This is a genomic window from Leuconostoc garlicum (assembly GCF_001998805.1).
Taxonomy (GTDB): Bacteria; Bacillota; Bacilli; order Lactobacillales; family Lactobacillaceae; genus Leuconostoc; species Leuconostoc lactis.
This window is the reverse complement of record NZ_CP016329.1, coordinates 310001-425343: the sequence shown is the minus strand read 5'-3', so window position 1 is coordinate 425343 and position 115343 is coordinate 310001. Positions and strand designations below refer to the sequence as shown.

Here is a 115343-nt window from a genome sequence, read left to right as displayed (position 1 = left end):
TGGGAAATCTTAAAAATGTTCAAAATGGTGCCGCCGTGGTATTAGGCACCGGTGTCGGTGGTGGGTTAATTTTAAATGGCCAATTATATGCTGGGAGCCATTTCCAAGCAGGTGAATTGAGCTTTATGGTACTAGATACCGACCTTTCCAATCCGGAACATTGGTTGGGGAGTCAGGGTAGTGCGGTTCGGATGATTGAACGAATTGCTACAGTTCTTGGACTACCAGATAAACACGATGGGAAAGCGGTTTTTGAAGCGATTAATCAAGGGGATCGTCGGGCGTTGCCGATATTTTCGGCTTATACGCAGACAATTGCGCATATGATTTATAATTTGCAAACGGTGATTGATGTAGATCGGGTAGTGATTGGTGGCGGCATCAGTGCACAAAAAATTGTTGCAGCCACGATTCAAGCCGATTATCAGGCGCTAATGGCACAAAATGACGTGATTGCCAATGTGTTGACACCAATTCCGATTCTGACCAGTCGTTTTGGCAATGATGCCAATCTATATGGCGCCATTTATCATCTTTTGATGACGATTAATCAAGAGGTTTAGGTTCACAAAATGTCCAATATCGCGACCAAAAAGCGGATTTCTTGAAAAAGAAAGCGGTTACAATTAAAGTATCAGGATAGAAGGAGCCAATGACATGCCAAAAAAAGGATTACAATTACCAGAAGATTTTCTATGGGGCGGCGCGATTGCTGCGCATCAAGCCGAAGGATACTGGGACGCAGATGGTAAAGGTGTTTCGATTGCCGATGTTTTAACAGCTGGGTCGCATGAACAACCCCGTGGAATCACCGACGGTGTCATACCAGGGAAGAACTATCCCAACCATCACGGGATTTATTTCTATAAAACGTATAAGGAAGACTTAGCTTTGATGGCCGAAATGGGCTTTAAAGCCTTTCGAACATCGATTGCCTGGACACGCATTTTTCCAAATGGCGACGATGCTGAACCAAATGAAGCAGGGTTAGCCTTTTATGATGACTTGTTTGACACAATGCATGCACTTGGTATTGAGCCAGTTATTACGTTACAACACTTTGAGATGCCTTATCATCTGGTGACGGCCTATGGTGGTTGGGAAAATCGGCAAGTGATTGATTACTTTGAAAAATATGTGCGGGTCGTGTTTGAGCGTTACAAAGACAAGGTGACTTATTGGATTACGCATAACGAAATTTCCAATCAGGCCAATCAAGCGGAAAAGAGTAGTCTGTCAGAATTTCTCGTGTGGACGAATTCTGGTTTGAAATTCACGCCAGAGATGACGGTTGACGAACGGCAAGCCGCGATGTATCAAGCGGCCCATAACGAATTGGTTGCAAGTGCTCGTGCTGTGCGCATTGGGCATGACATCAATCCAAACTTTAAAATTGGTGCAATGTTAAATGTTGGGACGCTTTATTCTGCATCGACAAAACCAGCTGATCAATTGGCAGTGCAAAAAGCCAGACAGCAACGTGACTGGTTTAGCGATGTGCATATTCGTGGCGCTTACCCACATGAATTGGAACAATTATTTGCCCGTACAGGCTGGCGTGCTGATGTGACTGCGCAAGATTTTGAAGATTTAGCTGCTGGTACGGTGGATTATTTGAGCATTTCTTACTATGCGTCATCGGTCATTCGGGCAAAGTCGGATACGGATGCGGAATTAGACGCGGCCACGCAATGGGAAACGGTCCCCAACACTGAAATCAAAGCCAGTGATTGGGGCTGGGCAATTGATCCACAAGGCTTACGCTATGCGTTGAATGAAATTAACGACCTTTATCCAGGGTTGCCAATTATGATTGTTGAAAATGGGTTTGGGGCGTATGACCAACTTGACACGACTACTGATGAGCCGACTGTGCATGATGATTACCGAATAGCTTATTTAGGGGCGCACATTGCTGAAGTTGAAAAAGCAGTGGTTAATGATGGGATTCCCGTTATCGGTTACTTGTCTTGGGGACCGATTGATATTGTGTCGGCCGGTACAGGCGAAATGAAGAAGCGTTATGGTTATATTTATGTTGATTTAGATGATTTTGGCGAAGGCAGTGCCAAGCGCTATAAGAAGGATAGTTTTCACTGGTATCAACAAGTGATTGCTAGTCGCGGTGAAAATTTATAAGTCAAGCACACAAGGGTTTTCCTAATAAATAGGACAAACCTTTTTTTGTTTTACTTGCAATTTATATCGTATGCGATATAATTACATGACAGAAAGGGGCGTTAACAGATATGACACCAGATGATTATCTTTATGATGAACTTTGTTTATCCGTTTATAACACGAATCGTTATTTTCATCGGCTTTACAGTCGCGTATTAGAACCTTATGATTTGTCATACTTACAATACATGAGTCTTTTAATTATTCATCAACAAGGCCCTTTGAAGTTAATGGATATTGGTGCGGCACTGGATTTGTCGAGTAACACGCTCACCCCAGTCATTGATAAGCTTGTCAAAAAGTCATGGTTGCACAAGGCAACCAGTCCAACTGATAAGCGGGCCAAAGTCTTGGCGATGCCAGCTGACAAACAACCTTTATTTACACAAATTTTGGCCGAGGTCGATGCCATTCGCGATCAGTTACTGGCGCGCAGTGGCCGACCGCTTGAAGAAGTTTTGCGTGAAAACCAAGCGTTAAATCACATTTTACAAACGATGCTAACCGAAAAGGAAGAAGGATAATCATGTACGATATTATTTTTATTGGTAGTGGCCATGCAGCATGGCACGGCGCGCAAACACTCGCGCGTGCTGGCAAGAAGGTTGCCTTAGTTGAAGCTAATAAAGTCGCAGGCACTTGCACGAACTTTGGCTGCAATGCCAAAATTTTGTTAGATGGCCCTGCAGAAATGATGCATCATTTGCACCACTATCACGGTATTGGCATTAACGACACGCCTGATATTATTTGGCCAGAATTGATGGCTTACAAGCACCAAGTGATTGATCCGTTGTCTGATGGTTTGGCAAAAATGCTATCTGTTGACGGCATTGATATTATTGCTGGTCATGCGCAATTTATCGACCCACAAACGATTACGGTGGGTGATGTCCAATATCAGGCTGATCAATTTGTAATTGCGACTGGTCAGCGCCCAGCAAAGCTACCAATTACGGGTGCTAAACTCACGCATGACAGTACCGATTTCTTGGATTTGCCAGAAATGCCAAAGTCAATGATTTTTATTGGGGCGGGGTACATTGCGATGGAATTTGCGTCAATCGCCCATGCAGCAGGTAGCCAAGTGACTCTGATTGAATATGGTGACCGCGCGTTGAATGGCTTTGACGTGGACTATGCCCAACAGGTTGTGACTGATATGTCGGCTAAAGGTATTCAGTTTAATTTTGGTCAAGCTGTCGCCAGCGTGACGACATTAGACAACGGACAATACGCCGTTGAAACAGCACAAGGGCAACACTTTGAAGCTGAATATGTCATGGATACCACAGGGCGCGTGGCCAATATTGATGGCCTCGGCTTAGATACTATTGGGGTGGCCTATGACCGCCAAGGAGTCTTGGTGAATGATCATTTGCAAACGAATGTCCCTAATATTTACGCCAGTGGTGATGTCATTTCAAAGCCAATTGCGCGGTTGACGCCAACGGCAACCTTTGAATCACACTATATTGTCCGCGTACTCTTGGGCGATCCTGCACCAATCACGTATCCGGTTGTGCCCACGGTGGCCTTTACGTTGCCACGTGTGGCCCAAGTCGGTGTGACGCCTGATGAAGCAGCCCAACGTGATGACTTGCAGGTTATTGAGATACCTTATGGGCAAGTGATGCGTTTTCAAACGTTAAATGATACCCACGCTGCCATTAAAATTGTGCTGAACCAAGAAAAGCAATTGGTCGGGGCGGCCTTAATTGGTGACTTTGCCCCTGAAGTGGTGAACGCTTTGGTGCCAGTGATTAACAAACGCTATACGAGTGACGATCTTAAAGGTCAAATTTTTGCCTTTCCAACCCACACGGGGATTGTTTTGCCGATGATTGCGAACTATTTAGCTTAATAGGAGATAATGATATGAAAGCAGCAGTGATTAACCAATACGGTGATCGAAATGAATTAACAGTGGTTGACACAACTGTGCCAGCCATTCAAGCGGATGAAGTGTTGGTCGAAAACATTGCAACTAGCATTAATCCGATTGACTATAAAGCCCGTGAAGGGTTATTGCAACGCATGTTCCAATGGCAGTTTCCCGTGGTGCTTGGTTGGGATGTCGCTGGGAAAATTGTTGCCGTTGGCGATAATGTGACCGGCTTTAAAGTTGGGGACGCCGTTTTTGCCCGGCCAGACATTGACCCGATTGGACGTAATGGGTCATACGCTGAATACACGGCAGTAAAAGCAGATAAATTGGCATTGAAGCCAGTTAACGTGAGTTTTGCTGAAGCAGCCGCGGTGCCTTTGGCTGGCTTAACGGCGTTACAAATGTTGCAACAACTGCAAGTGAGTGCGGGTAAAAAGGTGCTTATTCAAGCCGGTGCCGGTGGTGTGGGCATTTATGCTATTCAACTGGCTAAAAAGATGGGGGCCTATGTTGCCACAACGGCTAGTCAAGCCAATCATGATTTTGTGGTCGGTCTAGGTGCCGATGAAGTGATTGACTATCACACCACTAACATTCAAGATGTGCTATCAGATTATGATGCAGTCTTTGATATGGTGGGGGATGTCGATAATGGGCTTGCGATTTTGAAGCCTGGGGGTCACTTTGTGACAATTTCTGCAGCATTAACTGATGCGCAAAAGGCCACAGCAGATAAGACGGTGCGTGAAGGTTGGTTGCAACCAAACGGGAAAGATTTGGCTGTATTAGCTGCCGATATCGCTGCAGGTGACTTAAAAATTGTCGTGGATTCTGTTTATCCATTGACGACGGTAGGCATTCGATCAGCGCATGAACGTAGTGAAACGCACCACGCGCGTGGTAAAATTGTGGTACAAATTAAACCAGAGGAAAATGGGGGAGAATAAATGATAGCATTGGTCATCACGGCGCTAGTCGCCATTGAAGCAATTGGCATTATGGTTGTTGAAGTTTTTGGGTCAACACCACAACAAGCGAAGGCATTTGAACTGAAACCGGAAATTGTGGATATCCCCGAAGTGAAAACGTTACTTGGTAACCAAGGGGTGTATAATGGTTTGCTTGGTGTGTTAATCTTTGCCACGATGTTTTTATTGTCAGGGCAACAACAAGTCTTGATGTTGTCGCTTGAAATGGGCTTTATTCTAATTGCGGCTATTTATGGTAGCTTGACGGCTGCCCGCAAGATTATTTTGGTACAAGGTTTGCCAGCAGCGATTGCTTTGTTGGCGTTGTTGTTAAAATAAGTGTTAAAAACAACATTACACGTTGTAATGTTGTTTTTATTTAGGATTAATCCATGTTAATTATCTGTGTGATTTATAAAAGATGTGTTAGAATGTGTAAGTTAGTGAGTCTGTTACAAAAGGGGTGTTTTTGGGGGTATCTATGGCAGGCTTAGTTGTTGACATTTCGGTATTGGCAACCGTGCTGATTGGGTTAGGCATTGCAATTTTAACGACTTTAACTTTTTATGAAAAACGGCAACTCTTTAGCGGGTATATTGAAACAACGATTGTTTTTTTACCGTTAATTTATAGCCTATTATCGTTGTCAATGTTGGTCATTGGCAATATTTATTTATACCTTTTGTTAGCAATATGGGCTTACTTTTATGTTAGTCGGTATGTCGGGGGCAGTTATTTTGTGTTGACCATTGTCGTCATTATTCTCTACTTGAGAATGCTTAAGACATCGTTGACGCTGAGTCAGATGTTCATTTTGATTGGATGTGGTTTGCTCACGTATCTCGGAACAGCCTTGATGTCACGGCTGAAATTGCCATTTTTGATACAATTGGCGGGAGCTTTTTTTGTGGTGCTGTGTTCCGAACGGCTTTTTGGGACTTTTGTCCCCGCATACGGCGTGCATACGCTACGTGGGAGTATCATTAGTGTGACAGCATTATTGATTGCGGCAACGGTCATGCATGGTTTTAGCCGTTATGTGACCCAGCGGGTTGCTGAAATGGATGCGATCACACTACGGGCCAATAAAGATGAGCTCACGCAGTTTTATAATCTTTATTATTTATATCAAGATTTTGGTGCCCAACAGTTTAACCAGGAAACCCTAGCGATCGCTATCCTAGATTTAGATTACTTTAAGCGTATTAATGATCAATATGGCCACAGTGTGGGCAATGATGCGTTAATTATGTTTTCCAAACAAATCCATCAAAATCTCATCGCCCAGTTGGGCGTGAAAAATTTTGAGCTATATCGCTATGGTGGCGAAGAATTTGTCGTAGCCATTAAAACTTTGCCTGACAAAACGATGGCGCACGTTTTTGATGATTTGCAAGCGGCGATGGCTTGTGTCAAAGTTGACCAAGTGCCAAATAACCTCAGTTTTTCTGCCGGCGTTGCCTATCTGGCAAACCATACCGATGGTCCGGTGAAAACGTTGGAAGCGGCTGATCAGTTGTTATATCAAGCCAAACATGCTGGTCGCGGTCAAACGACGATTGAGGCCTTGCCTGCCAGTGCACGATAAGGACGTATCTGTCATGAAATAGTCAGGCTTGCTAAATGCCGCAAGATGACTTAATATTATCAGGTTGTGATATTATGATTTTTATAAAATATTGGACAAGCGTCACACAAAAAATTAGCCGCAGTCATCACTGCCAAAATGAAAGGCGACTTGTTGTATGGAAAAACAATTTTACTTTAACGCGCAGCCCATTGTAGCCCTGAATAATTATCGTGAATATGATGTGCAGTTCTACGAATTATTGTTACGAGAAGTGACAACAAATTGTTTTCCCGGACAAAAATTTTTTGATTTGATTGCGAATGAGACTGGTAATGCGCGGTTTATGTTGTTCTTTGAACAACAAATTCGCTTAATACTGCAATCTAAAAAAATTAACACCGTGTCGATTAATTTAGATACTGTGCAACTTGATTACGCGGCAACTTATATTTTTTTAGAGAAGCTAAGCGACTTATCAGCGGCAATTATTTTAGAAATTACCGAACGGGAGTATAGTGCCAAAACGACCACCATTACTGATTTTATTTTGTTTGCCAAAAGTCAGGGGTATCGGATTGTTTTGGACGACATTGATGTCCATTCACACCTTGAAGCTGCCGAAGTAGATGCGCTAGGAATTATTGGTGTTAAGATTTCACATGAAGTCATTCATAAGTTGCCCATGCCGTCATTTCGGCGACGAATCACCCGATTTAATGCCAAAATGGCAGCGATTCATGTCGATGTGATTATGGAAGGCGTCGCCGAAGAAGCGCAGGTAGTTCGGTTATTTGACTTAGGCATTAAGTATCAACAAGGCTATCATTTCGCCAATCAAGACATGATGCTGTAAGTCACACAGCAAAAAATCCTCCTCAGTTTAACTGAGGAGGATTTTTCATTACATATTGACGAGATCACCGTTGTGATCGAAAATATATTGTTTTTGTGCTTTTGTCAAATGTGTTGACTTGGTTTGCACACCAGTTGTTTCATCAAAATGTTGCACCTTGTTGTTCACGACTTTAAAGCCCTTCACAAGACGTGCGTTATCATCTGTCAAATACCAATCGCCTTTGATGTGGAAGTATTGGTTGGCAACAGCATCCCCAGTTGTGGCGTTAAAGTAGTAAGTGGCTTGAGTGGCTGGATCAGTCACAAAGGCACCCTTCACTTGGACACCGTCAGTCCCAAAGTATTGCAATTGGTCGCCAATGGTTGTCAAACCAGTATCAGCTTGACCTTGCGCACTTAGGTGTAACCATTGGTCAGCAGCAAGTTCGTAGTATTGGTTTGTGAGCATGGCACCAGCAGTGGTAAAGACGTAAGTCTTGCCATCAAGCTGTTGCACGCCAACGACTAGATTACCAGTTGTGGCATCCGTGTAAATGGTCTTGTCAGTTAAGACGACGAATTCACCCTTACTTTGGTGGCCATCGGTGTAGAAGTACTGGTTAGCGCCGTTAATGTTTTGCAAACCAGTCACGGCAATCCCATCACCACCAAGGTAGAACCATTGACCTTGGGCGTTTTGTGCGTAGCGATAAGTGGCCATGTTACCGTTACCCGCTTCAAAGTAGTACACGTGACCATTGGTATCAGTCATGAACTGATCCTTAAGTTGATGACCACTTTGATCAAAGTATTGGCGGTGACCATCGACATCCGTGAAGCCGTTGATCGCCATACGACCATCAGTGCCAAAGTAGTAAGCTGCCCCAGTTTGGTCAACGATGTATTGGTTGTAGACTTGTTGGCCGCGCTTATCGAAGTAAATGGTTGAGCCGTCAGCATTTTGGAAGAAGGCTTGCATCAATTCAATGCCGTTTGGCAAGAAGAAGAAGTGATGCGTGTTGATGGTTTGGGCACCAGTGACCAAATGACCTGTGTTGTCAAAGTAGTAATAGTTCCCTGAATTGTCTTGAACAAAGCTGTTTTGCGCACGCGTACCGCTTAATGTGTAGTAAATAATACCTTGGTTGTCGTGCGTGAAACCAGTTTCTGACAAGTCATTGGTCAATTGCTTGGGTAAGTAAGTGGCATCGTTGTTGTTTGAGACCACATGGTAATAAGTACTTGAACCAGCATCTTTCAACACATAGCCAGCACCCTTACCTTGAATGTTAGAGCCGTTGAAGTATTTACCAGACCATTCCGTGATACGAGTTGATGGATCCATTGGTAAGTTCGTTGAAATTTGCTTTGTTTCAAACAATGAGGGATACATGGCTTGCAAGTCACTCAAGAATGCGCCACCGTATTGGGCTTGATATTGCCCACCACCACGACTTTGAATCACATAAAGTGAATTTTCGATGTCTGAATTAGGATCTTTGTCACCATATGAGTTCGTCCGTGTTACTGTGGCAAGTTCTTGACCAGGTAGGTTGTAAATTTGGTCAGGGACCCAGTCGGCAATGGCTTGAATACCACTGGCATGCAAGGCTTTAATCGCATCGCGTAATTGATCCACTGTGCCGTACTTAGTTGGTGTACCGAAACCAAGATCATAACGGTCGGTAAAGGCGTAGCCGTTTTGAATGATTGAATCTAAGAAACTCGTGTCTGTACTTGAACGGTATTGTGGTGCCAATTGGAAGCTTGTGACACCCCAGTCCTTAAACAATGACCCATTCTTGGCAATGACGGCGTTGGTGTATTCGTCAGGGGTTGTCGCAAAGGCTTGGAAGTTTGAGAAACCTTCATAGATTAATTGTGAATCCAAAGCGGCATTTGAATGGAAAGTCTTACCATCAGTGTGGCTGGTTGTATCTGACACTGTGCGCGCATCTCGGGTAGCTGTGGCCCCAACGGGTACCCAAACAGCTAAGAAGCCAGACACTTGTGGATTTTGAACGCCATAGACATCTTGGCTGTTAAAGATTAAATCACCGTTGTTGTCTGTGTAACGAATTGGTGCATCATCGGTGTTGTAATAGTCCAAGCCATCTTGCGTTGTGCCTAATAACAGACGGAAGGCTTGTTTCTTGTGGGCAGCGCCCATGTGCAACGTCACCGTTTCACCAGCTTGCAAAGCCAAATCTTTGTTGTTACTGATGATAACCCCGATACCTTGGGTCCGTGTATCGGCGTCGCCCTTGTCAGTGGCAGTCATGGCACCATTACCGTAACGGACAGAAGTCAAAATGTCGTGGTTGTCCACAGCCATGGCTTGCCCACCGGCAACATATTGAATACGGGCCTTGAGCAACGTGTCAATCGCATTGAAATAAGGGGACTTTGTGGCCATATATTGACCGTCATCCGTGTAAAGATCACCATAGTAAACACGAGGCACTGTGTCTTTATTAGTCAACAACATGGCGTAGGCACTTGGCATGTTGTATTGGGTATATTTCTTGTCGGCTAGCTTTTGGTCTTCATTATAGACTTTGAAGGCTTCCGCTAGTTGTTCTGGTGTTGGTGCCAAGCTATTTTCAACGTCAGGATGCAAATCAGAAACGATTTGAGCAATGACCGTTTGCACTTCACTATCGTGGGCGCGCACAAAACTATAGTTCGGTGTGGCGGTGTTTTCCGTGCTATCTTGGCTACGGTTAACCAAGTAGTAGTCCATGAAACGTTGCATGGTACCACGAATGTCTGAGTTCTTGGTTAGTGACCAAATCAATTGCGTATGGGCGTAATCGTCCATTGTCAGTTGGTTGTCCCCAAAGTCATTGACGTAAAGGGGATCATTGTGACTCCAATCTTCCAAGATTGACAAATGCTTGTTTGCTGTCGCGTCGTTTTTGTCCACACCATAAGCCGCTTTGAAGTAATCAGCTGCAATTTGTAGCAAGTCGGCATCGACGTTATCGACGGCGTCAACACGAATACCATCAAAGTTCGCGTCAGCATCGTTGGCGGTAATTGAGCCAAAGTTCATCAAGTAGTGCAACCAGTTCAATTGTTCGGCTTGCACGACGGGGTTTGAGTTATCCACGTCGTTAGCCAACAACAATTCGTAGCCGCCCTTTGAATTATCAACCGTATAATTTTGGGTATTGGTTTGATTCGTTGGGGTACGGTTGAGTAAGCGGAATGCAGAGTTTGTATCTGGTGTGAGGGGACTGTTCACAAACGTCAAGGCACCCTTTTGCAAATGATCGCTGTTTGGATCTTCACTCGTTTGGTTCCATTGTGGCTGTGTGGTGATAAAGTTAGCCATTGCCGTCTTTAACCAGTCGGTGCTGTTTGTCAACCCAATCTTGGTTTCAATGGCTTGTTGCAACGTTTCGCTGGCCTTGTTCAAGGCGACTTGATCATCTTGAAGGGTATAAGGCGTTGGGTTTTCGACAAGGCCAAGTTGTGACATGTAGTTCAAGTAGTTGACTTGGGTTTGCTTATCAGGCCACCAAACCGACAAAATTGGGCGCATGTCCGTGGCTGTTGAAGCTTCCCACTTGTTACCATCGCGCAAAATGTCGGTTGGACGATACCAAGATGATGCTGTCAAATAACCATCAAGGTTATCAAAGTCCGCACTGGCAGTGCTATGCACGGCGTTGTGGACCGTGTAGTCGTCATTTTGAGCAGTCAAACCTTCCGTGATTTGTGACGTGGTTGCTGACACTTCTTGACCAGTTGTGGCATCAAATGTCCGCATTTGGCCGTCAATGTCGCCAGCATAGCCTTTCTTCAGTTGACCCGCAGCGTCGAAATAATAATTGTGACCAGCGATACTTGTGACACCGACTGCCGCTTGACCGTTGGCACCAAAATAATACGTTTGGCCGTCAGCGGCCGTGTAGAAATCGCTGAAGATTTGTTCACCTTGGGTGTTGAAAGCCACTGTTTGACCGGCAACGTGTTGCAAGCCAGTCAAGGCGTTACCCGTGTTAGCGTCAAAATAGTAAGTCCTGCCGTTTTCTGTGACGTAGGCGCCCTTTGTTTGACGGCCAGTGGTATCAAAGTATTGCAAGTGACCCGCAATGGTCGTTAAGCCTTTTGCATAGGATTGATCAGCATTAACATAGTACCAAGCCCCAGCTTTTTCCACGTAGCCAGTTTGTGGGGCGGGGGCAGTGTCAGCTGCTGGTTGTTGCGGTTGCTCAGTCGTTGTTGCGGTTGTGGCAGGTTGTGCCGATGTTGGTGCTACAGGTGTAGTGGGCGCGACAGGGGGTTGTTGTGTCGTTGCACTACTGGTATCTGCCTGAGCGGCTGTCGTTGTTGCTGCAGCAGTGGTCGGCGTTGTCGTTGTAGTCGTCGCTGCCGCTGCCGCTTCTGGTGCTGGTGCTGGCGCTGTCACCTGTGAACCAGTTGTGTTTTGGTTACTATCAGCTGCAGCAGTCGTTGCCCCGGCGACAAAGGCTAGGGCAGCACCGGCTGTGATGACACCATCGACAACCCAGTTTTTACCGGCTTTATAAAGTTTTTTTCTAACTTGTGTTGCGTTTTTCAATATTCTTTTCTCCCATTAACGATTTGTGTTATAGCGAACAAGAGAGAATTATAACGGAGTAAATGTTAAACGTATATCTTTTTACAAACGATTAACATTTACTTAAGAAGTATCAAAAAAGTAATAGAAAAAAATAAACTTTTTAAGAATTTGCCGAAAAAAAGCTAGTGCAATTAGTGGAAGCGCTATAATGAGGCATGTTGTTATCGAATTTAGCATTAATCGATCGAATTTGTGAAAAAATACGCTTTTGTTTATGTTAAAATATAAAAAGTTGTGCTTTTTTTGAAAAAGGCTAAAATTTCAATTAGTTTAGGGGCGGTATGTTATGGAAAATCAGTTATCATCAAAAAAACCTCATCAGATACCATGGTTTAAACAAAATGCGAGTGTACTAGTACTCTCTACCATTGTTTTGGGGATAACGTCGGGTGTGGGGGCGCTCGTACTGTCATTCTTCTTAGAAAGTATTGAGCATTTGTTTTTGAAATATGGCGAAACGGCTAAAATGCCAGCGCCGATTGCGACAATGCCTTTAGTACGACTACTATCCGTTGTCATAGGTGGTGTGATTGCTGCTGTGATTTGGTGGTTTTTACGCACAAAAACAACGCCAACCATTAGTGTCAACAAGGCGTTGGCTGGTGGCAAAATGCCCCTCTGGCAGACGTTGTTGCATGACTTCACCCAGATCTTTTATGTTGGAACGGGTGGTTCAGTTGGTCGTGAATTGGCGCCTCGTGAAGTTGGTGCCGTATTGGCTGAAAAATGGACAGCATTCTTGTCTCGTCATCACATCGAACCGCTTTCCAGTGATGATCGCCGACTATTAATTGCTTCAGCTGCCGGTGCTGGTTTTGCCGGTATCTATATTGCACCCATTACGGGGATGCTGTTTGCCGTTGAAATCATGTATAAAAAATATGATTTGAAAACAATTGGCGTGAGCTTGACGATGTCAACCATCGCCATGGGGATTGGCTCATTAGTGAAGGGATTTAACCCTTATTATTTACTAGATGATGTGAAATTTCCCATTGGCAGTGTCTTGTTTGTGATCATTTTGGCACCGCTGTGTGGCTTTGCGGGGAGCTGGTTTAGAAAATGCTTCCAATGGGCTGAAAAAAATCAGACTAAAACACGTCATATTTTATGGCAATTACCTGTTGTCTCACTCTTAACGGGTAGCATTGCTTATTTCTTCCCAGAAATTATGGGTAATGGCCGGTCACTAGCGCAGTTGGCAATTGGCGGGAGTGCGCGTTATCAGCAAATTATCATTGTGTTATTGGTTGGTGCGGGCTTAAAGGCTATTGTGACAGTTTTGACTATTCGGTCAGGCGCATCCGGTGGTACATTGACACCATCAATTTCAATTGGTGGTGCTTTAGGCGCTGTTGCTGGTTGGGTACTGTCTTACTGGGTCCCAGGCGTTAACATCGGTCAAGGGGCGATTTTGGGGGCTGGCACGTTGCTGGCAGCTTCACAACAAGCACCACTGATGGCCATGTTTATGTTGATTGAAATCACACATCTAGATGGTTCAGCGATTCTACCATTAGCGATTGGTATTTTGATTGCGAGTGCCGTATCGCGTCTCGTATTACAACCTAAGACCAGTAAAAAAGCCTGACACTGTGGTGTACCCCGAAAGTTAAAGCAACTTTCGGGGTTTTATTTATGACTAAAATTTCAAAACAAATTAAACTTCAGGCAATTCAAGATTATCTGTCTGGAAAATATTCCATACGTGGCATTACTGCTCGATATGGTATTGCTAACAGTGTCTTTCGCATGCTTATTGCCGCATACAAAAGTTTTGGATCAGATATATTATTTAATCCACCAGCAATCACACCTGAATTTAGGATTAAAGTGGCATCATGGGCCATTCAAAATAACGCTTCTCATAGTCAAGTGGCTGCTAAGTTCGGCTATACAGGCATTGCCCAAATTGTTTCGTGGAAGAAGATCTATTCACAACTAGGGCCAAATGGGTTATTATCTATTCAAAAAGGACGATCACCTAGAATGGCTAATAAGAAACCTAAGCAAGTAAAACAGCTCACAGAAACTGAAAAACACATTGCCCAACTAGAAGACGAAAACCTACGACTAAAGATTGAAAATGAAGCGTTAAAATTATTAGCCTCGATTCAGCAACGAACCGACAACTCGCAGAAGTAGCTTGCCGGCTCGAGGCGCAATTTAAATTGGTGGCTATCCTAAAGGTTCTGCCAATCGCAGAAAGTACAGTGCATTACTGGAAACGACAGTTTAAAAATGATGACCCTGATGCACCCCTTCGTGCGGCTATTAGGACAATCTGGGAAGCTGATAATCACTACGGTGTGCGAAGAGTGTATTTAAAGTTACGTCAACAACCAGCGTTTAAAGCGGTAAATCACAAGAAAGTACAACGGCTAATGCATGAAATGGGGCTAAAGGGTGTTGGCTACAATAAGCAATCACGTCAGTATGATTCATCCAAAGGACCTGAAGGAAAACGTGTGAAGAACAAGCTTCACCGTCGTTTCAAGACTAATCGGCCATTACAAAAATTAGCTAGCGATGTTACTGAATTTAAGATTTCAGCGACTGGTGAAAAGGTCTATTTAGAACCGATTCTTGATATGTATAACAATGAGATTCTTACCTATGCCATTAGCACGCGTCCAGATCTCGCCTTTACCTTACAACCGCTTAATCAGCTCGTAGCGCAACTGCCAAAACTTTCGTATCGTACAACAATTCATACGGATCAAGGCTGGCAATATCGCCACAGAACATGGCGTAAAACACTAAAGAAAAACCACATTATCCAAAGCATGTCGCGTCGTGCGACTGCTCTAGACAATGCGGTGATGGAAAGCTTCTTCAATAAGCTTAAAGTTGAAATCGGGCCACTAAACAAGTATTCATCAGCTAAAGCGTTGATAGAGGCCGTTAAAAAGTGGATACTGTATTACAACAACACACGCATCCAAACAAAATTAAACGGCCACTCACCGGTAGAATACCGACAACTGGCCGCTTAATGAACTAAACTATTTTACTTTAACTTTTTGGGTACACCACACACATCGTGTCAGGCTTTTTTACTGATTGGCTTCAATGGTAATCAGATTACCTTCAGAATCTTTGATTTTAATGGCGATCTTGTTGCCAAAACGTGCTTCGGGTTCGCCAACTAACGTTACAAAATTATTTTTCAAATGCTTTTGCAAGTCTACTTGGTGATCTCGGACTAATAATTCGAGTTGATCGGTTGGCTCACCCGTGACAAACACAATATCTTCGCCATCTAGTGTTAAATGACGGCCGGATTGATGGCCTGATTGGGGCAAGTCAAAAACATCGCGCCAAAAACGGTAGGCACGGTTTGTATTAGTTGCTGGAATTGTTTTAATGTTTAATTTACGTGGTTTCATATTAATAAGTATAGCTGAATTTTACTAATTTTCAACTCGTTCAAGGTCACGATGGCGGGTGTAAATCGTATAGCCAATGATGATGAATAACAAGGTTGACATGGTCAGCCAAGCAAAACTGGGTGTGATGACATTGGCTAAGCTGAGAAATAAGAGTTGTCCCAATGGTGCGGTGGCGAGGACTAAAGTATTGATTAGACCGCCAACACTGGCTAAACGATCAGGTGCGACACGTTGCATCATAATAGCCCCAATCCGTGGATTAATTTTAGCAGAAACATAGCCGATACCGGCGATTAGGAGTAACCAAACAAGACGATTTGGCCAAATACTTGGTACCAAGCCTAGTAATAGTAATAGGCCGCAAGCTGTCCCAATTAATTGTTTGGTGGTCATATGCTGAAAAATATCACGTACCACAATGGAACCTAGTAACATACTGATGGTTTCCACAGCACCAAATATGGCTACAGTAGTGCCAAAATTACCAATCATAAGCTGATGCATTTGTAATAAAGTCAAATTAAACAGGCCGGCTAATGATGTACTAACAAAGTTAACAGCGGCAGCAAGTACAATGAGTTGGAAAAAGAGGTGATCACGGTAGACTGAAATAAAGGTGATGTTGAAATCAGAAAACAGTGTGGTTCGGGGATGATGGGCGAGATTTTGGCTAATTTGCTGCTGGGCATCGGTAAAATACGACTGGTGGGTGGTCATCACGAGCCATGCGATGATAAACAGTAAAGCATTAATGAAACTGAAGACGGCCGCATTGTTGTGTAAAAGGCTAAACAAGCCAGCGCCGAAAAAACCACCAACCATGGCCATGGTAATACTAACGGCTTGTTCGAGACTCATGGCAGTCTGCATGTCCTTTTGAGCTAAAATATAGCGTGAGATAGGTGCCATCAATAAATTACTATAAAGCCCTAAAATATCATTGATAAAAATTAAGCCCAGCAACACAATGAAGGTCACGGTGCGGGTTTCATAGGCAAACAGTAAGCCGGACATCACCAGAAAAATAGTGGCTTGGGTACGTCTGGTGATTGACCAAGCGCGCAAATGATCGTGCGTTTTGTCGGCTAAATTGCCTAGTAAAATGGCAAATAGATCTGGCAAAAAGGTGATGAACGCGACAGCAGTGACTGCTAAAGTGGCATGAGGGCGCGCCGCTGCGATCATGAGAAAAACAATGTTAAACAGACTAGTGCCTAAATTATTAAATAGTTGGGCGGTGATCATGATGCGAAAAGCGCGATTGTTTTTAAGTAATGTCATATGTTTTGCTCCTTTGAATTGCGTAAATTCATTTTATCCAGTAAACTGAACAACAAATCAAAAAGCGAATATATGCTACTTTCTGGCGGTGACAAATGGATTACGGGGCAACATTTAAAAGAATACGTGAAGACAAAGGGTTAAAAATTGTTGATTTAGAACAAGAAAACATCTCACGCTCACTGATTGGCAAATTTGAAAAGGGCCAATCACGGCTATCAGCAGACCGATTGGATCGCTTATTAGCTGAAATGGGTGTGAGTCATGATGAATTCTTATTTCTCGGTGGGGAACCTGGGGATAATTATATGTACACGTTGTTGCAAGAGATGGGGGTGCAGTCTGGTAAAATACGCGAACGTCAGCAACTTGATCGGATGATTGCACGGGCGACCCGTGATTTGACAAGTGGTCGTAGTGGTTTAAGTGCCAGATTTATGCGTGATTTTGGTCTGATGATCAAAATCGGCCTGACAGCCGAAGATGATGGGGTCAAAAAGGAGATGTATGAGTATCCTGGTGTTCAGCAACATGTTAAACCAGCCGTACAATTTTTAAAAAAGGCGGAAACATGGGGACGGTTGGAACTTGATTTATTTACCCTTTTTTATATTGGCATGCAGCCGGATGATCTACTCGTCTTGGGACGATTGGCAATTCAACGGGCACAGGTCTACACGGCATTAAGATCTGAGAAAAAGCGGTTAGTCGATATTATTCACACGGCATTTAACGGCCTCATGTATGTTGATCAAGCGGGGGCGGCTGAGATGTTAGCCCTTGAAGCACAAGTCATTCAGGCAGCCGATGAATTTATGATTGATTGGACGAGTGAACGGTTGCGGTTACGCTTAGATGAAGGGTTACTGATGATGTTGCAGGGCCAAGTTACGGCTGGGTATGAACAAATTATGTCAGTGGTTTCAGTCTATGAGATGATTGGCATGCAGGAAATGGCTAATTTTACACGCCAAACCATTGCCCAAACAAAATCGGCTATTGAATCCAACCAGCGGGATAAAATACCACATATTTACTCAATGTTGATTTAAAGTATGGTAAACTTAAACTTATGGCATTATTAGAAGTCAGTGGCCTTACAATGGCCTACGCAGAAAAAACTTTATATGAAGACGCAGCCTTTGAACTACAACAAGGCGAACACATGGGGATTGTTGGTCAAAATGGTGCCGGCAAGTCAACCTTAATTAAGATTATTACCGGACAAGAATTACCCTTGTCTGGGAAAATCGACTGGCAAAAAGGCCTAAGAATTGGCTATTTGGACCAGTATGCTGAAATTCCTGACGGCATGAATTTGGTTGATTTTTTGCACACTGCTTATCAAGACTTATATGATAAGCAAGACCGCATTACCGCACTCTACAATGAGTACGCGGAAACCATGAACGACAAGTTGTTGGACCGCGCCGGTCGCATGCAAGAAGAACTGGATGCTGCCGGTTTTTATGATGTGGATACGCAAATCGAACGCGTTATCTCCGGTTTGGGCTTAGAAGCTATCGGTCGTGATCGTGAATTGGAACAAATGTCCGGTGGTCAACGTGCCAAAGTCATTTTGGCCAAGTTGTTGCTGGAAAATGATGACGTCATCATTTTGGATGAGCCGACGAACTATCTGGACGTTGCCCATATTGCCTGGTTGCAAGATTTCTTGCAAACCTATGAAGGCGCGGCTTTGATTATTTCCCACGACTTTGACTTTTTGGACAAAGTGACCAACGCGATTATTGATGTGTCATTTGGTAAGATTACCAAATATCGTGGCTCGTTCACGAAAGCGATGCGTCAAAAAGAAGAGCGTACGGAACAACAGTTGCGTCAATATGAAAAGCAACAGGGCGAAATTGAAAAAGCCCAAAAGTTCATCGCCAAGAACAAGGCGCGGGCCTCAACTTCAAAGCAAGCGAAGTCACGTGAAAAGATGCTGGCGCGCATGGAAAAGATTGATCCACCGTCAGAAACATTACAAGCAAAATTCAATTTCCCTTATGTGAACTCACAATCTGCCAACGCATTGACAGTTAATGATTTGTCCGTTGGTTACGTGACCCCAGTCTTGGAGCCAGTAACTTTCTCAGTGACAACGGGACAAAAGATTGTCTTTAAAGGGTTCAACGGGGCTGGTAAGTCGACATTGATTAAGTCAATTCTCGGTGTGATTCCTGCCTTACACGGGACAGCTGAATTCTCACCATCTGCCGTCGTTAACTACTTCGACCAAGACTTGGCATGGGATGATGACACAAAGACGCCATTACAAGAAATGCAAGATCGTTTCCCAACGCTAGAACCAAAGGCGTTGCGGACACGATTGGCTGCGGCAGGGATTAACGCTGAAAACGCGCAAAAGCCGCTGCAACAACTTTCTGGTGGTGAGCAGACAAAAGTGAAGTTGGCCATTATGGAAATGAAACCAAGTAATTTCTTGATTTTAGATGAGCCAACCAACCATTTGGATGAAGGGACGAAAAATGCCCTACGGGCAGCGATTGATAAGTTCCCAGGAAATGTCATTATCGTTTCCCACGAAGTGAGCTTTACAAAGGGCTTTGGTGACCGTGAATTAAACGTTGCGGCGCTATCCTATAAGAAAGAAACAGATTAGTATGGTGCAACTACTGACACAAAACAACATGCCGAAAAACATGACAGTTTTTGATGTGGTTGCGTCAACAATGATAAAAGGTCGAGACATGCTGAACGCAGGCGTGGCTCGGCCTTTTGCTGTGGTTGCCAATCAACAAACGGCTGGGTACGGGAAATTTGGGCGCCAATTCTTCTCACCGCGAGGGAGCGGTGTGTATATGACGTTTGTTTTTGACGTGCCAACTGGTAATTTTGATGCCGGACTATTGACCACTGGCGTGGCCGCAACGATTGCGCAGGTCATTTTTGAAGTGACTGGTATTCAAGTAGCTATGAAGTGGGTGAATGATTTATATTATCAGGATCGCAAAATTGCCGGCATTCTTGCCGAGGGCATTCTGACCGCAGGTCAGCTCACGCAAGTCAGTATTGGCGTTGGTTTGAATATTTTAGCCACGGTTGTGCCACCCGAACTGCGGGATAAAATTGGGGCACTTGACGTTGATGTGGATAAAAATGTGTTGGTCCGTCAGATTTTCACAGCCTTGCAAGCCGACTTTGCGGGTTATCAACAAGGGCAACATCTTGCCTATTATCAAGCACATGCTTATTTAACAGGCCGTTACGTGTCAGTACAAGTTGGGCAAACCGTTATCACTGGTAAAATTGTTGGGGTTGGGCAACGTGGAGAATTACTACTAGTTGATGATAGTGGTAGTTCACATGCTTTGTTGAGTGGCGAAGTAACCAAAGTCAATTTTTAATGTTGAATGGTTCATCATAACGAACAGGACGGGAAATGTGATGGGATTGCGATCAATTTTATTATTACCACGTATTAATCATGACCTTGTCCATGACGTGAGACAACGGTATGATACGCTGTATCAGCATGTTGCGCCACACATCTCACTGGTTTTTCCTTTTGAGAGTGACAGTTCAGACGATACAGTGATACAGGTTGTCACGGATGTGATGCAGCGTTTTTCGGCGTTTGATATCACATTGAACCGAGTTGCTGGTGAGCCTGACAATGGGTACGTTTGGCTAGTTATTGATCAAGGCGCTGCCATAATTACGGCTATGCATGATGCGTTATATCAGGCACCAATATTTGCTGCCCATCTGCGACAAGATATCCCCTATATACCCCACATGACAATTGCACAAGGTGTGACACCAGAGCAGGCGCAACAGTTAATCGTAGCATTGGGTCAAACACCACTGACAATCATGACGACCATTGTGTCAGTGAGTGTGGAACATATCCTAATCAACGATGATTCAGATGTCTTCTGTCAGGTGGCATTGCGGTGTGCGCATGAAAATTAGAATTATTGGTCCTGTGGGTAGTGGGAAGACAACATTGGCTAATCAAATCAGTGTACGTACGGAACTGCCAGTAATGTCCTTGGGTGAGCTTAACTAGGATGACTGGCCACTGGAGACCGACAGTGGTTAAAACAGTCATTTTAAATGCATTTGACAAAATAAAAGTATTAGAATAGAATAAAAACAATGAGAAAATCATAGAGGTTGCCGTAGACAAGAGTCACTTGTGGAGTATTGATAGATACGCTGAAACAAGTAAAAGGGGATATGGCCGAAGCACTGACACTATCATGTCAGTTAGCTGGGCCATTGGTTAAGAGCCAATGGACTGTCGCGGATGCGGGGTGCTATGACGGAGATAAGCGTTTTTTATTGCGATCCGTGACTGCCCCCCTAGCAGCCACGGATTTTTATTTTATGAGAAAAAGGTGTGACTATGGTAGAGGCAATTACAAGGCCAACACAAATTGAAATATCACAAAAAGCTTTAAAAAATAATGTCGCCGTCGTGAAGCAAACATCAGGCGCAGACAAAATCTTTTTGGCTGTTAAATCTAATGCCTACGGCTTGGGGTTAATCCCAACGTCTAAAGCAGCTGTCGCGGGTGGTGTCTACGGCTTAGCGGTAGCCATTATTGATGAAGCTTTGGCCTTACGCCATGAGCGATTGACGGCACCAATTTTAATTTTAGGGATTTCACCAGCAGAATATGCGGAATTAATGGCTGTCCAACATATTATGGCTACGGTTGTGTCGCTTGATTGGTTAAAAGAGGCGGCGACTTATTTGTCCGGTGAACAACGTTTGCATGTCTCGTTAGGGGTTGATACGGGAATGGGACGAATTGGTTTCCGTGATCGTGCAGCGCTGGCCGAAGCCATTGCTTATGTCCAAGCACATCATGATTTATTTGACTATGTTGGCTTAGCGACGCATTTTGCCGAGTCCGATTCGGCTAATACTGATTATTTTGAGATGCAACTGGCGCGTTGGCATGCGCTAACTGATGGCTTACCGGAACCAGAATACTATCACGTCGCCAACTCTGGGGCTGCCATGTATCACGCTGACGAAGTCCCACACGACGTCATTCGCGTGGGGACAGTCCTGTATGGCGTGGAACCTTCCCGTGGCGAATTGGCCGATGGCCATGAGTTGCAGCCAGTCATGGCTTTGCGTAGTGAAATCAACTTTGTGAAGCAACTGCCGGCGGGTGAAGGCATTAGTTATTCCCACAAATACACCACGACGGGCGACGAATGGATTGGCACAGTGCCAATTGGCTATGGCGACGGGTGGTTGCGTAAGCTCACCGGCTTTAACGTGATTGTTGATGGGCAATACGCACCCATTGTTGGTCAAATCGCCATGGATCAAATGATGATTCGCTTACCACGAGAATATCCTGTGGGAACAAAAGTGACCCTCATTGGTCGTGATGGTGGGTTAGAAAATACTTTGGAAGATGTCGCCCAACACGCGGGCTTGGCCCCTTGGGAAATCATGACTGGGATGCAAGATCGCTTGCACCGCGTACTTGTCGATTAGGACACACAGCGTAACAAACTTAACATTGAGGAGAACAAAATGACAGAAAAAACTTATCATGTGGCAATTTTGGGCGCCACTGGCGCAGTTGGCACACGTTTGCTATCACAATTGGAACAATCAACGATTCCGGTTGGTCAAATTAAGTTATTGGCTTCAGCACGTTCGGCTGGCACGACTTTAATGTTTAAAGGCGAACCAGTGACGGTTGAAGAAGCCACGCCAGAAAGTTTTGACGGTGTTGATTTGGTCTTAGCATCAGGCGGCGGCTCAGTTTCAAAGCGCTTTGCGCCTGAGGCAGTTAAGCGCGGTGCCGTTGTTGTCGATAATTCAAGTTATTGGCGCATGCATGATGACGTGCCGCTGGTGGTACCAGAAGTCAATGAAGCCGCTTTGCAAACGCATCAAGGCATTATTGCCAATCCAAATTGCTCAACCATTCAAATGGTAGTGGCCTTGGAACCCATTCGCCAAGCCTATGGTCTAGAGCGGGTGATTGTGTCAACGTATCAAGCTGCCTCTGGGGCAGGCCAATTAGGTTGGGATGAATTAGTCGCGCAAACAACGGCTTATAACGCCGGTGAACCGGTCACGGCATCCGTTTTGCCAGTCCGTGGTGCGGCTAAGCACTATCCATTAGCCTACAATTTACTGCCCCAAATTGATGTATTTGAAGATGATGGGTACACCCATGAAGAATGGAAAATGATTCACGAAACCAAGAAAATTATGTTTGGTGATAAGGATTCCCGTGACGTGAAAGTGACTGGCACGGCTGTGCGTGTGCCGGTGCCAATTGGACATGGGGAAACGGTTTACTTTGAAACAGCGGCTGGTACTGGGGCCACGGCACAGGGAATTCAACAAGTCTTAAGCCAAGCACCAGGGGTCGTGCTGGAAGATAATCCAGCCGAGCAACTTTATCCGCAACCGGTTAATGCGGCGGGCAAGCGCGAGACATTTGTCGGTCGTGTCCGGCCAGATTTGGAAGTTGACGATGCTTTCCATATGTGGGTCGTGTCAGATAACCTCCTCAAAGGGGCGGCCTGGAACACTGTGCAAATTGCTGAACGATTGGTGGCGCTTGACTTAGTGCGCGTCCCAGATACAGCAACAAATCCATTTACGACAGCGTAACGTGATACAATAAGGCTATGATAACCCTCATTTATCTTGTAACAATTGGATTATTATTGGTAGCGCTTGGCTACCAATTGCAGAAAAACCCCGCGACGATGACAATCGGTACGTATGGGGTTTTTATTGTATTGAGTGTGATTTTATTGTGTCAACATTGGCTCAACTTATCGCCAGCCAGCTGGCAAGCTATTCGTTTCGGGAGCTACAGTATAGCTGTACTCATGGGTATTATTTTAATGCTGAGCATTGCGTGGTACAGTTGGAAAAAATCACGGCGGTTACTGGTACCAGGCATTATTGGTGGCTATTTAATCAGTTTAGTTTTGTTATCCCCGTGGTCATTGTGGCGGCTGGCTGCGCCGTGGTTGCTGTTTTATTTTGTCTGGCAGTTTAGTCGCTTTTTAATCAGCAGTGTGGCTTATGGGATTGTCAGCCGGCCACCTAAAGTTGGCCCGCTTGTGGTGTTAGGCGGTGGTTTAGCGGATGGCTATCACGTTGGTAAAATCGTGGATGCGCGTATCCGAGCAGCGGTGTTAGATGCTCAAAAAATGACCCCTTTCCCGATTATCGTATTTTCGGGTGGACAAGGTGACGATCAGCAACGGAGTGAGGCTGCAGCGATGCGGGAACATGCCGTTTTGCGCTATGGTGTCCCGCTGGCGCAAACACGATTAGAAGATCAGTCACGGAATACCATTCAAAATTTTCGTTATAGTGCGGCTTTGCTTGATGGGCAACCGTTAACGTTTTATACGAGTGATTACCACGTTTTTCGGGGTGCATTGATTGCGCAAACACTAGGCATTTCAGCGCGTGGTCGTGGTGGAGTGTCGGTTTGGCAGCATCGCATACCGGCCTTTTTGCGCGAGTTTGCTGGGGTGATGAGCTTGCACAAACGGCGACAGGTGCTATTTGGCATTTTGTGGGTCATTGTAGCAGGTTTAAACGTGATTTTTTTCTCATAAAATAGTGTGTTATAATGCCTTTTATGATGTTGTTATGTGAAAAATGACGATTAAATAATATAACAATGGTTAAAAAGGGAGGTGTACATGAGTATTTTTGGAAAATTGATGTGGTTTTTTAAAGCGCATCAACGGCTTTATATTTTAGGGTTGTCTTTTTTATTCTTAACAGAAATTTCACAAATGGTGTCACCGGCACTGATTGGGCAATTCACGGATAAAGTTGTACGCCGAGAATTAACATTTGAGGGGCTGGTGTTTTATGCTGGTGGGATTTTGTTGTTTGCGCTCTTAATGTATGGTTTTCGCTACGCGTGGATTACCCACATTTTTCAGGGATCAGCGTTACTAGAAAAAACATTACGGCAACAGCTTTTCGACCATTACATGGCGATGGATACCACGTTTTATCAACGGCATCGCACGGGTGATTTAATGGCGCACGCATCCAACGATTTATCAGCGATCCAGCGTGTGGCGTCGGGTGGTATTTTAATGTTGGTTGACTCTGTGGTGGTGATTATTTTCACGGTGGCCTCGATGATTCTGGTGGTTGATTGGCGTTTAACGTTAATTGGTATTTTGCCTTTACCCTTGTTGATTATCGGTGTGCGTTACTTATCGCCGAAAATTCGTGCGGCGTTTACGGCGTCGCAAGAAGCCTTTTCCCGCTTATCTAACAAATCCCAAGAATCAATTGCTGGGATTAAAGCTATTAAGACTTTGGGTCAAGAACAACAAGATGCCGCTGCTTTTGAGGCGCAAGTGCAAGAAACGATTCAAATCAATAAGCGGGTTGCTCGCATTGACGCAATGTTTGGCCCAATGGCAACACTGATCATGACCATTAGTTATGTGATTATGATTACCTATGGTGGCTCGTTGGTCGTCAATCAAGCCATTACGATTGGGCAACTGGTCTCATTTTCGACTTATCTTGGTTTATTAGTTTGGCCAATGTTTGGTTTGGGGCAGTTATTTAACGTCTTGGAACGTGGAAATGCGTCATATATTCGTGTCCAAAACATTTTGTCTGAAAAATCTGCGGTGGTCGAAAAGCCAGATGCGGTCACGACACGGGCAACGGGTGACTTGGTCATTGACGTGACCGCGTTTAGTTATCCTGATGATGACGAGGCGAATTTGGCCTTAGAGCACATTAACTTTACAGTTAAAGCCGGTGAAACTTTGGGCATTGTCGGGCGTGTTGGTTCAGGAAAAACCACATTATTGAAGTTGTTATTGCGGCAATTTGATGACTATCAAGGCACGATTAAAGTGGGTGGTACGGACATTAAGGATTACACTTTTGCGGCGTATTTACGCGCGATTGGTTATGTGGCGCAAGAAAACTTCCTATTCTCGACAACGATTCGTGACAATATTCGGTTTGCCAATATTGATGAAACACAAGCGGTGGTCGAAGCCGCCGCTAAAAAAGCCGCCTTTCATGAAGATGTCTTAGCGTTGCCAGCTGGTTACGACACCGAAGTTGGCGAGCACGGGGTGAGCTTGTCTGGTGGTCAAAAGCAACGTTTGGCGATTGCGCGTGCGTTAATCATTGATCCGGAAATTTTAATTTTAGATGATGCCTTGTCAGCCGTTGATGCACGGACGGAAAAGCAAATCTTACAAGCCTTGAAGGCCGATCGCCAAGGGAAAACGACAATTATTACCGCGCATCGGATGAGTTCGGTGATGAATGCCGATGAGATTATTGTGTTTGACCAAGGCCGTATTAAAGAACGCGGCACGCATGCCGAGTTAATGGCCAGAGACGGCTGGTATGCCGAGATGTATCGCCAACAACAATTAGCAACAGAATTAGAAGAAAAATTAGATGGAAAGGCGGGCGCTGATGTCTGAAAATAATGAATCAGTCTGGGCGAAAAGTATTCCGCTCAAAACACAAATTCGGGTGATTACCACGTTGATGAAACAAGCAAAGCCCTTTCGCCAGATGTTTTTTGTCGCCCTTGCAATTGGTGGTGTCTTTGCGCTCTTGCAAGCAGCCGCACCACGTGTGATTGCTTACTATATGACGACTTACCTGCATCAAGGGGACAATATCACCATCCAAATCATGTGGAGCTTTGCCCTGTTGGTCGCCGCTATTCGGGTCTGTCAAGCTATTACGGATGGTCTGAATGCCTATTATTTCACGGTGGCCGCAGAATATGCGTTAGAAGATATTCGCGTCAAGGTCTTTGAGAAGTTGCACACCTTAGGGATGCGTTTCTTTGATCGCGTGCCGGCGGGATCTTTGGTGACGCGCGTGAACAATGATACGGCTTCATTAGCGGATTTTTGGCGCTTTTTCGTGGAATTAACCTTTGTGGTGATGAGCATGATTGGTGCTTATATCGGGATGCTGACGGTGAGTGTGAAAGCCACGTTGTTGATGCTAGTTGTGGTGCCGTTTATTGTCATTTCGGTGGTATTATACCAGCGTTTCTCATCGAGTCTTTTCCGTCATATGCGTGAACGGCTCTCACATTTGAATGCTAAAATTGCCGAAAGTATTACCGGAATTGATGTTATTCAAGAATTTTACCAAGAAGATCGGTTTAAAAAGGCCTTTGCCAAGGTCAACGGTGAATATTTCAATGCGCGTTTTAAAATGATTAAAGCTGATGCGTTGTTATTAGAGCCGATGATTGATTTAATGTTGGGGGGCGCAATGGTGCTGGTCCTCTGGTACTTCGGGGTTTTGTCGATGACCACTGCCGTTTCAGCTGGGGTGATTTATGCGTTTACTACCTATTTAAATAATATTTTTAGTCCATTAGAAAATGTGATGAATTTGTTTAGTCCTTTCCAAGAAGGCTTGGTTTCTGGTTATCGTGTTTTGGGTATTTTGGATGATGACACGTATGCTCCAGCGCAAAATCCAGGCGCAGATAAGCAAATTACCCAAGGGAAAATTGAATTTAAGCATGTCAACTTTAGTTATGATGGACAACACCCCATCTTAAAGGATTTGACCTTTACAGCGAATCCTGGCGATACCGTGGCCTTGGTTGGTCATACCGGTTCCGGTAAATCATCAACGATTAACACATTGATGCGCTTTTACGATTTTCAAAGTGGGGAAATTTTGCTCGATGGGCAGGATATTCGGGATATTGATCCCGTTGATTTGCGTCAAAAAATGGGCTTGGTGTTGCAAGAACCGTTTATGTTTTATGGGGATGTCGCCTCTAACATTCGGATGTATGATAACACGATTACCGACGACCAAATTATTAAGGCTGCTGAATTCGTTGGGGCAGATAGTTTTATTGATGAGCTGGACGGTCAATATCATGCCAAAGTACAAGAAGGCGGTTCAGGCTTCTCAGCTGGGGAAAAGCAGTTGATTAGTTTTGCCCGAACGATTGTTAAAGATCCAAAAATTTTGATTTTAGATGAAGCGACCGCCAATGTGGACACAGAGACGGAAGTATTGATTCAACAATCACTCCGGAAAATGCGCCAGAATCGGACAACAATTGCGATTGCGCACCGCTTGTCGACCATCAAGGATGCTGACTTAATTCTCGTGTTAGATAAAGGCGAAGTGGTCGAGCGGGGGACGCATGATGCGTTACTGGCGCAACGCGGCCGTTACTATAACCTATATCGTTTGCAAGGGATGACAGATGATGAGACGGCAGTTAGTTGACCGGGTGTAATGTTAAGAAACTCACATTTTTTATGTCACGTTTCCTGCCATGGATTAATTTAAAATGTCGGGTGACACGTAGAATAGAAGTATGAGCAGACTGGGGCGAATCGTGTAATATGCCTGCGTATTGCACGATAATCGTCCTTTTTTGTATCGGGACCGTGTGCCGCGTTAAAGCACTTGCGAGAAAAAGGAGAAATTTATTCATGTCAATGATTGAATTCAAAAATGTTGAGAAGTACTATGGCAACTTTCACGCATTAAAAAATATCAATTTGAAGATTGATGAAGGTGAGACTGTTGTGTTGATTGGCCCATCTGGGTCAGGAAAGTCAACGTTGATTCGGACAATCAATGGATTGGAAGAAATTCAAGAAGGTCAGTTGCTGGTCAATGACTTTGATCTACACGATCCAAAAACGGATATGAACCGTATCCGTAAGAATGTTGGGATGGTGTTCCAGCATTTCAATTTATATAACAATAAATCAACATTAGAAAATATCATGCTGGCACCGCGTTTGGTGTTGAAGCGTGATGAAGCGGAAAACAAAAAAATTGCGATGGAGTTGCTGGAAAAAGTTGGTTTGGCCGACAAAGCAGCGAATATGCCATCTGAATTGTCTGGTGGTCAAAAGCAACGTGTGGCCATTGCGCGTTCACTGGCGATGAAGCCAAAAGCCCTGCTGTTTGATGAACCAACTTCAGCATTGGATCCAGAAATGATCGGTGATGTGTTGGATGTTATGCGAGATATTGCCAAGGATTCATCTATGACAATGCTTGTCGTGACACACGAAATGAGCTTTGCCAAGGCGGTGGCTGATCGCGTGATCTTCATGGCTGATGGGCAAATTTTGGAAGACAGCACGACTCAGGCATTCTTTGATAATCCAAAGGAAGCACGTGCCAAGAAGTTCTTGAGCCAAGTTGAACATCATTAAGAATAGAGGAGGGGCGTTTAAGAGTAATCTGAACGCACAGTAAATTATGGAAAAAGCTAAAAAACGACAATTTGGCATTATTGCAACAATTGTTTTAGCTGCCGTTATTGTCCTCGGTTTAATGTGGGCAACAGCCACAGCTAAGAAAAATTCAGAACATGAAGACACGTTGGCGCGTGTTGAACGACTGGGTCGTATTGTCTGGGGTGTTAAAGCAGATACCAAGTTATTTGGTCTGATGAATACCAAAACAGGGACACCAGAAGGCTTTGACGTCGATATTGCCAAAGCCTTGACGGTGCAAATTTCAAAACAAACTGGCGTGCCAATGTCAGCACAATTTATCCCAGTATCAGCATCTTCTAAGATGCAGCTGTTGAAGAACACCAATATTGATGGCTCTGTCTCAACGATGACAATTACGCCAGAACGTGAAAAGATTATTGACTTTACTAAGCCATATTTTGACGCCGGACAATCAATCTTGGTGAAAAAAGACTCTGGCATTCACTCTGTTCAAGATATGAATGATTCAAAGTACACGATTATTGTGGTCGTGGGGACAACTGCTGCGACTGAAATTAAGAAGTTTGCGCCTAAGGCAAAGGTTTTGGCAGTGCAAGACTACGCCACAGGTATGCAAGCGTTGAAGAGTGGTCAAGGGCAAGCGATGTCAACTGATAACGCGATCTTGTATGGTTTTGCAACTGAAAACCCAGAGTATCACATTGCTGGTGGTACATTTACGCATGGGCCTTACGGGATTGCCTTTGATAATGATCAAGGCCCAATGATTCGCGAAGCCAATAAGGCATTAGCAACGATCAAAAAGAATGGTGTCTACAACGCGTTAATTAAAAAGTGGTTCAGTGATGTTCCTGGTCTTGACTGGCACAGTTTGGAGGCGAAGTGATGATTGAATTGTTTCAGAATAATTTTCCAACTTTGATGCAGGGCTTTGGTTACACGTTACTATCGAGTGTGATTGCACTGGTGGGTTCCTTGATTTTGGGAACGGTGTTTGCGGTAATGCAAGTGATGCCACAGGCGTGGGTCCGTCGCATTGGTAATATTTATGTCCAAGTTTTCCGAAATATCCCACTTTTGGTAATTACGTTCTTCTTTTTCTTGGTCGTATCACAGTACGTTAAAATGAGTGGTTTTGTTTCAGGAACTGTCGCGTTGATGTTGTATACATCAGCGTTTATTGCTGAAACTGTCCGTGCGGGTATTTTGGCGGTTAATGGTGGGCAAATGGAAGGTGCACGTGCAAATGGGTTGTCATTTGCACAAGCCATGCGCCATATTGTTTTGCCACAGGCGTTCCGCGTGGCCTTACCATCACTGGGTAACCAATTTATCAATTTGGTTAAAAACTCATCTATTTTAGCCTTTGTCGGTGGTTTGGACTTGATGTATCAAGGTAACATGATTGCAGCCAATACGTTTGAAACGTTTGGAACCTATATCATTGTCGGTATCTTATATCTCATTATTACCTTACCGTTGAGTTACTATATGCAGCACCTTGAGCGTAAGCTCAAGCAGGCAGCGTAAGGAGGAATTATGGCGACATTAGGATTTTTTAGTGCCTTTACACCACAAAATGTGACGTATCTATTAGGCGGACTGGGGATCACGGTTGGCGTATCTCTCATTTCAGTTATTTTGAGTTTAATTTTTGGTTCAATTGTTGGAATTATTCAATTTGAACGTATTCCTTATTTTTCAAAATTTGTCGGCACAATCAATAACGTGATTCGTAATTTGCCACTATTGTTAATTATTTTCTTTGTTTACTTTGCGTTGCCAAAGATTGGGATTCACTTATCAGTCTTTTGGGCCACAATCATTGCGATGAGTACGTTTGAATCAGCGATGTTGGCTGAAATTGTGCGTGGTGGCTTGGAATCAGTTGATATTGGCCAATTTGAAGGTGCGCGTGCGAACGGCTTGAGTAATATGCAAACGATGATTTATATCATTTTGCCACAAGCTTATAAGAAAATGATTCCACCAATTATTTCACAATTGATTTCATTGGTGAAGGATACCAGTTTGGCAATGGGAATTGTGTTGGCCGAATTGATGTATCGTGGCCAGATTGTTTATGCGCAGAACTCGACGTATATTATTCCAGTATTGATTGTGATTACGCTGGTCTACTTCGTCTTGAATTACGGTCTGTCATTAGTCGCACGCTGGGCTGATCGTAAATTAGCGTAACGGTTGTCTTTAATTTCGGACAGTTATTTATGGATGTAATCTCATAAAAATGTGTTAAAACCCATTATTTCAAAAAAATAACAAATAATTAGTTGTACATGAGAAAAGCACATGGTATACTAATATCTGTTAATAAAGAATTTAAAACACAAACCTTTATATCTCGGGAGGATATATGCTATGGAAACATGGAAGAAGGTAGCCCTTGGAGCGGCTGCTGTAGTCGTTGTCGGTGGTGGTACACGTGCTGCTGGTCTTTGGGGCGGTTCATCAGATAATAGCAAGAACTTGTCATTCCAATTGCCAACACCTATTCAAACATTGGACATTTCTAAGAATACTGATACGTACTCAGGTACGATCATTGGTAACTCTGGTGCCAACTTGATGCGTGTGGATGCCAAAGGTAAGCCACAACTTGAATTGGCGAAGTCAGTTAAGCACTCTGACGATGGTTTGACTTATACCGTTGAATTGAAGGATGGCTTGAAGTGGTCTGACGGTTCAAAGTTGACAGCCCAAGACTTCGTTTACACTTGGCAACGTATCGTGAATCCAAAGACAGCGTCACAATATGCTTACTTAGCATCTGGTGTTGAAAACGCTGATAAGATTGCAGCTGGTAAGGCCGCTGTTGATTCACTTGGTGTCACTGCTAAGGGCAACACGTTGACATTCAAGTTGGAACGCCCAATGCCACAATTTGAATACTTGTTGACGTTTGCGAACTTCATGCCACAAAAGGAAAGCTTTGTGAACAAGGAAGGCAAGAAGTACGCGACAACTTCAGATACAGCATTGTACTCTGGTCCTTATAAGGTTCAAGGTTGGAACGGTACAAACAACACGTTCAAGCTGGTGAAGAACGACAACTACTGGGATGCTAAGAACGTCAAGACAAAAGAAATTGACGTGCAAGTGGTTCAAAAGCCTGAAACAGCTGTACAATTGTACAAGCAAGGTAAGATTGATCGTGTTTCAATTTCAAACACACCAGAATTGTACAAGGCCAACAAGAACAACAAGGATGTCGTGAAGACACCGGAAGCCACAACAGCTTATTTGGAATATAACCAAACAGGTAAGAACAAGTTCTTGGCTAACGCTAAGATCCGTGAAGCTTTGAACTTGGCAACTAACCGTAAGGAATTGACTGATCAAGTAACTGCTGGTATTTCATCACCAGCTACTGGTTTGGTCCCAACTGGTTTGGCTAAGACAGCTACTGGTGAAGACTTGGCCAAGTATGTTGCGCCTGGTTACACATATGATCCTCAAAAGGCCGCTGAATTGTTCAAGCAAGGTTTGCAAGAAGTTGGTGCATCAAATGCTACATTGACAATCACGTCAGATGCTGACTCACCAGCTGCTAAGACAACATTGGATTATCTCCAAGGTTCATGGGAAAAGGCTTTGCCTGGTCTTAAGGTCGAAGAAAAGTTTGTGCCATTCCAACAACGTTTGAAGGATTCACAAACACAAAACTTTGACATTGTTGTTTCACTTTGGGGTGGTGACTATCCTGAAGGCTCAACATTCTATGACTTGTTCAAGGATGGTGCTTCATACAACCACGGTCAATTCAAGAACGTGCCTTATACAGACGCGGTTAACAAGGCCGAAACAACTGACGCTTTGAAGCAAGAAGCACGTGATAACGACTATAAGGCGGCTGAAGCTGACTTGTTCAAGGACAGCAACTTTAACCCACTTTACTTCCGTTCAGGTTACTCACTTCAAAATCCTAAGGTGACAGGTATCATCTTCAACTCAACAGGATTGAACCAAGACTGGAAATTCGCCGTTAAGAAGTAAAAGCTGGTATCATTAAAATATACGCAATAACAAATAAGGATTGACGCAAGTTAATTCTTATTTTGTTCATTATAGGAAATCATAATTATGTGGAAATATATTCTCAAAAGACTAGGTTGGCTCGTCTTCACGCTATTTCTAGTCATTACAGCGACGTTCTTCTTGATGCAAATCATGCCAGGAACGCCGTTTAACAACCCGAAGCTGACGCCAGAAGCTTTGGCGCAGTTGAAGACAACCTATGGGCTAGATTTGCCATTGTGGCAACAATATCTGAATTATTTGGTTGGGGTCGCACATGGTGATTTTGGTATTTCATTCCAATATCAAAACCAACCGGTTAGCATGTTGATTGGGCAACGATTACCTGTTTCGGCAGCACTTGGGGCGCAAGCCTTGGTTGTCGGTGTGATTGCTGGTTTGATTATGGGTGCTGTGTCAGCACGTAACAAGAACAATAAAATTGATGGTACATTGGGTATTTTGTCAACGTTAGGTATTTCAGTGCCAAGTTTCATTTTGGGAATTGTCCTCGTGTACCTCTTTGGCTTCAAGTGGCCACTTTTCCCCGTTTCTGGTTGGGGTGATTCATTCTCACAAACGATTTTGCCAACAATTGCTTTGGCAGTGAGTCCAGCAGCGATTACAACACGCTTTGTGCGTTCAGAAATGATTGAATCATTGAGTTCTGATTATGTGCAATTGGCGAAGGCCAAAGGGTTGAGTGAGAAGGAAATCGTTAACAAGCACGCTTACCGTAACTCAATGATTCCAGTTTTGACATTGATTGGGCCAATGGCGGCTGGTTTGTTAACGGGATCAACATTGATTGAACAAATCTTTTCGATTCCTGGTATTGGGCAACAGTTCGTGTTGTCTATTCCATCAAAAGACTTTCCGGTTATCATGGGCACAACCATTGTCTATGCGGCAATGTTGATGTTGATGATTTTGATTACGGATGTGCTCACGGCGATCGTTGATCCACGTGTTCGTTTGCAATAAGGAGGCTTATGATGGCAGCAAATACTGAAGATTTTGTCATCGTTGGCGCACAAAGCTCTGATGCCAACGAACATATTTCAAAGCCAGCCTTGTCATTTTGGCAAGATGCTTGGCGTCGCCTCAAGCTTAACAAGCTTGCGGTTGTATCCATGTGGTTTTTAATTATTATTTTGGCTTTTGCCGTGTTATCGAATATTTTCGTCCCACAAAAGGCAGCCAATTCATTTAATTCTGATAAAGTTGGTGTGTACAAGAACTTACCACCAAACTCTGGTTTACCAATTCCTGGTTGGGATGGTGAGATCAAGGCGCCTGGCGACACGACGACGACGAACGCTTATAGCGAACAAGGCGTGCCGGATGGGGAAAAGTTTATCTTAGGTACGGATAACATTGGTCGTTCAATGGCAAAGCGTGTCACTGTTGGGTTGCGTATTTCATTGTTAGTGGCCATTGTGGCAACATTCATTGACTTGGTCATTGGTGTGGCATATGGTGTCTTCTCTGGCTGGAAAGGCGGCTGGGTTGATAACGCGATGCAACGTATCATTGAAATCTTGTCATCAATTCCAAACTTGATTATCGTGACAATGCTTGGTTTGTTGTTTGGTAGTGGTATTGCCTCAATCATCTTGGCAATTGCCATGACTGGTTGGTTAGGCATGGCGCGTCAAGTCCGTAACATGACGTTGTCCTTAAAAGAACGTGATTATGTATTGGCTGCAAAGTCATTAGGTGAAAGCTCATTTAAAATTGCGGTGAAGCATTTGATTCCAAACATGGCCGGTACGATCATTGTGCAAATCATGATGACTGTGCCAAGTGCGATTATGTTCGAAGCGGTTTTGTCAGCCATTAACTTGGGTGTGAAGCCACCGACAGCATCATTGGGATCATTGATTGCGGATGCGCAATCAATGTTGCAATTCTATCCTTATCAAGTATTAATTCCTTCAGCCGTGTTGGTATTGATCTCGTTGGCCTTCATCTTGTTGGGTGATGGCTTGCGTGATGCATTTGACCCACGTGCGAGTGAAGATTAAGAGGTGTGCAAGAGAATGAGTAATCCGATATTAAGAGTTGAAAATTTGCACGTGAACTTCAACACGTATGCTGGGACAGTGCAAGCGATTCGTGATGTATCGTTTGACCTAAACAAGGGCGAAACGTTAGCGATTGTTGGTGAATCAGGGTCTGGTAAGTCAGTAACGACTAAGACGTTGATGGGTTTGAACGCCAAGAATGCTAGCATTCCTGATAATTCACGCCTGTTGTTTAAAGACCGTAATTTGCTCGATTTGACAGAAGAAGAATGGCAATCAGTGCGTGGTAACGAAATTGCTATGATTTTCCAAGATCCAATGACAAGTTTGGATCCAACGATGAAGATTGGGATGCAGATTGCTGAACCACTCATGAAGCATCGTGAGATGAAAAAAGAAGACGCGCTAGCGCGCGCGTTGGAGTTGATGAAAGGGGTTGGGATTCCTAACGCCGAAGAACACATCAACGATTACCCACACCAATGGTCTGGTGGGATGCGGCAACGTGCCGTGGTCGCCATTGCGTTGGCTGCTGATCCGGAAATTTTGATTGCCGACGAGCCGACGACTGCTTTGGATGTGACGATTCAAGCGCAAATTTTGACATTGATGAAAAAATTGCAACGTGAAACATCAAGTTCAATTATTTTCATCACTCACGATTTGGGTGTTGTGGCTGGTATGGCTGATCGTGTTGCCGTGATGTATGCGGGTAAGATTGTGGAATATGGTACCGTGGATGAAATCTTCTTTAATCCACAACATCCTTACACATGGGGCTTGCTCAATTCAATGCCAACAACTGATACCGAAGTTGGGACGTTAGAAGCCATTCCAGGCACACCACCAGATTTGTTGGAACCACCTAAGGGTGATGCATTCGCACCGCGTAATGCTTACGCCTTAGCGATTGATTTGAAAGAAGAACCACCATTCTTCAAAGTGAGTGACACGCACTATGCGGCCACATGGTTGTTAGATGAACGTGCACCAAAGGTCACGCCACCAGCGCAAATTCAAAAGCGTTGGGATCGTTGGCAAGAAATGCAAGGACAGGAGGCTTAATCATGACTGAAGAAGCACCAAAGAAGTTAGTTGAGCTAAGAGATCTGCAGTTGTATTTTAACCAAGGCAAGGCCAATGAAGTACGCGCAATTGATCATGTGAGCTTTGACATTTACGAAGGTGAAATTTTTGGCCTGGTTGGTGAATCAGGTTCTGGTAAGACCACGATTGGTCGCACAATTTTAAAGATTTATGAACAAACGGCGGGTGATATTTTATTCCAAGGAAAAGATGTCACGCAGTTGAAGGGGAAGCAATTAGCGGAATTCCGTAAGGATGCGCAAATGATTTTCCAAGATCCACAGGCGAGTTTAAATGGGCGTATGAAAGTGCGTGACATTATTGCTGAAGGAATTGACGTGAACAAGCTGGCGCGTTCAAAGGCTGAACGTGACCAAAAAGTGCAAGAATTGTTGGATTTGGTTGGTTTGAACAAAGATCATGCCACCCGTTATCCTCATGAATTTTCGGGTGGCCAACGTCAACGTATTGGGATTGCCCGTGCGTTAGCGGTTGATCCGAAGTTTATCATTGCCGATGAGCCAATCTCTGCGTTGGACGTCTCAATTCAAGCACAAGTTGTGAATTTGATGAAGGAATTGCAGAAGAAGCATTCACTGACATATCTCTTCATCGCGCACGACTTGTCAATGGTGAAGTATATTTCTGATCGTATCGGGGTCATGCACTGGGGTAAGTTGCTTGAAATCGGGTCTGCGGACGCGGTTTATAATCACCCATTGCATCCTTATACGAAGAGTTTGCTTTCAGCCATTCCGGTGCCTGATCCAGAAGTGGAAAAGGCGCGTCAACCGTTGGAATACGATACAAGTATCGAAACTGACGGTAAAACACGTGACATGATTGAAGTGAACCCAGGCCATTTTGTGTTGGCCACACCTGAAGAAGCAGCGCTATATAAAGCGCAACAGGTTTAAGGGATTAAAAAAGCTATAACAACTGTTAATCAGTTGTTATAGCTTTTTTATGATAGAAAAATGATAATAACGTGCGTTTAGTCGATAACTGGTGTATGATTGTAATTAATTACTAATAAAAAGGTGGTAAAAGATGGTACGACAACAAGATGATTTTTATGACGCAGTGAATGGCGCTTGGGAAAAGACCGCAGTGATTCCTAACGATAAGCCACGCACAGGTGGTTTTAGTGACTTGTCTGATGAGATTGAAAAGTGGTTACTGACGGTTACGGCGGACTGGCAAGCAGGGAAAAACTTACCGGACTCACCAATTTTGTCACAATTTATTGCGTATCATCGCTTAGCCACTGATTTTGCCACCCGTGAACAACAAGGCACCCAACCTGTGCAAGCGTTGTTGCAGCAATATCAAAGTTACACCTCATTTGCTGATTTTGCGCAACATATTGCCGAATTGGAAAAGCAAGGCTTGCCAAATGCGCTGCCACTTGGTGTGGGGCCTGATTTTAAAGATGCCCGGACAAATGTTTTATGGGCTAGCGCGATCAACTTGGTCTTACCAGACACGACGTACTACGCACCCGATCATAAACAAGGACAAGCGTTGTTAGCGAAGTTTCGGGCTGCGCAAACAGCCTTACTGCCAAAGTTTGGCTTTTCTGAGGCAGAAACGGCTGATTTGATTGACCGTTATCTGGCTTTTGATGCCCGTGCGGCCGCGGTCGTTTTAAGCCAAGAAGAAGGGCACGAGTATGCGAAGTTGTATCATCCGTATGCTTGGGCAGACTTTACCAAATTAGCCCCAGAATTGCCGTTAGACGCAATTTTAACAGCTTTGATTGGTCAGACACCAGATCAAGTGATTGTGCCCGAAGAACGCTTCTGGGCGGCCGCTAATCAATTCTTTTCTGAAGAAGCTTGGCCACTATTGCAAGCCCACTTGATTGTTTCGGTTGTTAACAATTTTACCCGTTATTTATCGGACGACGTGCGCGTCCTGGGTGGTCAATACCAGCGTGAATTGACGGGGGCGCCAGAGGCCATGCCGGCGGATAAAGCCGCCTTTTATTTGGCGGCTGAACCGTTTAATCAAGCGATTGGTTACTATTACGCCCAAGAAAAGTTCTCACCAGCAGCCAAAGCTGATGTTGAGGCCAAAGTGGCCAAGATGATTGCTGTGTTTAAGCAACGGCTACAAGCAAATGACTGGCTGAACGCCGCAACCCGTGAAAAGGCCATTACCAAATTAAATACCATCGTGCCACATATTGGCTATCCGGAGCAGCTACCGGCGCGCTTAGCCAAGAAAATTGTCCAACCAGGTGCGACTTTATTAGAAACAGCCTTACAGTTTCGACAAATTGAAATCGCCCATGAATGGTCGCAATGGCAACAACCAGTGGATCGTAGCGAATGGCATATGCCAGCCCATCTGGTGAATGCTTACTATGACCCACAGCAAAACCAAATTGTTTTCCCGGCAGCGATTCTGCAAGCCCCATTTTATAGTTTGTCACAATCGTCATCAGCGAATTACGGTGGGATTGGTGCGGTGATTGCGCATGAAATTTCCCATGCGTTTGATACGAACGGGGCGTCATTTGATGAATTTGGGAGTTTAAAGAACTGGTGGACCGACGAGGATTTTGCTGCCTTTAAGGTGCGCACGGATCGAGTTGTGGCCCAGTTTGACGGTTTGGATTCCTATGGCGCTAAAGTAAACGGCAAGTTAACCGTATCTGAAAACGTGGCGGACTTGGGTGGCTTGGCTGCGGCCCTAGCTGCAGCTGCGCAGGAACCAGACTTTTCTGCAACTGACTTCTTTGAAAGTTGGGCCACAATTTGGCGGATGAAGGCACGACCAGAATATATGCAGCTCCTAGCAGCCTCGGATCCACATGGTCCAGCGAAGTTACGGGTGAATGTCCAAGTGAAGAACTTTGATGCCTTCTTTGCGGCATTTAACGTGCAACCAAGCGATGGGATGTGGTTGGCACCGGCTGAACGCGTACAAATTTGGTAATATGTGATAACAACGAGACAACGTGCTGACGCATAATCAGCGCGTTTTTTTTGATGCTGGGGTTATGAGTCGCGTAAGACATAAGAAATCGTGATTAAACTTTGATACAATAGTGTGTATTGATTTTTTGAAACGAGTAAGACAATATGTATGAAAAAATAATCCTATTAAGTATTCAAATTTTATTAATCACGGTGATGGTGCTGATGATTGGGCTGATCGCCCGGGCCTACTTGAAACAAAAAAAGCCGATTTTTCAGCGTTTCGGACTGGGTATGTTGATCGGTTTTATCACTGATTTTGGTGATACGCTTGGAATAGGCTCTTTTGCCACGACGACAGCAGCGTTTCGGGCCACGCACTACATTGATGACGATCGGCAATTGCCAGGAACGCTTAATGCGATGCATGCCATTCCGGTCATGGTCGAAGCGCTATTTTTCATCACCGCAGTGAAAGTCGAATTAAGTACGTTGTTGCCGATGACGACTGCCGCTGTTGTGGGGGCGTACGTGGGGACACACGTCACGAAAAATTGGCATGCGCCAACGGTGCAGCGGGCGATGTCTGCGGCCTTGTTTATCGCAGTTGTGATTATGATCGTCCGGATGATCACTAACCCAGGGGCGGACAACGCGTTAACAGTGCACGGGTTGCATGGCTGGTGGCTTGTCTTAGGTATCGTGTTTAACCTTGGCGTAGGCATTTTGATGACAATGGGGCTGGGGAATTATGCGCCCGAATTGATTTTCTTCTCACTGATGGGGGTGAACCCAGCGATTGCTTTTCCAGTGATGATGTTAGATGCCGCATTGATTATGCCAACGACGGCTTGGAATGTGATTAAGATGGATCGAATTTCATGGCGTGGTTTTGCTGGTGTCACGATTGGTGGGATTCTTGGCGTGATTGTTGCGGCTAAGTTCTTCACGAGCATGGATGTGCAATTGCTGAAACTATTGATTATTGTGGTGTCACTTTGGACTGCTTTTGGGTTATTCCGTGATTCATTTAAACAAAATTGGAAAAAAATCCACTAAAGGGGTTGTCAAGGTCTCAAATATTTGTTATTATAATATAGTTGTTTGAGACATGGGAGTGTAGCGAAGTCTGGCTAAACGCGACGGACTGTAACTCCGTTCCTTCGGGTTCGTAGGTTCGAATCCTACCGCTCCCATAGCCGATTAATAGTTAACGGCTGAATAAATTAACTATTGCCCCTTGGCCAAGCGGTAAGGCAGCGGTTTTTGGTACCGCTATGCGCTGGTTCGAATCCAGCAGGGGCAATCTTAAAAAACCGGCATACATCACGTATGTCGGTTTTTCTTTGGTTTATGATTTTGGTGCGTGTAAGACTAAGCCGTGCTCAGGAGTGCGCGCATTAATCACGATATCTTCAACGCGGAAAATACGGGTTAATTGCTCTGTGGTAAAGAGTTTTTTCTTTTCCGCAATTTGTCGGAGTGATTTACCGGTGCGTAGGGATTCCTTGGCAATTTTAGCCGCTTCTTGATACCCGATAATGGGTGCCATCGCCGTGGCAAAGCTGGTTGAAAGATCAATATCTTGAGACAAGCGCGCCTTGTTACTTGTAATGCCATCAATCGCGTTGATCCTTAAAGTTTGCATGGCTGCCGTTAAATGCTCAATGCCGGCAAACAGTGACCGAAAGACAATCGGTTCAAAGGCGTTAAGTTCTAACTGACCGGCCTCTGCGGCCGCTGTCACGGTCGCATCAAACCCAAACATTTCAAAGGCCACTTGGTTAACGACCTCTGGAATAACGGGATTGATTTTGCCGGGCATAATCGATGAGCCCGCCTGTGGGGCCGGTAGGTTAATTTCCGACAGCCCTGATCGGGGTCCGGAACTCAAGAGGCGTAAGTCGTTAGAAATTTTTGACAGGTTCATGGCTAAGGTTTTGAGTGCGCCAGAGAGTGCCACAAAACAATCTAGATTTTGGGTTGCGTCAAAGAGATCGTGCGCTTGTACCAAAGGTAAGTTAGTAATACCAGCCAAATTAGGTACGATATGCACTTGGTAATGATAACTGACGTTAATCCCAGAACCGATGGCTGAGCCACCCATATTTAAGAGATAGAGCGCATTACGTGCTGCGGTAATACGCTCAACATCACGCCGCAGCGGCTTTAACCAGGCATGGAAACTGTTACCCAAGGTCATAGGGACAGCGTCTTGGAGTTGGGTACGCCCCATTTTATACGTGGCTGAAAATTCATCCGCTTTGTTACCAAGCGCGTCAATCAAGGCGAGTAATTCAGTAAATAATGGTTCAAGGAGACGGATCAGGGCGATTTTACCCGCACTAGGATATGTGTCGTTGGTACTTTGACCCATATTGACGTGGTCGTTGGGATGGATGTAAGCATAGTCACCACGTAGCCGGCCAGTTTGTTCTAATGCGACATTGGCGATGACTTCATTGACGTTCATATTGGTTGACGTCCCAGCACCGCCTTGAATATCACTAATTGGAAATAATTCTGGTTTGAACGGTTGGCTGAGCAATTGCTTGGTTGCCCGCACGATATGTTTGGCCACAGAACGATCTAAATTGCCGGATGTGGCATTGGTTTGTGCTGCTGCTTGTTTGATTTCCAAAAATGCGCGAATTAACTCTGGGTGTGTCACTTGGGTTGCAATTGGAAAATTGTGCAATGCCCGTTGCGTGTGAATCCCATAATAGGCAGTTTGAGGAATGTTCAATGGACCCAGTGAGTCAGTTTCGGTACGCATGATAATCTCCTTAGTAAATTGCTATAGCTATATTCTATATCGGAGCGTAGCTAGACCAATTAAACATGTTACTTATTATGACATGCGGTAGCGTTGATATAACAACATATTTCACTGTAATAAATTTTAAACCAAATAAAAAAAGCGTGTGCTAACACGCTTTTTATCGGGGGTTGACATCGATCACACGCACGTGATCATCGGGTTCGCCAATCACAACACGGTTCACAACATCGGTGAAGAGGCCGTGTTCGACAACGCCCACCATCTTGATGAGTTCATCACCGAAGGCCCGGGGATGATCAATCACAGGTAAATGTAAATCAATGAGGAAATTAGCCGAGTCTGTGCGAACAGGGTTGCCATTTTGGTCAAGACGCCAAGTCGGTTGGAATCCTTCAGCCGCAAAACGTTTGAATAATTGGTGGGAACCATAGGGAATGACTTCAACTGGCAAATACTGATTTAACTTGGGCACTTGCTTGCTGGCATCAATCACCCAGATATTTTCGCGAGAATTAAAGGCCACGATTTTTTCCCATAGAAGGGCGGCACCGCCACCTTTAATGGCTGAAAAATCATCGGAAATCTGGTCAGCACCATCAATGGTCAAATCGATTTGATCAACGTCGTCGACGTTATACATTGGTATGCCGAGTTGGGCAGCGTTACGGCGCGTTTTTTCCGAAGTGGCAACGCCAACGATTTTGAGGTTTTCGTGCGCCACGCGTTCACCTAACGCATTGATGACATGCGCAATCGTTGAACCAGAGCCAATCCCAACAACCATGTCATTTTGGACAAATTCTGCGGCCCGTCGGCCAGCAATCAGCTTTTGTTGTTCTTGGGTCATGGCTTGTACTGAATCTCCTGGTATTTGTCTGGTTGGTTGAAAAATGCCTTACGGGCATAACTGCAAATCGGATGCACGGTCATGCCGTTTGCCCGTGCTTCGTCAACAACGGCGTCAAGAAGTGCTGCTGCAACCCCTTGACCTCGTAGTGCGGGGTCAACAATGGTTGAATTGATCGCATAGGTTTGGCCATCATTGATGGTTGTGTAAGTAATTTCAGCGAGACGTTTACCATCTGCTTCTAAAAAGTAACGACCGGGTTCATGTTGAAAGTCCATCATGCTTCTCCATTTCGTGACGATATGGTGATGCGAAAATCACCAGTGATAATCTAACTAGTTCCATTATACCGCAGGACACGGCTATTGGGGATGATGCGTGCCAAAAATCGGCGGCAACAGCTACGGTTTTACCGTATAATACAAAGTAAATCAATTTGACTAAATAAATGGAGGAAAACGACCATAGTCGTGGCTTTGAATGGCTGTGGTTGGTGATTAAACATGCGTGGATTTGAAATTGTATCAACAAAGGTGAACGACAGGCTTAATTTGCCAAAGCGGAGTACGCAAGCAGCGGCTGGGTATGACTTTGAGGCCTCAGAAGAAATTGTGATTCCCAGTGCATTGAGTAATCCTTTTTTCCGTGGCTTAAACATCTTATCACTCGGAAAATTAAAAAATGTACGTGATGATGAGGACTTGCAAGGGTTGCTTAAGCCGGTGCTTGTCCCAACGGGTATTAAGGCCTACATGGGTGAAGGGGAATATTTGCAATTGGTATCACGTTCAAGTGGTCCGATTAAAAAGCGCTTGATGATGCCAAATGCCGTTGGGATCGTTGATGCCGATTACTACAATAACCCAAGCAACGAAGGGGAAATTTTCTTCCAATTCATTAATTTTGGGCTTAAAGATGTCGTGATTAAAAAAGGGGAACGGATTGGCCAAGGCATTTTCTTACCTTACCTCTTAGCTGATGGCGATGATCAAGTTGAAAAGGCTGAGCGTCAAGGTGGTTTCGGCTCAACCGGTCAAAATTAGGTGATTAAATGGTTGATGAACACAATGATATCGTGATACGTCAAGCAACTCGAGATTTTAAGTTACGGGTGGCAGGTGTCTTGCTTGATGCGGCTGGGAACAGGCGGTGATATGGCGTTCGCCAACTGCGCTTGATGATTTGAAACCTGTTGTTTTACAGCCGGTGTTGCGTGACTTGCCATTACAACCAGTACATTTGATGTATCATCAGAAATAGTTGGAAAGGAGCCGCATATGCAACAGAAAATAGGTGTTTTAGCAGATGTACATGGTAATTTAACCGCCTTAGAGGCGGTTATTGCTGATGCAAAAAATCAAGGGGTCACTGAATTCTGGTCACTAGGAGACATCGCCACCTATGGCCCCAATACGGTTGCGAGTTATCGTCTATTGCATCAAGAAAATACGACAGTGTTTTTACAAGGTAATTGGGAATCGAGTTACCAAGAATACGAGCGCGCAACGGCGGTTGACTTTGACGATGCCGCTGAAGTTGCATTTTTAAATTGGATGGCGCGTGATTATGCGCAATTTACAGTCGCTGAGATAGCACAAATTCAGCAATTACCAATTGCGACAACGATTGAACGTTTTGGCCGCCATTTTCACTTATCACATCACACCCCCGCACAAAATTATGGTGATGCACTACTGGCTGATGCACCGCAAGAAAACTTCAATCAGATGTTAACAGGGCGCGATGCGGATATGGCGATTTACGCCCACATTCATGCGCAAATCATGCGCACAGATGCTGTGACGCAAGTGGACAATCATTTTCAAATGCATCGCATTCTAAATACTGGAACTGTCGGTCAGTCTTATCAACTCACACCCCAAGGGATGGTCGCGCAATACTTAGTGCTCACATTAGATGATGTTGTTGGTGTCGTGAGTACGGACTTTAGGCGTGTGAATTTTGATACGCAATTAGAAATATCACGCGCCCAGTCTGTTGACTGGCCGTTCGCGGCGGAATACGTGCTTATGTTACAAACAGGTCGTTTCACACGTGATCGTGATAGTTTGCGTGAGAATGACAAATTTTTGATGTATCAAACCCAAGCCAAACACTTTTTAACACAACTAAAGGAGCAACATTATCGCAAAAGTTAAAACACAATTTATTTGCTCAAACTGTGGTTTCACGTCAGCGCGCTATCTGGGTCGCTGCTCAAACTGTGGTGAATGGGGCACATTTGTCGAAGAAAAAATCATGCCAGAGACCAACGACCGGAAAAGTCGGGTGAGTCTAGACGGTCGTACGGCTAAGGTTGAAAAGATTAATGAGGTGACATCAGAGGAAACACCGCGTGTTGCCACGAACCTTAAAGAACTGAACCGCGTGTTAGGCGGTGGGGTGGTTCCAGGTTCAATGGTGTTGATTGGTGGGGATCCAGGCATTGGGAAATCAACCCTCTTGCTCCAAGTCTCTGGGCAATTGGCCCATGAAGGTCGTGTGTTATACGTGACTGGGGAAGAATCTGCCACCCAAGTGAAGCTACGGGCAGATCGTTTGGGTGTTGGGAATGATGAGTTTTACCTCTATCCAGAAACAGATATGACGGCGATTAAAAAGCAGATTGAATCGCTGCAACCAGATTTTGTCGTGATTGACTCAGTACAAACGATGCAGGAACCAGACGTGACGTCCGCCATTGGCTCCGTGTCACAAATCCGCGAAGTCACGGCAGATTTATTGCAAATTGCTAAAACCAATAACATTTCTATTTTTATCGTTGGTCACGTGACTAAAGATGGGGCGATTGCTGGACCAAAGATTTTGGAGCATATGGTCGATACGGTGCTCTATTTTGAAGGTGATAGTAACTATAAGTACCGTATTTTACGTGCGGTGAAAAATCGTTTTGGCGCCACCAATGAATTGGGTATTTTTGAAATGCGTGACGGCGGCTTGATTGAAGTCGCTAACCCATCAGAAATCTTTTTGGAAGAACGGTTAGCTGGGGCAACTGGGTCGGCCATTGTGGTCGCCTTGGAAGGCTCGCGGCCGATTTTGGTTGAATTACAGGCTTTAGTGACGCCCACCGTCTTTGGCAATGCGCAACGGACGGCATCCGGATTAGATCGTAACCGCGTGTCGTTAATTATGGCCGTTTTGGAAAAGCGCGCCAATCTCTTGTTGCAAAATCAAGATGCTTATCTGAAAGCTGCCGGTGGGGTGAAACTGGATGAACCCGCAATTGATTTGGCGATTGCCGTGGCACTGGCCAGTTCTTATCACGATAAAGAATCGCGGCCAAGTGACGTCTTTGTCGGTGAAATTGGGTTAACTGGGGAAATCCGGAGCGTCGCTGATATTGAAAGTCGGTTGAAGGAGGCGCGCAAGCTTGGCTTTAAACGGGCGATTGTACCAAAGAACAACTTGAATGGGGTCACACTTCCTGAAGGGATTCAAGTAATTGGCGTCGCCACGTTACGAGAAGCGTTGCAATTAGCCTTAGATTAAAGGGGGTAACATGTGGGATCTGATTCCTGGTGATTTATTTATTTTGGTGCATAATGGGTTATATCGTTATGTTTCACGTGGAACAGGTTATCGGGGACGTTGGTGGTTAGGTGTGCTGATAACCACGATGTTAGGCGTTATCCAAGTCGGCTTAGGCTGGCTGACGTTAGTAGTTGGGCTTAGCGATGCCCTAATTTTGTGGGGGAAAATTGCCGTTATGGCGATATTGCTGGTGATCATGGCCGGTCTAGGATGGGTGCTATACCACTGGGTACGGTTACTGAGACGTTTGGTACGGCAACAAGATGCGCCAATCCACGCTCAGCGTCATTAAATCGATAACGTTTGCAGGTCAGGTTAGCCGCCTGGCCTTTTGTTTTGCGAATATGTGGCCAATTGGAATTTTGTCGGGGTAATGTTGTACAATAGAGTAGATAAATAACGGGATAAACCGTATAACTGAGGAGGAAATGCGTTAGCCAAACCACTTGTCTAACGCTTTATATCACATGACAGAAGACATTCGTGTTCGCTATGCCCCATCACCAACAGGACATTTACATATTGGTAACGCGCGTACCGCAATCTTTAACTGGCTTTTTGCGCGCCACTACAATGGCCAATTCATTATTCGGATTGAAGATACTGATTCAGCACGTAACATCGCTGACGGTGAAAAGTCACAATTAGAAAACTTGGCTTGGCTTGGTTTGGACTGGGATGAATCACCAGAAAAGCCAGGTGCTTATGGCCCATACCGCCAATCTGAACGTAACGCTCAAGGCATTTACCAACCCTTTATTGATGAATTGTTGGCTAAGGGCTTGGCTTATAAGTCATATAAGACATCAGAACAATTGGCTGCTGAACGTGAAGCACAACAAGCCGCTAAGCAAGCGCCACATTACGTTTATGAATATGAAGGTTTGACGGATGAAGAACGCGAAGCCAAGTATGCGGAATTTGAAGCGCAAGGGTTAAAGCCCGTGATTCGCTTCCGTGTCCCAGAAGAAAAAGTTTATGCTTGGGATGACATTGTTAAGGGTCATATCGAAATCGGTGCCAAGGAAATTGGTGGCGACTGGGTGATTCAAAAAGCCGATGGGATGCCAACCTATAACTTTGCGGTGGTTGTCGATGATCATTTGATGAAGATTTCTCACGTGTTGCGTGGGGATGATCACGTCTCAAACACACCTAAGCAAATGATGATTTTTGAAGCATTGGGTTGGGATGTGCCAAAGTTTGGTCACATGGCGTTGATTATCAACGGTGAAACCGGCAAGAAGTTATCAAAGCGTGACGAAAACGTGTTGCAATTCGTGGAACAATACAAGGATTTGGGCTATCAACCACAAGCGATGGTGAACTTTATTGGCTTGCTTGGTTGGTCACCAAAGGGTGAAGACGAAATCTTCTCCCTTGAAGAATTCACACAAATGTTTGACGAGAACCGTTTGTCAAAGGCCAACGCGAAGTTTGACCAAAAGAAGTTAGAATGGATTAACAACCAATGGATGCGTCGTGATTTGGATCAAGTGATGCCACAATTGATTCAAGAATTGGTCAATGCGGACTTAATTAGCGCAGAAGATGCCGAAACGAAGCGCGATTGGTTAACACAAGTCATTAAGGTTGCCGGTGTGGAAGGGATTTCCTATACACGCGAAATTGTTGACTTAGTGCGTCGCCCATTCTTTGAATTAAGTGATATTACGGATGAAATGGTCGATTATCTCACATCTGATGAAGGCCGTCAGGTCTTTGCAGCCTGGGAAAAAGTTTACACAGCCTTGCCAGAATCAGCGACTGCAGAAGATTACATGGCAGTGATTCGTGAGATTCAAAGCACACTTGAAATCAAGGGCCGTAACTTGTGGAATCCAATTCGTATTGCGACAACACATGAAGTGCAAGGACCAAACTTGCCAGAAATGTTAGTCGTATTGGAGAAAGACAAGGTCTTAGCGACAATGGCTGATGTTAAAGCTAAATATTTAGCCTAATTTAGGCGAGTCATAAAGGTGCTTCGGGTTAACTGAGGCGCCTTTTTTGATGCACTTTGTGACAGCAAATCCGAGGACATTTAGCAGGATTTGGCATACAATGGGGTAACGGCTTATAAAGAAAGTGTGAATACCATGTATGCAGTAGAAATGTTAAATTATGGGGAACCGACGGTCTTGGTCGATAACCTAGCGGCAGCAATGCCGATGATTAAACCCAAACAGGTATTGGTGAAACAACGGGCGACGGCAATTGACCCTTATGATGTGAAGTTTCGGCAAGGATTGATGGGAACAGATAAGGCAACACCGCTCATTCCAGGGTCATCAGTGGCAGGCGTTGTCGTGGCGGTTGGCGCTGAAGTGACGGCATTTGCAGTTGGTGACCGCGTGGTGGCATCGACGCATTTGAAAAGCTATGCCGAATTTGTGCCAGTTGGGCAATCCTTACTTGCTAAAATTCCCGACGCAGTAAGTGATGTCCAAGCGGCTGCGGTGGTACTGGGTGGGCAAACTGGTTATCAAATGATAACCAAAGACTTAGCGGTTCAGCCAAGGGATACGGTACTCATTCAAGGCGGTGCTGGTTCGGTAGGTTTCACAGCTATCCAGGTTGCGAAGTGGCTTGGGGTACAAACGCTTTATACGACAGTCCGTGGTCAGGCAGCAGCAGCCGTTGTGCAGGCCGTTGATCCGACACTGCAGGTCATTGATAGCCAAACGACGTCGCTGCAAGCAGCGATACCGGCAGGCGTGGATGTGATTTTAGATACGATTGGCGGTGATACCTTGCAGACGTCATTGGCCGTTTTGAAGCCAACTGGGCGATTGGTGTCATTGGTTGATACTATGGCTGATTCGCGTGTGACGATGGGCTATTTGCAATCTAACGGCACACAACTCGCCGAATTATTGGCGTTAGTAGCCCAAGGTCAGGTGATCGTGAACATTGCGGACACACGCCCATTTAATGCGGCAAACGTCCGCGATTTTCAAACGCGCCAACACGTACTGGGCAAACTCGTGCTGACATTTGACTAAAAAGTATCACTCCGGTGATACTTTTATTTTGTAAGTAATCGTGATTTTTTTCACGTAATAAAAAATTAATGCCGATTTGTCATAATAAAAGTTTACAAATGCGCGAAAAACAGGTACAATTTATTTGTAAAGTAATTCACATGTAAAAGGAGTATGCTTAACATGAAAGCAGCAGTTGTACGTGAAAATCCAGATGGATATGTTGATTTGATTGAAGATTGGGAACCAAAGCCATTAGCCTTTGGTGAAGCATTAGTTGATATTGAATATGTTGGCCTTTGCCACACTGATTTGCATGTGGCGAATGCTGATTTTGGTAATCCAAATGAACTTGGACAACGTAATGGTAAGTTCCGTCGCGTTATCGGTCACGAAGGTGTTGGTCGTGTGTCAAAGTTGGCTGAAGGTGCCAGTGATTACCTCAAGATTGGTGATCGTGTTTCAATCGCTTGGTTCTTTGACGCCTGCGGTGTGTGTGACTACTGTGTGACAGGTAACGAAACATTCTGCCGTAAGGTACGCAACTCAGGTTACACAATTGATGGTGCGATGTCACAACAAGCTGTTGTGAACGCCAAGTACGCCGTTAAGGTGCCAGAAGGTTTGGACCCAGTACAAGCAACATCAATTACATGTGCCGGTGTGACAATGTATAAGTCATTGAAGGTCGGTGAAACAAAGCCGGGACAATGGGTATCAGTTCATGGTGCTGGTGGTTTGGGTAACTTGGCCGTTCAATATGCCCACAATGTCTTTGGTGCACATGTTGCTGTTATTGATGGTAACGATGACAAGTTGGCTGCCGCACAAGAAAACGGTGCTGAAGTATTGATCAACCGTAAGAAGGTTGATGATGTCGCAGCTGAAGTTCAAAAGGCTACTGGTGGTGTGCACAATGCGCAAGTGACAGCCGTTAACGCCGCTGCCTTTGATCAAGCCGTTGATTCACTACGTCCAATGGGTAAGTTAGTGGCGGTTGCTTTGCCACAAGGTGACATGGCTTTGAACATTGCCAAGACAGTCTTGGATGGTATTGAAGTACGTGGTTCATTGGTTGGTACACGTGCCGACTTGAAGGAAGCCTTCCAATTTGGTGCCGAAGGTAAGGTTAAGCCAATCGTTGAAAAGGTTGCCTTTGCCGACATGAACGAAGTGATTGATGAAATGAAGGCTGGTAAGATTACTGGTCGTAAAGTATTCGACTTCACAGTATTATAATCAAAAAAATCGTCCACACTTGGGCGATTTTTTTACATGTGTTAAGCAGCGTGTCGTTGTCTTGGACATAGCAGTTTTTGTATGCCTGTGTTAGAATTGGGTAACAAATGTATTGGAGGAAACGACCTCTTTTCTGATGAAAGATAGGTCAGTAATAAAGCATGCCATACTTTACACAACAACTTTTTAGCGGCCAGCGTGATCGTATTTTGCGTGTTGTTGATACTGCTAGTGCGGATCAAGCAACGGCTGGTTTTATCCACTTGTTCGACGAACGTCGCGTTTATGATTTTGACTATGCGACAGAAATAACGGAAGGTCGCATCACGCAAGCGGAGTTTGACGTTGAAGGCGAAGCTAATAATACGTTTAGTGTTAACTTCATGCCAATCGTGAACGATGATGACGAAATTCCAGGCGAATTATTTGAAGAATGGGCCGCCCTAATCGGGCGCGAATACGCCTTGATGCCACACGTGCACATCAATATGTATCAACAAGCCTTGAAGCCGGAAATTGAACAAATTGATGAACCGACATTTGAAGCGCGTTTGTTAGAATTAATCACGCGTATTTTAGGCTCATCAATGGTCGGCTTTACTGAGAAGTCGCTCACATTATTCCCAAGTTATTTAGTGCAAGAACAGCAAGCGGAACAAGCCCCACAAGGACCAACAACCCAAATTATCTTGCCAGACTAAACTAAGAAATAAATTGACATAAAATAAGCACTATCTTAAAATAACAATATGTTAATAAAGTGATGACGAGTCAACTATTTGGCTACTAACCGTCAAACAGGACGCTGGCCTGCACACCAGACTGTTTGTCGCGCCCTGCTAATCAAAGTGATTAACAGGGTCTTTTTATTGGCAATATATTGGAAGGAATAGTCTACAGGTGGCGACTATCGCGTAGACAAACGTATCATATGACAAACAATCATCTCGTTTTACAAACAGATTTTGGCTTACAGGACGGGGCGGTAAGTTCAATGCGTGGTGTGGCTTATGGGGTGGCTAGTGATATAATCATTAGTGACCTGACCCATGGCATCACACCGTTTAATATTTTTGAAGGGTCATTTCGGTTGTTTCAAACATTTAGTTATTGGCCAGCTGGTACGGTATTTGTCTCCGTTGTGGATCCTGGTGTAGGATCCAAGCGGCTCTCAATTATTGCTGAGACAACCGGTGGCCATTATATTGTGACACCGGATAATGGGACGTTGTCTCATCTTTTGGCGCATGGGCTGATTGCGAGTGCGCGTGTTATTGATGAAACAACACAACGGTTACCAGGATCAGAAAAGTCTTCGACATTTCATGGCCGTGATATTTATGCCTACAATGGGGCACAGTTAGCCAGTGGTCAAATCCAGTACACCGATTACCAACAAGTATTGCCGGTTGACCAATTGGTGAAGTTGCCAATGCAACCAGGGCGCTATCAAACGACGGCGTCTGGGGTTGCACGGTTAGTTGGGAATATTGATATTACTGATGTTAATTTTGGCTCGTTGTGGTCAAATATTCCAGTAAAAGAATTTGAAAAGTTCAATTTAGCATATGGGGATGTCTTACGTGTCCAAATTCAACATCAAGGGCATACCATGTTTGATGACGTCTTACCTTATGTGCATACGTTTACGGACGTGGCACCAGGGGAACCGCTAATTTATATTGATTCTGTCTATACCGTGGCGTTTGGTGTGCATACGGGTAGTTTTGAACAAACGTATCATGTGGGTGCTGGACCTGAATGGGCGGTTACCTTAACAAAAGTGTCGGCATAATTTAAAAAGTGAGGGAGTAATATGCAAAAAAAGCAACAAAAAACTGGTTTTTCAGTGCGGTCAGTCGTTGCCACAGGAATTGGGGCAGCCGTATTCTTTGTGCTAATGAAATTTATTGCTATTCCAACGGGCGTACCAAATACCACCATTAACGTGGCGGAAGGCTGGTTGGCCTTAATAGCGAGTTTATTTGGGCCGGTTGTTGGCCTACTGGTTGGTATTATTGGGCACACCTTAAATGATGCGGTCACTTATGGTGCGCCGTGGTGGTCTTGGGTAATTGCTGATGGTGTTTTTGGTTTCCTATTAGGATTGAGTAAAAAGTCGCTTGCCTTGGAATATGGCACATTAACGACTAAAAAAATCATTCAATTTAACATTTGGCAAGCAGTGGCCAATATCATTGCTTGGGTGATTATCGCCCCACTTGGTGACATTTTAATCTACAAAGAAGCCGCTCAAAAAGTTTTCTTGCAAGGTGTTGTGGCAGCAGCCGTGAACACCATCTCCGTGGCGGTTATCGGCACACTTTTGTTAATCGCTTACGTCAAGTCGCGACCAAAAAAGAGCAGTTTGCGTAGCGAGTAAATTAGCAAGCGTTGCTTGCGTACATATCTTATCAATAAGGGGCATTATGGCAACACCACTCATTGAATTTAAAAACGTGACATTTAAATATCATGCACAAGCTGAACCGACTTTGCATGATGTGAGTTTCCAAATTTTCCCTGGCGAAAAAGTTTTAATTGCCGGCGCTTCTGGTTCCGGTAAAACCACGTTACTGCGTTTGCTGAATGGTCTGATTCCGCATGCTTATGCGGGTGATATTTCGGGTCAAATGACACTTAACGGTCGCGACATTTCAGCACAAAGTTTATTTGAATTATCATTACAAGCAGGAACGGTTTTACAAGACGCCGACGCGCAATTTGTTGGGTTGACGGTCGCTGAAGACATTGCCTTTGCTTTGGAAAATGATCAGCAGCCAGTAGCCCGCATTAAAGCCGAAGTGGCAAAATGGGCACAGCGTTTTGGCTTAAGTAATCGGCTAGAGTTGGCACCGCAAATGTTGTCAGGTGGTCAAAAACAACGCACAGCCATGGCAGGGGTGCTGGTTGATGATGGCAAATTACTCTTATTTGATGAACCCTTAGCCAGTTTAGATCCAGCAGCAGGCTGGGATGCGATGACCATGATTGACCAGTTACAGGCAGACCGTGATTTGACGGTGGTAATTATCGAGCACCGGATTGAAGAAGTATTGCGTGCCAATGTGGATCGGATTATTGTGATGTCTGAAGGCCGTATCGTGGCCAATGACACGCCAACTGCCATTATTCAAGCTGGCGTCTTGCCACAGTACGGCTTAGATGAGCCATTGTATGTGCAACTGTTACGGCGGGCACAAGTCGATGTGGCCCATTTGCCACATGTTGCTGATGTGCAAAAAGTCGACGTTGCAGCCCACCAATCAGCGATTGCCAAATTACGTGTACCGGTACAAACAACCGTTGTCCAGCAACCCCAACTGACGTTGTCAAATGTTGACTTTAGCTACGATCAGCGTCAGCCACTCTTTCAAAACCTGAATCTCACCATCAATCGTGGGGAAATTGTTGGGATTGTCGGCAAAAATGGTTCCGGTAAAACCACGTTATCGCATCTTTTGACCGGCTTTTTAATGCCTGATGCGGGGGATATTCGCTTGGACGAGCAGTCGGTTTTAGGCCAATCAATTAAAACACGGGCCGAGCAGGTGGGGTATGTGTTACAAAATCCCAATCACATGATTACAAAGAGTACGGTTTTTGATGAAGTGGCGAGTGGTTTGGTGCTACGACAGGTAGAACCGGCTGAGATTGAGCAAAAGGTACGGTCAGTTTTACGCTTGCTTGATCTTGATGGGATGCGTAATTGGCCAATTGGGGCTTTGAGCTTTGGACAAAAAAAGCGTGTGACGATTGCGGCGGTTTTGGTGCTTTCGCCACAAATTCTAATTTTGGATGAACCGACGGCGGGTCAAGATGCCACGCATACACAAGAATTGTTGACATTTTTGACGGCTATCAATCGTCAAGAACACGTCACCATTGTCATGATTACGCACGACATGCATTTGCTGGCTAATTTTGTGCAGCGTGCGTTAGTGGTGGTTGATGGCCAGCTATTAGCAGATACCACGCCGGCTGAATTATTAGCTGATGAAGCGCTGGTACAAGCCGCGAGTTTGCGGACGACAAGTATTTATCAGTTAGCCAACCGCTTACAAATTGCCCATCCTGAGGAATTGAACGCGGCCGTATTACAGCACACAGCATCTGTTTTGGGTGAAGACAATAAAGACTTATCAAAACCAGCACATGAGAGCAACGATGAATAACTTATTTGGGTACAAACAACGAGATACATGGTTAAACCAAACAACAGGCACTGCCAAGTTGATTGGTTTTTTAGCTTTGACAACGATTGGGATGATTTCGTATGATCCACGGTTTTTATTGGGACTGGGAATTTTGGCCATCTTATTACTGCGGCGTGCCAAAATTAAATATCGTGAATATGCCTTCATGCTGAAATTAGTTTTGTTTTTTGCCGTCATTAACTTGGTGATGGTCGCGGTTTTGGCACCTCAGTACGGCGTGCAACTTTATGGCACGCGCCATGTGCTTCTTGGTCACGGGTATTGGGCGTTGACACAGGAGCAAGTCTTCTATGAGTTAAATCTCTTGTTGAAATACCTGTTCTCGTTGCCGTTAGCCATTATTTTGTTATTTACGACAAATCCGAGTGAGTTTGCCGCAAGTTTGAACAAGATTGGAGTGCCTTATAAAATTGCGTACGCATTTGCGATTACATTGCGCTATATTCCAGATGTTCAAATTGATTACCGGACCATTAGTTTGGCGCAGCAGGCACGGGGATATGAGATTTCTAAGCAGGCCTCGCTATGGGCACGTTCTAAAGGGGCAGTACAAATTATTTTACCGCTCGTTTTTACTAGCCTAAATCGCATTGATACGATTAGTCAGGCCATGGAATTGCGCCGATTTGGTCGTGAAAAAGGCCGTACGTGGTATCAAGAACAACCATTTCGACTGCGTGATGTCGGGGTTGTGATGGGGGCTATTGTTGTCGTTGCTATCGGCGTGCTGCTACTGTTTGTGGATCATGGTCGGGTATATAATCCCTTCCGGCCTGCCGGTTAATTGTTTCTGGGACAGGTCACTGTTTACAATACGAACGTATGTTCTTATAATGAAGTCAGTAATGCTAGGTAGTGGAGGAAAATGTTATGCAACAGCAAACCTTTCGTCGCGCGTTAGAAGCCGCTATTTCAGCACAAAGCGTGGCAACGGTTGTCGACAAAGCTTATGCGTTTCAAGTCGAAAAAAATAATCAACGTCTTGCAAGAGCGCGCTATGGCACAGTGAAATTAGCGCGTAAAGCGGATGCAATGTGGGATGGGATTGTGGCTAACATCCATGCGGGGATGTCTGGCCGATCAGATGATCAGATTTTAGCGCAATTACAAGATCCTGATTTTATTGATACGTTAGAAGAAGCCTTAGCGGAAATTGATTTTGTGTCAGAAGATTAAGTGATTTGCTAATCACCAACGTATTATTTAATAACCAAGTGGCTAATTCTGTGAAACACTTGAAATGTATAGCTGTTCTGTAGTACAATTAATAATTGTGAACGCACAAAAGTGCGTACACTCCTTGCAGCCAAGGCTGCCAGAGACCAAAAGGAGGAAATAAAACATGGCTACATCATACGAATTGACTTACATCGTTCGCCCTGATATCGAAGTGGATGCAAAGAAAGCGCTCGTAGAACGCTTTGATGGTATCTTGACTGATAATGGTGCAACAATCTCAAAGTCAGCTGATTGGGCAACACGTCGTTTTGCTTATGAAATTGCTGGTTACCGCGAAGGCGTATACCACGTAATCGATTTCACTGCAGAAGACGACGCAGCAATCAACGAATTTGATCGTTTGGCAAAGATCTCACAAGACATCTTGCGTCACATGATCGTTAAGCGCGACGCAGAATAATTCTGGGATTCCACTGGTGAAGGAGCTTTTGATATGATTAATCGAGTAGTATTGATTGGGCGATTGACCCGTGATGTGGAATTACGTTATACCCAATCGGGTACAGCAGTCGGCACGTTTAGTTTGGCGGTTAACCGCCAGTTCACCAACCAAGCTGGTGAACGTGAAGCTGACTTTATTAACGCCGTGATTTGGCGTAAAGCAGCTGAAAATTTTGCAAACTTTACTGGAAAAGGTGCACTAGTTGCCATTGAAGGCCGTTTGCAAACACGGAATTATGAAAACAACCAAGGACAACGTGTTTACGTGACCGAAGTTGTCGTTGATAATTTCTCATTACTTGAATCACGTGCTGAAAGTGATAAGCGACGTGCCCAAAACGGGTCGTCAGAACCATCTCATCAGGGTGGTGCGTCATTCGGTACGCCAAGTGATAATGCATTTGGTGGCGTTGATCCGTTTGCTACGGCTAGCCAAGCTAACCCACAAGCGACAACACCAACAAATGATGCCCCTAACCCATTTGCGGCGAGCGGCAAAACAGAAATTGATATATCAGATGATGATCTACCATTTTAAAATATAACTTACAACACTACGAAAGGAGCTTTAATCATGTCAGAACAAAACTCACGTCCACAAAATTCAGAACGTCCACAACGTTCACGTCGCCCACAAGGCGGCCCACGTCGTCGTCGTAAGGTTGACTACATTGCAGCTAACCACATCGAATTCATCGACTACAAGAACACAGAATTGTTGGAACGCTTTATCTCAGAACGTGGTAAGATCTTGCCACGTCGTGTGACTGGTACTTCAGCCAAGAACCAACGTAAAGTGACAACTGCAATCAAGCGTGCACGTATCATGGCTTTGTTGCCATTCGTGACAGAAGACTAATCTTTGACGCGCGATTGAGAGACTCAGATTTTATCTGAGTCTCTTTTTGTTTATTTTGGTAAATCGCAACTGTGGTAAAATAGTACAAGGAGCATTTTGCCTAGATAACAGTGGTTTGGCAAAATGATAGAGGAAGATATAGGGGTTTCTTGTGAAAAAACTATTTGATTTTAAAACGTTACCAATATTTTTTCAAAGCACAAAATTAGGCACCGTCGCGTTACTGTTGTTATCTGTCAGTGTCATGAGTGTATTTTTTGCCTTGTTGGTCAATTGGATTTTCGGGTTAATCTGGATTGTGGTTGTGTTAATCGGTTTGGTTTATTCCGCGCAGTCGCTAAAAGAAGTCAATGAAAATGCCCAAGAATATTTGACAGGGTTGGGGTATCGGATATCTCGTAGTGAACAAGAAGCCTTGATTCGTATGCCAATTGGGATTGTTCTCTTAAATGCATCGGAAAAAATTGACTGGATCAATCCTTACATGCAAACTTATCTTGATAAGCGTGATGTGTTAGGCTTGACGTTGACCCAATTGGATCCGCAACTTGCCACTGATATTAAAAATTATTCTGATGCACGGGAGACGAACACGATTACGTGGCAAGGTAAGCAGTTTTCACTTTATGTCCAGCAGAATTTGCGTGTCATCTACATGATGGATATTAGTGAATATGCGGCTATCGCCAAAGAGTACGAAGATCATCAATTATTTAGTGGTCTCATTTCAGTCGATAACTATGAAGAAGTGACCGAAGGTATGACCGAATCGGAAACCTCAACGTTACGCACATATGTGACCGGCGCCTTGTCAGAATGGGCGGCAGCTCACCGGATCTATTTGCGTCGTCTCAGTACAGTACACTATGTGATGTTTGGGTATCAGACTTCCTTGCGTGCTGCCGAAGACGATAAGTTTTCGGTGCTAAAAGCGATTCGTGAAGCAACCGCGCAACAAAACTTACCCGTGACGTTGTCGATGGGGATTGCCTATGGCGAGCAAGACATTATTGAACTGGCCAAAATGGCACAAACCAATCTGGACTTGGCTTTGGGGCGTGGCGGTGATCAAGTTGTGGTGAAGTCTAAGCAAGCTGCGGCGAGATTTTACGGTGGCGCAACGAATCCAATGGAAAAGCGGACGCGGGTGCGTGCACGGATGATTTCACAGACAGTTGCTGAATTGATGGAACAGGCTGATAATATTATGATTGTTGGCCACGTCACCCCTGATCTGGACGCCATTGGTGCCGGACTAGGGATTTGGCGGATGGCGCAAACAAAAAATAAACCGGCTTTTTTGATTGTTGATGAAAAATCGGTGTATAGTGACATTACGTTGCTACTGGCAGAAATCCGTAAAAACCCACCCGAAATCATGGCCCCAGGGTCAAATATCAATGACTCCATTGTTGATGAGGCACGCGCCATGAAATTAGTCCGTGATAATACGCTCTTGATTTTAGTGGATCATGCGCAGGGTTCAATTACTAGTGCACCAAATCTTTTGGAGCGGTTGGGCAATCGTGTTGTGGTCATTGATCATCATCGTTTAGCTGAACAAGGGCTAGCTGAAAAACCATTGCTCACCTATGTTGAACCGTATGCATCATCCACTTCTGAACTTGTCGTTGAGCTGTTGCAGTACCAAGATCAAAGTCATGCACCAATTACCAAGTTAGAAGCTACGGCAATGCTTGGCGGGATTCAAATTGATACCAAAAACTTCACGTTACGAACTGGCTCACGAACTTTTGATGCCGCCAGTTATTTGCGTGCTAACGGTGCGGACAGTAACTTAATTCAATTCTTTATGAAAGAGAAGTTCTCAGACTTCAAGGCGCGCACGCATTTGATTAACCTAGCGGTTGTGGCTGACGGTTATGCCATTGTCTGTGGTGAGGTAGATAGCGTTTATTCTGGACTGATTACGGCACAAGCAGCTGATGAATTGTTGCAAATTAGTGGCGTTGAGGCCTCGTTTGTTATTACCAAACGGGCTGATGGTCGTGTCGGTATTTCGGCACGATCAACCGGACAACGTAACGTCCAGCGTGTTATGGAGGCAATGGGCGGTGGCGGTCATCTATCAAATGCTGCTACCCAATTGACGGACACGACAACAGACGAAGTGAATGATCAGTTGCTTAAAATTTTGGCAGAATACGTTGAAGAGTAACCTGGTCTACATCCGTGTGTCGTTTATGAAAGAAATTATTTTTTGAAGGAGTAACACATGAAAGTTGTATTTTTAGAAGATGTTAAGGGTCGTGGGAAAAAAGGGGAAGTTAAGGAAGTGCCAGATGGGTACGCTAATAACTTCTTAATTAAGAATAAAAAAGCAGAACCAGCCACAGGTAAAAATGTGGGTGCTGTTAAGGGGCGTCAGAAGGCAGCAGAAAAAGCAGCTGCTGAACAATTAGCTGAAGCACAAGCACTGAAGGCAAAGATTGAAGCAGATGACTTTGTGGTGACAATCAAAGGCAAGTCTGGTACGGATGGCCGCCTCTTTGGTGCGGTATCATCTAAGCAAATTGCGACGGCTTTGGCTGATCAAAAGCAACTAAAAATTGATAAGCGTAAGCTTGAATTGAACCATCCTATCCACTCATTAGGTTACACGACAGTGCCGCTCAAGTTACACCGTGACGTGACCGCAGACTTACGTGTTCATGTCAGCGAGGGTTAAACATGGATAACCCAGAAGCATACGAGTATAGACAAGTCCCACAAGATGTCGATGCTGAACGGGCGGTGCTGGGCGCAATCTTCTTTGATGTGAAATCTGATAACGCGATGGTAGCGGCGAGCGCCATTTTGGAAGCGGATGATTTTTATCGCCAAGCCCATCAAACCATTTTTAAAGCGATGCAACAGCTGGTTGATGAACAACGTCCGATTGACATGCTCACGCTTCAGGATAAACTCAATAGTTTACAGCAATTAGATAATGTGGGCGGTATGGCTTACTTAGCTGAAATCTCGGAATCTTCTGCATCATCGGCCAATTTAAAGCATTATGCCAATATCGTGCGTGAAAAGGCCATTCTACGTCGGATGATTGAGACGTTGACGCGCAGTATGTCGTTAGCCTATGATGCTGCGGCACCGAGTGAGGAAATCTTAGATACATTAAGCCGTAGTCTGGATAACTTGGCTGAGAATCGTGGTGATGAAGATTTTCAAAAGATTAAAGACGTGCTGCAAGCCTTCCAAGCTAATTTGGATCAAGCTGTCGCCAATGATAATGATGTGGTTGGCCTAGCAACAGGGTATCCCGAATTAGATAAATTAACCCACGGTTTTCGTGAAGATCAAATGATTGTGTTGGGCGCGCGACCAGCGGTCGGGAAAACAGCCTTTGTGTTAAATATTGCCAAAAATGTGGCCAAAGCTGAGCAAGTACCAGTGGTTGTGTTCAGTCTTGAAATGGGTGCTGTGGATTTGGTGACCCGACTGGTAGCGGCTGAAGGTGCGATTGATTCCAGTCATTTGACAACGGGTCAGATGACCCAAGAGGATTGGCAGTCGTTGACATTAGCCATGCAATCATTGGCGAATATGCAAATCTACATGGACGACACGGCGGGGATTAAAATTAACCAAATTAGCGCCAAGTTACGTAAACTTGAAAAAGATTTGGTAAATGAATTACCACCAGATCAACGCGCAAGTAATCCACATCCAATCGGCATGGTGATTATTGATTATTTGGGTCTGATTGAATCCAATAATACAGAAAGTCGCCAACAGGCGGTTTCAGAAGTGTCACGTGCGATTAAAAAGTTAGCCAAAGAATTACATACGCCTATTTTAGCGTTGGCACAATTGAGTCGTGGTGTTGAGCAACGTACGGATAAGCGACCGGTGCTTTCTGATTTGCGTGAATCTGGCTCGATTGAACAAGATGCGGATATTGTCGCCTTTTTGTATCGTGATGACTACTATCGCAACGATGGTGGCGATGATGATGGTGATTCAGATCCGCGTGACGAAGAAGAAGCGGTGCCAATTGAAATTATTTTGGAAAAAAATCGTGCTGGTGCACGCGGTACGGCAACCTTGATGTTTAATAAACCAACCTTTAAGTTTAGCCCAATGGCGCCGTTGTATCGTGATGATATGAACGCTGGCCCTAATGGTAACGTTGGGTGGTAAAAAAGACAGTCTAACGACTGTCTTTTTTTAAACTTAATTTTCTAGTAAATCGACAAAAGGCGCATGGATTAAGGCCGCCAAATCGGCCGGATTGATTTGGTCACTGCGTCCCAATTCACCAGCACTTACTAAAAAGTAAGGCGCGGTCTGGGCAGTCAAATCAATGAAAATTGGGAAATGCTTCGTATGCCAAATCCCAACTGGATTGTTAGCCCCGTGGACATAACCCGTGGTTTGCTGCAAGGTCTTTAAGGGCAACATGGTAACTTTTTTATTGCCCGATGCCGCCGCGAGTTTTTTCATTGATAAATGTTGTGTGATGGGAATCACTGCAATGACGGGGCCGGTTTTATCACCAGTGGCCGCTAAAGTCTTATAGATATCGTCATGCTTGACGCTAAATTCTGCAAGAATTTGATCACGCTCAGCTGCTGTTTTATCTAAGATATTTAGCGTGAGGGGTGTGTAAGCCAGGTTATGCTTGTCCATCACCTGTTCGGGAAGTGTTTTCTTAATTTTTTTCTTTGCCATGATATGTCCATTCTAACACAAATTGGCGTACCCAAAAAGGATTGCGGTCCAACCAATTTATGCTATACTAGTTAGCATGATGTCAGAAGCAATTTATGTCACCGTACAGGCGGACTTAAAACAAAAAATTTATAATGGTGATTTTCCGGACTTGAAATTACCGGATGAACGGACGTTAGCGGCGCAATATGAGGTGTCACGTTCGTCCATCAAACGTGCGTTAAACGTGCTGGTACAACAAGGTGTGATTTTTAAAAAGCGGGGGAGTGGGACGTTTGTTAACCCGTTGTATTTAAAAAACCATGACTTGTTCCAACATGAAGGGTCAAATCTTGGGGTCTCGGACTCGTTTCGGGTAGACGGTAAAGCGCCAAGTATTGAATTACTTGATTTCCAAGTGGTTCCCGCAACCCCTGTCCAGCAGCAAGCTTTGTTTTTAAATGATGGCGACTTTGTGTACGAAATTAAGCGGTTGCGACGTTTGGAAGGGGTGCCTTTCATGATTGAACGCGGCTATGTGCCAATCAATGTTTTGCCTGGTTTGAACAAAGAAATCGTGTCCGGTTCAGTCTATGAGTACGTGGAAAACACCAAAAACCGAGCCGTGACCAAGTCCTTTATGACGATTATGGCGGAACCGTCCAACGCTGAAGATCAACAGTTATTGGAATTGTCGGACAAAGAGCCAGTTGGCATTATGGAAGGGATCTTCTTTATGGATGATGGCACGCCATTAGAATTTTCAAACATGCGGTTGCATTATAAATATTTACGGTACAATGCGTTTGTCAGCATTGATTCAGAATAGCAACAGGGCAATCGCCTGTTGCTATTTTATTTGTCTTAAAAATAATTGGACCGCACCAATGTTTGTGTTGCGCCAACCAAATTTGAAAAAATAATCAACCAATCAGATGCGTTATCTTGAATAAATTAGGCAAATCGGTTATACTGAAAGAGTAAATAACGGAGAAAGATTCGTGGTTTACGATTCTCTCAAAATAATAAGGAGTACTTAATCTCATGGTAGATTTCGATTCAAAAGAGTACTTGGAACTCGTTGATAAGTGGTGGCGTGCAACCAACTATTTGTCAGCAGGGATGATCTTCTTGAAGAGCAACCCATTGTTCTCAGTTACTAACACACCAATCCAAGCCGAAGACGTTAAAGTTAAGCCTATCGGTCACTGGGGAACAATTTCAGGTCAAACTTTCTTGTATGCACACGCAAACCGTTTGATCAACAAGTATGACGTGAACATGTTCTATATCGGTGGTCCTGGACACGGTGGCCAAGTTATGGTTACTAACGCGTACTTGGATGGCGAATATACTGAAGATTACCCAGAAATCACACAAGATTTGGCTGGTATGAGCCGCTTGTTCAAGCGTTTCTCATTCCCTGGCGGAATCGGATCACACATGACAGCGCAAACACCAGGTTCATTGCATGAAGGTGGTGAATTGGGTTACTCATTGTCACACGCATTCGGTGCCGTTTTGGATAACCCAGACCAAATCGCTTTCGCCGTTGTTGGTGATGGTGAAGCTGAAACAGGTCCATCAATGACTTCATGGTTGTCATCAAAGTTCTTGAACGCTAAGAACGATGGTGCCGTATTGCCAATTTTGGATTTGAACGGCTTCAAGATTTCAAACCCAACAATCTTCTCACGTATGAGCCATGAAGAAATCACAAAGTTCTTTGAAGGTGTTGGTTACTCACCACGCTTCATCGAAAACGATAACATTCATGACTATGCTAAGTATCACGAAATCGCTGCTAAGGTCTTTGACCAAGCGATCGAAGACATCTTGGCTATCCAAAAGGATGCACGTGAAAACGGTAAGTATGAAGATGGTACAATCCCTGCATGGCCTGTAATTATTGCACGTTTGCCAAAGGGTTGGGGTGGTCCACGTTACGACAAGAACGGTGACCCTATCGAAGATTCATTCCGTGCGCACCAAGTGCCATTGCCTTTGGATCAAAACAACCTTGACACATTGCCAGAATTCGAAGAATGGATGAACTCATACAAGCCTGAAGAATTGTTCAACGCTGATGGTTCATTGAAGGACGAAGTGAAGGCACTTGCACCTAAGGGTGACAAGCGTATGTCTGCTAACCCAATCACTAATGGTGGTCGCCGTCGCGGTGAAGCACCTAAGACATTGGACTTGCCAGACTGGCGTCAATTCACAAACGACATTACTAACGAAAACCGTGGACATGAATTGCCAAAAGTAACGCAAAACATGGACATGACAACTCTTTCAGCATACTTGGAAGAAGTTACTAAGTTGAACCCAACATCATTCCGTATCTTCGGACCTGATGAAACAATGTCAAACCGTTTGTGGGATCTCTTCAACACAACAACACGTCAATGGATGGAACCTACAAAGTTCCCTAACGATCAATACGTAGGACCTGAAGGTCGTATCATTGATTCACAATTGTCAGAACACCAAGCTGAAGGTTGGTTGGAAGCTTACACATTGACTGGTCGTGTTGGAATCTTCGCATCATACGAATCATTCCTACGTGTCGTGGACTCAATGGTTACACAACACTTCAAGTGGTTGCGTCACGCTTCAGAACAACCATGGCGTAATGATTACCCATCATTGAACTTGATTGCAACATCAACTGCCTTCCAACAAGATCACAACGGTTACACACACCAAGATCCAGGTATGTTGACACACTTGGCTGAAAAGAAGTCTAACTTCATCCGTGAATACTTGCCAGCCGATGGTAACTCATTGTTGGCTGTTCAAGCACGTGCCTTCTCAGAACGTCAAAAGGTTAACTTGATTGTTGCCTCAAAGCAACCACGTCAACAATGGTTCACTGCTGACGAAGCTGAAGAATTGGCTACAGAAGGTTTGAAGATCATCGATTGGGCATCTACTGCACCATCTGGTGATGTGGATATTACATTCGCATCAGCTGGTACAGAACCAACAATCGAAACTTTGGCTGCTTTGTGGTTGATTAACCAAGCCTTCCCAGAAGTTAAGTTCCGCTATGTCAACGTTGTTGAATTGCTTCGTTTGCAAAAGAAGTCAGAAGCTTACTTGAACAGCGAACGTGAATTGTCTGACGACGACTTCAACAAGTTCTTCCAAGCTGATACACCAGTTATCTTCGGATTCCACGGCTTCGAAGACTTGGTTGAATCATTCTTCTTCGAACGCAAGTTCCGTGGTGATGTATACGTTCACGGTTACCGTGAAGATGGTGACATCACAACAACATACGACATGCGTGTTTACTCAAAGTTGGATCGTTTCCACCAAGCTAAGGAAGCTGCCGAAATCTTGTCAGCTAACGGTAAGATTGATCAAGACGCTGCTGTTACATTCATTACTAAGATGGAAGACATCTTGGCAAAGCACTACGAAGTAACACGTAACGAAGGTCACGATATCGAAGAATTTACTAACTGGAACTGGGCACCTTTGAAGTAATCAGCCATTTGGCTTATTACAGAAAATGTACCACCAGTACAAATCAAGCGAATCAGATTATTCTGGTTCGCTTTTTTGTATACTTATCGGTAAAATAAAGGTAACGTATTGAGATAAGGAGCGCTGTATCATGCTATTAAAAAAAGACGGTCATACGCACACACCGTTTTCACATCAAAATTCGGATGAACCGTTTGATGCCTATATTGAACGGGCGATTGCGTTAGGATTTGACGCTTATACGATTACGGAACATGCACCGTTATTGCAAGACCTGACGTTACCAGCTGACTATCCGGTGGTTAGTCAAGATGATCTTGCACATGTAAAGGCTGAAACCGCACGGTTAATCGCCAAGTATGGGGATAAAATTCAAATCAAGCGCGGTTTAGAAGTGGATTATGTGGTGGGTCAAGAACGTCAATTGCGCACATTTTTACGAGAAAATCGTGACTGGTTTGACGAAATTATCCTAGCTGTTCATTTGCTACCGGATGATTCAGGCGACGTGACACCCATTGATTATTCGGCAGAATTGCTGACGACACACTTCGCCACGTTGTTACAAGACCCACAAGCATTCTATCGCCGCTATTTTGAAACAGTTGCGCAGAGTGTTGAAGCCGTTTTAGGGGTTGATGTACCGGTGGCAATCGGACATCTTGGACTGGTTAAAAAATTCCAAAAGGTGTTAGATTTGCCAGATTATGCGGACGATATCTATCGTATGATTGGGGATATTTTCCAAATGATGCAAGTACGCGGTTATGCGTTAGAATTTAATGCAGCCGGCCTGAGTGAAGTTGGAAATGGCGCAACTTATCCGCAGTTTAATGTTGTAACGGCTGCTTGCGATATGGGAATTGACGTGGTGTATGGCTCAGATGCCCACCAAGTAAGTGAAGTGGGTCGTTATTTTGATGATCTTGCAGCGGTTTTGCAAGCATGACGGCGGCAACGCAGCATCGGGCAGTTTTCTTTGATTTTGATGGCACCTTGGCCAATACAGAAAAATTAGCTGTGTATGCCACGCAAGCCGCTTTTGCACAAATGGATTTGCCGATACCAACGGCAGCAGCCATTATTCAATATCAAGGGATACCAATTGAAACGTCGTTTCCATTGTTAGCACAGGATCCCATGGATCAGACGACATTACAGCAGTTATTCACCGCTTTTAGATCGGCTTATCAAGCTGGGGAATCAGCTGAGACAATTCAGGCCTTTTCAGGAATCCCGGAATTGTTAACCCAATTAGTGGCTGCTGGGCAGCAACTATTTTTGATGACGAGTAAAAAATCAGCTGTGGCGCAACGGAATTTGGCCATGTTATCTTTGGACAAATATTTTACGGCGATATATGGTTCAGATCGCGTCGTGGCTTATAAGCCAGCACCAGGTGGGTTACAGCAAGCGCTAGCAGAATATCAATTATCTGCGAATGAAGCGGTGATGGTTGGCGATGCAACCTTTGATATCGATGCCGGGAATGCAGCTGGAATGACAACCATTGCAGTGACTTGGGGTGCGCATACACAAGAAACGCTGAAACAATCCGAACCGGATTATCTGGTTGCGACACGGGAAGCATTAGCAGAGGTACTATACAAATGAGTGATTATCGCGCAGATAAATTAGGTGAATACTGGGACGTCTATAATGCGCAAAAAGAACGTACGGGACGAACGCATCAACGTGGCCAACAACTACAACCTGGGGACTACCATTTGGTGACTAATGGATTGATATTTAATTCAAAGGGTGATGTGTTGTTACAGCAGCGTGCTTTTGATAAGTTGAGCCATCCTGGGATATGGACCGCTGATACGGGTGGGGCTGTTTTAGTTGGTGAGACAAGTCAGCAAGCGCTAGTGCGGGAATTATTCGAGGAACTTGGGCTAGCTGTTTCAGCTGACGAGCTGGTGTTTATTGAGACGTTGCGCTATACTGACTGGATTGAAGATTGGTATGCCATCAAATTACCGGATCAGCCGGTGACCTTTCAATTACAAACCGCTGAAGTGGTGGCGGTTCGTTGGGTGCGTTTCGATGAGGCGCTGGCTAATAACACTGCAAATGGCTTTGATGATAACGACTTATTACACACAGCGAAAGCACGTTTGTTCTAATTGTCGTTTAGCATGAAAAAAGTAGAGATATGGTTTTTTGACGCCATATTTCTTTTATTTTGTCGCAATAAGAAAGTAGGGAGCGCCGGATGGCTGATTTTTTTAAACTTGATCGAAATATTCAATTACGCATTGTGATGATGTTTATTACAGTCGCGATTGGTTCCTCGGTCGGCCCCAATATGACCATTTATTATGTGGGATATTTTGGTGCTTTTTTGACGGGGATTTTGTTAGTCCTTGTCCAAGTAGCTGGTTTTCTGGCTGGCTTATATGGTGGTCATCTGGCGGATTTGTGGGGACGTAAGCGGGTTATGATTGCTGGAATTGGCTTAATGACATTAGGCTATTTGCTAGCTGCCGTGATGAATTCACCACTATATATTAATCCCTACATCACGTTTTTCGGTTTCTTGATGGCGAGTGTGGGATTAAGTTTTGCCTCTCCAGCTGAAGAAGCCATGATGATTGATGTGTCGACGGTGAAAAATCGTAAGTTCATTTATGCCATGATTTATTGGGTTATCAATTTAGCGGTGATGATTGGCGCAGGACTGGGTGGTTGGTTTTTCAAAACGGCGCGCTTCCAACTTTTGATTGGCACCGCCATTGGGGCCTTGATTAGTCTTATTATTGTCCTCGTATGGATTACTGAAACCTTACCCAAGGACAAGCGGCCAACCCATGGTCAGTCGGTTTGGGCAGCGGTGAAAAGTTACCGAACGGTATTTGCAGATCGTCGCTATATGAAATTTATGATCGCAAGTATTGGGGCAACGATTATTTTCACGTCACCAGATTATTATCTTGCCGCACATTTATCCCAAACATTCCATACGATTGATATCGCTGGTGTTGAGATTTTTGGGCAACGGATGCTGTCTATTGTGACCATGGTCAACACCTTCATGATTGTCTTGATGATGGGCATGATGACTAAACTATTTAAACATTGGTCTGAAATGAAAGCGAGTGCGGTCGGTACCGCCTTACAGGGTGGCGGTTTTGCCATCATGTTCTTGTTAACGGACTTTTGGCCACTTATGGTTTTTACCGTGATTTTGACACTTGGCGAAATGATTGTCACACCAGCCAGTCAGTCTCTGCGCGCTGAAATGATGAACCCAGAAAAAATTGGCGCTTATAGTGGTTTTAGTGCCGCGATTCGGCCGATTGGCGCTATTTTAGCGTCTGGGATTGTGAGTGCCTCCGTTTTGGTAGGCAATGTTGGTGCCGCGTTACTATTACTTACAGCTACAGGGATCAGCATTTTGTTTACTTATTTAGCCGTGCAGATGTTACGCGAGAACCGAACAAGTTGAAGTGTTTTGTCGTGACGCACTTTATTATTTTGTTATAATGTAATTAAGCATGATGAATGGTTGTGTCGAGCTGATTTTAAATGAAGGGAAGCGACAACAAGCACAACACAGTTGTTGGATAAACAAGCAAACAGATGTCAGAAATTAAAATTGTCTCAATTGATATTGATGGAACACTCATCAATGATCGTCACGAAATTACACCAGAAGTGAAAAGGGCTGTACAAGCAGCTATGGCACAAGGTGTGAAGATTGTCATTACGACTGGCCGACCATTACCTGGTGTCCAAAAGATCCTGTCAGAATTAAACATTACTGGATCAGATCAATATGTGATTACCTATAATGGTGGCCTCGTACAAACGGCCGATGGGCAAAAGACGTTGTTCCGGCAACCATTAGCGGTATCAGAATTTCAAAAAATTAATGCTTTTATGACGGCACAGCAGATTTATGTGCAGGTTGAATCACATGATGCGGCGTATACAACAAATCATTGTATCCATCCGTGGGCAAGCTTTGAAAATAGCTTGGTTAATCTCCCATTATTTGTGTTAGATTCAGAAGCTGAGTTAGAAAAGATTGCCTTTATTAAGGCGATTGCGAACGCGGAAAGTGATGAACTTGACGCTGTGCAAGCCGCGGTACCAAAGACAATTAGTGAACATGTTAATGTCATTCGCTCAACGGCGAATAATTTGGAATTTATTGATCGTCAAGCTTCAAAGGGTAATGCGTTACTAGCCCTTGCTGATGAATTGGGCGTATCCCATGACGCAACAATGGCGATTGGTGATCAGGCCAATGATTACTCGATGATTGAACAAGCTGGCATTGGCGTTGCGATGGGCAATGCGATTCCAAGTTTGAAAGCAATCGCCGATTACGAAACAGCAAGCAATAACGACTCTGGCGTGGCACGCGCCATTGAAAAATTTGTGCTTAAATCATAATTAAAGTTCGGTTATACAAGATGCGGAGGTCGCAAAATGGACGTTTTATTAGAAGGTGAAGTTACAGCGCTTGTTGGGGAACCCTTAAAGGTTGGTGAAACATTGCCACACTTTAAGTTGGAAGATCAAAATGGTGAAAAGGTTAAAACTGCTGATTTGGTTGGGCAATTGATGTTGATTTCAGTTGTGCCTGATTTGAACACTGGCACATGCACATTGCAAACGCGTCACTTTAATCAAACAGTGGATCAATTTGAAGGCATCCAATTCTTGACAGTGTCAACAAACACGGTTGCCGAACAACGCGATTGGTGTGCGGCTGAAGGGGTTAAGAACTTGCGGATGTTGTCTGATGAACAAGAATCATTTGGCTACGCAACCAAGCTCTACATTCCGTCACAAGGCTTTGATGCCCGTGCAGTTTACATTGTTGATGCTGACGGTGTTGTGCGTTACGCACAAATTGTCCCAGAAGTATCTGAAGAACCAGATTATGATGATGCACTACGCGTTTTACGTGAATTACAAGGGTAAATTGCGTGATCAAAAACAGGTTGGGATGTCCCAGTCTGTTTTTTTATGATCTGATAAAAGGCAACGTCGTCAGTGGCGCTTGGCCCTTTTTTTTGTTAAAATAAACAGGGACATTAAATTCACATAAAATATTTGGAGCCAAACATGCCAGAACCTAAATTGAAACTTTTTTCTTTAAGTTCAAATGAGCCACTTGCGGAAAAGATTGCTGAATCCGTGGGTGTCCCTTTGAGTGAAATATCTGTCAAGCGCTTTGCCGACGGTGAAGTACAGATTAACATTGAGGAAAGCATTCGTGGAGATAACGTCTTTGTTATCCAATCAACCGCTGCCCCAGTCAACGATAACTTGATGGAATTGTTGATTATGATTGATGCCTTGCGTCGCGCATCAGCCAACCAAATCAATGTGGTATTACCTTACTATGGCTATGCACGCCAAGATCGTAAGGCGCGTTCGCGTGAACCAATCACAGCCAAGCTTGTTGCCAATATGTTGGAACGGGCGGGCGCAACGCGGGTATTGGCGCTTGATTTACATGCAGCGCAAATTCAAGGTTTCTTCGATATTCCAATGGATCATTTGCAAGGCGCACCGTTGTTAGCCGACTACTTGATTGAATCTGGAATTGCGGACAAGAAGAACGCGGTGGTTGTGTCACCAGATCACGGGGGCATGACCCGTGCGCGTAACTTGAACAATATGTTGGAATTAGAAGCACCGGTAGCTGTCATTGATAAGCGTCGTCCCAAGCCAAATGTGGCCGAAGTCGGCAGCATTGTGGGCGATGTTAAAGGCAAGACAGCCATCATGATTGATGACATGATCGATACTGCTGGCACGATTACCCAAGGGGCCGAATTGATTATGGAACATGGGGCTAAAGAAGTGTATGTTGTTGCGTCACACGCCGTGTTCTCAGGACCAGCGGTTGAACGCTTGCAGAATTCTGTCTTCACAAAAGTGATTGTCACAGACTCAATCAACTTACCTGAAGATAAAAAGTTTGATAAATTAGAAATTGTTTCAGTTGGTGAACTGATTGGTGAAGCCATTCGTCGGATTAATAACAACGAAGCCATTTCATCACTATTTAAAAACCGTTTCCATCGTCGTTCACACTAAACCAGGACTTGACGTTGAACGGTACGATAAAAAGTCGATGATTCGGCTTTTTTTTGTGCAATATATTACAAAATGGCATAAAAATGATATACTTAAAGATAAATAAACTAGCAAAGACGCGTGAGGAGCATATCCATGAGTAAAATTTTGGTTGTGGATGATGAGAAGCCAATCTCAGATATCATAAAGTTTAATTTAACAAAAGAAGGCTATGATGTTGTCACGGCAGCGGATGGTCAAGAAGCCTTAACCATGTTCAGTGACGAAAAGCCAGATCTTGTTTTATTAGATCAAATGTTACCCGAAATTGATGGCGTTGAAGTATTGCGTCAAATTCGTTCAAAGTCAGAAATTCCGGTCATTATGGTGACAGCCAAGGATTCTGAAATTGATAAAGTCTTGGGTCTAGAAATGGGTGCGGATGATTATGTGACGAAGCCTTTTTCTAACCGAGAATTAGTCGCACGTGTCAAAGCTAACTTGCGTAGTCGTAAGGCAGTTGCGCAACATTCAGATGATGCAGTCGTCAATACAGAAGATATTGAACTCGGTGATTTAACGATCCATCCCCAAGCCTATATGGTATCAAAAGCGGGGCAAGATATTGAATTAACACACCGTGAATTTGAACTGTTGTATTATCTTGCTCAACATATTGGGCAAGTGATGACCCGTGAGCACTTGTTGCAACAGGTATGGGGTTACGACTATTTTGGTGATGTCCGCACAGTTGATGTTACTGTCCGTCGCTTACGCGAAAAGATTGAAGACAACCCAAGTCACCCGAACTGGCTCGCAACGCGCCGCGGCGTTGGGTATTACTTACGCCCAGAAGCAGAATAAGTCGCATCGTTTCATACCTTGCAGGTTGAAATAGGCGATGATAACGCTATTTTGGTATGGATATCGCAAGGAGACAGACGCAAGGCGTCAGTAACTATGAACAGTACGATCAGTTTTTTTAAATCTATCCGTTTTCGCATCACCCTTGTTTTTGTGTTGCTAATGATTATCGCACTCGAACTTTTGGGTGCGTTTTTTGTACGCCAAATTGAACAGCAAAATTTGGCGACTTTTCAGCAACAAATTACATTACCCAAATATGTGACCGATCAAATTACGACGGCACTTAAAAATCCGGATACAAATGCCGGTAACCACGAGATTCAAGATGTGTTATCGAGTTTAAATAATGATAACTTGCAAGAAGCGCAAGTTATTGATCGTACGGGCACAATTCGTGGGACGTTATCTGTTTCCGGTCAGCAAACCATTGGGCAAAAAACAACGGATTTAAATGCCCAAAAGGCGATTGCTGGTGAGCAATCTTTTTTAAAGACGCGCATTATCAATGATAATGGTGATCGTAAGGAATTATTAACGATACCACTAGGGGTGACGTCCGGTCGTGTCCGTGATGTGAGTGGGGTCATTGTTGTCGCTGCCAGTTTGGCACCAGTTTATCAACATGTTAATAGCGTGATGCGACTCTTTATTATTGCTGGTTTAATTGCTTTGATCGCCAGCATTGGTTTGGCGCTATTCTTGGCACATACTTTAACACGGCCGATTGAACAAATTGATGAACAGACGACTAAAATTGCGAATGGTGACTATTCGATGGTTAACCATATCTACGGTTCTGATGAAATTGGCCATCTTGCCCAATCAGTTAACGAACTCTCCACGCGAGTCGAGGAATCCACGGAAACGGTCAATGCGGAGCGTAACCGGCTGGATTCAGTGCTCACGCACATGGCGGATGGTGTTTTAGCGGCCAACCGACGGGGTGAAGTGACGATTATTAACCAGGCAGCGGCAGATTTTGTCGGCGTCGATCGCGAAGAAGCGATTGGACAACATGTGGTGGATTTGCTACATCTGCGTGGTAAGCGCACGTTGCGTGATATGTTGGAAAATCTAGATGATTTCCAGGTTGATTTGTCAGATGCAGGCAAGGAAGTGGTCGTTCAAGCCTATGTTTCCTTGATTAAACGGCAATCGGGCTTTATTTCTGGTCTTGTTGTGGTCCTACATGATATTACGGAACAACAACGGATTGATTCCGAACGCCGCATGTTTGTTTCCAATGTGTCACACGAATTACGGACACCGTTGACCTCTGTGCGTTCTTATGTCGATGCGTTGGCTGAAGGGGCGATTAATGACCCTGAAATGGCGCAAAACTTTTTGGGCGTGGTTCAGGATGAAACGCAACGTATGATTCGGATGATTAACGACCTGTTGGAGTTATCCCGTTTGGATCAAGGGACGATGGATGTGAAACTTGAGGTGGTGAACCTCAATAGTCTGTTCAATTTTGTCTTAAATCGTTTCGATATGATTATTGAAAACGATGCTAAAAATGCTGACACACCAAACAAAAGCTATAACATTAAACGCGAATTCACTAATGAAGATGTTTGGGTTGAAGTGGACCCCGATAAATTTACCCAAGTGTTGGATAACATTATGAATAACGCGGTGAAGTACTCGCCTGATGGCGGCACAATTACGGCGCGCTTAATTAAAACGAAGACACGGGCAATTTTAAGTATTTCAGATCAAGGGTTGGGGATTCCAAGAAAAGATTTGGATAATATTTTCAACCGATTTTTCCGTGTGGATAAGTCACGGTCACGTGCTCAAGGTGGGACTGGCTTAGGACTTGCGATTTCAAAAGAAGTTGTAGAAAAGTTTAATGGTCGTATTTGGGTTGATTCCGTTGAAAATAAAGGCTCTACCTTCTATATTTCGTTAGCATATGTGGATGATGCAGATTTAGAGGAGGATGATTGGGATGCGGAATAAACCATTTCTTCTCCAACAAACCATTTTGAATGTGCTCTTGGTCCTTGCGATTGGCGCTTCGGTGGTGTTAAGTGCCTTTACTTTCAAGTCTTTTGGGCCAACGGAAACAGCTAGCCAATCGGCAACACAGCAATCTAACCAGCAGCTCATTCAGGTTTTTCGGCCCACGCAGTATATTGTTACCCAAGCGAATGGCCAGCAACATGTTGTCCTGAAAACTGACTCAAAACAAGTGAAAACGATTCGGAACGCACTGATGTCAGCGCGTTTTTCCGATGCGCAAACAACCACGGTCAGTACGCAGCGGATAGAAAAAATTTTAAGCACCAAAAGCGCCTTAGTGTTGCGGTATCCAGATGTGATCCCAATTGATTATTTCAATACACGTTATAATCAACAAGTTGAACGCCAAAAATCCCTGAACTTTGATTACTTTGTGTTGGCGCTTGATCAGTCTAATAATGGTTATTTTGTAAATACTAAAAAGCGACAGATCACCACGGTTAAAGTGGCGCGATTGGATGACGATGATGTTTGGCGCATGGTTAATCAATTGCCCAAACATACCGCAGTTGACTTTAAAACGCAGCAAGGACGCGCCGAATTGAACTACAAGCAATCGTTCAAGCTACCGGTTTATTCTTACCTTGTCAATCGGCGTGACCCTAAAATGTATGTTTCTGCGTTATTGGGGACAATGAACCAACTCGTGATATCCGAAGATGGGCATAAAACAGTTTACACCAACAAATTAAATCATCAAAAAGTGACTTATGACCCTGAGTGGGAAACGGTCACCTTTGAGGACAATAACGTTAAAAATAAGCTGCCAAAATCTTACCTTGAGCGTTTGAATTTGAGTTTTGCACAAATCAACTTATTACAACTTAACTTAACCGATACGCGTTTTTTTGAAAGCCAGAATCTTGGGCAATCAGTGACCTATCGGACATATGTCGAAGGCTTTCCGGTTTATTTCCAATCAGAAAGTGGCGCGATTCATATTGATATGTCACAAAATGGGCAACAAACGAGTACCTATTCGCTCAATGAATTAGGGGTACCAGTTCCTAATAATCAGCCAGATGTGACCTTGCCGTCAACCGCTGATGTCTTAAAGCAATTACGTGATGCAGGCGTCAAGCCAAGTGATTATAACTTTATTACGCCAGGTTATGAGTGGCTGATTAATAAAGATAGTCAAGCCGCGGTCAACATGGTGCCAACTTGGATGATTGAAACATCAGACGGTTGGCATAGTGTCACAGCTTATATAGCGGCAAAAACTAATCAATCGTGATAGGCAAAACAAAAAGGAGGCAGTCATGCAATTTAAACGTATTACCGTGCTCATGTTGATTTTGTTTGTTTTGCTGGACATTTTCCTATTTAATTGGTGGCAGGCTGGTCGTGTTGCACCGATCCAAGTTGCGGATGCTAACGCAAATATTATTTTGGAGATGAAAAAGCAAAATATTAAGTTGCCGAGTTTTAGCACGATGATTAAGTATAAAAGTTATCTGGCCGCGCAACATGCTAAAAAGTCAGAAATTACGCGCTTGCCAAGTGATCTCGTGACAACAACGGCAGGCGATGCAGAAGAGTTGGTTGGCGAATTCCGCACAGCCAAAGGGCTGAAACCGCGCGATGGTGAGCCAACAAGTTTGTCACCTAATGTGATTGCTTACGATGCGGGGTACCGCTATAATCCGATTTTAACTGCCAATAAAACAAATGGGGATAAAGTCTATTCCCAAGTCGTCAACGGTTTACCGGTGATGGCGGAGCCAGGCACAATGGTTTTTCATTATGATAAAAATGGCAAGCCAATCAACGTGGTGAAACGGCAGTTAATCAATAGTCAAAAGCTTCGTGATGATCGGCCACTTATCTCTGAAGAAGAGGCGATTGTTGCGCTGTACCGGTATAATGAATTGGATAGTGGGGATCGTTTATCTGAGGGTTACTTGTACTATGATAAAATATTAACAGTGAATGGTTATGATATTTATCTGCCAGTGTGGGCGTTTGAAGCACATAGCGGTCGTGATAAATACATTTTAAAGATCAATGCCTTTACTGGGGATAACTTATCGGTATAATTTAATTTAATATTAATTTGTAATCGATACACTTAAAATAAAGCAATAGATGGGTGAATAATATGGCAGATAAATCATTAACAAAAATTATCGTAACCGGCGCAGTTGCTGGCGTTCTTGGTGGTGGGGCGATGTTGTATGGGCAGCGCGGCTTAGAAGATATGCAACAATCACAACAAAAAGTCACCACCAAGGCTGATAAGACGGTGACAATTGCCAAGGATGCAACGGCGACTTCAGCTTACAATAAAGTGTCAGATGCGGTTGTTTCTGTGTTGAATTTCTCTCAAACGGGCAAAGATTCTTTTCAAGAAGCGTCTGAAGGCTCAGGCGTGATTTACAAGAAGTCTGGGGATGCGGCCTATGTGGTGACGAATAATCACGTGATTAACGGAGCAGCCCAAATTCAAGTCATGTTACATGATGGGCAAAAAGTGACGGCTACGTTGGTTGGAAAGGATGCCATGACGGATTTAGCGGTGTTAAAGATCGCTGCCGATAAGGTTACCACAACGGCAGCATTTGGTGATTCCAATAAGATCCAAGTAGGTCAGAAAGTTTTGGCTATTGGCTCGCCGTTAGGGTCACAATATGCGTCATCGGTGACAGAAGGGATTATTTCGGCTAAGAAGCGTTTGGTGGAGTCTTCTTCTGAAGATGGGCAAAATTATGGGGGCTCAACGGTTATTCAAACTGATGCGGCCATTAACCCTGGTAATTCCGGTGGTCCATTAATTAATTTTGCTGGCCAAGTGATTGGGATTAACTCAATGAAACTCTCTTCTTCTGCTTCTGGCACGAGTGTTGAAGGGATGGGATTTGCTATTCCGTCAAATCAAGTGGTGGATATTGTTAATAAGTTGGTCAAGTATGGCCAAGTGACGCGTCCAGCTATTGGCATTGGATTAGTTGAATTATCAGCTGTGACGGTTGATGACCAAAAGTCGCTGTTGAAGATCCCAGATACAGTTAAGGGCGGCGTTGTTGTCATGAGTTTGATCCCTAATGGACCAGCGGCTAAAGCTGGTATTCAGAAATACGACGTAATTACTGGAATTGATGGTAAAACCGTGACGGGGCAAGCTGACTTGCGTGAAGAATTATATAAGCATGATCTTAATGATACGGTCACAATTACTTATTATCACCAAGCAGAGAAAAAGACTGTTAAAGTTAAATTAACACAAAAATTAGGAAGTTAACGTGCGCGTTAACTTTTTTCTTTACACATTTTTTACAAATTAGATGAGCTGCTGTTTTCTGAAAATGTTAATAAATCGTCTGAAAATGTTGATAAATCGGTGTAAAAGTCGATAAAATGTGGATAAGTCGGTGGGGTCATGTTGAAAACTAGTTTTATTTGTTAAGTTTTCATTAAATCGGCGATGAAAACGGCAAAATCGGCGTGATTTCGTAAATTTTTGATCAATAATGTCAATAGCGCGTCAATGTTTGCGTTTAGGACGTGAGGGTCGTTAAAAAACGAATGAAATCAAGATAGTGACTGAAAATAGGAACATTAGCCATTTTTCCTGTGGCAGTGTTAAGGGAACATCTGTGCTTATCCACAGTTGTGGATAAAAAAGTGGAAAACTGTGGATAAGGTCAAGAATGGCGGGTGAAAATTGGCTAAAACGCCATTCAAAAACGTGGAAAAAGTTATCCACATTTTGTTTAAAATGTGCTCAAAATTGTGGATAAAAAAATATGCGAACAGGTCAAGTACTGGTATAATAGGCATATTACGATGTTGTATTTATGTTGTTCGTATGACAAATTGTGGATAAGTTGTCAGATACAAATGTTTGCATCATGATGAAAAAGTTTAAGAAAATATAAAGGTGTTAACCATTATGAACATTAAAATTATCACTGTCGGTAAATTAAAAGAAGACTACTTGAAAGCCGGAATTGCGGAATATACGAAGCGATTATCACGTTTTGCTAAAACAACCGTTATCGAATTAGCCGATGAGAAAACACCAGATAAAGCAAGTGAAGCCCAGAATCAACAAATTCTCATGAAAGAAGGGGCGCGGATTCAAGAAAAAATTGGGGCACGCGATTTTGTGATTGTACTAGCGATTGAAGGCAAGCAATTTCCTTCAGAGGCGTTTGCGCAAAAACTAGCAGATGTTACCTTAGCAGGTTATTCAGACATCACGTTTATTATTGGTGGCTCACTAGGGCTTGATCCTACGATCAAGCAACGTGCCAATATGAAAATGAGTTTTGGTCTGCTGACACTGCCACATCAATTAATGCGCTTGGTGTTGGTTGAACAAATTTATCGGGCCTTTATGATTCAACAAGGCTCGCCGTACCATAAATAAGCGCTTTTATATGAAAAAAGGGCAAACAAAAAAACCAGTACATGTACTGGTTTTTTAGGGATCAGATGTGATTACTTTGTTTCAGGTAATTCTTCTGACTTACCTTTTGCCCATTGTTGCAACTTTGCAATCGCAATTTGGCGTTGCTTCTTGGCTGAGTTGTGTCCGACCTTGCGAGCACGGGCGAATGAATTAAGCGGCTTCTTTAATGCCATGATGGGTACTCCTTTTTAAATGTTTTACATACAAGATATTATTATACGTTATATATCCCGAAAAAACAAGGCTTTGCGAATAACCCGTGCTAAATTCAGGCTAACTTAGGGTACAATAGTATTATGGAATTTTGGTCAGAAGAAACAATTGAAAATTTTCGGCGCACATTACTGGATTGGTATGACCGTGAGGGACGTGCGACATTACCTTGGCGTGTTGATCATGACCCCTATCGGGTTATGGTATCAGAAATCATGTTGCAACAAACCCAAGTGGATACAGTGCTGCCATATTATGAACGGTTTATGCAGGCTTTACCAACCGTTCAGGATTTAGCACGTGCGCCAGAGGCACAAGTGTTAAAGCTTTGGGAAGGTCTAGGCTATTATTCACGGGCGCGGAATTTACAAAAAGCGGCGCGTTTTGTTGTGGATGATTTACATGGGCATTGGCCGGAAAGTGCTGATGATCTGCAAGCCTTGCCAGGTGTTGGTCCTTATACGGCAGCAGCTATTGCTTCGATTAGCTTTGGCGAAGTCGTGCCGGCTGTAGATGGGAATGCTTATCGCGTGTTTAGTCGTTTACTAAAAATTGACGCCGATATTGCGCAACCAAAATCGCGCAAGATTTTTTACGATGCCATCTTGCCAATCGTTGATCCTGATCGACCAGGTGACTTTAACCAAGCTATCATGGACCTTGGCTCAAGTTATATGACAGCTAAAAATCCTAACAGCGCGGATTCACCGGTGCGGGCCTTTAACGCAGCTTATCGCGATGGTGTGGAAATGACTTATCCGGTTAAAACAAAAAAGCAGAAGCCAGTTAAGCAACTGTATACTGCAACTGTTTCAGAAAAAGATGGTCGTTTGCTTTTTGAAAAACGGCCAGATACTGGTTTGTTATCGGGTTTTTGGACTTTCCCGTTGGAAGAAATTCAAAATATTGAGCAAATTGTCGGTGAACAGCTACATATTAAACCCATTGTGCACGCCTTTACACATCGCCGGTGGGAAATTTGGCTTGTGAAACGAGACTTGCCATTAACTGATAATCGGCAATACTTGACGCCTGATCAGTGGCAGCACCTATCACTGCCCACAGTACAACACAAATTACTGAATGCGTTGGAGGAATAACACACATGTTTCCAAATCCTAAGTTAAAACAACTCTTTTTTTGGACAATTGAATTATTAGCGTTGTCACTGCTGGTGTATATCGTCTCTGGCTTTGACTTTTTGATGCGCCCGATTCAGGTTTTCATTTCGACGGTCTTTGCGCCTTTGGTGGTCGCTGGTTTTCTGTATTATATTTTAAAGCCACTGGTCTCACTGATTCAAAAAATTAAAATCCGTGGTAAAGTGATACCACATCAAGTAGCGGTTGTAATCACATTTTTGGGGTTTTTAACCATGATTGTCGGGGCACTCGTTGTGTTGGTGCCAACGTTAATTCAAGAAATTACGAATTTAGTAAATGCTTTGCCAAGCTTTGTGAATGATGCGCAACGCATCGCGACAGAAGTCGTCAAGAGTGAATGGTTTGATGCGTTTCATTTGTCGGTTGATGTGGAACAAGTTAAAACAGCAGTGGGCAAATATGCAGGCTCGTTTTTGACGGTAACTGCTGGAACACTCGGCACTGTTGCTTCAACAGTCACAACGGTGACCATTAACTTGGTCACAATTCCAGTCATTTTATTTTATATGTTAAATGATGGGAATCGCTTGGTGCCCGCCATTCAAAAGCTATTTCCTGCACGGCATGCGGAAACAATATCAGAACTCACCACAAAAATGGATACAACGATTGAAAAATACATTTCCGGACAAGCAATTGAAATGGGCTTCGTTGGTGCGTCAATGGCCATTGGGTATCTCTTAATTGGACAACCGTATGCTTGGTTGCTTGGGATTATTGCCGGTATTACAAATATTGTGCCTTACCTTGGGCCATGGATTGGTGTGGTGCCAGCCCTCATTATTGCAAGCACGCAATCTTGGAAACAAGTGGTACTGGTGTTGATTATCATGACGATTGTGCAACAATTGGATGGGAACTTCATTTATCCAAATGTGATTGGTAAAAGTTTGGCGATTTATCCGTTAACAATTATGATTTTATTGATGGTTGCAGGTAACTTGTGGGGCATTGTTGGGATGATTTTGATTGTGCCAGTTTATGCTATCCTACGCGTGGTGGTACAGTTTGCTGCTGAATTGTTTATACTGACAAAAAGTAAGTAATGTGCTATACTAGATACTGAGTTTAATCTAGTAGGGGGTTAAGTTATGCAAGCATTTAACTTTGAAAAAAATATTGCCGTATTGGCATCAGCTAAAGGCAAACCAATTCCCTGGCCAGCTGGCCCATATCCAGCCTATTCAGTTGATATTTTGGCACTCGCGCAAAGTTACTTTAAGTCAGCTGAGTTTGATCGTAATTTTGACCGCACCTTACGACAACATGGTTTTCATGAAGGGGTGCCAGAAGCCGTTGTGGCAGAGATTGCCGCTACGTCAGAAGACTATGATTTAGTGCGTGCGGTGTTGTCAGCGATCATTCGCGGGGAAAAATATACACCCGGCATGTGGCAGGTTTTAGTGGAAAATGGGATTTTACTGGATCTTATGACACGGGCCTGTCAGTTGAAGGAAAAAAGTGAAATAAAGTCTTGACGAATGTTGGAATTTAAAGTAAACTAATATAGTTGTCTAAGCAACTAAATGCGGGTGTGGCGGAACTGGCAGACGCGCTGGATTTAGGTTCCAGTGCCGCAAGGCGTGCAGGTTCGATTCCTGTCACCCGTACTAAGAGAACAATTTGTTCTCTGGGGTATCTAGTATAACTTAGGTATACTTGAGTACTTGGCGTTGCCGACTTAGCTCAGTTGGTAGAGCATCTCACTAGTAATGAGGGGGTCAACGGTTCGAATCCGCTAGTCGGCATCAAAAAAGCAGTGATTTTAAATCACTGCTTTTTCTTTTGTTCACTAGTATGTTTTACAATATAGTAAAAATAGTATATACTACTAGTATGTTAAACAATATAGTTCTAAAGGTCGTATTCACATGAAGCAAAATATGTCGAGTCAAATGTTGAAAGGCATTCTACAAGGGATGATGCTCATTATTTTGTCACGAAAACCCGATTATGGCTACGGCATTAGTAAGCAAATGAATGACTATGGCTTAGAAGGTATTCCAAAAGGGACAATTTATCCGCTATTAGCTGCAATGGAAAGGCGTGGGTTAATTATGGGGAAAATGCAACCGTCTCAAGAAGGACCAGACCGTAAGTATTACTATGTGACACCAGCTGGGGAAGTTGAAAAGCAGGCATTTCTTTTGGAGTGGGATATCTTAGCAAATGTCGTTAATCACATGATTGAGGAGGAGAAAAAATGAACACAAATCAGATGATTGAAGAAAATAACCAATTGCGGCAACGTTTAAATGATGAAAATAAAGCCTACTATAATGATTTGCTACTTTATTTGCGCTTTCAAAGCGTCTCGCGCGATGAGGCGCAAATTGAATCCTTCTTACTTGATGTATTACAAGATATTCTTGCTGCCCAAAAAGATGGCCTATCTGCAGTTGATTATTTCGGAAAAGAGCCAAAAGAGGTAGCGGATGCATTTTTGGCAGAAGTACCCAGAAATTTTTGGGCGGTGATCAAACTCGCGCTGATAGCTGTCGGGAGTTATATGGGCATTACCATCTTTCCAACATTGACGACAACTGGTAAACCAACTGATGTGGGGGCCATGTTAATTGCTGGATTGTATACCTTGCTAATGATTATGATACTTTTTAAGTACCTTGCGGTAACGATTTATCGTGTATCGACGTGGCGCTTGCATAAGGTGATGCAATGGCTGATTTGGTGTCTTATAGGTATTATTGCGTTGGCGCCGCTATCTTTAATCACTATTTTGGTGAAAACTCCGGTCAGAATATCGCTTGATGGCATTTGGGGGATTGGTGTTATTTTGTTAGGTTGGTTAATAGGCGGAATTGTTTATCTGCGACTGACAGATAAACAGATGTGGACGCCTTTTGTGATTGTAGCGTTGGTCTTTGGCCTTATGGGTATTATTGCAAGAATACCGCACTTTGATGCGTTGCTTAGTATGAAATCTGGTCGTTATCTTTACGCTGGGTTAATGGTTATTGTGATGATTGTCTTTTATTTAATGAGTTACTTTGCAGTGAAAAAAATGAAGAAATCAGAATGATAAAAATAAAAGCAGCCAAACCATTAATGGTTTGGCTGTTTTTATGTTTTAATCACGGCGTGTTAACTTCACGACGCCTTCCCAACGGGCAGTTTGTGGGAACATATCGATACTTTGAATATACTCCACCTGATAAGCTTGGGTAAGATCTACTAAATCTCGTGCTAAGGTTGACGCGTTGCAAGAAATATAAACAAACTTTTCTGGCTTGGTGCGTAGAATTTCACGACGCAAGGCAGTATCTAAACCAGTACGTGGTGGATCCACCACGAGGGCGTCGGCGATCCAACCTTCTGCTTGCCATTTTGGAAAGAGTTCTTCTGCCGTGCCAATTTCGTATTTGGCATTGGTAATGTGGTTGATTTCAGCGTTAATGTTGGCATCATCGACGGCTTCAGGAATGATTTCCATACCGCGCACTTCACCGACCTTATCTGCCAAACTCAGCCCAATTGTGCCGACACCGGCATAAGCATCTACGAGCTTATCTGCACTAGTCAAATCGAGGGCGGCAAGGGCCTCGTTATAAATAACGATCATTTGGGTGTAGTTTAATTGCATGAAGGCGCGTGGTGATAACTGAAAAGTTTTCCCCATAATCGTTTCTTCGATGTAATCCTTCCCCCATAATTTGATGGTTTCTTCACCCCAAACAATGCTTGTTCGGCCAGGATTAAAGTTTTGGAAAATACCGGTGACCTCGGGGAGGGTTTGGTTAATGGCTTCAATTAAGGCGGCATCGCCAGGGAAGCCATCAGTATTGGTGACAAAGGTCAATTGAACTTCGCCGGTTGTATGTGACGCACGCGCGACAATGGTTTTGACAGTCCCACGATTTTTATCTTCGTTATAAATCGAAACGGATAATTTATCCAGCAAATCACGGACTGTTCGCAGTACTTTCATGGTTGCTGGATCTTGCGTGTGCACAACAGGTAAGTCGACTAAATCATGACTACTGCGCTTGTACATCCCCACGCTCAGCTTATCGCCAATTTTTCGCACAGGGAATTGCGCTTTGTTGCGGTATTCATAGGGGTTTGCCATACCAATGGTATCGCGCAAGTCATAATCAGTCCAACCGCGTGGTTGGAACTTTTCTAAGGCTTGGGCAATCACGTCTTTTTTGAAGGCTAGTTGTGCTGGATAAGTCATGTGTTCCAGTTCAAAACCACCGACTTCATCGGCGTACTCATCGCGTGGGGCGACCCGACTAGGGGACTTTTCACGGATTTTGAGCGCTTTAGCTGTGATGTATTTTGGTTGGACATCGGTTACCTTAACGACTGCGACTTCATCAGGTAAAACACCAGGGACGAATACGATTTTACGTTTGAAGTAGCCGATACCTTCGCCGTTGATCCCTAAACGCTTAATGGTGAGTGGAAAATTTTGACCGATGCGCACATCGACCCCGTCGCCGGTTGCTTGGCGACGATCCTGTCGACGGGGATCAAATTTTTTACCATAATAGGGCTTTTTGCCGGTTGTTGGCCGTGCTTTTTGTGCATAAGCCCGTTTTTTGTTTGTATTTTCTGTCATGTTTATGATGTACGTGGATCACGCACATGTCCTTTCTGCAATGCAATGCTATGGTGACGTTGTTACCTATTCAGTATAACAGCTCTGGGCTGATAAAATAATTTACAAAAGTGAGTGTTTTACACTTGCGCTATAATACAAAGGTGTTATAATAGTCATAGAGGGGATGTGTGAGAATGAAGCGGAACATAAACTTTATTGACCGACATCACGTTCATGTGCGCGGTCAGACAAAATAGATAAATTAGTTGGAGCAAACGACCATGAAATTTGATGTTAAGGCGTATTTAGCTGATAATTCGCTCACGATTTATCGGGTAGCGAAGGCGTCTGGTTACAGCTATACAACGATTCATAAATCGTTTAACAAAACACAATCAGACGCAACTAGTTTAAATGTTAGAGATTTGGTTGCACTTGCTAAGGCCCAAAATAAGGCTGCTTGGGAAGTGCTTCGCGATCTAGAAAATTTTTATTTCAACCCTGAGGGACGTTGAACCGTTATTTGATATCAGCGTAGTTGGGGCTTAACACAGATAATTTTGATTATAACTTAAGATAAGAGGGGGATATACTTATGGCAAATAACAACTTTTTCAATGATCCATTCGGATCTGACATGAACGAAATTTTTAACAACATGATGGGTAACATGAACGGTTTCAACACTGAAAACCGTCGTTACTTGATCAACGGACGAGAAGTAACACCTGAACAATTTGCAGAATATCGTCAAACGGGTAAGTTGCCACAAAGCACACAACAAGGACATGTTGCTGGTAACGGTCGCATGGCTGCACAACAACCTGGACAAGTTAAGCAAGAAAGTATCTTGATGAAGCTTGGTCGTAACTTGACGGCTGAAGCACGTGAAGGTATGCTTGACCCGGTTATTGGCCGTAACAAGGAAATTCAAGAAACAGCTGAAATCCTTGGCCGTCGTACAAAGAACAACCCAATATTGGTTGGGGATGCCGGTGTTGGAAAGACAGCGGTTGTTGAAGGTTTGGCACAAGCCATTGTAAATGGTGATGTCCCAGCCGCAATTAAGGACAAGGAAATCTTCTCAATTGATATTTCAAGTCTTGAAGCTGGCACACAATACCGTGGTGCCTTTGAAGAAAACATCCAAAACTTGGTGAAGGAAGTTAAGGCTGCCGGAAACATCATCTTGTTCTTTGACGAAATCCACCAAATTCTAGGTGCCGGTTCAACTGGTGGCCAAGATGGCGGGAAGGGATTGGCTGATATCATCAAGCCAGCTTTGAGCCGTGGTGAAATTTCAGTTATTGGTGCGACAACACAAGACGAATACCGTAACACAATCATGAAGAATGCCGCATTGGCACGTCGTTTCAATGAAGTAACGGTTAATGCCCCATCAGCAAAGGACACATTGGAAATCCTTAAGGGTATTGCGCCATTGTATGAAAAGCACCACCATGTTGAATTGCCAGAACCAGTATTGAAGGCTGCAGTTGACTATTCAATCCAATACATCCCACAACGTTCATTGCCAGATAAAGCCATTGATTTGTTGGATATGACAGCTGCACACTTGAGTGCTAAGAACCCTGTTACAGATAAGGTAAGTCTTGAAAAGCAACTTGCTGAAGCTAAGGAAAAGCAAGAAAAGGCGGTTTCTGACGAAGACTTCGAAGCTGCTTTGATGCACAAGAACAAGATTACTGACTTGGAAAAGGAAATTGCTGGCGCAGACAAAGCAACTAAGGTTGTTGCAACAATAAACGATGTGGCTGAATCTGTTGAACGTTTGACGGGTATCCCAGTATCAAAAATGGGTGCCTCAGATATCGAACGTTTGAAGACAATCGGTTCACGTTTGGCTGGTAAGGTTATTGGTCAAGATGAAGCTGTTAAAATGGTGGCACGTGCCATCCGTCGTAATCGTGCCGGATTTGACGAAGGTAACCGTCCAATCGGTAGCTTCCTATTTGTCGGTCCTACTGGTGTTGGTAAGACAGAATTGGCTAAGCAATTAGCCCTTGAAATGTTTGGTTCAAAGGAAAACATCATCCGCTTGGATATGTCAGAATACTCAGACTTGACAGCCGTAGCAAAGTTGATTGGTACGTCAGCCGGTTATGTTGGTTATGACGACAACAGCAACACATTGACTGAAAAGGTTCGTCGTAATCCATATTCAATTGTCCTATTGGATGAAATTGAAAAGGCTAACCCACAAGTTTTGACATTGTTGTTGCAAGTGATGGATGATGGTCGTTTGACTGACGGTCAAGGTAACGTTGTGAACTTCAAGAACACAGTGATTATTGCCACATCAAACGCTGGCTTTTCAGACAAGAGCGAAGGTGAATTGATGGACCGTTTGGCCCCTTACTTCCGTCCAGAATTCTTGAACCGCTTCAACGGTGTAATCGAATTCTCAGCTTTGACAAAGACTGATTTGGAGCACATTGTGAACTTGATGTTGGACGATGTGAACGAAACATTGGCTAAGAAGGACATCACGTTGACAGTGACTGATGCTGCCAAGGAATACTTGATTGAACAAGGTTATGACGAAGCAATGGGTGCACGTCCACTTCGTCGTGTGATCGAACAACAAATCCGTGATCAAGTAACGGACTTCTATCTTGAAAACCCTGAAGAAAAGCACTTGCGTGCTGACTTAGTTGACGACAAGTTGGTCATTTCCGCTTTGACTGACAATGATGTCGTGAATGAAGATGAAGAACTTCGTGAAGCTTCAGATGCTGGAGCTGATAAGGGCAAGGACCACAAAGGCAAGTCTGACAAGAAGAAGTAATTAGCTACGCGATAATACGTGATAAGTCGATAAACCGTTAAGGTTTATCGACTTTTTTGTTATCCGCAAGATAGCGGCATTCGCGTGCATGATATAATAAAATAATTTAACCTAAAGGATGCAAAGATGATTATCCAACATGCAATGTTACACATTCTAGACACGAACACAGGTAGTCTTATCGCGTCACAAGGGGAGATGCCCTTAGATAATGCTGGCGTACAAACGTATATTGAAAAACTGGTCGCCAAAATGTCAGCTGGGGATGTGAAACAAGGTACTTTGACAGCGCAAGATTATTTGGCAACGATGCTAGCTAATCCTGATTTTTCAGAGATGACGACGGCATTAGCCACAAAATTATTTGATCTGATTGCTGCTAGTGATGCTGTGCCAGCAGGGGACATGTTGAGTTTTTTGGCGACGTCAGATGATGGCCCAATTTTTGGCTTACTTAAGTTGAATTTTTCACCACGTTATGCGCACACTGTGACCTATATTGAGGATCAGATGGTGAATAATTTGGTGTTGAACCAAACAGTTTTACCAGCCAGTAGTCAAACCGTCGATGAGGCGATTATCGTTGATTTGACGACGCAACGTTATCAGTTATTAGAGAAAAAATATGTGATTGATGGCCAACGTTGTGCCTACTTTTCGGAAAAGTTTCTGGCGTTGACACCCGAAACGTCGTTGAAAGAAAATATTCAGACCATTAAGCGAACGGTGAAGTCTGTGGCTGAAAAGTTTGATGATATACTGGCGCATGAGGCATTAGCGATGACTCAGGCAGTCATTTATGACGGCTTATCAACGGGCCAGATTGATACGACCGCAATTGCTGAACAGGCGTTTCCAGATAATTTGACGGCCCAAGCGCAATATCAAGAAAAGTTAACCGAAAAGGCGGTTGCCCCCAAAGTACCAGTTGAGAATACGCCAAAATATGAAAAGAAGTACTGTGTGCAAAAATTTAAATTAGATTCAGGGATTGAAGTTTCAATCCCAATGGCGGTCTATCAAGATCGCTCAAAAGTCGAATTTATCAATCATGATAATGGCACAATCTCGCTGGTCATTAAAGATATTGAACAAATTGCCAATAAGTTTTCAGTGTGACAGTATCAATTATTGGGTACCGGATCATTTACTGCTATAATGAGGAAAATAGGATAAGGTAAGAAAGGGCTAAGTTAGTCATAACTTGGATAAACAATGTCATGCCATACGCAGATTCTTATGTTGCAAAAATTCGTGAACAGGTAGGTCACGATTTTGAATTAGTGATGCCCACAACCGATGTGGTGATTGAAAACCGACAAGGTGAATTGCTGATGATTTATAATCGGGATTTTGATGGTTGGGCGTTTCCTGGGGGCTACGTTGAACCAGAATTATCTTGGCAAGAGAATGCCGCGCGAGAAGCGACGGAAGAAGCAGGCATCACGGCTGACCCGAAAAACCTGCAATTGATCGGGACGGTATCCGGCAAACAATTTGTGGCGCATTATCCAAATGGCGACCGTGCAAAACTCTATACGACGGTTTTTCATTTAACGGATTGGACGGTTGAACAAACAGATATTGACGAGACGGAAATCGACGCCAAAAAGTGGGTCTCACCCCAAACGATTGATCATGTGCACCTGACGTTTGCCGGACAGGCCGTATATCGTTTATTTAGAAAGTACCAAGCAACTGGGGCTGTCCAAAATATCACGCTTGATTCAGCCTTACAGCGCTTTGTGGATGCGCAAAACGGCGAAATTGTCGGGGTTAACACGTACACTGATGCGTTAGCAGAATTAAGTCAGGGCGAAAAGCAGACGCATTGGATGTGGTACGTCTTACCGCAATTACGCGCTTTGGGTAAAAGTGAGCGGGCCATTTATTATGGATTAGCTGATGCCAAAGAGGCGCAAGCTTATTTGGCAGATCTAGTACTTCGGACGCGTTTAGAGGCGATTGTCGCCACGACGCTGGCATTGGCAGGTAACGATCCGGTGACTGTGTTTGGCGCAGTAGATGCACCAAAGTTCCAAGCCAGTTTGACACTATTTAATCAAGTGGCGCCGGAGACACCCCTTTACCAACAAGCACTTGATAAATACTTTAATGGTGTCCAACACGCTGAAACATTGGCCTTGTTAGCACAATAAAAAAGCATGCTGCGGCATGCTTTTTTATTAAGCACCAGTATAATCTGGGGCTAACTTATTAACAGGTGGCGTGAATTCACGCATTGATTCAGCTAAGTGGACAAAATTGGTGACCAAACGATGATTTGGTGCTTGGGTACCGTGTTTATCCGCAAGGTCCGCAATCCAGCCGTTGATATAATCAACTTCGGTTGGCCGTCCCTTCACAAAGTCTTGGTACATAGAAGGGAAGTGGAGGGGATTGGCCACGTTTGAGACATAGTCAACTTGCGCCACCATATCATCACGACTTTCGATGAGTTCAATACCAGCAGCTTCAGCGGCATCATAAGCTTCGTTGATGAGTGGGCGTGCAATGCCTTCCAGGAAATTGTCGTAAGCCATGAGTTGGCCCATCCGCGATTGAAACATCGTTGCAATCGAGTTTTCAACGGCATTGAAGAAGACTTTAGTCAGCAGTGTACCCATGAAATTTTCGGTGTAACTTGGGTTTAAATGCGCAGCTTCAAAGTCAGTTAGGAGGGCATCCATGGTTGCGGAAGGTTTCTCTGTCAAATTGGCATAGACAGAAGAACCAGCGCCTTCTGCGCCCATAAAGTCGACGTCACCAAAATCGTTTAAGACAGTTGCGATCATGGCTGTACCGCCAATAATCTGTTCATCATCGAAATATTGCTGTAGTTTTTCAATGTGACCCATGCCATTCATAGCACCTAAGGCGGTTTGACCAGGTTTGAATTTCGGTGCCAGACGATCGAGGGTATCTTGTAGCTGCATTTGCTTCATAAAGAAAATCCAGACATCGGGCGCGCCATCATATTCCTCAGGTGAGAAAATGTTGATTTTAATGTCATGACGGTCTTTGTGATCACGTGATTTCCAAACTTTGTCGCCTTGCGCACGAATCTTATCTAAACTCGCCTGGGTGGGTTCAACAAAGTCCACTGGGACACCTGCATTTTCCTGAAGGAGAATACCGTATCGCAATCCCATTGCGCCTGCGCCAACTACTGCATATTTCATCGTATCAATCTCCTATCGTCATATAATGATATTATTCTAATGTTTATCACATTTTAAGTCAAGGGTATTTTTAATCTTTTTGGCTATGAACATTGTGAAATTTACCGTATAATAAGAGGTAGAGTGCATGTTGCACGTTTTTAATAGAGGAAGTTAAAATGTCTAAAGAAATTTATTTAACAGGTGATCGACCAACTGGTAAGTTGCATATCGGTCATTATATTGGGTCATTAAAAAATCGTGTGGCAATGCAAAATTCAGGCGAATATGAACCATTTGTGATGATTGCTGATACGCAAGCTTTTACAGATAATGCGCGTAATCCAGAAAAAATTCGGCAGTCACTAACGGAAGTTGCTTTGGATTATTTGGCAGTTGGGATTGATCCAACAAAAACAACGATTTTTGTACAATCACAAATCAAAGGGTTATTTGAACTGACAGAATACTTTATGAACTTGGTGTCAGTAGCACGGTTACAACGTAATCCGACTGTGAAAGCAGAAATTTCACAAAAAGGCTTTGGTGAGGGAATCCCTGCTGGATTCTTAACTTATCCGGTGTCACAGGCTGCTGATATTGCCATTTTCCGTGCCACTAAAGTGCCGGTTGGGGACGATCAGGAACCAATGTTAGAACAAGCCCGTGAGTTGGTGCGGTCATTTAACAATGCCTACCAATCTGATGTCCTTGTTGAACCAGTCGGTGTCTTTCCACCGAAGGGACAAGGGCGTTTACCTGGTATCGATGGCAATGCTAAGATGTCTAAGTCGTTGGGTAATGGCATTTATATTTCTGATGATGCCGATACATTGGCCAAAAAAGTGAAGGCGATGTATACTGATCCGTTGCACATCAATATTGACGATCCTGGACATGTTGAGGGCAACGTTGTCTTCACATACCTTGACATTTTCGATCCTGACAAAGAACGCGTGGCTGAATTGAAGGCACACTATACGGCTGGTGGTCTAGGTGATATGAAGCTAAAAAAGCACTTAATTGACGTGATGGAAGCCGAAATGGCAGCAATTCGTGAACGACGTGCACTATTTGCTCAGGATATTCCGGCGGTGCTGGAAATGTTAAAAACTGGATCAGAACGTGCCAATGTGGTGGCAGAAGCGACGATGAAAGATGTCCGCTATGCGATGGGCATTGATTACTTTGGATAAAACATGATAAAAAAGCACCATGCCATTTGGCATGGTGCTTTTATTGTGCTGTCGTTGTATCGGTTTCGTCGTTACTATTATCGCCTGCTGGGCGTAATGATGCCGCGATATTGGCGAGACTTGATGGGATTTTACCACCATAAGGGCGGCCAGTTTTCGCGGCTTTAAGACCAAGGGCTTTTCTAGCGAGATCCGTGACCCGTTGCTTTTCCGTTTGTGGTATCACTTCATAAGAGACATCGTTACCGGCAGCATCGGGATAATTGGTGGTCACGCCTTGCATGTGTTCGGTGGTAATATGATTTTTGGCTTTAATATATTTGCTAGCCATTGTTGTCATATCACCAAACGTGAGGTCAGTTCGCACATTTTTAGAAATAGTGGTCATGAACTTGTCGTTGAGTAAGCTGGACACATTGGCTGACTTTTTGATGAGGCCTTCTAAAACTAAACGTTGTCGTTGCTGACGACCATAATCGCCGGTCGGGTCACCATAGCGCATACGTGAAAAGGCCAGAGCAGCATCACCATTCATCACCGTTTTTGAATCGGACCAAGTTACACCGTTATCGTCAGAATGCTCATATTTGTTACTACCCTTGTGGAAACGGTAGAGATTAGGACCATAATTGTGGGCAGTTTCTTGACTATAGGTAAAATCGAGTGGTGATTTGACGGATACACCACCAACTTGATCAACCATCGTTGCTAGGCCACCCATGTTGACGAGGGCATAGAAGTCGATGGGGATGTTCAAAAATGATTCTACCGTTTTAATTGACGTAGCAGTTGAACCAAAAGCGTAAGCCGCGTTCAATTTTTGTGGGAAAGTATTTTCATAACCGTCAATTGAGACCATGGCGTCACGAGGTAGTGAGATCAGGGTTGTTTGTTCAGTTTTAGGGTTAATAAGCAATAGCATCATGGAATCAGTACGACCACGATAAGTGCGACCTAACTCACCGGTATCCGTGCCATACAATAAAACTGAAATGGGTCGACCGCTTTTAATCACTTCGGATACATCACGGGATTTGGTGAGGCCGGCACCAGCATATGATTTGTCGATAACACCTTTTGTGTTGTGAATGGTTAACCAAGCAAAACAGCCGATTACAAACACAAGCATGGCAATACCAATAAAAATCAGGTTACGTAGCTTGTGCTTTGGCACTTGATGTCGGTGCGCGCGTGAATCTGGTTGAGGCTCCATACGAATTAATCTCCTAAAATGTTGCTAGATTAGCCTATCATTTTAGCCTAATGATAGGGGATCACAATTATAACCATCATAACACGTGAATATAAAGACAAAGTTAAAAAAGCGCCAAATTATGAAATTCAACTAATGATATTGGCGATAATGGTACAATGATTATGAGCAACAGACAAGGGAGTTCAATGCATGTTAATTCAACCCGATAAATTAAGAAAATGCCTGATGTTTATTTTTGGTGGTTTGTTTTTGATTTTGGCCATTCAGGTACGGTTTAATTTGCTGTTTATACATGTTATGAATGATGGGACAGAATTAGCAGTACATAATTTTATACCGCAGTTTGTACAACAAGGGATTGGTTTTGCTGGTTTATTGACGCATTACTGGTTGGCAATTTTAGGGATTATCGGTCTATCTGGGTTGTTCTACTTGGTCAATTATAAAATTGCCATGGGTTGGTTGATTGCCACGCAGATCTTAGGGTTGCTGGTGGTTGAATTATTATCGACGGTGTTAACCACTTATTGGGACAAGGGTTTCAAAAAGGGATCAATGATGCCAGATCTCTTGTTAGTTTGGTGGTTTCAGATTCTGGCGGTTATTGCCGTTATTATTGTGCCAAGATTAACAGCTAACTGGCAATGGCAGTGGGGAATTCAACTGCTGGTTGTGTTTGGCTGGTGTCTGATGGCGTTAGCGCGCATGCAGCAAAATGGCATGCCGCTATCGAGTGAGCTTGGGGCACTATGTTTTGGCTATTTTTGGTGGCAATTGAGCGAACAGCAGTATCGTCGGCATGCAAAACATTGGCGTCATGTATTAGAAATTGACACCTTAATTTAAAGATGATATGATATTCAAGTTATCAAAGAGGTTGCAACCAACATGAGTAACGTAAATGAGTTCGCCAAGAACAGTGATTTTACGCGAAAGGGGCGGTTGCCGAAATTTCTCGCAAGGCAGCGGGGAATTGGGCTAACAACGAATAGTTGTTAGACTGTCACGGCGACGTGGTGTGCTTTGAAAAGTTACGATAAAATAACTTTTTAGACCTCTTTCTATTTACAAGAAAGGGGCTTTTTATTTGCCCCGATTAGGGAGAATGTTAATGGCAGAACATAATGGTGAGATGAAACGTAATCTCAAGACACGTCATGTGTCAATGATTGCTTTAGGTGGTTCAATTGGAACAGGTTTGTTTGTGGCTTCTGGTGCGACGGTTGCCCAAGCTGGTCCTTCAGGGGCGGTTGTTGCCTATTTGGCAATTGGTGTCATGGTCTATTTCTTGATGACCAGTTTAGGTGAAATGGCAACTTATTCACCAACATCAGGTTCTTTTTCTGATTATGCCGGTCGCTATGTTGATCCCGCACTGGGTTTTGCGATGGGTTGGAATTACTGGTTTAACTGGGCGATCACATTGGCCGTCGATATTGTGGCTGTTGGTTTGGTGTCAAACTTTTGGTTCCCTAATACGCCATCGTGGATTTTTTCAGCGGTGGCTATGGTGTTCATTTTCTTGATTAACCTCTTTTCCGTGGGAGCCTTTGGCGAAACCGAATTTTGGCTGTCAATGATAAAGGTCATCACGATTATTGCCTTTTTGATTGTGGGTGTCGCTACGATTTTTGGGGTTATCCATTCAGATATTAACGTGATGAAAAACCTATCCGTTGGGAACCATGGTTTTGTCGGTGGTCCGCAAGCTATTTTGTCAGTCTTTGTTGTGGCTGGCTTCTCGTTCCAAGGTACTGAGTTAATTGGGATTACTGCTGGTGAAGCTAAAGATCCGGAAAAGTCTGTGCCTAAGGCGATCAATCAAGTTTTCTGGCGCATTTTACTTTTCTATATTATGGCCATTTTCGTCATTTCGGCTTTGGTTTACTACCGTGATCCGAGCTTGTTGAGTGCATCAACTAAGAATGTTGCCGAATCACCGTTTACAATTGTCTTTAAGAATGCTGGGATTGCCTTTGCTGCCAGTTTGATGAACGCGGTTATCTTGACATCAATTGTGTCATCAGCTAATTCAGGTTCTTATGCCTCAACCCGTATGTTATATGCCATGGCACGTAAGGGTGAAGCACCAAAGATTTTTGCAAAATTGTCAACCCGTGGCGTACCAGTAGCGGCCCTCTTCTTGACGACTGCAATTGGTTTATTGGCCTTTATTTCAAACACGAAGGGTGGGTCAGTGGCTTATACTTGGCTTGTGAATGCTTCTGGTTTGACCGGATTCATCGCTTGGGTTGGGATTGCGCTGTCGCATTACCGTTTCCGTCGTGCCTACGTTGCGCAGGGAAAAGATTTAAATGCATTGAAATATAAAGCAAAATGGTTCCCATTTGGTCCATTGTTTGCGCTAGTGATTTCAATTGGGGTGATTATTGGTCAGGATCCGGCAAGTTTTTCACAGTTTAATCTAGAGAAGCTTGCGGTGACTTACTTATCAGTGCCACTCTTCGTGGTATTATACGTTGGCTACAAAATTCGTCACAAAACTCACATCGTTAAATTGGAAGATGTTGATTTGACACAACAGAAATGAAAATAACAAGATGCCGCGTATTGAACCGGTGTCTTGTTTTTTATTGCAAGTGGTTACTGTGACAAAAGTATCGCGCATATTGTTATAATTGATTACAATAATATGATCAAAAAAAGGGGGGCAACATGAATCCAATCGTTATGCTGAGTCTCAATGTATTGGCCATGTATTTTGTATTTTGGACAATTAAGCCAATTAATTTCGCCAAGTTTATGCCATATACGCCGAAACAAGCCGGCTTTTTAAAGATTATTTTGGCGATTGCTTTAGGCTATTTGGTGGCGAGTTTCTTTATTTCTATTACGAATTGGATCCTTGTCCTACCAGCGACGGTATTTGGAAAGTAGCTCAAAAACGATTGGCAACTGTGGTATAATTGACTAGATTATGTAGACAATTCGGCGTTATACGCCCGTTTATAAAAATAAAAAAACTGGAGACAAAACATGGCAAAAGATATCGGCATTGACTTGGGAACAGCCAATGTTCTCATTTATGTAGAAGGTAAGGGTATCGTTTTGAACGAACCTTCTGTTGTAGCAGTTGATGACAAAACAGATCGTGTATTAGCAGTCGGTTCTGAAGCTTACCGGATGGTTGGTCGGACACCTGGCAATATTCGGGCTGTCCGTCCCTTGAAAGATGGGGTTATTTCAGACTTTGACGTCACCGAAGCCATGTTGACGTACTTTGTCAATAAGTTGAATGTTAAGGGCTTCATGTCAAAGCCTAACATTATGATTTGTGCCCCAACAAACATCACTGAAATCGAACGCAAGGCGATCATTCAAGCCGCGGAAAAAGCAGGTGGTGCCAAGGTTTATCTGGAATATGAACCAAAGGTTGCCGCTGTCGGTGCCGGATTGGATATCTTTAAGCCAGTTGGATCAATGGTGATTGACATGGGTGGTGGGACATCAGATATTGCGGTGCTATCACTTGGCGATATCGTAGTGTCTGAATCAATTCGCGTGGCCGGTGACAAAATGAACTTTGACATTGTGGGCTACCTTAAGCGCCGTCACAACTTGATCGTCGGTGAACGTACAGCAGAAACAATCAAAATTCAAATTGGTTCAGCCTTGCCAGTTGATGAACCATTGACAATGGAAGTGCGTGGTCGTGATAATTTTGAAGGGATGCCAAAAACGATTACGATTAACTCAAACGAAGTCGAAGAAGCACTCCATGACACGTTGCAACAAATTGTTCGTGCCACGCACTCTGTTTTGGCTAAGCTACCACCGGAATTAGCGGCTGATATTATTGATCGTGGTATCATGCTCACGGGTGGTGGGGCTTTGCTACATGGCATGGACCAATTGTTGTCTGACGCATTAGAAGTACCAGTTGTTGTGTCTGATTCACCACTAGATAATGTGGCTAAAGGTGCTGGGGCATTACTTGAACACATGAAATCAGGGCGTAAAGGATTGTAATATGCGGAAGAAAAATCAAAATTTTGGTGTTGAGCTTGTGGTTGTCGAAAACCAAACACAAGTCTTGATTGATAAGAAACAGATTGGTTACGTTGCACCTGCAGATCGTGGTTTTGTTGGTTATTTTGGGCAGCAAGCAGTGATTAACCAAGCGAAAACACAAGACGAAGCAATTGAAGCTATTTTAGCAAGTTTTAACTTATATCAATAAAATAATCAGAAAAACCCTTATCATGAACATGATAAGGGTTTGTACATAAAACGAGGTAACATCAACATGCAACGACCTTCACGACAAATGAGTAATCGTACGTCCGGTTCAGAATTGGATTGGGGCATTATTTTAATTCTTTTGCTATTTATGATTATTGGTCTGAGTTCGATTTTCGAAGCAGCACTCAACTCACAGTATGGCACGATGCAATCGGCTTTGCGGGCGACAATTGTGCAGGGTGTGTTTTGGATTTTAGGGGCAATTATCATTGCTTTCTTGTTGCGATTTGATGCCTCTCAACTCTGGCGATTAGCGCCAGTGGCCTACAGCTTAGGCATATTTTTGCTAGTAGCCGTTTTGATCTTTTATAACCGGGGGATGGCGGCAGCGACCGGTGCTAAATCCTGGTTTGTTTTCGGGCCAGTTTCTTTCCAACCGTCCGAAGTGGTGAAGCCAGCGTTTATCCTGATGTTAAGTCGGGTGGTGGCCCAACACAATCGCCAATATGAGCATCATGATGTGCATTCGGATTGGTTATTGTTAGGTAAGATGGCGTTATGCTTCTTACCAATCGCTGTTTTGATTGCGATGCAAAATGACTTGGGCACATTGCTCGTGTTTATGGCAATCTTTGGTGGTGTTGCCCTTGTATCAGGGGTGACTTGGCGTATTCTGGGTCCCGTCATTGCAGCAGTAGCGGCAATTGGGATTACATTATTGGCATTAGTAACATCAGCAACCGGGAAACAAATTTTGGATGCTTTGGGCTTCAAATTGTACCAGTTTGACCGTATCCAAACTTGGCTACATCCGGATCAAGATACCTCATCATCAGGTTATCAAACGTATCAAAGTTTGAAGGCCATTGGTTCTGGTCAACTAGCTGGACAAGGCTTTGGCCATTTGAAGGTCTATGTGCCGGTGCGTGAGTCCGACATGATTTTCTCAGTAATTGGTGAAAGTTTTGGCTTCATTGGTGGCGCCTTGCTCATCGCGCTATACTTTATTTTGATTTATCGCCTCATTGCGGCCACATTTAAAGCACAAAATGCTTTTTATGCGTATATTGCTACTGGTGTGGTGATGATGTTATTGTTCCACGTATTTGAAAATATTGGGATGAATATTGGTTTGCTACCATTAACTGGTATTCCATTACCCTTTATTTCCCAAGGTGGGTCATCGCTACTAGGTAACTTAATTGGGATTGGCCTGATTTTAAGTATCGGTTATCAACAGCAGAACGCGACCTTTAAAGAGTCGACAGGGTTTTCAATGTAATGATGACATTAAGCGAACTACAAACACAATTTATTGCTTTAAAAAATAAAACGCGTGAAGGTGAGATTTTTCAATCACTAGGGGAGACAATGGCTGAAATACTGGCCGAGTTGTCACCACAACCCATCACTGCGGTGGCGTTACCAGTGGATGGTGAACAGGCATTGATTGCGATGCGAGCGTATAGCCAACAACTGGAGGCGGCTGCGCAAGCGCATGGCGGAGAGACGCAGTTGCTGCCAGTCCCAGATGAGACACTACGTCTGGCAGTGGCACAGCTGGCCAATCCATTGCCCAAGTATCGTGACACTGGGGCGTTTTTTTTCCTGAGTGATATCATTCAAAATCAATTGTTGTCTGAGTCACAAATGCGGTGGTTAATCACTGATTTGGTGTCTGATGAGCAATTATTTGCTCACATTTTTGAAGTGAACAATGCGGCGATTTATCGACGATCGTTCAGTGTGTTGCTAGTGTCACTTTTGTTATTTACGCAGCGAACAAAAACGGCCTTTATGTCTGATGACTTATTGGATTATGTGATTAATCGGGTGGCTTTATATGCGGCACTAGAGCGTGATGCGCGCGGGTTCATCGGCACCAATGGCTGGGCGCACGCGTTTACACACATTGGCAACGCGGTTAATGAAATCATGTTGATGCCAAAGCTCATGCGGGCTGACAAATTATTTTTGATGGCCAGTATGTTAGCGGGCTATCGCGAGCTACACCAACCCTTAGTGATGGGAGAAACCGACCGTATTGCTGAGGTCGCCTTGCGAGCAGCGCAAACACATGCGATTTACGAAGATTATCTGCTGTTAACCTTGAAGTTATGGCGGAAAGATTTGGTGACGCGGCAAGCGCCACAATCAGAAGGGCGGTGGCATCAACTGTATAACCGAACACGTTTCTTTCACGCGATTTTATTGACAGATCGGCAGGCTGTTCCTGATGCGATATATCACTACGTCGAACAGACAAAAGATTACTTGACATAAAATATACCTTGCATAATATTACCTCATATTGATATAATAAAAATCGGAGTAAAATACAATGACAAAAAAACACGTTGCCCTATTATTTGGTGGAAACTCTTCTGAACATGATGTGTCAAAGCGTTCCGCCCAAAACTACTATCAAGCGATTGAAGCGAGTGGCAAGTACGATATTACCGTATTTGCCATTGCGCAAAATGGCTATTTCCTAGATCCTGAAAGCTCAAAACGCGTGTTGGCCTTAGAAGATGAACAGCCAATTGTTGATGCTTTCATGGCTAAAGTTGATACGAAGGATCCGTTGGCGCGCATTAGTGCTTTGCGTGAAGCAGGAGATTTTGATATTTTCTTCCCAGTCGTGCATGGTAATCTTGGCGAAGATGGCACACTACAAGGCCTCTTTCGACTTTTGAATAAGCCATTTGTTGGTGCGCCACTGCGTGGTCATGCGGTCAGCTTTGATAAGGCTATGACGAAAGAATTGCTAACGGTTAACAATATCCGCAATACCAATTACGTCGTTTTGGATGAAAAAACAGCGCAAGATTGGACTTGGGATAAAGTTGTCGCAACATTTGGTGATGTTGTGTTCGTGAAGGCGGCAAACCAAGGGTCATCAGTCGGCATTTCCCGTGCCACAACAGCTGAAGAATTTGCGGCTGCGTTGGCTGATTCTTTCCAATATGACTACAAAGTCTTGGTGGAACAAGCAGTCAAGGGCCCACGCGAACTTGAAGTTGGTGTGATCGGTAATGATGAACCATTGGTCTCAGAAATTGGCGCCCATGCCGTACCAAATCAGGGTGATGGCGATGGTTGGTATGATTACAACAACAAGTTTGTGGATAACTCTGCCGTTGAATTTGAAATCCCAGCAAAATTGCCAGAAGCCGTCACACAAGAAGTAAAAGACATGGCTTTGAAAGCTTATAAGGTTTTGAACTTACGTGGTGAAGCACGGATGGACTTTTTGCTAGATGAAAATGATGTCCCTTATTTGGGCGAACCTAACACGTTGCCAGGCTTTACAAACATGTCATTGTTTAAGCGCTTGTGGGATTACTCAGATATTGACAATGTGGCACTTGTTGAAAAGATGATTGCCTATGGTTTTGAAGAATTCGAGAAGAATGCCAAGTTAAGTTATCAATTTGTCACATTAGGTGAAGAAAAAATAGGGAAGTTTAATTAATGGTAAAGAACGGAAAAAATGACAGTTTCGACGGGAAGGCAATTCGTGCAGCGCGTAAGAAAATGCACTTGTCTCAAGTCGAACTTGCAGAAGGGATTACAACGCAAGCAACGATTTCGTTAGTTGAAAATCAAAATCGCGTCCCAAAAGCTGATGTTTTGTTAGCAATTCTAGACCGCTTGAATCTTGATATGTCAGAATTTGTGTCGGGCGATTTCTTGACCCAAAAGGCCAAGGAACTGTTAGGCAAAGTTGTTTTGCAAATGAAGCATGAAGCGCTGAGAGAATTTGAAGAATTTGAAAAAGCCTTGAGTCAAAACGCGCCAACTTTGCAAGCTTACTATATTCTCAAAGCTGAAGAAGCCAGTCATAAGGGCGAAGATTTTGCGAAGGTGATTCAATATGCTGATTTGGCGGTTGACAAGAAGACGCCATCATTAGGTGATTTCTATTTGTTCTATGCTTACCGGCAGATGGCAACTAATTATTTCTTGCAAGGTGATATTGAGGCAGCCAAAGAAAAGTTTAGATTAGCCGCTGAACTTGAACCTGACTTACTTACTGCCAATGATTTAGAGTTCCATGTGGTATTACAAGCGCGGCAACGTCATGTTGAATTTTTGATTGATCGTGGTGATTTGGATAGCGCAGCGGAAATTTTGCAAGAAGCGTTGCAAGTATTACGTAAGCGCGTCGATTTGTTCTGGGTCCCAGACTTGAGTGCATTGTTGGCAAAAGTGGAAGAAAAGCGTGGTAATTTGGCTGAAGCCAAGCGTCATTTACACTACGCACACGTAGCCGCCTATTTGTCAAATCGTCAAACAGCTGAAAGACGTTTGGCGGAATTAGATACGGTTGAATTTTAAGCAAAAAAAAAATAAGCCGTTAGGCTTATTTTTTTTGCTGTTTAGCCACGAACAACCAAGACATCAACCTTAGCAGTACGTGTGACGAATTCAGTCACTGAACCAATCACAAAGCGTTCAACAGCATTCAAACCAGTGGCACCAATCACAATAAGATCGGCGTGGACTTCGTTAGGCACTTCCTTAGCAATCAAAGCCTTTGGTGAACCATATTCAATCAAATAATCAACGTTCTTTACACCGGCATCAAGCGCTTGTTGCTTGTACTTTTCAAGGCTCTTACGTGTTTCTTCAGAAACAGCTTCAACCATTGTGTCGTCAAAGCTTGCAACATTTTGGAAAGCGCGTGTGTCAATCACGTTTAGGATTGACAAAACACCTTGATCACCAGCTTCGCTTACCAATTCAATGGCACGAACAAGCGCAGCTTCTGATTCTTTTGAACCATCCATAGGAACCAAAATTTTGTTGTAGTTTGCTGTCATAAGAAATCTCCTTTAGTAGTGTAAGTATATACTAAGTATAACGCTTACATGAAAAAAATAATAGTATTTTAGCCTGATTTGACCATAAAAAAAGCATCCATCGAAATGGATGCACGGGACATGCCCGGAACACTCGTGATACCGTTAACTGCTACGCAGATTTTCCTCGAAATTATCGAGGTGGATAGTTCATCAGGCTGGTCAGATTACCGAATGAAAGGGCAGATCTTTTCAGCCGTGAATTCCCAACCGAAAAATAAAGGTTGTAAGGAAAAAACTGATGGTGTAGCAATGCGCATATCTGAGGAATTCATCAATTATTATACCGCGAAAATGGTCACACAACCAGTCTTGACATTTGAGATGATAATGGGGTTACTGGAGACCCTTTTTTTGTTGTGTTTTCAAAGTTTGATAAATTTCCTGGAATGATTGCTCGATTTTTGAATTGCCTTTTGGTTGGAAATAAGTCACTTGTTGCAGTTGATTGGGTAAATATTGCTGAGGTACCCAGTCATTGTCGTAATCATGGGGGTAAATGTAACCCGTGCCATGTCCCAAGTCGGCGGCGCCTTTGTAGTGGGCGTCTTTAAGGTGTGGCGGAATGTCACGACTTTTGCCCTGACGAATATCAGCTAATGCGGCATCAATTGCACGGTAGGCGGCATTTGACTTTGGCGATAGCGCCAATTCAATAATGGCATTGGCAAAAGGGATTCGTGCTTCTGGCAGCCCCAAGCTTTGGGCGGCTTGAATAGCGGTTATGGCACGTTGTGCAGCACCAGGATTAGCTAAGCCAATATCTTCGTAGGCAATCACCGTCAAGCGTCGAGCAAGAATGTTGATATCACCGGATTCGATGATCCGTGCGGCGTAATGTAAGGCAGCATCAACATCTGAACCACGAATGGATTTTTGAAGGGCTGAAATGACATCATAGTGCGCATCACCATCTTTATCCGCCGAAAGTGCTTTACGTTGGACGGTTTCTTCAATGATTGGTAAGGTGATATGGATTTGTTGGTTGTCATCTGGTTTTGTTGATAAGACAGCCAATTCCAAGCCATTCAAAGCGCTACGCAAATCACCATTTGTGGCACGGGCGAGTTGTTGACGTGCCGTTTCATCGAGCGTGACGTCGTATTGGCCGAGGCCATTAGTTTTGTCGGCCAATGCCCGATCCACCGCAGACAAAATGTCGGCTTCAGTTAAGGATTCTAACTGAAAAATTTGTGTCCGTGATCGGATGGCTGGGGTGACGTTGATATAAGGATTTTCAGTTGTGGCGCCAATTAAAATGATGGCACCCGATTCCAAATAGGGCAATAAAAAGTCCTGTTTGACTTTATTTAAACGATGGATTTCATCTAAGAGCAAAACCACTGCACCAGACATTTTTGCTTCCTCAGCCACAATTTGTAAATCTTTTTGACTATCTGTTGCAGCATTGAGCATGCGAAAAGCATACTTGGAAGAGCCAGCGATTGCCGAAGCGATGGATGTTTTGCCAATGCCTGGTGGGCCATATAAAATCATGGAACTGAGACGTTTCGCCGCGACCATGCGCCAGATGATTTTGCCTTCGCCAACGAGATGTTGTTGGCCAACAATTTCTTCAATTTTTGTTGGACGCATGCGATATGCGAGTGGTTGTTGCATCGTGAACGAACATCCCTTCTAGTTGGTTTAAGTGAAATAAATTTGATCGATATTAACGGCTTCATCAGCAGCTAGTAACACTGCGATTGGGTCATCTTCTGTTGTTGCGTCGTTTGTCGACAGCAAAGTGAACGGGTGATTTGTCGTAACTGCCATACGGACATATGTTGTAAAGAGATCGCCCGCGAGTGGTTGGCTAATTAAGACTTTACCGTCCGTGTGTTGCTTTAATGTGACCTCGAACTGGGCCTGAATTGCTGGTGAATTGAGTTGTGATTTTTTAACAGCAGCAATGACACGTTCTCTAAAAGTGCCTAGATAACGGCGTTGTTCATCAGGGTTAATTTTTGGTTGACCCCCGCCAAGCTGTTCGTTTTGCAAGCGTTCATTGATATCCATGGTTTCTTTCTTCTCCGATACGTTGTAATAAGTCTATTATACGTTAAGATGAAATTTTAATTCAAACGAAAAAAACACCACCCGAAGGTGGTGTTTTTTTAACCAGATTTGGTTTAAGATATTAACCCAAACGGTTGTAGTATTCGACGATCAAAGCTTCGTTGATGTCGGCATCTAATTCTTCGCGTTCTGGCAAACGTACCAAAGTACCTTCCAGCTTGTCAGCGTCGAATGATACGAATTGTGGACGTGCCACAACTGATTCAACAGCAACTTGGATAGGTACAATGTTCTTTGACTTATCGCGAACAGAAATAACTTGACCAGGTGTTACTTGGTATGAAGGGATATCAACACGTTGACCATCAACCAAAATGTGGCCGTGGTTAACTAATTGACGTGCTTGTTGACGTGTTGTTGCCAAACCAAGACGGTAAACAAGTGAATCCAAACGTTGTTCCAACAAGATCATGAAGTTTGTACCGTGAGTACCCTTACGGATCTTACCAGCCTTGTTAAACAAAGAATGGAATTGACGTTCTGTCAAACCATAAGTGAAACGCAACTTTTGCTTTTCGCGCAATTGCATACCATATTCAGAAACCTTAGCGCGGCGTCCGGCACCGTGGTCACCAGGTGCGTACGCACGACGTGACAATTCCTTACCAGTACCTGACAATGAAACACCCAAGCGACGTGAAATGCGCCACTTTGGACCTGTATAACGTGACATATATATGTCCTCCAAAATGTATTTTGTCGTACATTTGAGGGTAAGCACCAGATGCGTGCAGCGCCAAACTTGACGTTTCTCAGTGCCAGTAGCTGTGGCCTTACTAACGATTTGGGGACGCTGTTGACGCGCTTCTTTACTTACTGCTACTCAATATAACAACTTCTCCCAATATACCAGAAAATGCAATAATTAGCAAGTTGTTAAGAAAATTGTAAACGCGTTGAGATTTAGCAAAAAAAGGCGAGAAAATCGGCATAAAAAAAAGTGGCGTGATAAAATTGGAATAATCAATAAAAATGGGATAAAAACACATGAATTTAATTATATTAGCAATTGTTTTGGGTATTGTGGTCATTGCTTACTTAGGTATCTTTGTCATGCAGCGTGCCACTGTCAAAAAAGTCAACGTCCTGAAAGATAGAAAAGCACAACTGATGTCTCTAAAAGTACGTGATGAACTGGTTGAAGGCCGTAAGTTAGCCTTAACAGGGCAGTCATTGAAGGAATATCAAAACTTAGAGAGTCGTTTTAATGATGTTAAAAACAATAAGTTTCTAAAAATTGACCAGCAAGCCAATCTTGTATTGTTTGAAGCGCGCGGGATTAACTTCATTAAAACACGCCACGAGTTGGCGCGCCTTGAAGCGATGGTGGATGACACGGAGCAAACGATTCATGATGTTCGCAATGGGCTTGTTGAACTGAAAAAGATTAATGAAGCGCATCGCGAAGCTATTAATGAGCTGAAGAAGAAGTATGACGAATTGCGTAAGCGACTACTGGCTGAAAACTTTAAGTTTGGGCCAGCTAACGGCGCATTGGATCAGTTCTTGAAGCAACTTGAGGCTGATTACGATGAATTTACCCGTTTAACGGAAGCTGGTGATCACGCGACTGCATCGGATATCTACGAACAATTGGCGATGGAAACAACGCAAATGGAAAAGATGATGACAGAGATTCCACCGTTGTTTGAAAAGTTGGATACAGTTTACGTGGATCAACTTAACGAATTAGCTCACGGTCATGATGAGCTAGTTGCCCAAGGTTATGTGTTCCCAAATGATACCCTCCAACAAGAATTACAAGCCATTGACCAACAACGCCAACAAGTGTTGCAATTGTTAGGTGATTTGAAGCTGAAAGAAGTATCTGAGCAGAACGGTTACATCGAACGTCGCATTGATACACTCTACGACATGATGGAAACAGAAATTACTGCCCGGCAACAGGTCATGAAAAATGCGAAGACTTTGTCATCAGATCTTTTGCGGTTGCGTGAACAAAATAGTACGCTAGCGATTGAATTGGATCGCTTGAGTCAGAGTTTCCAATTTAATCACAAAGAACTTGAAACACGCCGCGTATTACTAGAACAAATTAATGCGGCAGAAGAACAAGTGAACCATAATGATGATTTGTTGGAATCTGCTGAAATGTCATATAGTGAACTGCGGGCGAAGCAAGAAGCCTTACTCAAGCATTTTGCCGAAATCGAAGCGCAACAAATTGACATTTGGGAAAAGATTTCTGGTTTGGAAAAGGCGAAGCGTTCTGCCCGTCAACTCGGTGGGGAGTATCAGCAAGAAATTGAGAACATTAAACACGCTGTTGAACGGATGAGTTTACCTGGGTTACCTGCAACTTATCTCGAATATTTCTTTGCCGTGACGAATGAATTAGGCCGACTTGCCAAGTCACTTAAAGCAGATCAAGTTGACATGGACGAAGTACAACGGCAATTAAACATTGTATCAGCCGATATTGATACCTTAAAAGAGAAGACGGATACAATTGTTGATCAAGCAGCGTTGACAGAACAATTGTTGCAGTATGCTAACCGCTATCGTGCCACAAATGAACGTGTGGCTGCGGCAAGCGAACAAGCACGGATGTTTTACGAACGAGATTACAATTTTGGTAAGGCAATGGACGTTTTGGGACCAGCGCTGGATAGCGTTGAACCAGGAGTTTACGAGAAGTTAGTTGACTCGTATATGCGTCGTAAGACACCGTTACTCTAAATTTTGACCAACTAAAAAGGACTGCAATTTGCAGTCCTTTTTAGTTGGCTTTAAGATAACTTTGAATTTCGTACACCGTAGATAGCGTACCAAACAATACCAGCAATAACCCAAAGGCTAAATAGGAACAAGGTGTTGACCGGTAGTTTTGCGATCAACAATAGGCTAATCACCCCAGCGATAAATGGGAGCACTGGATAACCAGGCACTTTGAAGCCGTCATGTGACAAGTCTTTTCGACGACGTAAGATCAAGATACCAAAGTTAATGAATGTGAAGGCTAACAAGGTACCGGCATTGATCAAACTCGCTAATGTGTTCAGTGGAATTAAACCAGCAAAGATTGATTCAACAACAACAGCAACGATTAACGCGTTAACTGGTAAACGTGAACCAGAAGAAATCTTACCCAATGGCTTTGGAAGCAATCCATCACGACCAAATGAGTAAGTAAGACGTGATGAAGCGTAGACAAGTGCCAAAATGGCTGTAAACATACCAATTAATGCACCAACAATGATGACAACAGAGAATTGTGTTTGGTGAATGGCTTGTAGCGCAAACGCTGCCGGATCATCTACACCTAACTTTTTATAGTTCACAATGCCAGTCAAAACAACGGCGAACAACACATAGAGTAGGGCTGAAATCAAAACCGTCCCGATGATACCACGTGCCATCGTTTTCTGTGGATTCTTAACTTCCGCAGCATGTGCAGCAATGGTATCAAATCCCAAGAAAGCAAAGATGATGCTGGCAGTGGCTGCCCAGATACCGTTTAAGCCAAAGACCCCAGAATGGAATTCTTTTGGATAAAAGGGCACGTAGTTGGTGTGCTTAATAAAGAAAGAACCACCAATGATGAACAATCCGAGGATTGCAACTTTCAAAACCACCGCAGCGTTTTCGACCTTTTTAGATGTGCTTAATCCACGAGACAAAATTGCGGTGACCACCAAGATGATCAAAACGGCAAATAAGTTCACGACGCCACCTTCTAGTGGGCCGGCCATCAGACTTTTTGGCATGTGAATCCCAAAAATTGTGAGGAGGTTGCCGAAATAAGCGGAAAAACCAGTCGCAATGGCTGAAACGGCTAAGAAGTATTCTAAGATAAGTGACCAACCTAATAACCAGCCGATAATTTCACCGTAGATAACGCTACCATAAGAATAAGCAGATCCGGCCACCGGCATCGCTGATGAAAATTCAGCAAAGGCCATACCAGATAGACCAGAGAAGATAGCAGCAATCAAAAAGGCGACGGATACAGCAGGACCAGCGTGTTGCGCAGCTTCATGGCCAGGTAAGATGAAAATACCTGTCCCAATCACTGTCCCAACACCAAGACCAATGAGGTCGCGCGTTGTTAATTCGCGCGTCATATGAGAATCTGCATTAATGTAGTTTTGCACAGATTCACGTCTGAATGCTCTTGTGAAGATAGACATAACATTTCTCCCATACTATTTTAATTTAAACATAACTATTATTTTAACAAGTTGCCGCGCGAATGTCTAACGTTGCTTGTAAAGATACGCTACAATAGTAATAATAACGAATCAGGATACAGGATATATGAAAGAGAATAAAGTATTTGTGATTACTGGGGCAACCGGCGTCGGCAAAACAACCATTGCACGATATTTACAAGATAATTTTCGTATGCCTCGTGTCATTACGCATACAACGCGCCCACCACGCGATCGCGAAGTCGATGGCATATCGTATTATTTTGAAAATGATACGTCGTTTGAAAAAAATCATTATCTTGAGCGGGTTAACTATGCTGGGGCGCAATATGGCTCATCTTATGAAGGGCTGGAACGTGCCTGGGCAAAAAATCCTTATATCACGATTGTTTTGGATACGGCAGGGGCTATCACTTATGCGCGCGAACTGGGTGATCAGGCGGTCATTCTCTTTGTGACGGTGACAAGTCCAGATGTCTTAGTAGAACGGGTGCAAGTACGCGGGGATGATCCAACGGCGATTAAACAACGTGTGGCTTCGCCGGAATTTTTGCGGGACATGGTATTGCCGGATGCCTTAAAGGGTGTGGCTTACGAATTAGATAATGATGACTGGGCGAAAACAAAGACACAACTGGACTTGTTTGTTCATGACATTATGAATGGGCGTAGCGTGCCGAAAAACAAGCCGCTCGGTTAATACGATATTATATGATAAATTAGTAATAATGTGCTTGACTTTCATGAGGTAAAAGATTATGATTATCTCATAAATTAATGAAGGTTTTTAACAAATGACAGTCAAACACATAGAAAATGCAGAACAGTTTTACTTTTGGTATTTTAGGTAGCCTACCGTATACCAAAAGCATTTTGCATTGGTATTCGGAGGAGATGGTTCCGAATGCCTGATGAGTTTTGTTATGACTCGAGTTAGCGCACATTCGGAAACAGCCGAATGTGCGCTTTTTTGTTAAACCGAGTTGTGAATTAGAGGAGAAAATTATGCCACACGCAAAACCAGCCTTGCTATCATCATTTAACCAACGATTGGATCTCGTGAAGCCCAGTGCAATCCGTGCTTTCGATAATGAGGTCAGTGCCATTCCTGATATTTTAAAATTAACGTTGGGTGAGCCAGACTTTGATGTGCCAGAACACATTAAGCAGGCCGCTGTTCGTTCAATTGTTGAAAATGATTCACATTATGCGGCGTCCAACGGTACATTGGCTTTACGTCAGGCAGCTGCCGGCTTCTTGGCGGACCGTTATGGGGTTGATTATGATGCTGAAAGCGAAATTATTGTGACTGTTGGGGCAACGGAAGCGATTTATACGGTTGTGACGTCACTATTAAATCCTGGGGATAAAGTATTGTTGCCAACACCAATCTTTCCATTGTATATTCCGGTGACGTTAGTTGGCGGTGGCGAACCAGTATTTATTGATACCTCAACCAATGGATTTGTCTTAAGTCCGGAGATGTTAAAAGCAGCGATTGCAGAACATGGCGACAGTATTAAGGCGATTGTGTTGAACTTCCCATCTAATCCAACCGGTGTCACTTATGACGAAGCAGCAGTTCGCGCTTTGGCTGAGGTGTTGCGTGACACGAACATCGTTGTGATTTCTGATGAAATTTATTCCGAGTTAACTTATGAAACAACGCACGTTTCGATGGCACAATTCTTACCAGAACAAACCATTTTACTCAATGGCGTCTCTAAGTCACATGCGATGACGGGTTACCGAATTGGCTTGTTGGCCGGTCCGGCAGAATTGGTGGCTAAATTGGGTTTGATTCACCAATTTACGATTACAACACCAACGAACTCAGCAATGGCAGCGGCGGCCGAAGCGTTGGGGACACCAGCTGGAAAGGCAGATACCTTGGCAATGAAGGCCGAATACCAAGTGCGCCGTGACTATGTTTACCAAACGATGACTGATTTAGGATTTGATATACCAAAACCAGCAGGTGCTTTCTATATTTTTGCCAAGATTCCAGCTGATTTACCGCAAGATGATGTGGCGTTTGCCCGTGACTTAGCGCAGAAAAACAAGCTTGCGGTTATTCCTGGTTCAGCTTTTGGACCAGGTGGCGAAGGTTACGTGCGATTGAGTTATGCAGCATCAATGGCAACATTGGAAGAAGCAATGGCACGCTTAACAGCATATATTGAGGCGAATCGCCATGCCTAAAATTTTAATGACTAGCGTACGTGAAGATGAAGAGGCGGCTATTGCTGCCTATGCGCAACAACACCAAGTTGAGATTGATATTTCACGTGATGAATTGCACCCAGATAACCTACCGGATTTGCGGCAATATGATGGCTTGATTGTGCAACAAACTGCTAAAATCGGTGGGGATGCGGCATTCTACCGCACACTAGCACAACAGGGCTTGCAACAAATTACGACGCGAACAGCTGGCTATGACATGATCGAAGTGGCGCTAGCAAAAGCAGCTGGTTTAAAAGTCACCAATGTGCCGGCCTATTCGCCACGATCAGTAGCTGAAATGGCTTTGATGCAAATTTTCCGGTTATTGCGCCGAACGTGGGCTTTTGATCAACGTGTTGCACAACATGATTTTCGGTGGGGCGGCTTACAAGCACGAGAAATTCATACAGTGACGGTAGGTATTATTGGAGCTGGCCGGATTGGGAGTACCTTGGCACAATTATTACATGTCCTTGGTGCACGTGTGTTGGCTTATGATATTAATCCCCAACCAGCCTACGAGTCATTTCTAACTTATGTCGATAAAGAGACGTTATTGGCTGAGAGTGATATTGTGAGTTTGCATGTTGATTTAAATCCATCATCAGTTGGCTTGCTGAATGCAGCGGACTTTGAACGTATGCCAGCACATGCAGGTTTAGTTAATGCATCGCGTGGGCCAGTTGTGAACACGGATGCATTAATTACGGCACTGATGAGTGGTGAGATCGAAGCTGCCGCACTCGACACAGTTGAAGGTGAATCGGCGGTATTTAATCATGACTTACGGCAACAGGGTGTAGCGGATCAACGTATTCAACAGTTACTGGATTTGCCAAATGTCATCATGACACCCCATGTGGCGTTTTATACGAACCTTGCCGTACAAAATATGATTGATATTGCATTAGATGATGTTTTATTAATTGTTCAAGGACAACCAGCATTACATGAAATTTAAAAAGCGCTTTTGCGCGTACATATATAGGTAACTATTGCAATGCGTGATAACGGGAGAAAAGAAATGAAGTCAAGTGTCGGTCGTGGCCAACAAATCAAAAAATTTATCGTTGATGTGCTAAATGGGACAAGTTTAGGGATTGTCATTACCCTGATTCCAAGTGCGCTAGTGAGTCAACTTTTGTTACTCTTTCCTAATAGTGTGATTGCAGCAAATATTAATTTTATGACGACGTTGATTCAAAGTACGCTACCGCTTGTTGCTGGTTTTGCGGTGGGACATCTATTGAAACTATCCACGATTGACGCTGGTGCGATTGCTTTAGCAACGTTTGTATCCTCAGGTGTTGTGACGAAAACAGCTACGGGAATGGTGATTAGTGGGACTGGAGTTATTTTAAATATTGTTTTGATTACGTTGGTTGCGGCAATTTTAGTTAAGTTGACAACAACTGTGTTTGGTCATTTGAAGATGTTGTTACAACCGTTGATTGTTGTGTTGTTGGCGGGCGGATTGGGCTTGGTCACCTTAGCACCGTTAAGACAGGTGCAGGTGCTGATGGGAACAGCGGTTGCAGCAGCTACCCACTTAACGCCGTTGTTGATGGGGGCGTTGCTTGGTATGGCCTTTGCTTTCCTTGTCGTGTCGCCGCTATCATCTGTTGGTATTGCAATGGCGATTAATTTATCCGGTGTTGGATCTGGTGCGGCTAATGCGGGGATTGTTGTCGCGAGTTTTACTTTAGCGGCAATGGGTGCTAGTGTGAATCCTATTGGTGGTACGTTGGCACATTTCATTGGTTCACCAAAAATTCAGATGGCCAATATGCTCTTGAAGCCAAAACTATTTATCCCAACAACGATTGGCGCAGGTATTATGGGTATCTTGGCAACGGTATTTGATGTAAAGGGGACGCCATTTTCTGCTGGTTTTGGTTTTTCAGGCTTAATTGGACCGATGACGGCTTATGGGTTGTCTAATCAGTCGGCAAAAGCGGTAGTGGATATTGTATTGGTTTTTATCGTGTTACCTTGTGTATTGGCTATGACATTAAAGTGGTTATTTATCAAAAAATGGCATTTGATTAAACCGGAAGATCTCAAATTGACGTTGCAATAAAATGACTGATGGGAACAAACCTAACATACCGAAAAGTTTCAGGTGAAATATCTAGCAAAAAACGAACGAAGAAAGTGATAAAAAGGGTGATAAAGGTATAAAGCGAACGTGTAAAAAAGAAGTAAAAAAGGGGTTGACGAGAGGGGATAAAGGCGGTATATTAGTATATGTTCTAACGGCGGCGGACAAGCAAGCGGTTACAGTGAGAAATTTCTGAAATAAAATTTCGAAAGAAGTAGTTGACAAGCGAGACGCAACGTAGTAGAATAATAAAGTTGTCTTAGCGGTGCGAAAGCGCAGCGGGGATGATTACAAAAAAACATTTTGAAAAAAGGTGTTGACAAGTAATCAACCACGTGATAAGATAGTATAGTTGTCTCAGCGACAACAAGTAGCACATTGAAAACTGAACAAAACTTTGAACAAACGAATCTGTTACTAGTTATTAGCAGTAATAACTAAAACAAATTTGCGAAGTCAATTCGTAACAAACAATAAACGGATAGTCGTTATAGAGATATAGCAATTAGTCAGTTTAATCGAAGAGTACATCTTCAAACGATGAATTTAATTCATTTAAATTGAGAGTTTGATCCTGGCTCAGGATGAACGCTGGCGGCGTGCCTAATACATGCAAGTCGAACGCGCAGCGAAAGGTGCTTGCACCTTTCAAGCGAGTGGCGAACGGGTGAGTAACACGTGGATAACCTGCCTCAAGGCTGGGGATAACATTTGGAAACAGATGCTAATACCGAATAAAACTTAGTATCGCATGATACAAAGTTGAAAGGCGCTACGGCGTCACCTAGAGATGGGTCCGCGGTGCATTAGTTAGTTGGTGGGGTAAAGGCCTACCAAGACAATGATGCATAGCCGAGTTGAGAGACTGATCGGCCACATTGGGACTGAGACACGGCCCAAACTCCTACGGGAGGCTGCAGTAGGGAATCTTCCACAATGGGCGAAAGCCTGATGGAGCAACGCCGCGTGTGTGATGAAGGCTTTAGGGTCGTAAAGCACTGTTGTATGGGAAGAAATGCTAGAATAGGGAATGATTCTAGTTCGACGGTACCATACCAGAAAGGGACGGCTAAATACGTGCCAGCAGCCGCGGTAATACGTATGTCCCGAGCGTTATCCGGATTTATTGGGCGTAAAGCGAGCGCAGACGGTTGATTAAGTCTGATGTGAAAGCCCGGAGCTCAACTCCGGAATGGCATTGGAAACTGGTTAACTTGAGTGTTGTAGAGGTAAGTGGAACTCCATGTGTAGCGGTGGAATGCGTAGATATATGGAAGAACACCAGTGGCGAAGGCGGCTTACTGGACAACAACTGACGTTGAGGCTCGAAAGTGTGGGTAGCAAACAGGATTAGATACCCTGGTAGTCCACACCGTAAACGATGAATACTAGGTGTTAGGAGGTTTCCGCCTCTTAGTGCCGAAGCTAACGCATTAAGTATTCCGCCTGGGGAGTACGACCGCAAGGTTGAAACTCAAAGGAATTGACGGGGACCCGCACAAGCGGTGGAGCATGTGGTTTAATTCGAAGCAACGCGAAGAACCTTACCAGGTCTTGACATCCTTTGAAGCTTCTAGAGATAGAAGTGTTCTCTTCGGAGACAAAGTGACAGGTGGTGCATGGTCGTCGTCAGCTCGTGTCGTGAGATGTTGGGTTAAGTCCCGCAACGAGCGCAACCCTTATTGTTAGTTGCCAGCATTCAGTTGGGCACTCTAGCGAGACTGCCGGTGACAAACCGGAGGAAGGCGGGGACGACGTCAGATCATCATGCCCCTTATGACCTGGGCTACACACGTGCTACAATGGCGTATACAACGAGTTGCCAACCCGCGAGGGTGAGCTAATCTCTTAAAGTACGTCTCAGTTCGGACTGCAGTCTGCAACTCGACTGCACGAAGTCGGAATCGCTAGTAATCGCGGATCAGCACGCCGCGGTGAATACGTTCCCGGGTCTTGTACACACCGCCCGTCACACCATGGGAGTTTGTAATGCCCAAAGCCGGTGGCCTAACCTTATGGAGGGAGCCGTCTAAGGCAGGACAGATGACTAGGGTGAAGTCGTAACAAGGTAGCCGTAGGAGAACCTGCGGCTGGATCACCTCCTTTCTAAGGATAATCGGAAAGTGACAGTACATTAGATTGTAAATTTGGGAGTTCAAAGTTTTGTTTAGTTTTGAGTGTGGTACTGTAATAGGTATCATGGTCAAAAATGATCCTATGGGGAATTAGCTCAGCTGGGAGAGCACCTGCTTTGCAAGCAGGGGGTCAGCGGTTCGATCCCGCTATTCTCCATAGACAACTGAAAGGTTGTCGGGGTTGTACATTGAAAACTGAATAGTAACAAATTCTTTTAAATAATTGAAAAATTAATTAAATTGAACCGAGAAACAACACAAAAAAGTTCTTTAATAAAGAACGGTTTAATCGCAGGTCTGAAAAAAGACCAACTCATAAACTTAAACCACAACTACGGTTGTATAGGTTAAGTTAATAAGGGCGCGTGGTGGATGCCTTGGCACTAGGAGCCGATGAAGGACGTGACTAACTACGATAAGCTTTGGTGAGCGGTAAGTACGCTATGACCCAGAGATTTCCGAATGGGGAAACCCAACTCGAAGAGAGTTGTCATTATCTGAATACATAGGATAATGACGGAACACGCT

105 protein-coding genes, 5 tRNA genes, 2 rRNA genes and 2 riboswitches (2 of these 114 running past the window's edge) are annotated in these 115343 nt (G+C 43.9%); of the genes, 96 read left to right on the top strand and 16 right to left on the bottom strand.

The features are described 5' to 3' along the window. The 8 genes from A9176_RS02105 to A9176_RS02070 form a co-directional block, all read left to right on the top strand. Window positions 1-563, top strand: the 3' portion of a protein-coding gene (locus A9176_RS02105) for an ROK family protein (RefSeq protein WP_029510065.1). It extends 343 nt beyond the left edge of the window; 563 of the gene's 906 nt are visible here — the last part of the coding sequence; its start codon lies beyond the left edge, outside the window; the stop codon is at window positions 561-563. Window positions 564-657: 94 nt separating this feature from the next. Next, window positions 658-2139 (top strand): 6-phospho-beta-glucosidase, encoded by a 1482-nt coding sequence (locus A9176_RS02100; RefSeq protein ID WP_029510066.1) that lies wholly within the window; start codon window positions 658-660, stop codon window positions 2137-2139. A gap of 110 nt (window positions 2140-2249) precedes the next feature. Next, on the top strand, window positions 2250-2705 hold the full coding sequence (locus A9176_RS02095) for a MarR family winged helix-turn-helix transcriptional regulator (protein WP_029510067.1): 456 nt from the start codon (window positions 2250-2252) through the stop codon (window positions 2703-2705). After that, a complete protein-coding gene (locus tag A9176_RS02090; RefSeq protein ID WP_077282010.1) occupies window positions 2705-4045 on the top strand; it encodes a dihydrolipoyl dehydrogenase family protein in 1341 nt (446 codons plus the stop codon). Before A9176_RS02095 ends, A9176_RS02090 begins: the two co-directional genes overlap by 1 nt. A gap of 14 nt (window positions 4046-4059) precedes the next feature. Further along, window positions 4060-5016, top strand: coding sequence for an NADP-dependent oxidoreductase (locus A9176_RS02085; protein ID WP_077282009.1), 957 nt, complete (start codon window positions 4060-4062; stop codon window positions 5014-5016). Then, a complete protein-coding gene (locus tag A9176_RS02080) occupies window positions 5017-5376 on the top strand; it encodes a DUF1304 domain-containing protein (protein ID WP_029510070.1) in 360 nt (119 codons plus the stop codon). It begins immediately after the preceding gene. A 142-nt stretch (window positions 5377-5518) separates the two neighbouring features. Further along, entirely contained in the window at window positions 5519-6625 is a 1107-nt protein-coding gene (locus tag A9176_RS02075) for a GGDEF domain-containing protein (protein ID WP_077282008.1), read from the top strand. A 157-nt stretch (window positions 6626-6782) separates the two neighbouring features. Continuing rightward, entirely contained in the window at window positions 6783-7460 is a 678-nt protein-coding gene (locus tag A9176_RS02070) for an EAL domain-containing protein (protein WP_029510072.1), read from the top strand. Window positions 7461-7508: 48 nt separating this feature from the next. Here the strand turns inward: A9176_RS02070 and dsrLL are convergent, their stop codons facing one another. After that, window positions 7509-12011 carry a dextransucrase DsrLL gene (gene dsrLL, locus A9176_RS02065; RefSeq protein WP_077282007.1) on the bottom strand — a complete coding sequence of 1501 codons (4503 nt, stop codon included), beginning with the start codon at window positions 12009-12011 and terminating at the stop codon, window positions 7509-7511. Between the two features lie 328 nt (window positions 12012-12339). On the opposite strand from dsrLL, the gene A9176_RS02060 reads away from it, so the two are divergent. The 3 genes from A9176_RS02060 to A9176_RS02050 are packed head-to-tail and all read left to right on the top strand — an operon-like array spanning window position 12340 to window position 15049. Continuing rightward, the gene (locus A9176_RS02060) at window positions 12340-13644 is read left to right on the top strand and encodes a chloride channel protein (RefSeq protein WP_077282006.1); all 1305 of its coding nucleotides are present in this window, start codon (window positions 12340-12342) and stop codon (window positions 13642-13644) included. A gap of 47 nt (window positions 13645-13691) precedes the next feature. Then, entirely contained in the window at window positions 13692-14198 is a 507-nt protein-coding gene (locus A9176_RS02055) for a transposase (protein ID WP_077281831.1), read from the top strand. A gap of 29 nt (window positions 14199-14227) precedes the next feature. After that, the gene (locus tag A9176_RS02050; RefSeq protein WP_157093711.1) at window positions 14228-15049 is read left to right on the top strand and encodes an IS3 family transposase; all 822 of its coding nucleotides are present in this window, start codon (window positions 14228-14230) and stop codon (window positions 15047-15049) included. A 60-nt stretch (window positions 15050-15109) separates the two neighbouring features. Here A9176_RS02050 and A9176_RS02045 read toward each other — a convergent pair whose 3' ends face one another. Next, window positions 15110-15442, bottom strand: coding sequence for a lactoylglutathione lyase (locus tag A9176_RS02045; RefSeq protein ID WP_077282005.1), 333 nt, complete (start codon window positions 15440-15442; stop codon window positions 15110-15112). Window positions 15443-15466: 24 nt separating this feature from the next. Continuing rightward, complete coding sequence (locus A9176_RS02040; RefSeq protein WP_077282004.1) at window positions 15467-16726, bottom strand: MFS transporter permease; 1260 nt, start codon at window positions 16724-16726, stop codon at window positions 15467-15469. A gap of 95 nt (window positions 16727-16821) precedes the next feature. Here A9176_RS02040 and A9176_RS02035 point away from each other — a divergent pair, with 95 nt between their 5' ends. The 22 genes from A9176_RS02035 (at window position 16822) to A9176_RS01930 (ending at window position 40338) form a co-directional block, all read left to right on the top strand. Further along, on the top strand, window positions 16822-17778 hold the full coding sequence (locus A9176_RS02035; protein WP_077282003.1) for an Rgg/GadR/MutR family transcriptional regulator: 957 nt from the start codon (window positions 16822-16824) through the stop codon (window positions 17776-17778). A 20-nt stretch (window positions 17779-17798) separates the two neighbouring features. Next, a complete protein-coding gene (locus A9176_RS02030; protein ID WP_077282002.1) occupies window positions 17799-19355 on the top strand; it encodes an ABC-F family ATP-binding cassette domain-containing protein in 1557 nt (518 codons plus the stop codon). Between the two features lies 1 nt (window position 19356). Continuing rightward, window positions 19357-20100, top strand: coding sequence for a biotin--[acetyl-CoA-carboxylase] ligase (locus A9176_RS02025; protein ID WP_181407084.1), 744 nt, complete (start codon window positions 19357-19359; stop codon window positions 20098-20100). A 40-nt stretch (window positions 20101-20140) separates the two neighbouring features. Beyond that, window positions 20141-20668, top strand: a complete 528-nt coding sequence (locus A9176_RS02020; RefSeq protein ID WP_077282001.1) for a 2'-5' RNA ligase family protein — start codon at window positions 20141-20143, stop codon at window positions 20666-20668. Window positions 20669-20858: 190 nt separating this feature from the next. Then, window positions 20859-21026: riboswitch (Lysine riboswitch) on the top strand. A 78-nt stretch (window positions 21027-21104) separates the two neighbouring features. Beyond that, complete coding sequence (alr, locus tag A9176_RS02015; RefSeq protein WP_029510079.1) at window positions 21105-22217, top strand: alanine racemase; 1113 nt, start codon at window positions 21105-21107, stop codon at window positions 22215-22217. Window positions 22218-22256: 39 nt separating this feature from the next. After that, window positions 22257-23354, top strand: coding sequence for an aspartate-semialdehyde dehydrogenase (locus A9176_RS02010; protein ID WP_029510080.1), 1098 nt, complete (start codon window positions 22257-22259; stop codon window positions 23352-23354). A gap of 17 nt (window positions 23355-23371) precedes the next feature. Further along, window positions 23372-24322: a YdcF family protein gene (locus A9176_RS02005; RefSeq protein WP_077282000.1), complete on the top strand. Its 951-nt coding sequence runs from the start codon at window positions 23372-23374 to the stop codon at window positions 24320-24322. An 87-nt stretch (window positions 24323-24409) separates the two neighbouring features. After that, the gene (locus A9176_RS02000) at window positions 24410-26188 is read left to right on the top strand and encodes an ABC transporter ATP-binding protein (RefSeq protein ID WP_077281999.1); all 1779 of its coding nucleotides are present in this window, start codon (window positions 24410-24412) and stop codon (window positions 26186-26188) included. Further along, on the top strand, window positions 26181-27986 hold the full coding sequence (locus A9176_RS01995) for an ABC transporter ATP-binding protein (protein ID WP_077281998.1): 1806 nt from the start codon (window positions 26181-26183) through the stop codon (window positions 27984-27986). Before A9176_RS02000 ends, A9176_RS01995 begins: the two co-directional genes overlap by 8 nt. 209 nt (window positions 27987-28195) lie before the next feature. Continuing rightward, window positions 28196-28933: an amino acid ABC transporter ATP-binding protein gene (locus tag A9176_RS01990; protein ID WP_029510084.1), complete on the top strand. Its 738-nt coding sequence runs from the start codon at window positions 28196-28198 to the stop codon at window positions 28931-28933. Window positions 28934-28979: 46 nt separating this feature from the next. Continuing rightward, the gene (locus A9176_RS01985; protein WP_077281997.1) at window positions 28980-29846 is read left to right on the top strand and encodes a transporter substrate-binding domain-containing protein; all 867 of its coding nucleotides are present in this window, start codon (window positions 28980-28982) and stop codon (window positions 29844-29846) included. 2 nt (window positions 29847-29848) lie between these two features. Further along, entirely contained in the window at window positions 29849-30490 is a 642-nt protein-coding gene (locus tag A9176_RS01980) for an amino acid ABC transporter permease (protein WP_029508931.1), read from the top strand. A gap of 9 nt (window positions 30491-30499) precedes the next feature. Then, window positions 30500-31159, top strand: a complete 660-nt coding sequence (locus A9176_RS01975; RefSeq protein WP_029510087.1) for an amino acid ABC transporter permease — start codon at window positions 30500-30502, stop codon at window positions 31157-31159. Window positions 31160-31339: 180 nt separating this feature from the next. Beyond that, window positions 31340-32974, top strand: coding sequence for a peptide ABC transporter substrate-binding protein (locus A9176_RS01970; protein WP_077281996.1), 1635 nt, complete (start codon window positions 31340-31342; stop codon window positions 32972-32974). Between the two features lie 87 nt (window positions 32975-33061). Beyond that, the gene (locus A9176_RS01965; protein ID WP_010000765.1) at window positions 33062-33979 is read left to right on the top strand and encodes an ABC transporter permease; all 918 of its coding nucleotides are present in this window, start codon (window positions 33062-33064) and stop codon (window positions 33977-33979) included. An 11-nt stretch (window positions 33980-33990) separates the two neighbouring features. Then, the gene (locus A9176_RS01960; RefSeq protein WP_077281995.1) at window positions 33991-35022 is read left to right on the top strand and encodes an ABC transporter permease; all 1032 of its coding nucleotides are present in this window, start codon (window positions 33991-33993) and stop codon (window positions 35020-35022) included. 15 nt (window positions 35023-35037) lie between these two features. After that, window positions 35038-36087, top strand: coding sequence for an ABC transporter ATP-binding protein (locus A9176_RS01955; protein ID WP_068851083.1), 1050 nt, complete (start codon window positions 35038-35040; stop codon window positions 36085-36087). Between the two features lie 2 nt (window positions 36088-36089). After that, entirely contained in the window at window positions 36090-37025 is a 936-nt protein-coding gene (locus A9176_RS01950) for an ABC transporter ATP-binding protein (protein ID WP_077281994.1), read from the top strand. A 133-nt stretch (window positions 37026-37158) separates the two neighbouring features. Continuing rightward, window positions 37159-39051, top strand: coding sequence for a M13-type metalloendopeptidase (locus tag A9176_RS01945; RefSeq protein ID WP_077281993.1), 1893 nt, complete (start codon window positions 37159-37161; stop codon window positions 39049-39051). Between the two features lie 146 nt (window positions 39052-39197). Next, entirely contained in the window at window positions 39198-40091 is an 894-nt protein-coding gene (locus tag A9176_RS01940) for a sulfite exporter TauE/SafE family protein (protein WP_077281992.1), read from the top strand. A gap of 54 nt (window positions 40092-40145) precedes the next feature. Continuing rightward, window positions 40146-40228: transfer RNA gene (locus A9176_RS01935), tRNA-Tyr, on the top strand. Between the two features lie 38 nt (window positions 40229-40266). Next, window positions 40267-40338: transfer RNA gene (locus A9176_RS01930), tRNA-Gln, on the top strand. A 45-nt stretch (window positions 40339-40383) separates the two neighbouring features. Here A9176_RS01930 and A9176_RS01925 read toward each other — a convergent pair. The 3 genes from A9176_RS01925 to A9176_RS01915 all read right to left on the bottom strand — a co-directional run bounded on the left by A9176_RS01925 (window position 40384) and on the right by A9176_RS01915 (window position 42942). Further along, window positions 40384-41808, bottom strand: a complete 1425-nt coding sequence (locus A9176_RS01925; protein ID WP_077281991.1) for an aspartate ammonia-lyase — start codon at window positions 41806-41808, stop codon at window positions 40384-40386. 163 nt (window positions 41809-41971) lie between these two features. After that, the gene (gene rpiA, locus A9176_RS01920; RefSeq protein WP_029510095.1) at window positions 41972-42661 is read right to left on the bottom strand and encodes a ribose-5-phosphate isomerase RpiA; all 690 of its coding nucleotides are present in this window, start codon (window positions 42659-42661) and stop codon (window positions 41972-41974) included. Continuing rightward, window positions 42658-42942, bottom strand: coding sequence for a GNAT family N-acetyltransferase (locus A9176_RS01915; RefSeq protein WP_371857135.1), 285 nt, complete (start codon window positions 42940-42942; stop codon window positions 42658-42660). Before A9176_RS01915 ends, rpiA begins: the two co-directional genes overlap by 4 nt. A 222-nt stretch (window positions 42943-43164) precedes the next feature. On the opposite strand from A9176_RS01915, the gene A9176_RS01910 reads away from it, so the two are divergent. The 19 genes from A9176_RS01910 to dnaB all read left to right on the top strand — a co-directional run bounded on the left by A9176_RS01910 (window position 43165) and on the right by dnaB (window position 61353). Then, complete coding sequence (locus tag A9176_RS01910) at window positions 43165-43704, top strand: deoxyuridine 5'-triphosphate nucleotidohydrolase (RefSeq protein WP_077281990.1); 540 nt, start codon at window positions 43165-43167, stop codon at window positions 43702-43704. 234 nt (window positions 43705-43938) lie between these two features. Beyond that, window positions 43939-44820 carry a metallophosphoesterase family protein gene (locus A9176_RS01905; protein ID WP_077281989.1) on the top strand — a complete coding sequence of 294 codons (882 nt, stop codon included), beginning with the start codon at window positions 43939-43941 and terminating at the stop codon, window positions 44818-44820. Beyond that, the gene (radA, locus tag A9176_RS01900) at window positions 44807-46174 is read left to right on the top strand and encodes a DNA repair protein RadA (RefSeq protein ID WP_077281988.1); all 1368 of its coding nucleotides are present in this window, start codon (window positions 44807-44809) and stop codon (window positions 46172-46174) included. The genes A9176_RS01905 and radA overlap by 14 nt, the downstream gene beginning before the upstream one ends. A gap of 10 nt (window positions 46175-46184) precedes the next feature. Then, entirely contained in the window at window positions 46185-46508 is a 324-nt protein-coding gene (locus A9176_RS01895; protein ID WP_068851064.1) for a hypothetical protein, read from the top strand. Window positions 46509-46683: 175 nt separating this feature from the next. Further along, complete coding sequence (gene gltX, locus A9176_RS01890; protein WP_077283220.1) at window positions 46684-48180, top strand: glutamate--tRNA ligase; 1497 nt, start codon at window positions 46684-46686, stop codon at window positions 48178-48180. Window positions 48181-48315: 135 nt separating this feature from the next. Continuing rightward, on the top strand, window positions 48316-49221 hold the full coding sequence (locus tag A9176_RS01885) for an NADP-dependent oxidoreductase (RefSeq protein ID WP_077283218.1): 906 nt from the start codon (window positions 48316-48318) through the stop codon (window positions 49219-49221). 162 nt (window positions 49222-49383) lie between these two features. After that, window positions 49384-50439: an alcohol dehydrogenase AdhP gene (adhP, locus tag A9176_RS01880; protein WP_029510101.1), complete on the top strand. Its 1056-nt coding sequence runs from the start codon at window positions 49384-49386 to the stop codon at window positions 50437-50439. 161 nt (window positions 50440-50600) lie between these two features. Next, window positions 50601-51140 carry a hypothetical protein gene (locus A9176_RS01875; protein WP_029510102.1) on the top strand — a complete coding sequence of 180 codons (540 nt, stop codon included), beginning with the start codon at window positions 50601-50603 and terminating at the stop codon, window positions 51138-51140. A gap of 230 nt (window positions 51141-51370) precedes the next feature. Beyond that, window positions 51371-52234: an SAM hydrolase/SAM-dependent halogenase family protein gene (locus A9176_RS01870; protein ID WP_029510103.1), complete on the top strand. Its 864-nt coding sequence runs from the start codon at window positions 51371-51373 to the stop codon at window positions 52232-52234. A 21-nt stretch (window positions 52235-52255) separates the two neighbouring features. Next, the gene (locus tag A9176_RS01865; protein WP_029510104.1) at window positions 52256-52822 is read left to right on the top strand and encodes an ECF-type riboflavin transporter substrate-binding protein; all 567 of its coding nucleotides are present in this window, start codon (window positions 52256-52258) and stop codon (window positions 52820-52822) included. 46 nt (window positions 52823-52868) lie between these two features. Further along, complete coding sequence (locus tag A9176_RS01860; RefSeq protein ID WP_077281987.1) at window positions 52869-54614, top strand: ABC transporter ATP-binding protein; 1746 nt, start codon at window positions 52869-52871, stop codon at window positions 54612-54614. Then, window positions 54607-55440, top strand: a complete 834-nt coding sequence (locus tag A9176_RS01855; protein WP_077281986.1) for an energy-coupling factor transporter transmembrane component T family protein — start codon at window positions 54607-54609, stop codon at window positions 55438-55440. The genes A9176_RS01860 and A9176_RS01855 overlap by 8 nt, the downstream gene beginning before the upstream one ends. Before the next feature lie 86 nt (window positions 55441-55526). After that, window positions 55527-55832, top strand: a complete 306-nt coding sequence (locus A9176_RS01850; RefSeq protein ID WP_029510107.1) for a hypothetical protein — start codon at window positions 55527-55529, stop codon at window positions 55830-55832. 166 nt (window positions 55833-55998) lie between these two features. Further along, window positions 55999-56295: a 30S ribosomal protein S6 gene (rpsF, locus tag A9176_RS01845; RefSeq protein WP_010003903.1), complete on the top strand. Its 297-nt coding sequence runs from the start codon at window positions 55999-56001 to the stop codon at window positions 56293-56295. A 33-nt stretch (window positions 56296-56328) separates the two neighbouring features. Further along, window positions 56329-56874, top strand: coding sequence for a single-stranded DNA-binding protein (gene ssb / locus A9176_RS01840; protein WP_010003904.1), 546 nt, complete (start codon window positions 56329-56331; stop codon window positions 56872-56874). 36 nt (window positions 56875-56910) lie between these two features. Then, the gene (gene rpsR / locus A9176_RS01835; protein ID WP_004904499.1) at window positions 56911-57195 is read left to right on the top strand and encodes a 30S ribosomal protein S18; all 285 of its coding nucleotides are present in this window, start codon (window positions 56911-56913) and stop codon (window positions 57193-57195) included. Window positions 57196-57346: 151 nt separating this feature from the next. Beyond that, on the top strand, window positions 57347-59374 hold the full coding sequence (locus tag A9176_RS01830; protein ID WP_077281985.1) for a DHH family phosphoesterase: 2028 nt from the start codon (window positions 57347-57349) through the stop codon (window positions 59372-59374). A gap of 57 nt (window positions 59375-59431) precedes the next feature. Next, window positions 59432-59884, top strand: a complete 453-nt coding sequence (gene rplI / locus A9176_RS01825) for a 50S ribosomal protein L9 (protein ID WP_077281984.1) — start codon at window positions 59432-59434, stop codon at window positions 59882-59884. A gap of 2 nt (window positions 59885-59886) precedes the next feature. Then, window positions 59887-61353, top strand: a complete 1467-nt coding sequence (gene dnaB / locus A9176_RS01820; protein ID WP_029510110.1) for a replicative DNA helicase — start codon at window positions 59887-59889, stop codon at window positions 61351-61353. A 33-nt stretch (window positions 61354-61386) separates the two neighbouring features. On the opposite strand, the gene A9176_RS01815 is transcribed toward dnaB, so the two are convergent. After that, the gene (locus A9176_RS01815; protein ID WP_029510312.1) at window positions 61387-61884 is read right to left on the bottom strand and encodes an aminoacyl-tRNA deacylase; all 498 of its coding nucleotides are present in this window, start codon (window positions 61882-61884) and stop codon (window positions 61387-61389) included. A 79-nt stretch (window positions 61885-61963) separates the two neighbouring features. Here A9176_RS01815 and A9176_RS01810 point away from each other — a divergent pair, with 79 nt between their 5' ends. The 15 genes from A9176_RS01810 to rlmH all read left to right on the top strand — a co-directional run bounded on the left by A9176_RS01810 (window position 61964) and on the right by rlmH (window position 78670). Beyond that, complete coding sequence (locus tag A9176_RS01810) at window positions 61964-62692, top strand: GntR family transcriptional regulator (protein WP_010000983.1); 729 nt, start codon at window positions 61964-61966, stop codon at window positions 62690-62692. 215 nt (window positions 62693-62907) lie between these two features. Beyond that, window positions 62908-65361, top strand: a complete 2454-nt coding sequence (locus tag A9176_RS01805) for a phosphoketolase family protein (protein WP_077281983.1) — start codon at window positions 62908-62910, stop codon at window positions 65359-65361. Between the two features lie 130 nt (window positions 65362-65491). Beyond that, window positions 65492-66310, top strand: coding sequence for a histidinol-phosphatase HisJ (hisJ, locus tag A9176_RS01800; RefSeq protein WP_242943233.1), 819 nt, complete (start codon window positions 65492-65494; stop codon window positions 66308-66310). Further along, entirely contained in the window at window positions 66307-66975 is a 669-nt protein-coding gene (locus A9176_RS01795) for an HAD family hydrolase (protein ID WP_077281981.1), read from the top strand. Before hisJ ends, A9176_RS01795 begins: the two co-directional genes overlap by 4 nt. Then, window positions 66972-67490, top strand: coding sequence for an NUDIX hydrolase (locus A9176_RS01790; RefSeq protein WP_077281980.1), 519 nt, complete (start codon window positions 66972-66974; stop codon window positions 67488-67490). Before A9176_RS01795 ends, A9176_RS01790 begins: the two co-directional genes overlap by 4 nt. A gap of 89 nt (window positions 67491-67579) precedes the next feature. Next, the gene (locus A9176_RS01785; protein WP_029510317.1) at window positions 67580-68812 is read left to right on the top strand and encodes an MDR family MFS transporter; all 1233 of its coding nucleotides are present in this window, start codon (window positions 67580-67582) and stop codon (window positions 68810-68812) included. 134 nt (window positions 68813-68946) lie between these two features. Next, window positions 68947-69765 (top strand): Cof-type HAD-IIB family hydrolase, encoded by an 819-nt coding sequence (locus A9176_RS01780; RefSeq protein WP_029510318.1) that lies wholly within the window; start codon window positions 68947-68949, stop codon window positions 69763-69765. A gap of 36 nt (window positions 69766-69801) precedes the next feature. After that, the gene (gene tpx, locus A9176_RS01775) at window positions 69802-70299 is read left to right on the top strand and encodes a thiol peroxidase (protein WP_010002215.1); all 498 of its coding nucleotides are present in this window, start codon (window positions 69802-69804) and stop codon (window positions 70297-70299) included. A 144-nt stretch (window positions 70300-70443) separates the two neighbouring features. After that, window positions 70444-71424 carry a ribose-phosphate diphosphokinase gene (locus tag A9176_RS01770; protein ID WP_010000991.1) on the top strand — a complete coding sequence of 327 codons (981 nt, stop codon included), beginning with the start codon at window positions 70444-70446 and terminating at the stop codon, window positions 71422-71424. Window positions 71425-71559: 135 nt separating this feature from the next. Continuing rightward, the gene (gene yycF, locus A9176_RS01765; protein WP_029510319.1) at window positions 71560-72267 is read left to right on the top strand and encodes a response regulator YycF; all 708 of its coding nucleotides are present in this window, start codon (window positions 71560-71562) and stop codon (window positions 72265-72267) included. Between the two features lie 96 nt (window positions 72268-72363). Further along, the gene (gene walK / locus A9176_RS01760) at window positions 72364-74235 is read left to right on the top strand and encodes a cell wall metabolism sensor histidine kinase WalK (protein ID WP_068851028.1); all 1872 of its coding nucleotides are present in this window, start codon (window positions 72364-72366) and stop codon (window positions 74233-74235) included. Further along, on the top strand, window positions 74225-75535 hold the full coding sequence (gene yycH / locus A9176_RS01755; protein ID WP_077281979.1) for a two-component system activity regulator YycH: 1311 nt from the start codon (window positions 74225-74227) through the stop codon (window positions 75533-75535). Before walK ends, yycH begins: the two co-directional genes overlap by 11 nt. Before the next feature lie 25 nt (window positions 75536-75560). Continuing rightward, window positions 75561-76337 carry a two-component system regulatory protein YycI gene (gene yycI / locus A9176_RS01750; protein WP_077281978.1) on the top strand — a complete coding sequence of 259 codons (777 nt, stop codon included), beginning with the start codon at window positions 75561-75563 and terminating at the stop codon, window positions 76335-76337. 62 nt (window positions 76338-76399) lie between these two features. Next, window positions 76400-77539 carry a S1C family serine protease gene (locus A9176_RS01745; protein WP_077281977.1) on the top strand — a complete coding sequence of 380 codons (1140 nt, stop codon included), beginning with the start codon at window positions 76400-76402 and terminating at the stop codon, window positions 77537-77539. 651 nt (window positions 77540-78190) lie between these two features. Next, window positions 78191-78670: a 23S rRNA (pseudouridine(1915)-N(3))-methyltransferase RlmH gene (rlmH, locus tag A9176_RS01740; protein WP_077281976.1), complete on the top strand. Its 480-nt coding sequence runs from the start codon at window positions 78191-78193 to the stop codon at window positions 78668-78670. A 71-nt stretch (window positions 78671-78741) separates the two neighbouring features. Here the strand turns inward: rlmH and A9176_RS08800 are convergent, their stop codons facing one another. Beyond that, on the bottom strand, window positions 78742-78885 hold the full coding sequence (locus tag A9176_RS08800) for a hypothetical protein (protein WP_010000998.1): 144 nt from the start codon (window positions 78883-78885) through the stop codon (window positions 78742-78744). Between the two features lie 123 nt (window positions 78886-79008). Between A9176_RS08800 and mutY the strand changes: the two genes are divergently transcribed. The 7 genes from mutY (at window position 79009) to A9176_RS01705 (ending at window position 83128) form a co-directional block, all read left to right on the top strand. Continuing rightward, window positions 79009-80025, top strand: a complete 1017-nt coding sequence (gene mutY, locus A9176_RS01735) for an A/G-specific adenine glycosylase (protein ID WP_077281975.1) — start codon at window positions 79009-79011, stop codon at window positions 80023-80025. Window positions 80026-80030: 5 nt separating this feature from the next. Then, entirely contained in the window at window positions 80031-81134 is a 1104-nt protein-coding gene (locus tag A9176_RS01730) for an AI-2E family transporter (protein WP_077281974.1), read from the top strand. Between the two features lie 45 nt (window positions 81135-81179). Beyond that, the gene (locus A9176_RS01725) at window positions 81180-81566 is read left to right on the top strand and encodes a DUF6508 domain-containing protein (RefSeq protein ID WP_077281973.1); all 387 of its coding nucleotides are present in this window, start codon (window positions 81180-81182) and stop codon (window positions 81564-81566) included. 50 nt (window positions 81567-81616) lie between these two features. Continuing rightward, a tRNA-Leu gene (locus tag A9176_RS01720) sits at window positions 81617-81698 on the top strand. Between the two features lie 65 nt (window positions 81699-81763). After that, window positions 81764-81836, top strand: a tRNA-Thr gene (locus A9176_RS01715). Between the two features lie 123 nt (window positions 81837-81959). After that, on the top strand, window positions 81960-82295 hold the full coding sequence (locus tag A9176_RS01710) for a PadR family transcriptional regulator (RefSeq protein ID WP_048700375.1): 336 nt from the start codon (window positions 81960-81962) through the stop codon (window positions 82293-82295). Window positions 82296-82306: 11 nt separating this feature from the next. Continuing rightward, entirely contained in the window at window positions 82307-83128 is an 822-nt protein-coding gene (locus tag A9176_RS01705) for a hypothetical protein (protein ID WP_242943232.1), read from the top strand. 48 nt (window positions 83129-83176) lie between these two features. On the opposite strand, the gene rlmD is transcribed toward A9176_RS01705, so the two are convergent. Next, window positions 83177-84670 (bottom strand): 23S rRNA (uracil(1939)-C(5))-methyltransferase RlmD, encoded by a 1494-nt coding sequence (gene rlmD, locus A9176_RS01700; RefSeq protein WP_077281971.1) that lies wholly within the window; start codon window positions 84668-84670, stop codon window positions 83177-83179. Between the two features lie 263 nt (window positions 84671-84933). Here rlmD and A9176_RS01695 point away from each other — a divergent pair, with 263 nt between their 5' ends. The 4 genes from A9176_RS01695 (at window position 84934) to A9176_RS01680 (ending at window position 89620) form a co-directional block, all read left to right on the top strand. After that, window positions 84934-85167, top strand: coding sequence for a hypothetical protein (locus A9176_RS01695; protein WP_048700381.1), 234 nt, complete (start codon window positions 84934-84936; stop codon window positions 85165-85167). 80 nt (window positions 85168-85247) lie between these two features. After that, window positions 85248-87461 carry an AAA family ATPase gene (locus A9176_RS01690; protein WP_077281970.1) on the top strand — a complete coding sequence of 738 codons (2214 nt, stop codon included), beginning with the start codon at window positions 85248-85250 and terminating at the stop codon, window positions 87459-87461. A gap of 126 nt (window positions 87462-87587) precedes the next feature. Further along, entirely contained in the window at window positions 87588-88580 is a 993-nt protein-coding gene (locus tag A9176_RS01685) for a nucleoid-associated protein (protein ID WP_077281969.1), read from the top strand. A gap of 101 nt (window positions 88581-88681) precedes the next feature. Further along, window positions 88682-89620 carry a DUF1810 family protein gene (locus A9176_RS01680; protein WP_048700386.1) on the top strand — a complete coding sequence of 313 codons (939 nt, stop codon included), beginning with the start codon at window positions 88682-88684 and terminating at the stop codon, window positions 89618-89620. 27 nt (window positions 89621-89647) lie between these two features. On the opposite strand, the gene A9176_RS01675 is transcribed toward A9176_RS01680, so the two are convergent. After that, the gene (locus A9176_RS01675) at window positions 89648-90643 is read right to left on the bottom strand and encodes a ketopantoate reductase family protein (protein WP_077281968.1); all 996 of its coding nucleotides are present in this window, start codon (window positions 90641-90643) and stop codon (window positions 89648-89650) included. A gap of 158 nt (window positions 90644-90801) precedes the next feature. Here A9176_RS01675 and trpS point away from each other — a divergent pair, with 158 nt between their 5' ends. Continuing rightward, a complete protein-coding gene (trpS, locus tag A9176_RS01670; protein WP_077281967.1) occupies window positions 90802-91818 on the top strand; it encodes a tryptophan--tRNA ligase in 1017 nt (338 codons plus the stop codon). Window positions 91819-91858: 40 nt separating this feature from the next. On the opposite strand, the gene A9176_RS01665 is transcribed toward trpS, so the two are convergent. After that, on the bottom strand, window positions 91859-93031 hold the full coding sequence (locus A9176_RS01665) for an LCP family protein (RefSeq protein WP_077281966.1): 1173 nt from the start codon (window positions 93029-93031) through the stop codon (window positions 91859-91861). 192 nt (window positions 93032-93223) lie between these two features. Between A9176_RS01665 and A9176_RS01660 the strand changes: the two genes are divergently transcribed. From A9176_RS01660 to A9176_RS01620, 9 genes are all read left to right on the top strand, one after another. Then, window positions 93224-93880, top strand: coding sequence for a phospholipid phosphatase (locus A9176_RS01660; RefSeq protein ID WP_077281965.1), 657 nt, complete (start codon window positions 93224-93226; stop codon window positions 93878-93880). Window positions 93881-93897: 17 nt separating this feature from the next. Further along, a riboswitch (Lysine riboswitch) is annotated at window positions 93898-94066 on the top strand. 79 nt (window positions 94067-94145) lie between these two features. Continuing rightward, on the top strand, window positions 94146-95585 hold the full coding sequence (locus A9176_RS01655) for an amino acid permease (protein ID WP_077281964.1): 1440 nt from the start codon (window positions 94146-94148) through the stop codon (window positions 95583-95585). Window positions 95586-95710: 125 nt separating this feature from the next. Next, the gene (locus tag A9176_RS01650) at window positions 95711-95932 is read left to right on the top strand and encodes a DUF1146 domain-containing protein (protein ID WP_010001015.1); all 222 of its coding nucleotides are present in this window, start codon (window positions 95711-95713) and stop codon (window positions 95930-95932) included. A 99-nt stretch (window positions 95933-96031) separates the two neighbouring features. Then, on the top strand, window positions 96032-97024 hold the full coding sequence (locus A9176_RS01645) for a rod shape-determining protein (RefSeq protein ID WP_029510347.1): 993 nt from the start codon (window positions 96032-96034) through the stop codon (window positions 97022-97024). 1 nt (window position 97025) lies between these two features. Beyond that, on the top strand, window positions 97026-97235 hold the full coding sequence (locus A9176_RS01640; RefSeq protein WP_010001017.1) for a DUF2969 family protein: 210 nt from the start codon (window positions 97026-97028) through the stop codon (window positions 97233-97235). A gap of 66 nt (window positions 97236-97301) precedes the next feature. Beyond that, a complete protein-coding gene (locus A9176_RS01635) occupies window positions 97302-98519 on the top strand; it encodes an FtsW/RodA/SpoVE family cell cycle protein (RefSeq protein WP_077281963.1) in 1218 nt (405 codons plus the stop codon). Next, window positions 98519-99520, top strand: a complete 1002-nt coding sequence (locus A9176_RS01630; RefSeq protein ID WP_077281962.1) for a DUF2785 domain-containing protein — start codon at window positions 98519-98521, stop codon at window positions 99518-99520. Before A9176_RS01635 ends, A9176_RS01630 begins: the two co-directional genes overlap by 1 nt. A gap of 58 nt (window positions 99521-99578) precedes the next feature. Then, window positions 99579-100712 carry a D-alanine--D-alanine ligase family protein gene (locus A9176_RS01625; RefSeq protein ID WP_048700401.1) on the top strand — a complete coding sequence of 378 codons (1134 nt, stop codon included), beginning with the start codon at window positions 99579-99581 and terminating at the stop codon, window positions 100710-100712. Further along, window positions 100712-101578 carry a helix-turn-helix domain-containing protein gene (locus A9176_RS01620; RefSeq protein WP_077281961.1) on the top strand — a complete coding sequence of 289 codons (867 nt, stop codon included), beginning with the start codon at window positions 100712-100714 and terminating at the stop codon, window positions 101576-101578. The genes A9176_RS01625 and A9176_RS01620 overlap by 1 nt, the downstream gene beginning before the upstream one ends. A 41-nt stretch (window positions 101579-101619) precedes the next feature. On the opposite strand, the gene A9176_RS01615 is transcribed toward A9176_RS01620, so the two are convergent. The 4 genes from A9176_RS01615 to rpsD form a co-directional block, all read right to left on the bottom strand. Then, complete coding sequence (locus A9176_RS01615) at window positions 101620-102063, bottom strand: universal stress protein (protein WP_010004088.1); 444 nt, start codon at window positions 102061-102063, stop codon at window positions 101620-101622. Window positions 102064-102438: 375 nt separating this feature from the next. Next, entirely contained in the window at window positions 102439-103722 is a 1284-nt protein-coding gene (locus tag A9176_RS01610) for a replication-associated recombination protein A (protein WP_077281960.1), read from the bottom strand. 27 nt (window positions 103723-103749) lie between these two features. Continuing rightward, the gene (locus A9176_RS01605; RefSeq protein ID WP_048700409.1) at window positions 103750-104121 is read right to left on the bottom strand and encodes a YueI family protein; all 372 of its coding nucleotides are present in this window, start codon (window positions 104119-104121) and stop codon (window positions 103750-103752) included. Window positions 104122-104242: 121 nt separating this feature from the next. Beyond that, window positions 104243-104854 (bottom strand): 30S ribosomal protein S4, encoded by a 612-nt coding sequence (gene rpsD, locus A9176_RS01600; RefSeq protein ID WP_010004144.1) that lies wholly within the window; start codon window positions 104852-104854, stop codon window positions 104243-104245. A gap of 314 nt (window positions 104855-105168) precedes the next feature. Here rpsD and ezrA point away from each other — a divergent pair, with 314 nt between their 5' ends. Beyond that, the gene (gene ezrA, locus A9176_RS01595; RefSeq protein ID WP_029510361.1) at window positions 105169-106881 is read left to right on the top strand and encodes a septation ring formation regulator EzrA; all 1713 of its coding nucleotides are present in this window, start codon (window positions 105169-105171) and stop codon (window positions 106879-106881) included. 50 nt (window positions 106882-106931) lie between these two features. On the opposite strand, the gene A9176_RS01590 is transcribed toward ezrA, so the two are convergent. Further along, window positions 106932-108332: an APC family permease gene (locus A9176_RS01590; RefSeq protein WP_029510362.1), complete on the bottom strand. Its 1401-nt coding sequence runs from the start codon at window positions 108330-108332 to the stop codon at window positions 106932-106934. A 127-nt stretch (window positions 108333-108459) separates the two neighbouring features. Here A9176_RS01590 and A9176_RS01585 point away from each other — a divergent pair, with 127 nt between their 5' ends. The 7 genes from A9176_RS01585 to A9176_RS01555 form a co-directional block, all read left to right on the top strand. Next, complete coding sequence (locus A9176_RS01585; RefSeq protein ID WP_048700413.1) at window positions 108460-109053, top strand: AAA family ATPase; 594 nt, start codon at window positions 108460-108462, stop codon at window positions 109051-109053. Window positions 109054-109358: 305 nt separating this feature from the next. After that, window positions 109359-110555: an aminotransferase class I/II-fold pyridoxal phosphate-dependent enzyme gene (locus tag A9176_RS01580; protein WP_077281959.1), complete on the top strand. Its 1197-nt coding sequence runs from the start codon at window positions 109359-109361 to the stop codon at window positions 110553-110555. Further along, window positions 110548-111540, top strand: coding sequence for a D-2-hydroxyacid dehydrogenase (locus A9176_RS01575; protein ID WP_077281958.1), 993 nt, complete (start codon window positions 110548-110550; stop codon window positions 111538-111540). Before A9176_RS01580 ends, A9176_RS01575 begins: the two co-directional genes overlap by 8 nt. 63 nt (window positions 111541-111603) lie before the next feature. After that, window positions 111604-112659: a PTS transporter subunit IIC gene (locus A9176_RS01570; RefSeq protein WP_077281957.1), complete on the top strand. Its 1056-nt coding sequence runs from the start codon at window positions 111604-111606 to the stop codon at window positions 112657-112659. Between the two features lie 577 nt (window positions 112660-113236). Then, window positions 113237-114786, top strand: a 16S ribosomal RNA gene (locus tag A9176_RS01565). A gap of 113 nt (window positions 114787-114899) precedes the next feature. Continuing rightward, window positions 114900-114972, top strand: a tRNA-Ala gene (locus A9176_RS01560). Between the two features lie 188 nt (window positions 114973-115160). After that, window positions 115161-115343: ribosomal RNA gene (locus A9176_RS01555) — 23S ribosomal RNA — on the top strand; it runs 2728 nt beyond the window's last position. The 16S and 23S rRNA genes sit together here with 1 tRNA gene alongside, the layout of an rRNA operon.

Bases quoted from the DNA above. Each gene is read 5' to 3' on its own strand.
- A9176_RS01805 (WP_077281983.1), top strand. From the start codon at position 62,908: ATGGTAGATTTCGATTCAAAAGAGTACTTGGAACTCGTTGATAAGTGG.
- alr (WP_029510079.1), top strand. From the start codon at position 21,105: ATGGTAGAGGCAATTACAAGGCCAACACAAATTGAAATATCACAAAAA.
- A9176_RS01780 (WP_029510318.1), top strand. From the start codon at position 68,947: ATGTCAGAAATTAAAATTGTCTCAATTGATATTGATGGAACACTCATC.
- A9176_RS01640 (WP_010001017.1), top strand. From the start codon at position 97,026: ATGCGGAAGAAAAATCAAAATTTTGGTGTTGAGCTTGTGGTTGTCGAA.
- A9176_RS01790 (WP_077281980.1), top strand. From the start codon at position 66,972: ATGAGTGATTATCGCGCAGATAAATTAGGTGAATACTGGGACGTCTAT.
- adhP (WP_029510101.1), top strand. From the start codon at position 49,384: ATGAAAGCAGCAGTTGTACGTGAAAATCCAGATGGATATGTTGATTTG.
- A9176_RS01965 (WP_010000765.1), top strand. From the start codon at position 33,062: ATGTGGAAATATATTCTCAAAAGACTAGGTTGGCTCGTCTTCACGCTA.
- A9176_RS01875 (WP_029510102.1), top strand. From the start codon at position 50,601: ATGCCATACTTTACACAACAACTTTTTAGCGGCCAGCGTGATCGTATT.
- A9176_RS01660 (WP_077281965.1), top strand. From the start codon at position 93,224: ATGTTAATTCAACCCGATAAATTAAGAAAATGCCTGATGTTTATTTTT.
- A9176_RS01655 (WP_077281964.1), top strand. From the start codon at position 94,146: ATGGCAGAACATAATGGTGAGATGAAACGTAATCTCAAGACACGTCAT.
- A9176_RS01870 (WP_029510103.1), top strand. From the start codon at position 51,371: ATGACAAACAATCATCTCGTTTTACAAACAGATTTTGGCTTACAGGAC.
- rpiA (WP_029510095.1), bottom strand. From the start codon at position 42,661: ATGACCCAAGAACAACAAAAGCTGATTGCTGGCCGACGGGCCGCAGAA.
- rpsR (WP_004904499.1), top strand. From the start codon at position 56,911: ATGTCAGAACAAAACTCACGTCCACAAAATTCAGAACGTCCACAACGT.
- A9176_RS01685 (WP_077281969.1), top strand. From the start codon at position 87,588: ATGATTATCCAACATGCAATGTTACACATTCTAGACACGAACACAGGT.
- A9176_RS02025 (WP_181407084.1), top strand. From the start codon at position 19,357: ATGGTGCAACTACTGACACAAAACAACATGCCGAAAAACATGACAGTT.
- A9176_RS01960 (WP_077281995.1), top strand. From the start codon at position 33,991: ATGGCAGCAAATACTGAAGATTTTGTCATCGTTGGCGCACAAAGCTCT.
- A9176_RS01570 (WP_077281957.1), top strand. From the start codon at position 111,604: ATGAAGTCAAGTGTCGGTCGTGGCCAACAAATCAAAAAATTTATCGTT.
- A9176_RS01925 (WP_077281991.1), bottom strand. From the start codon at position 41,808: ATGCGTACCGAAACTGACTCACTGGGTCCATTGAACATTCCTCAAACT.
- rpsD (WP_010004144.1), bottom strand. From the start codon at position 104,854: ATGTCACGTTATACAGGTCCAAAGTGGCGCATTTCACGTCGCTTGGGT.
- A9176_RS01725 (WP_077281973.1), top strand. From the start codon at position 81,180: ATGCAAGCATTTAACTTTGAAAAAAATATTGCCGTATTGGCATCAGCT.
- A9176_RS01590 (WP_029510362.1), bottom strand. From the start codon at position 108,332: ATGTCTATCTTCACAAGAGCATTCAGACGTGAATCTGTGCAAAACTAC.
- A9176_RS02070 (WP_029510072.1), top strand. From the start codon at position 6,783: ATGGAAAAACAATTTTACTTTAACGCGCAGCCCATTGTAGCCCTGAAT.
- A9176_RS01675 (WP_077281968.1), bottom strand. From the start codon at position 90,643: ATGAAATATGCAGTAGTTGGCGCAGGCGCAATGGGATTGCGATACGGT.
- A9176_RS01630 (WP_077281962.1), top strand. From the start codon at position 98,519: ATGATGACATTAAGCGAACTACAAACACAATTTATTGCTTTAAAAAAT.
- A9176_RS01955 (WP_068851083.1), top strand. From the start codon at position 35,038: ATGAGTAATCCGATATTAAGAGTTGAAAATTTGCACGTGAACTTCAAC.
- A9176_RS01585 (WP_048700413.1), top strand. From the start codon at position 108,460: ATGAAAGAGAATAAAGTATTTGTGATTACTGGGGCAACCGGCGTCGGC.
- A9176_RS01770 (WP_010000991.1), top strand. From the start codon at position 70,444: ATGCCAGAACCTAAATTGAAACTTTTTTCTTTAAGTTCAAATGAGCCA.
- A9176_RS01620 (WP_077281961.1), top strand. From the start codon at position 100,712: ATGGTAAAGAACGGAAAAAATGACAGTTTCGACGGGAAGGCAATTCGT.
- A9176_RS01580 (WP_077281959.1), top strand. From the start codon at position 109,359: ATGCCACACGCAAAACCAGCCTTGCTATCATCATTTAACCAACGATTG.
- rlmD (WP_077281971.1), bottom strand. From the start codon at position 84,670: ATGACAGAAAATACAAACAAAAAACGGGCTTATGCACAAAAAGCACGG.
- A9176_RS01985 (WP_077281997.1), top strand. From the start codon at position 28,980: ATGGAAAAAGCTAAAAAACGACAATTTGGCATTATTGCAACAATTGTT.
- hisJ (WP_242943233.1), top strand. From the start codon at position 65,492: ATGCTATTAAAAAAAGACGGTCATACGCACACACCGTTTTCACATCAA.
- A9176_RS01615 (WP_010004088.1), bottom strand. From the start codon at position 102,063: ATGACAGCAAACTACAACAAAATTTTGGTTCCTATGGATGGTTCAAAA.
- A9176_RS01905 (WP_077281989.1), top strand. From the start codon at position 43,939: ATGCAACAGAAAATAGGTGTTTTAGCAGATGTACATGGTAATTTAACC.
- A9176_RS01785 (WP_029510317.1), top strand. From the start codon at position 67,580: ATGGCTGATTTTTTTAAACTTGATCGAAATATTCAATTACGCATTGTG.
- mutY (WP_077281975.1), top strand. From the start codon at position 79,009: ATGGAATTTTGGTCAGAAGAAACAATTGAAAATTTTCGGCGCACATTA.
- walK (WP_068851028.1), top strand. From the start codon at position 72,364: ATGAACAGTACGATCAGTTTTTTTAAATCTATCCGTTTTCGCATCACC.
- rlmH (WP_077281976.1), top strand. From the start codon at position 78,191: ATGAACATTAAAATTATCACTGTCGGTAAATTAAAAGAAGACTACTTG.
- A9176_RS01645 (WP_029510347.1), top strand. From the start codon at position 96,032: ATGGCAAAAGATATCGGCATTGACTTGGGAACAGCCAATGTTCTCATT.
- A9176_RS02045 (WP_077282005.1), bottom strand. From the start codon at position 15,442: ATGAAACCACGTAAATTAAACATTAAAACAATTCCAGCAACTAATACA.
- A9176_RS01575 (WP_077281958.1), top strand. From the start codon at position 110,548: ATGCCTAAAATTTTAATGACTAGCGTACGTGAAGATGAAGAGGCGGCT.
- A9176_RS02030 (WP_077282002.1), top strand. From the start codon at position 17,799: ATGGCATTATTAGAAGTCAGTGGCCTTACAATGGCCTACGCAGAAAAA.
- A9176_RS01975 (WP_029510087.1), top strand. From the start codon at position 30,500: ATGGCGACATTAGGATTTTTTAGTGCCTTTACACCACAAAATGTGACG.
- A9176_RS02000 (WP_077281999.1), top strand. From the start codon at position 24,410: ATGAGTATTTTTGGAAAATTGATGTGGTTTTTTAAAGCGCATCAACGG.
- A9176_RS01650 (WP_010001015.1), top strand. From the start codon at position 95,711: ATGAATCCAATCGTTATGCTGAGTCTCAATGTATTGGCCATGTATTTT.
- A9176_RS02020 (WP_077282001.1), top strand. From the start codon at position 20,141: ATGGGATTGCGATCAATTTTATTATTACCACGTATTAATCATGACCTT.
- A9176_RS02100 (WP_029510066.1), top strand. From the start codon at position 658: ATGCCAAAAAAAGGATTACAATTACCAGAAGATTTTCTATGGGGCGGC.
- A9176_RS01940 (WP_077281992.1), top strand. From the start codon at position 39,198: ATGTATGAAAAAATAATCCTATTAAGTATTCAAATTTTATTAATCACG.
- A9176_RS01665 (WP_077281966.1), bottom strand. From the start codon at position 93,031: ATGGAGCCTCAACCAGATTCACGCGCGCACCGACATCAAGTGCCAAAG.
- yycI (WP_077281978.1), top strand. From the start codon at position 75,561: ATGCAATTTAAACGTATTACCGTGCTCATGTTGATTTTGTTTGTTTTG.
- A9176_RS01745 (WP_077281977.1), top strand. From the start codon at position 76,400: ATGGCAGATAAATCATTAACAAAAATTATCGTAACCGGCGCAGTTGCT.
- trpS (WP_077281967.1), top strand. From the start codon at position 90,802: ATGTCTAAAGAAATTTATTTAACAGGTGATCGACCAACTGGTAAGTTG.
- gltX (WP_077283220.1), top strand. From the start codon at position 46,684: ATGACAGAAGACATTCGTGTTCGCTATGCCCCATCACCAACAGGACAT.
- A9176_RS08800 (WP_010000998.1), bottom strand. From the start codon at position 78,885: ATGGCATTAAAGAAGCCGCTTAATTCATTCGCCCGTGCTCGCAAGGTC.
- A9176_RS01915 (WP_371857135.1), bottom strand. From the start codon at position 42,942: ATGATGGACTTTCAACATGAACCCGGTCGTTACTTTTTAGAAGCAGAT.
- A9176_RS02085 (WP_077282009.1), top strand. From the start codon at position 4,060: ATGAAAGCAGCAGTGATTAACCAATACGGTGATCGAAATGAATTAACA.
- A9176_RS01690 (WP_077281970.1), top strand. From the start codon at position 85,248: ATGGCAAATAACAACTTTTTCAATGATCCATTCGGATCTGACATGAAC.
- A9176_RS01855 (WP_077281986.1), top strand. From the start codon at position 54,607: ATGAATAACTTATTTGGGTACAAACAACGAGATACATGGTTAAACCAA.
- yycF (WP_029510319.1), top strand. From the start codon at position 71,560: ATGAGTAAAATTTTGGTTGTGGATGATGAGAAGCCAATCTCAGATATC.
- A9176_RS01680 (WP_048700386.1), top strand. From the start codon at position 88,682: ATGCCATACGCAGATTCTTATGTTGCAAAAATTCGTGAACAGGTAGGT.
- A9176_RS01635 (WP_077281963.1), top strand. From the start codon at position 97,302: ATGCAACGACCTTCACGACAAATGAGTAATCGTACGTCCGGTTCAGAA.
- A9176_RS01990 (WP_029510084.1), top strand. From the start codon at position 28,196: ATGTCAATGATTGAATTCAAAAATGTTGAGAAGTACTATGGCAACTTT.
- A9176_RS01895 (WP_068851064.1), top strand. From the start codon at position 46,185: ATGTGGGATCTGATTCCTGGTGATTTATTTATTTTGGTGCATAATGGG.
- A9176_RS01995 (WP_077281998.1), top strand. From the start codon at position 26,181: ATGTCTGAAAATAATGAATCAGTCTGGGCGAAAAGTATTCCGCTCAAA.
- A9176_RS01950 (WP_077281994.1), top strand. From the start codon at position 36,090: ATGACTGAAGAAGCACCAAAGAAGTTAGTTGAGCTAAGAGATCTGCAG.
- A9176_RS01910 (WP_077281990.1), top strand. From the start codon at position 43,165: ATGCGTGGATTTGAAATTGTATCAACAAAGGTGAACGACAGGCTTAAT.
- rpsF (WP_010003903.1), top strand. From the start codon at position 55,999: ATGGCTACATCATACGAATTGACTTACATCGTTCGCCCTGATATCGAA.
- A9176_RS02055 (WP_077281831.1), top strand. From the start codon at position 13,692: ATGACTAAAATTTCAAAACAAATTAAACTTCAGGCAATTCAAGATTAT.
- A9176_RS01610 (WP_077281960.1), bottom strand. From the start codon at position 103,722: ATGCAACAACCACTCGCATATCGCATGCGTCCAACAAAAATTGAAGAA.
- A9176_RS01625 (WP_048700401.1), top strand. From the start codon at position 99,579: ATGACAAAAAAACACGTTGCCCTATTATTTGGTGGAAACTCTTCTGAA.
- A9176_RS01885 (WP_077283218.1), top strand. From the start codon at position 48,316: ATGTATGCAGTAGAAATGTTAAATTATGGGGAACCGACGGTCTTGGTC.
- A9176_RS02035 (WP_077282003.1), top strand. From the start codon at position 16,822: ATGGATTACGGGGCAACATTTAAAAGAATACGTGAAGACAAAGGGTTA.
- A9176_RS02060 (WP_077282006.1), top strand. From the start codon at position 12,340: ATGGAAAATCAGTTATCATCAAAAAAACCTCATCAGATACCATGGTTT.
- A9176_RS01695 (WP_048700381.1), top strand. From the start codon at position 84,934: ATGAAATTTGATGTTAAGGCGTATTTAGCTGATAATTCGCTCACGATT.
- A9176_RS02075 (WP_077282008.1), top strand. From the start codon at position 5,519: ATGGCAGGCTTAGTTGTTGACATTTCGGTATTGGCAACCGTGCTGATT.
- A9176_RS02040 (WP_077282004.1), bottom strand. From the start codon at position 16,726: ATGACATTACTTAAAAACAATCGCGCTTTTCGCATCATGATCACCGCC.
- A9176_RS01730 (WP_077281974.1), top strand. From the start codon at position 80,031: ATGTTTCCAAATCCTAAGTTAAAACAACTCTTTTTTTGGACAATTGAA.
- A9176_RS01860 (WP_077281987.1), top strand. From the start codon at position 52,869: ATGGCAACACCACTCATTGAATTTAAAAACGTGACATTTAAATATCAT.
- A9176_RS01970 (WP_077281996.1), top strand. From the start codon at position 31,340: ATGGAAACATGGAAGAAGGTAGCCCTTGGAGCGGCTGCTGTAGTCGTT.
- A9176_RS02095 (WP_029510067.1), top strand. From the start codon at position 2,250: ATGACACCAGATGATTATCTTTATGATGAACTTTGTTTATCCGTTTAT.
- A9176_RS01850 (WP_029510107.1), top strand. From the start codon at position 55,527: ATGCAACAGCAAACCTTTCGTCGCGCGTTAGAAGCCGCTATTTCAGCA.
- A9176_RS01945 (WP_077281993.1), top strand. From the start codon at position 37,159: ATGGTACGACAACAAGATGATTTTTATGACGCAGTGAATGGCGCTTGG.
- A9176_RS01705 (WP_242943232.1), top strand. From the start codon at position 82,307: ATGATTGAAGAAAATAACCAATTGCGGCAACGTTTAAATGATGAAAAT.
- A9176_RS01795 (WP_077281981.1), top strand. From the start codon at position 66,307: ATGACGGCGGCAACGCAGCATCGGGCAGTTTTCTTTGATTTTGATGGC.
- A9176_RS01815 (WP_029510312.1), bottom strand. From the start codon at position 61,884: ATGGCAAAGAAAAAAATTAAGAAAACACTTCCCGAACAGGTGATGGAC.
- ssb (WP_010003904.1), top strand. From the start codon at position 56,329: ATGATTAATCGAGTAGTATTGATTGGGCGATTGACCCGTGATGTGGAA.
- dnaB (WP_029510110.1), top strand. From the start codon at position 59,887: ATGGATAACCCAGAAGCATACGAGTATAGACAAGTCCCACAAGATGTC.
- A9176_RS02005 (WP_077282000.1), top strand. From the start codon at position 23,372: ATGATAACCCTCATTTATCTTGTAACAATTGGATTATTATTGGTAGCG.
- yycH (WP_077281979.1), top strand. From the start codon at position 74,225: ATGCGGAATAAACCATTTCTTCTCCAACAAACCATTTTGAATGTGCTC.
- A9176_RS01710 (WP_048700375.1), top strand. From the start codon at position 81,960: ATGAAGCAAAATATGTCGAGTCAAATGTTGAAAGGCATTCTACAAGGG.
- A9176_RS02010 (WP_029510080.1), top strand. From the start codon at position 22,257: ATGACAGAAAAAACTTATCATGTGGCAATTTTGGGCGCCACTGGCGCA.
- rplI (WP_077281984.1), top strand. From the start codon at position 59,432: ATGAAAGTTGTATTTTTAGAAGATGTTAAGGGTCGTGGGAAAAAAGGG.
- ezrA (WP_029510361.1), top strand. From the start codon at position 105,169: ATGAATTTAATTATATTAGCAATTGTTTTGGGTATTGTGGTCATTGCT.
- A9176_RS01605 (WP_048700409.1), bottom strand. From the start codon at position 104,121: ATGGATATCAATGAACGCTTGCAAAACGAACAGCTTGGCGGGGGTCAA.
- tpx (WP_010002215.1), top strand. From the start codon at position 69,802: ATGGACGTTTTATTAGAAGGTGAAGTTACAGCGCTTGTTGGGGAACCC.
- A9176_RS02080 (WP_029510070.1), top strand. From the start codon at position 5,017: ATGATAGCATTGGTCATCACGGCGCTAGTCGCCATTGAAGCAATTGGC.
- A9176_RS01810 (WP_010000983.1), top strand. From the start codon at position 61,964: ATGTCAGAAGCAATTTATGTCACCGTACAGGCGGACTTAAAACAAAAA.
- A9176_RS01865 (WP_029510104.1), top strand. From the start codon at position 52,256: ATGCAAAAAAAGCAACAAAAAACTGGTTTTTCAGTGCGGTCAGTCGTT.